Here is a 98,216-nt window from a genome sequence, read left to right as displayed (position 1 = left end):
ACCCTTGGCCGCCACCTCAATGAGGCGGGGTTTTGCGTTTCGGCGTCTGCCGGAAAGGGCTTAGGCCACTTTCGCCAGCTTGGCGGCGCGCTTTTCCTCGATGCGCTGGCGAGCGAGCTCGTCGGCGATGAGGTTGGACGGCCGGCCCTGGTCGGCGGACAGGTCGAGGATCTCGCCGAGCGTGGCTTCCAGACCGTCCAGCTTGCCCTGCACCCAGGCCGGATCGAAATCACCGGCGATCTCGCCCATCACATTGATGATGCCGCCGGCATTGATGACATAGTCCGGCGCGTAGATCTTGCCGCGCTTGAGGACTTCCTCACCCATGTCGCGCGTGGCGAGCTGGTTGTTGGCCGCACCGGCAATGATCTTCGCCTTGATACGGTCGATCGTGTCCATATTGATCACGGCGCCGAGGGCACACGGGGCGAAAATGTCGACATCCTGGTCGTAGATCTCGTCCAGGCCGACAATCGTGGCACCGTATTCCGCTTTCAGCTTTTCCAGGCCATCGACATTGATGTCGGTGATGAAGAGATCGGCGCCAGCCTTGGCCAGATGACCGGCCAGATAGGTGCCGACATGGCCGGAGGCGCCCTGGATGGCGATCTTCACACCATTGAGGTCGCGCTTGCCCAGGCCGCGCTCGGCGGTCACCTGGATGCCGCGGAACACGCCCTCGGCCGTCACCGGCGACGGGTCACCCGACGCCGCCTTGCCTTCCGGCAGGCCGACCACATGGGCGGTGGAGCGGCGCACGGCCATCATGTCGTCGGGGCTCACGCCGACATCTTCAGCGGAGATGTACTCGCCATTGAGGCTTTCCACGGCGCGACCGAAGGCCTCGAACAGGGCCTGGCGGTCAAACGCGCCTTCCGGCTTCATGATGACGGATTTGCCGCCGCCGATCGGCAGATCGGCCATGATATTCTTGTAGCTCATGCCCTGGGACAGACGCAGCACGTCGGTCAGGGCGGCTTCGGAATTGGGATAGGACCACATACGGCAACCGCCGCAGGCCGGGCCGCTGGCCGTCGAGTGGACACCGATGATGGCGCGCAGGCCGGTGACCTCGTCGGTCGCGAACAGAACTTTCTCGTGATTGTCGAAAGACGGATGCTCGAGAACACTCATTACGGGCTTACCCTCTTAAAGCGATGGCAGACGGGTCTGCAAAATCGGCGCTGGAATACCCTTTCGCGAGCTTCCGTTCAAGCGCTCAAAACCGCCTCAAATCGGGATTATGATAAAATTTCTTCAATGCGGCATCGCAGCAATGGGAGAATATTTGCCGCGAACCAGGGGTTTTTGCGAATCCAGGCATTATTTCGCCAGGACGGGTGCGGCAGAGGCAGGAATTCCGGCGCATAATTCATTGCATCCCGCACGGTTTCCGTGAGCGTCTTGTGCATGCGCGAACCCAGATAGAAGCGCTGGGCATACTGGCCGACCAGCAGGGTCAGCCGGACCTGCGGCAAGGCTGCCCTCACCTTCTCCTGCCACAGGGGCGCGCATTCCCGCCGCGGCGGCAGATCCCCGCCCTTCTCGTCCAGACCGGGAAAGCAGAAGCCCATCGGGGCAATCGCGATCCGGCTTTCATCATAGAAGAGCGTCTCATCCACCCCCATCCAGTCGCGCAAACGGTCGCCGGACGGATCGGTGAAGGGCTTGCCGGACGCATGAACGCGCGTGCCGGGCGCCTGGCCGACAATCAGGATGCGGGCTGTGGCCGAGGCCCGGATCACCGGGCGCGGTTCATGCGGCAGCGCCGCGTCGCAGTGGCGGCAGGCGCGAATCTCGGCGAGAAGCCTGTCCAGGTCAGGCGCGGCCAATGCGCCAGACGCCCTTGAAATTCTCCGGATCCTCGACCGGCTTGCCCTTGCGCAGGATCGACACCTTGCCGGCCACAGCCAGACGGATCGCCGCCTGGCGGACATGGCCGAATTTGCGATTGAAACGCTCCGGATCAATCGCCTTGGCGACATCGGCCGGCGAGATGGAACGGCCCTCGGGCGCTTCGGACACCAGTTTCAGGATGGCCGCTTCAATGGGATCAATACCGGTGTCTTCGCTCATGGTGCTCTCTCAACCCTTCATGGGCGGCAGGGAATACGTTGCGTGGGCCTGTGCAATCAACTCCCCTGTCTCCACCGAGGTGATATCACAATCGGTAACCGCCAGCCGCTTGCCCAGTTTCAGCAGGCGGCAATGGCCGATCACGGCGCCCGGCGGGGCCTTGCGCAGGAAGTTGATCGAGAGATTGGTGGTCACGGCCAGAGCCTGTTTGCCGACATGGCCGAGGATCACGGCATAGGCGGCGAAATCGGCGAGGGTGAACAGGGTCGGTCCGTTCACCGTGCCGCCGGGGCGCAAATTGTTCTTGCCGGCTTCCTGGGTCACTTCCGCCCGGCCCGGCGTGATCGACTGGATGCCCAGACCGCCGGAACTCCATTGCGGGAACACCTCGTTCAGATAGGCGGTGACCTCCTCCGCCGTCATCTCGACCGTATAGTCCATATCGTCCCTCCGCGAGGCTGTCCTGCACGGGAACCGAGACAGGCGGCGCATGTTATTGTCTGATTGCGCTCAGCATTCCTGCCGCGCCTGTCTGCGGCAAGCCCAAAAACCAGATGCCGAACGGACAATCGGATGCGCCGCGACCACCGCCCCTACTGGATGCACAAGGCCTGGGAAGGCTTCGAGAATGCCTGGGCGCGGCATTTCCTGACCCCGCATTTCGACGAAATCGGTGTGGATCCGAAAATCGTCCTGCCCTGGCATGTCGAGGTTTTCGGCCCGAACATCACCGCCGGTGAGCGCATCCATATCGTCGCCACGGCGGCCGATCCGGTGCGGCTGACGGTGTGGTCGCCGCAAACCCAGGCCGGGAAGATCACGCTTGGCAGCCATGTCTTCCTGGCGCCCGGCACCAAGCTGCTCGCGGCCGGGTCCATCGAGCTGGGTGATGACTGCCTGATCGCCAATCGCGTGACGATCACCGATTGCGACTGGCACTCCATCCATGACCGCGTCGATCCGCAACCGGCCTGGAAACCGGTGAAGCTGGAACGCAATGTCTGGATCGGCGATGGCGCCTATATCGGCAAGGGTGTGACCATTGGCGAGCATTCCGTCGTCGGTGCCCGTTCGGTCGTGGTGAAGGATGTCGAGCCCTACACGATTGTCGCCGGCAATCCGGCCCGGGTGATCCGCCGCATCGATCCGGACGAACCCATGCGTGCCCGCAGCGACATGTTCGCCGACCCGGTGGGCATGGACCGCTTCTTCGACACGGCCTATCGGCAGAGCCTCAAGGGCAATTCCACCCTGGGCTGGCTGCGCTCGCGGCTGTTTCCGCGGCGCGGGGATTAGCCGAACAGGCCCTGCGGCAGAGCGCCGACAGCGGCGCCTGTCATCAGCGTGGCCAGCGTGCCGGAGATCAGGGCGCGCGGGGCGAGCTGGAGGATGTCTTCACGGCGCGACGGAGCGATGGCGACCAGGCCGCCGGTCAGGATGCCGACCGAGGAGAAATTGGCGAAGCCGCACACGGCATAGGTCATGATCAGGCGCGAGCGGTCTGACAGGGCATCGCCGGTCTGGGCGAGCTGGTCATAGGCATAGACCTCGTTGAGCGCCGTCTTGAGCCCCATGATGGAGCCGGCCGTGGTGGCTTCGCTCCAGGGAATGCCCGCCAGCCAGACAATCGGGGCAAACAGCCCGCCCAGGATGCGGTCCGCCGTCAGCGGGCCGCCGAACACGTCCGGGAAAAGGCCCAGAAGCACATTCACCAGCGCGACCAGCGAGGTGAAGACCAGCAGCATGAAGATGATGTTGAAATAGAGCCGGATCCCGTCCGACACGCCGGTGGTCAGCGCGTCCATGGAGGAATGATAGATCTGGGTCGGGACTTTCTCTTTCAGCCGGTGCTGCTCGCCCTGCGGTTCCGCGGGCATCATGATGCGCGACAGAAGGACGGCGGCGGGCACAGAGATCAGCGAGGCCGTGAAGATATGGCCGGCCGCCCCGTCCAGCACGCCGGAAAGCTGGCTGACATAGAGCGCCATCACCGAGCCAGCGACCGTGGAGAAACCCACCGTCATGATCAGGAAGAGATCGGAGCGGGTCATGTCCGGCAGGCGCGGCCGGATCAGGACCGGGCTTTCCGTCATGCCCAGGAAGATATTGGCGGCGGCACCCAGGCTGGCCGAACCGGACAGGTTGAGCAGGCGCTGGAAGGCATAGGCAAAGCCGCGCACCAGGACTTCCAGGATCCGCCAGCGCCACAACAGCGCCGACAGGGCCGACAGCACGATGACCATGGGCAGGGCCTGGAAGGCGAAGAGGAAGCCGGACCCGCCGGCCGGATCGGTTTCCCAGGGCGCTTCACTGCCGGCCAGATAGCCGAACACGAATTGTGCGCCTTCATTGGTCACCTCCTGCAGCACGGCGACGACACCGGTCAGCGAGGACAGGAAGGCGCGGAAGGGCGGCAGAGCGTAAAGCAGCCAGGCGATCAGCAATTGCAGCCCAACAGCGCCCGCAAACAGGATGACCGGGAATTTCTTTTTCGGGCTGAGAAGCCAGGCAATGCCCGCAAGCGCAAAAAGGCCCACGAAGCTGCGGGCCTGCAGCAGAAGATCGTCCATGGAAGTCCCCAGTCACCGGAATGCCGGACCTTATTCCGCCTGCCCCCACGGTCGCAAGCACTTGCCTCAACGCAAAGGGCAGGAAATGCTGCACTGCATGAGCCGCAACCCCATCAAGACGCCCTGCGTGCAGGTCTGTTTCGTCGACCCGAAGGCCGGCGTCTGCGTCGGCTGTTTCCGCACGATGGAAGAGCTTGGGCGCTGGACGAAGTATTCCGACGAAGAGCGCGCCGCCATCATGGCCGCCCTGCCCGGGCGTGAAGACGCTTACCGGGAGGCGAAGAAGGCCTGACATGATGCGCCGTATCGCCGCCCAATCCGCCTTCGCGCTCGTCTTCTTCGGGATCGGCTTTCTGGTTCTGCGACTGCTGGCCTGGCCGTTTGAGGGCGCAGTGGGGGCGCCGACCCGGCTTCTGATGGCCTCAATGGCCGGCCTGCTGCTGGCGATTGCCTTTCTCGCCACGGCGATTGCCGGACGCGAACTGGCCCGCCGCAATCTGGCGGCCTGGGTCAGTGTCGGCGCGGCCTTCATCGCCATCGCCTTCATCGACCGTGATTATGACGCCTGGACCATCGACCGGATGTGGGGAGATGCGGGCCCGGAGTCGGCTTTCCTGATGGATGCGGCCGCCGATGGCTCCATCATCCTCAGTCGCAGTCCGGACGGGCATTACTATATCGACGCCCGGGTGAATGGCGGGCTGGTGACCTTCCTGGTCGATACCGGCGCCTCAATGGTCGCGCTCGACCTGGTCGATGCGCAGGCCGCGGGTATCCGGACGCAAAGCCTGGAGTTCGACCTGCCGGTCCAGACCGCTGCCGGACAGGCCATGGCCGCGCCGGTCATCATCCCGACGCTCGTCCTGGCCGGTCATCGGTTCGAGAATGTGCCGGGCGTGGTGATCCAGGGCGGCGGACGCTCGCTGCTGGGTATGTCGATCCTGAACCAGTTCGACGGGCTGGAAATCCGCGACGACCGGCTGATCCTGCGCCGCTAGGCAGCGGTGGCGGCCGTGATCGCCTCACGCACCAGCAGACAGCCGACAATCACCAGACCCACCGCGAAAAAGCGCTTCAGCGTCCGCTCCGGCAGGGAGTGGGCCAGTTTCGCGCCCAGCGGGGCAACAAAGAAGGCCGAACCGGCCAGCAGGGCAAAGCCCGGCAGGTTCACATAGCCCAGCGAGAAGGGCACAGCCTCCTGGCCCCAGCCATTGATGATGAAGCCGATCGCGCCCGGCGCGCCGATGGCGACACCGAAACCGGCCGCGGTGGCGACGGCCCGGTGGATCGGCTTGCCGCACAGCGTCATCAGGGTCACGCCCATCACGCCGCCGCCAATCCCCATCAGGGCCGACAGGATGCCGATAATTCCGCCCAGCACCCAGCGCAGCGGACCGGACGGCATGTCATCGGCCAGTTTCCAGTCCGGCCGGCCAAAGAAGAATTGCGCTGACAGGATCACCGCCGTGCCACCAAAAATCCCGGTCAGGACATAGCCCGGGATGAGGTGGGCGATGCGCGAACCGATCAGCGTGCCGATGATGATCCACAACGCCCAGCCCTTGAGCACGTCGAAATCGACGGCGCCGCGCTTGGCATGGGCATTCACGCTGCGCAGGGAGGTGGCGATGATCACGGCCAGCGAAGTGCCGACGGCGACCTGCATGATGCTGGGATCGTCATAGCCCAGGAATTGGAAGGCGTAATACATGGCCGGCACCATGACGATGCCGCCACCAATTCCGAACAGGCCGGCAATCAGACCGGCAAAAGCGCCCGTGGCCGCCATGGCCAGGACGAGGATCACGATATCGGTCATGTGCTACGCGGCCTCATCCCGCCGGGTTACGGCCGCCAGGGCCTCATCAACAACATCCAGCCCGGCGCCGCGCTTGGGCGCTTTCTCCGACAGGATACGCCGCCACATCCGCGCGCCGGGCTCGCCGGTGAACAGACCCAGCATGTGGCGGGTGATGTCGTGCAGGCGCGAGCCCTGTTCCAGACGGCGGGCGATATAGGGCTTGTAGGCTTCCACCACCTCCAGCCGCGTGGCGACCGGATCCGTGTCCGCGCCGAATATGCGGGTGTCGGCTTGGGCCAGGATGAAGGGCGTGTGATAGGCGGCGCGGCCGATCATCATCCCGTCCAGGCTCTCCGTCTCGGCCAGGCCCTGGTCGAGCGTTTCCAGACCGCCATTGAGGATGATTTCCAGCTCCGGGCGCTCGGCCTTGAGGCGGCGCACCAGATCATAGTCGAGCGGCGGGATGGAGCGGTTTTCCTTCGGGCTCAGCCCTTTCAGCCAGGCCTTGCGGGCATGGACGGCAAAGCTCTTCACCCCGGTCTGGCGCACCGTGTCGATCAGGGTGAAGAGTGCCGCGTCCGGCTCCTGGTCATCGACGCCGATCCGGCATTTCACCGTCACCGGCACCGAGACCGCCGCCTGCATGGCCGCCACGCAATCGGCCACCAGCTGCGGCTCCAGCATCAGACAGGCACCGAACCGGCCCGACTGGACCCGGTCGGAGGGGCAGCCGACATTCAGATTGATCTCGTGATAGCCATAGCCCTCGGCAATCCGGCTTGCCTCGGCCAGGTCGGCCGGATCGGATCCGCCCAGCTGGATGGCCACGGGATGTTCATCCGCCTCGAACCCGATCAGCTTGTCGCGATCGCCATGGATCACCGCCTTGTCGACCGCCATCTCCGTATAGAGCAGGGTCTGCCGCGTCAGGACGCGATGAAACGCCCGGCAATGCCGGTCGGTCCAGTCCATCATCGGAGCCACCGAAAGGCGGCGGTCGGGTTGCGCAGGCATTGTCATGTTGCGCGACATAGCGCGGGCGGGCCGCCTCGCCAAGCCAGCAAACCTATCCGGGCGCATTCTGCCAGGCCGCTCAAATTGGAATGATCGCGTTCACCCGGTTTCAACCCGGCCCTGTTTTGATGCCGGCTCAAGAGGGAGACCGGGACATGGCAAAGGCGATCTATCACAAGCATCAACGGGTCTATGTTTACCCGGTCGGCACCTGGGCCTTGATCGAACAGGTCAAGCCGCAATGGGTGAAGGATGTCGAGGAGCCGGTCCGGGTCTTCTATGATTGCGGCCTGGGCCGTGACTTCACCGCCGACGAGCTGGCCACCGAACAGGTGGAGAGCCTGGACGCCGGCCATTGGCGCGTCCTGCGCGCCAAGAACAAATGGCAATCGGCTGAAGAATGCGCTCGGCATCCCTTCCCCGGCACTTTCCCGGTCATCGTGACCGAGAGCATGGATTGGGGCGGATGGCGTGTCCCGGCTGCGGAATATGACCGTGATCCGAACCGGATCGAGGCCCAGGCCCGGCTGATGGCCAATGCGCCCAGCCTTCTGGCGCTGGCGGAAAGCCTGGTGGAAATGGCCCGCGAGGATGGCGATCTCTCACCCGCCCTCACCGAACTGAGCCGCTCGGCCGCGGACATTCTCAAACAGGTGAATACGAAACCTTCCGGAAAGCATAACGGCAATTCCCAGCAGGCCGCGTAGCCGGTCTACTAAAATTTTAATCACCGCATAAGGAATGCTGTTGAAACTGTCCGGTCTGTGCCCCGTATACCGGAATAAAGCATGCCTCTTGTTGAACAGCGTAACCGCTTTCTTTCCTTTGCCTTTGCGGCTTCCGACATTCTGATCGAGACCGACAAGTCCGGGATCATCACCTTTGCCGCCGGTGCCACCGCTGCCCTGCCCGATGCTCCGGCCTCGGGCGAGGACGCGTTTGAAGCGCGTCTGGACCAGACATCCCGTCCGGTTTTCCGCGCCTTCCTGCGCCGCCTGCGGCCCAGCCGCCGCATCGGCCCTGCCGGCATTTCCATCCAGGGACGCCGGGCCCAGCTGAGCGGTTGGGTTCTGGAAGACTCCGATCGCGTGCGCTGGACCGTCGCTTTCGACGCGCTTGACGCACCTGACGAAGTTGACCCCCAGGCCTTTGAACGCAGCGCCACGGAAGCCATCCGCGAAGCGCGCGAACAGGGCAAACCGCTCTCCATGTCCCTGCTCAGCCTGAGCTGTGAAGAAGATTGTGACCGGCTGCTGGGACCGGACGATGCCCATCGTTTGCACCAGGCCATCGCCGCATCCTGCCTGATCGCTGTTGGCGACAGCGGCGTGGCGCACCCGGTCGACAGTCACCGCACCGCCCTGATCCACCCGCAGGACATGGATGGCGCCGCCCTGAAGCGCGAAGTGCGTGAAACCCTCGACGCATTCGATCTGGAAGAGGTCGAGGTCCATCTGTCCTCTGTCTGCGATGCACCGGAGCTCGATGCTCAAACCACGGTCCAGGCCTTCCTGCATGCCATCAACACGGCGGCCGAGACCGGCAAGGCGCTGGATCTGGCTTCGCTGCAGGCCGCCGCCGCCCAGCTGATGGCCGAGACCGAGCAACGCATCACCGAATTGCGCACCACAATTGCCGGGCGCGTGGTCGAACCGCACGCCCAGCCGGTGATCGACCTGCAGACCGGCGAGGTCCATCACCACGAACTCCTGCTCCGCCTGCCGGGTGGCCGCCCGGTCGAGGAAAGCGTCGGCTTTGCGGAAAGCACCGGCCTGATCTACGAGATCGACTTCGCCATGACGGAGATCGCGGCGAACTTCCTGCGCGAGGATTATGACCGGCCTTCCCTGGCCGTGAACCTGTCCGGCAAGTCCCTGACCAACATGAATTGGGCCAAGAAATTCATGGCCCTGCTGGCCGATCTCAAGATCGACCGCTCGCGTCTCATGTTCGAGCTGACCGAGACGGCCAGCATCAAGAACATCAAGGCCGCCAATTCCGTCATTGCCAAGATCCGCGAGCGCGGCCACCCGGTCTGCCTGGATGATTTCGGTGCCGGTGTCGCCGGTATCAATTATCTGCGCGATTTCCCGCTGGATGTGGTGAAGATCGATGGCAGCTATGTCCGCCGCTTCGACAAGAGCGAGCGGGACCAGCGCCTGCTGGGCGGGATGATCGGCCTGGTCAATGCGATGGGCGCCGACGCGATTGCCGAGAGCATCGAAACGGAAGCCTGCGCCCAGCGCATGAAGGCATTGGGTGTGCGTTTCGGCCAGGGTTACTATTTCGGTAAGCCTGTCGCGCTAAAAGAGCTGAAGGGGCCGCGAATCAACCCTAATCGTGCGGCCTGACGCTTTGTAACGAGACGACCATGGCCGCAGATTTCAGCCGCGTACGGACACTCATCGTCGACGACAACGGCTATATGCTGACCATCCTGCGCACCATCCTGCACGGGTTCGGCATCAAGCAGATCCATGAATCCCGTGACCCGGCCGACGCGTTCGACCTGGTGAAGTCCGACGCTGTCGACATCATCATCACGGATTATCAGATGGATATCCTGGACGGGCTGGACTTCGTCCGCCTGGTCCGGACCGCTGATGACAGCCCCAATCCGTTGGTGCCGATCATCATGCTCAGCGCCTATTCGGAAAAGTCGCGCGTGATGGCGGCCCGGGATGCGGGCGTGACCGAATTCTGCTGCAAGCCGGTCACCGCCAAGGAAATGTTCTCGAAGATCGCCTCGGTCATCAATGAGCCGAGGCCCTTTATCCGCAACAAATCCTATTTCGGACCGGACCGCCGGCGCGCTGATCCGAACAAGAGCACCTATAAGGGTCCCGAGCGCCGCAAGAGCCGGCAGAAGGACAAGACCGCCGAGGCTGGCGCTGATGAGGCGACAGGCACCGGCACAGAGGGCTGATAGGCTGTCGACACAGACGCCCGACGCACCCTAGTTTGATGCGATGAATCAGATGCGGTTCGATACACGCCGGTCCCCGGACCCGGCGGCTCGTCCCTCCGTGCGGGGACCGCAATCGCATGCCCGGGACTCCGATACCGAACAGACCGCCTCGAAAAAAGGCTCCGGTGCGATCTGGATCGTGCTGGCCATGCTCCTCTTCACTCTCGCCTATGGCGGCATTCTCCTGGTGAAAATCCAGCAGGAGCGCGAAACCCTTGTCACCGAGGCGGAGCGGTCCCAGGCCAATGCGGCCGGCTATCTGGCCGAACGCGTGACCGCCCGCATGGCGGAAGCCCGCTACGCCCTCTCCTTCGCCAGTGCCGATCTGCGCGACACGCCGATGGACGCGATTGTCCCGGCTGCCCGCGCCCGCCTCACGGCGATCGGTGCGTCGGACATTGTCAGCGATGTCGCCCTGCTCCTGCCGGACGGGCGTACCGTGTCGGCTGCCGAGATTGCGCCGGGCCTGCGCGAGGCGGCCGGCAGCGCCCTGGATTCGCCGTCCGGCGTATCCGCCGAGATTGTCGACGGCCAGCCCGCCCATCTCATCCTGGCCGTTCCCGCCCAATTGTCCGACGGCACCGTCGGTGCCTTTGTGGCGCGGCTCGATGCCGATGCCATCCTGCCTGATTGGGGCGATAATCGCGTTGTGGCGCTGGCCGGTCATGATGGCGGCATGCTGGCCATCCGGCCGCAAATGCGCTCGGCCCGTCCCGGCACGCCGCTGGCCGCACGTTTCGGCCTGGAAGCCGGCCTGATCGAACAATTGGCCGAAGGTGGTGGCGGGGCCACCTCCGATGCCCGTTTCGGTGAGGAACGCGTCACCTTTGCCGTCGCCCCGATTTCCGGCACGGATCTGCGCGTCTATGCGCTGGGTGCCATGCGCATCAACCAGAATGCCTGGTACCGGACGATCTCCTTCTACGGTCTGATGTTCATCGCGCCGATTTTCGTCGCCACCGGCCTGTCCGCCCTGATCTTCATGCAGATGGGCCGATTGAAGACGACGCGCCAGCAGCTGGAAGACAATGAGCAACGCTTCCGCGTCGCCATCGAAGGCGCGCGCTGTGGCGTATGGGACTGGAATCCAGACGCCGACACGGTCTTCGTGACAGACAGCCTGGCCCGCATTCTGGGCCTGAAAGGTGCCATTGAATGTTCCGGCCAGGATTTCCTGCGCCTCTTCTCGCGCCCTGACCGGGAACGCCTGCGCGCCTCGCTGCGCGGTGCGCCCAATGGCGGCGAGATCGATCTGGAAGTCCTCGCCGCCCACGCACCGGTCTGGCTGCAGGTGCGCGGCCGCATCGTGTCCGGCAGTGGCGACCATACGACGGCCCGCATTGTCGGCGTGGCGCTGGACGTCACCGAACGCAAGGGCGCCCAGGCCCGCGTCGCAGCCGCGGAATCCCGTTTGCGCGCCGCCCTGGAATCCATGTCGGAAAGCTTTGTCCTCTGGGACAGCCGCCGCCGCCTCGTCCTGTGGAACCGCAAATTCCGCGACCTGTTCGACTTTGCCGAGGGCACGCTGCGCCCGGGCATGTCCTATGATGATGTTGAACAGGCTGCCGCCCGCGCCATCAAGGCCGTGCTGGGCGGGGATGATGACAAGCAGTCCTACGAGATCGAACTGGCGGATGGCCGCTGGCTGCACTATTCCGACCGCGCCACGGCGGATGGTGGCCTGGTCTCGGTCGGTGCCGATATCACCGACATGAAGCGCCACGAAGCGGCGCTGACGGAAAACCAGACGCAATTGCGCAATACGGTGGACGACCTCAAGCGCTCCCAGGCCCGTATCGCCGATCTCGCGCGCAAGTATGAGACCGAGAAGATCCGCGCCGAGGAAGCCAACCGGTCCAAGTCCGAATTCCTGGCCAATATGAGCCATGAACTGCGCACGCCGCTGAACGCGATCAACGGCTTCTCCGAGATCATGCTCAAGGAGATGTTCGGCCCGCTCGGGGATGAGCGCTACACCGGCTATATGAAGGACATCCTGACCTCGGGCCAGCACCTGCTGGAACTGATCAACGACATTCTCGACATGTCGAAGATCGAGGCCGGCAAGTTCCAGATCCAGCCGGAACCGACTGATGCCAGCGAGCTGGTCGAACAATCCATCCGCATCGTGCGCGGCCGTGCCGAGGAAAAACGCCTCAAACTTCGCGCCGATGTCTCCGACCTACCGGAAATGGAAGTCGATCCGCGCGCCTTCAAACAGGTGATGATCAATCTGGTCTCCAACGCCGTGAAGTTCACGCCGGAGGGCGGCCGCGTCACCGTGCACGGCTTCATGTCCGGTCTCGGTGTCGCCTTCCAGATCCGCGATACCGGTATCGGCATCGCCAAGGACGACCTGCCGCGCCTGGGCCGCCCGTTCGAACAGATCGAGAGCCAGCACTCCAAATCCTATCAAGGGTCCGGCCTGGGCCTGGCCCTGTCCAAATCCCTGGTCGAACTGCATGGCGGCACGCTGAGCATTGATTCCGTGCTCGGCGAGGGCACCACGGTGACGGTCGTCATTCCGATCAGCCAGGACAAGCCGCTGGACCCGGAATCGCTGGCCCGCATCGAGGCCGGTGAGGATATTGCCGATCTGGAGATGCAGCCGGCCCCCGACGCTCCGCTGCAGCCCGCCGAGGCCGAGGATGATGCTGCGGTTCTCGAGGAAGTCGATGCCGCCCTGATCGCCCATTACGAGGCCGAGGAACACCCGGCCGATGCGGACATGGCGCGCGTGGAAAGCCTGCTCAGCGCGCTGGATGACGAGCTGGGCTTCGAGCCCGATGACGAATTCGTCGATGGCGACACCCCGCCTGCCGTGGCCGGCAAGCCGGGCTGACCCGGACGGACAGACAGGCACAAAAAAGCCCGGCTGCATCAACAGCCGGGCTTTTTCTTTGTGATGATCGCACGCGCTCTAGCGGTCCGGCCCGCCTTCCGGCGGTGGCGGAGGCGGCATGCCCCCGGGTGGCGGCCGGTCGCCCCGGCGACTGTCTCCGGGACGGTCGCGACGGGACCAGCGGCCCCGGCCCGCCTCGATGGCGGCCGCGCGCACGTCCGGCTCCATGTCCGAGATGATGTCCAGCACAACAGTTTCCAGGTGAAGCTCCATGGCCAGGCGGACATCGCGCATAGCGGCCAGCTCGGCAGCAATCGCGTCCTGGTCCAGCTCATCCGCGACCAGCAGGGCCTCGAGGCGCTCACGGGCACCGCGATTGGCCTCCATCATCGGACGCATCTCGCGCAAGCCTTCACGCAGACGGCCCCGCGCTTCCGCCCGGGCCTCTTCGGGCAGGGCGAAGAGGAAGCTGCGCATGTCGAACCCGTTGGACGGATCACCCCCACGGCGGCGATCATCACGATCACCATGGCGGCGACCGTCCTCACGATCATGCGGCGGACGCCAGTCCGGCCCGTCAGAGGTTCGGTGAATCACGAAACCGGCCAGGGCACCATTGACGAGTACCGAGGCCAGGAGCGCGATAATCCAGGGCGTTGAAGGCCTCACACCTCACCTCCCAGCCAGTCGACCCAGTCCTGGTCGAGACCATTGAATGCGTCGGCATAGACCGTGTCCTCGACCGGGCTGGTCGTGACCGTCATCGCGCCGCTGGCAAAACCGATGAAGGCTCCGACCAGCAAGGCGGCGGCGGCGGCCACCGGGATCTGCCATTGCGGACGCGCCACGCTGACCGGTTCGGCCGGGAAGGCATTGAGAATGCGCCGTTGCAGAAGATCGGATGGCGCGCGCTCATCCAGTTCCATCATGGCGTCCAGCGCGGCCGCGTCGGCCAGGGCCTCGCCAGCGAGTTCCGGATGGGCATCAATGAAGGCGAGCACAGCCTCGTGCTCATCCTCCGGCCAACGGGCCGGGTTTGCGCCATACGCCTCGATGATTTCAAAAAACCGTTCTTGCATCATCATGTTGCACCATGCCGGGCATTGCTCTGCCCTGTATAGCTCTCCATCAGGCCGGATGCATCTCCGGCGAGAATGGCTTTCAGTTTGCGCCGGCCGCGGGCCAGCAGGGATTCCATGGCATCGACCGAAACCTCCATGATTTCGGCGGCCGCGATATTGCTCAATTCCTGGAAATGGACGAGCTCGATCGCCTGTCTTTGCCGGTCGGGCAATTCGCCCAGAGCCCGGGCAATCCGGTCACCGGTCTCGGCGCGCCGCATGACCAATTCCTGGTCCGGCGCCTCATCGGCCTGTTCAGGCACCTCATCCGTCAGGACCTCACGCCGCTTGCGCAGCCGGTCATAACAGAGATTGATCGCGATCCGGCACATCCAGGTGGAGACCTGGGCCTTGCCCGGTTCCCAGCGCGAGGCCGCCTTCCAGACCCGGATAAAGGTCTCCTGGGCAACGTCCTCGGCCTCGATTTCATCGCCCAGCGTGCGCCGGGCCAGGCCGAGAATGCGCGGCAGATTCCGCGACATCAGGGCTTGTGCAGCGTCCCGGTCGCCCTTGGCGATCCGGGGCATGAGCACATCATCATCGGACACGTCCCGCTGTTCGCGGACGCGGCGTGAAGCCAGGCGTGAGTGAGGCGATGAGCCTATATCCATACCGCGTCCGTCAAACATCGTGACCTCAGTTGCGCCACCACCGGCGGCGCTCTTCCCGGCGTTCCTGGCGCTGCTCGACGGCCGCATCCAGTTCCTCCGGAGTCACGACACCATTCTCATCCGCATCCAGGCGGTTGAACAGCGTGTTTTCGCGTTCCAGGAATTCGGCGCGGGAAATCCGGCCATCCCCATCGGCGTCAGCGCGCATGTGCGGCGGACCACCGTCCGGACCACCACGGCCACCCCGGCCTTCCGGCCCACGGCGGCGCCAGCCACGTTCACGACCTTCCTCATCGCCACGCTCGGCCATCTCGGCCTCACGAATGGCCTGCAGACGGGCCCGCATCGGGTTTTCATCAGCCTGGTCCAGGAAGCCGTCGGAATTGCGGTCCATCCAGTCGAACATCTCCGCCTGGAGGGCATCGACTTCGGCCGATGTGATGGAATTGTCGCCATTGGCGTCGGCTGCACGCAGCATCATCATCGCCTGGGCGGGACCACCACGGCCACGATCGCCGTGCGGGCCACCACGATGGCCCTGGGCTTCCGCGGCCGCGCCGGCCAGCATGAGGGCCGATCCGGCCATCAGAATGATCAGTTGGGAGTTTTTCATCGGGTTCAATCTCTCGTCTTGTCCACCTCGCTGACCTTTCAACGTGCGGGCCCGACAATTCCGTCGCGCAACCGATCAGATTTTTCCGATCAGTCTCCGGAAGAGTTTGCGGATGGCATCGGTACGGCCATCCAGATCCCGTGCGAGCGCGTCCAGCGAGGGCATTCCAGCCAGCCCTGCCAGGCGTTCGGCGAAGCCCGCACTGGCGGTTTCCGGATCAAAGCCGGAGCCATGCGCGCTGCGCAGCATCTGCAACAGACCCAGATACAGGCCCAAAGTCTCCGTCAGCATCGCCGCATCACGCGCATTCAGGGCACCGGCATCGCGCAGGGCCTGAATGGCCAGACGGGTCGGGGGACGCAGGACATCCCGGCGCGGCGCATGGATCAGCTGCAGGGTCTGCGCGATGAACTCGATATCCTGGATACCGCCGGCCCGCGCCTTGAGGTCCCAGGGCCCCTTGGCCGGCTTGCCTTCTTCCAGTTTCTTGCGCATGGCCAGGGCATCCTCGCGCACACCGCGGGAGTCCCGCGGCTCGGTCAGGGCGGCGGCAATGGCGGCCTCCACCCGGCGCGACAGGGCCTCACCCCCGGCCACGATCCGCGCGCGGGTCAGCGACATCATCTCCCAGGTCCAGGCTTCGCCCGGATAATAGGTCTCGAACCGGTTGATGCTGACGGCGACCGGGCCGGCCTTGCCGGATGGCCGCAATTGCATGTCGACCTCGAACAGCTCGCCCTCTTCGGTCGGCGCGGAAATCGCGCTGATCAGGCGCTGTGCGAACCGGCCGAACCAGGACTGGGCACTGCCATCCTCACCCTCATAGATGATCATCATGTCCAGATCGCTGTCGGAGGCGAGTTCGCGACCGCCCAGCTTGCCCATGCCCAGCAGGACGTACTGGCCCGGCATCGGCCCGAAGCGGCGCTCGGTCTCGCGCTGCGCGGCATCCGCCATGGCATGCAGGGACACTTCCGCCATTTCGGTGAAGGCCATGCCGGCACTGTCGGCATCCACCTGGCCGCGCAGGATCTGGGCACCGATGCGGAAGCGCTCCTCACGCACCAAGCGGCGCGCGGCATTGAGGGCGTCCTCATACCCGCCGGCCCGCGCCATCGCCTCCTTCATCATGTGGGCAAAGGCGCCAGGCGGTTCCTCGGCCAGGGGCACGGCAAACCGCCGGTCCATCATCGCATCGAGCAAATTGGGCCGCCGGGCCAGATCCGTCGCCATGCGCGGTGCCAGGGTGAGAATACCGATCAGGTCGGCCGCCAGCCCCGGCTCATTGGACAGGAGGGAGAGCGGTTGCACGCCCATGGGCAGGCTCTCGAAGAAACCAGCAAAACGCACCAAGGCTGCATCCGGCTCGCCCGTTGCCGACATGCGATCCACCAATTGCGGAGCAATGCGGGCAAACAGGGTGCGGGCCCGGCTGGACCTCACCGCCCTCACCCGGCCGGCCGACCAGGCATTGAGGCGTTTCCACACCGCCTCCGGATCGGCAAAGCCCAGGCGCTCAAGCGTTTTCAGCGTGTCCGGCGTCGGCTCCACCCCGGTCAGGATCAGCGTACCGGCTGTGGAGGCGAGCGGCTTGTCGTCGGCAAACTGGTCGGAGAAATGCCCGTGCACGCGGCGCAGGCAGGCTTCCACCGCCGCCTCGAAGGCCTCGCGGCTGTCATAGCCCGCCAGCGAGGCCAGCGCGTCGCGCCCGTTCTCACTGTCCGGAATCGTCTGGCTGGCCTCGTCCTGGCGCATCTGGATACGGTGTTCCCAGGCCCGCAGATCGCGATAATCCGCCGCCAGCGCATCGGCCGCATCGGCTTCGATGATCCCGAATTCGGCCAGCGCATCCAGCGCGCCCAGCGTGGAGGGTTTGCGCAAGCGCGCATCGCGCCCGCCAAAGACCAGTTGCGGGATCTGGGCGTAGAATTCGATCTCACGGATCCCGCCCCGGCCCAGTTTCAGATCATGCCCGGCCGGACGGATTTCCGCGCGCCGTCCCACCGTCTGGATCTGCCGGGCCAAGCCGCGGATATCGTCCACCGCCGCATAATCCAGAGAGCGCCGCCAGATAAAGGGCTGGAGATGGTCGAGGAATTCAGCCGCGGCCTTCGCATCACCGCCGCAGTGCCGGGCCTTGATCCAGGCCGCGCGCTCCCAGGTCTGGCCCAGGCTTTCATAATAGTTCAGCGCCGCATCGGTTGAGATCACGACCGGCGTCGCGCCCGGGTCCGGCCGCAGGCGCAGATCGACCCGGAAGACATAGCCGTCGGCGGTCACATCCTGCAGGGATTTGGAGACCGCCTGCACCAGGCGCGGCAGGCGCTGGCGCGGCTCTTCGCTCTCCGGCAGGACGAGACGGTCCGGGTCGTAGAAGATCACCAGATCGATATCGGAGGAATAATTGAGGTCGCCCGTGCCCATCTTGCCGAGGGCCAGGACAAACAGGCCGGGCAATGGATTGGCCGGATCCGCCGGCATCTCGGCACGCCCGTCTGCCGCCAGGAAGCGGACATGGGCATGCAGCGCTGCCGCGACGGCGGCATCGGCCAGCCGCGTCAGCGCGCCCGTCACGTCTTCCACGCGCCAGCGCCCGGCCAGATCGGCCAGGGCGATGACCAGATGCGCATCCCGCTTGGCTTCGCGCAGCGCCCTGTCCAGCGCGTCCTTGTCCGAAGCGGCCTCGCCAGCGATGCGCAGAGTCTCGATCGCCGCATCAATCAATGCGTCCGGCGTTTGCGTGGCACAGGCCGCCAGCGTCGCCGGCCGCTGCTGTGCCAACCGGCCCAGATAAGGGGCCGCATCAAAGACGGAGAGCAGGAAATCCCGCGCCGGCGCCAGGACATCGCGCACGGCGTCGTCCATATCGTCGAGAATATGCGCCACACGCGCCCCGTCCCGCCCCTTCAGGGCAGACAATCCGGCTTGGAGGAGCGGTGTTTCGATCATGAACGCCAAACTGGCCTGATCCGGCAGACAGGTGAAGCCCGAAGACGCCTATTCCGTTTCCGGCGGCGCTTTCGGGAAAACCAGGGCCGCGCGCAGGCCGGGGCCATGCCCGTCTGCGATCAGGCCGGGCCCTTCGCCCAGCTCGAACCGGCCATTGTGGACATCGGTGATCGCCTGCACGAGGGACAGGCCCAGGCCGGAGCCCGGCAGGGTGCGCGAATTGTCCAGCCGCACGAAGCGCTGGACCACACGGTCACGATCCGTTTCCGGCACGCCCGGACCGGTATCGGTCACGGAAAACTCGATCATGCCCTCGGCCGTCTCGCGCAGGCGCAGCGTCACGGCACCGCCCTCCGGCGTGTATTTCACCGCATTGTCGAGAATGTTCGCCAACGCCTGGGACACCAGGCCGCGATCGCCCAGCATGACCATGCCGGACTGGATCTCGCTGTCGAAGGCCAGGCCCTCATCCTCGCAGACCGGCTCGTAGAGTTCGGCCAGATCGGCGGCGATGTCCGCCGGGTCCAGGCGGACAATCGAAGCGCGGCTCTCACCGGCTTCCAGGCGCGACAGGGAGAGAATGGAATTGAACACGCCCAGCAGCTCGTCCGTATCAGCCACGGCGCGTTCCAGCGTCTGCTCACGCGCTTCCAGATCCCCGTCCTCGCGCAGGGCTTCATCCAGCCGGTTGCGCATCCGGGTCAGCGGCGTTCGAAGGTCATGGGCGATGCTGTCACCGGTGTTCCGCATGCGCAGCATCAGCGCCTCGACCCGGTCCAGCATATTGTTGAAATTCTCGGACAGCTCGTCCAGCTCGTCGCCGGAATAGGTGCGCGGCGCGCGCGGCTGCAGATCGCCCGCCCTCACCCGCCGGGCGACATTGTTGATCCGGTCGAGACGGCGCACGAAACGGCGGCTGACGAAAATCCCGGCGGCCACACCCAGCGCCAGGGCCAGGGCCGAGGCGGCCAGGATGGTGTTGAGCATGCGTGAGACCAGGCGGGTCTCCTCATGCACATCCAGGCCGACAAAAAGATTGTATCCGGAGGGCAGTTCGATGATCTGGCCGCGTGCCGTCCGGTCATCCTTTTCGCTGTCATCCTGTCCGCCCGATGCCGGCGGCCGGCGATAGGTGAATTGCAGGCGTCCCTCATCATCCGGCTGCACATTGGGCAGGCCGGACAGATTACCCGACAGGGTCCGGCCACTGGGATGGATCAGCAAATAGAGATAGTCGGCGCCACCGCCGACCGTGCGCTGCAGGATATAGCGGTTCACCGTCGCGATACCGCCCGCCTGGAAGCGCTGGTCGAGGACTTCAACCTCTTCATTGATGGCGGCGTCCGCCCGGCGCAGCATCATGCCCGCCGAGGCCGCATACACAAAGCCCAGCGTGACGAAACTCGACAGGGCAAACAGCGCTGCCGACAGGAGGGTCTGCCGGAACGCTGTTGTCCTGAGGAAGGCTGTTGAGCGGCGCGCCATCCGTTCCGGCTAGGCCTGGAGGCGGTAGCCGGCACCCCGCACCGTGTGCAGAAGCGCACGCGGGAAGGGTTTGTCGATCTTCGAGCGCAAACGCGAAATGTGCACGTCGATCACATTGGTCTGGGGGTCAAAGTGATAATCCCAGACTTTTTCCAGCAGCATGGTGCGGGTCACCACCTGGCCGGAATGCTTCATGAGAAACTCCAGCAGGCGGAATTCGCGCGGCTGCAGCAGGATTTCTTCCTCGTCGCGCACCACGGTGCGGGCGAGCAGATCCATTTCCAAATCACCGACCACGAGTTTGGTCCGGACCGTTTCCGGATCGCGGCGGCGGGCCAGGGCCTCGACACGAGCCAGGAGTTCGGCAAAGGCGTAGGGCTTGACCAGATAGTCGTCGCCACCGGCCTTGAGACCTTCCACGCGGTCATCCACCTCGCCCAGCGCGGAGAGGATGAGAACCGGGGTGCGGTCCTCGTCCTTGCGCAGCGAGTTGACCATGGTCAGCCCATCCATGCGCGGCATCATGCGGTCAACGACCAGAACGTCGTATTCCGCCGCCCGGGCCATTTCCAGACCCTCTTCGCCATCCGCCGCATGATCGGCCACATGCCCGCTTTCGCGAAGGCCCTTGCGGATATAGCTGGCGGCCTCTCGGTCGTCTTCAACAATCAGAATGCGCACGGAAATTCTCCTATTCTTCCGCGTCGAGCTGCAGCGCCACATAGCGCTGACCGCCTCGCGTCTCGACCAGCAGCAGGATGGCGCTCCGGCCATCTGCGCGAGCCTCTTCCACGGCAGCACCGAACGCGTCAGGAGACGCGACCGGATCACCACCGGCTTCCAGAATGACATCACCCGTGGTCAGCCCCTTGCGGGCGGCTTCACTGCCACGCTCGAGATTGTCCACGACCACACCCGGCGTATCCTCGGCCAGGCCACGGACCTGCCGGTCCTCTTCACCCAGTTCCACAAGGCTCATGCCGAAATAGCTGACTTCGGCCGGAGCCTCGGCGCCGGACTGCATGGCATTGAGATCCTCTTCCGACGGTCGGTCGCCCAGCGTTGCGCGCAGATTGCGCTCGCGGCCCTCGCGAATGATGCGGAAACGGACCGTCTCACCGGCCGAGATATCGGCGATGCGGCGGGTCAGGTCGCGGGAGGATTCGACATCCTCGCCATTGACCTGCAGCACGACATCCTCACGCTCGAAACCGGCCCGGTCTGCCGGACCACCGGACACGATGGACGAAACAATCGCGCCGCGCGTCTCTTCCAGATCCAGCGCCTGGGCGATGTCGTCGGTGACATTCTGGATCGACACACCCAGCCAGCCGCGGGCCACACGGCCATCATCCATCAAATCGGCAATGATGCGGGCCGCCACGTCGGAGGGAATGGCAAAGCCGATGCCGACATTTCCGCCGGACGGCGAAAAGATCTGCGAGTTCACGCCAATGACATGGCCGTTGAGGTCAAAGGTCGGGCCACCGGAATTGCCGCGGTTGATCGGCGCATCGACTTGGATGAAGTCATTATAGGTGGAATTGCCGATCGGACGGCCGATGGCGGAAATGATGCCGGCCGTTGCGGTACCGCCCAGGCCGAACGGATTGCCGACCGCCACGACCCAGTCGCCGACACGGTAATCATGCTCGGTATCCAGGCTGACAAAGGGGAATTCGACGTCTTCGTCGATCTTCAGCAGGGCCAGATCGGTCTGTTCATCCGTCCCGATGATGCGGGCTTCGTATTCGGTGCCATCGCTCAGGCCGATCGTGATCTGGTCGGCACCGCGCACCACATGGTGATTGGTGACGATATGGCCTTCTGCGGAGATGAAGAAGCCGGAACCCAGCGATTGGCGCGGCTGCGGCTGGCTCGGAGCCTGGCCACCGAACTGGCGCTCCAGCCATTCGCGGAATTGCGGCGGCACGCCTTCAAGGTCCGGTCCGGCGCCGGCCTCGGCCGGGCTGCCTTGCACCTGGATGGTCACCACGGCCGGGCTGACGCTCTCGATCAGATCGGCGAAGGACATCGGCGCGCCATTGGGCACGGCGGCGGCGAAGGGCGGCTGGACTTCCGTGTTCTGGGCGCTCGCCGTACCGGCCAGCGGGTCGATCATCACGACGGCAGCCAGAGCGGACAGGGCGATCAGCGAGACACCACCAAGGCGGCGCATGCGGTCTACAGAAATCATGGAAACAACAACCTTTTCTCTGCGGGTTACAGGGGCAATTTCTCAGGCTCGCCTTATCGCGGACCTGACTCAAAGATTACAATAACATTACAAACGGTAATTTACCCGTCATGTTCAGTCAGGGCAGGCTTGGACAGCGCCGTGCGGATGACGACCGGGGCGTTCAGCGTGCGGTGAACCGGGCATTTATCGGCGATTTCCCGTAATCTTTCACGCTGCTCGGCGGTGAGATCCCCCTCCAGGGTCAGCGTCCGTTCGATGATGTCGACCTTGCGCTCCTGGCCCTCGACACAGTTCGCACAATCATCCGCATGCCCTTTTTCATGGTGCAGCTGCACGGTGACACGCTCCAGCGGCAGGGATTTGTGCTCGGCATACATGCGCAGCGTCATCGAGGTGCAGGCACCCAGCGCCGCCGCCAGATACTGGTAGGGCGACGGGCCGGTATCCTGCCCGCCCACACTTTCCGGCTCGTCCGCATAGGCCGCATGATCGCCGGCCAGTACATAGTTCTGGAACTTGCCCAGCCCGGTCTCGGCCACGATCACGCTCTCGCCCTGGCGCGCAACCGGTGGCGGATAGCCCGCCTCATCCACGGCATAGCGGGCGGCCCAGGCGGCGATCACATCACCGATATAGGCGGCATCCTCCACGCCGGTGATCAAATGATCGGCATGGTCCAGGCTGACATAGGTTTTGGGATGGCGGGCGGCACGGAAGAGACGGCTGGCATTGTCGATCCCCACTGTCTCATCCACCGGTGAATGGGCGATCAGCACAGGCTGGTGCAGGCTCCGGACGGCCTCCTCCACCGAATGCCCGTCCAGATCATCCAGGAATTGCTTGCGCAGCCGGAATTTGCGCCCACCCAGCGAGACCTCGGCCTCGCCCTCGGTCTCGATCCGGCTCACATCCCCGGCGAAGGACTGCATGACATGGGCGGTATCCGCCGGAGCACCCAGCGTGGCGACGGCCTTCACCGAGGCGATCCGGTTCGCGGCCACCAACACAGCTGCGCCCCCCAGTGAGTGCCCGACGAGCAGGCTGGGAGCCTGGTATTGTGCGGCCAGAAAGGCCGCAGCGGCTTCCAGGTCCGCCACATTGGAGGTGAAATTCGTATTGGCGAAATCGCCGTCCGAGCCACCCAGGCCGGTAAAGTCGAACCGCAGGATGGCGAATCCCCGTTCTGCCAGCCGCCGCGAAATCCGCGTCGCGGCATGGCCATCCTTGGAACAGGAAAAACAGTGCGCGAAGAGTGCATAGGCCCGTACCGGGCCGTCCGGCAATTCCAACCGGGCGGCCAGGCTGTCGCCATCGGCCCCGCGAAATTCAACTGACTGGGTTCGCGCCATATCCTTGCTCCACCGCTTCGCCCCAAGAGTTAGCCCCTCGGCGCGGCGGCGCAAGGACAGCCCTATTCACTATCCGGTGTCTCGCCCTGCCAGACGCCCGATTCACGCAGCGCCTCGGCCACTTCCGGCGGCATATAGGTCTCGTCATGCTTGGCGAGCACAGTCTCGGCCACCAAGGGGCCGCTGGCATCGAACCGGCCCTGCACGATAACGCCCTGCCCTTCGCGGAAAAGGTCCGGGAGGATACCGGCATAGCGCACATCCACCTCGGCCAGCCCGTCCGTAATGGTGAAGGTGACGCCGCCTTCCTCATGGTCGGCGACAGAGCCTTCCTCAACCAGTCCGCCAACCCGGACCCGGTCTTCCGTGCCCGGGTGTTCCGCCAGGACTTCACTGGGCGAATAGAAATAGACGATGGCGCCGCGCATGGCGGTCAGGCCCAGCCCGACAGCGGCGATCAGGACGATACCGGCCAGGGCGATGGTGGCCAGGCGGCGGTTACGATGGCGCATCAGACGCTCCCCGCTTTTTCAAAGACGAGCGAGAGATTATTGGCCGGCATGTCGATCCGGCGCTCCAGCACAAAGCCGGCGGCCTCGAACAGGGCGATCACGGAGTCCAGCTCCCGCACACCCCAATCGGGATTGCGGGACTGCAGGGACGCATCGAAATCCAGATTGGACGGCGCAGTCTTCCTGCCCTCCTTGTAGGGGCCATAGAGGAACACACGCTGGCCCGGCTGCAGCAGGGCAGCACCACCGGCCGCCAGGTTCTGCGCGACCTTCCAGGGCGAGATATGGATCACATTCATGCAGACAAGGGCGTCACAGGCGGGAACGCCGTCCCACCAATCGTCCTGCGTCAGGTCCAGCGCCAGCGGTGGTGCGATCCGGCCCTGAGCCGCATCGGCCCAGGCGGCCTGGCTGGCCCGCGAGCTTTCATCCGGATCAGACGGCTGCCAGAAGATGTCCGTGCGTTGCTCACAGGCGGCCACAGCGTGCTCGCCCGTGCCGGACCCGATCTCCAGCACACGGGCATTGCGCGGCAGGACCACGTCCAGAACATCCGCGATGGCCGCGCGATTGCGGGCAGCGGACGGCGAGAACAGGCGTCCGCCATCCTCGGCCCGCTGTTCCAGCGCAATCGTCTTGTTCGGTTCAGAACTCGTCATGGGCCGGACTTAGAATTCCGCTCGCCGCCTGACAAGGTGCAAGCGCGGGGAGAGACGCTATGCCGCGGCTGCCAGGCCCCGGCGACGCAACAGGCCGGCCTGTTCTTCAAATCCGGCCGCATCCAGCAGACGCGCCGTGATTTCCAGCCCGTCCTGGGCGGTCGTGCGGTTCTGGCCCTCGCTCGAGGCCACCAGATCCACCAGCATGCCCCCCGCCTCGGCCATGCGCTTTTCAACAATGTCCATTACCCGTTTGTGCGAAGAGGCAATGGCCGCCGCATTGGTATGCTCGCGGCACCGGTTGAGGAAATAGAGCAGGCCCTCGGCCCGGTCGATATTGGCTTCGGAGGGCAATTGCGCCGGGATGATCCGCCCGGACCGTCCGCGGCGCGGCTCCGGCAGGCCGCTATCCAGGGCCAGCGGAATCTTGTTGAGGATCTTCTCGACATTGCTGGACGCTTCCGCGCGCAGCGAGAATAGGACCTGGCCCCAGCGGCCGGCCTTGCGAATGCCGAATTCCGCCGTCATTCCGCTCGAATGGGCCACGAACTGGTCAAACAGGTTTGCGCTGACCTTGGCTTCTTCCAGCGTCTGCGGCGGCATTTTCAGTTTGGCGGCAAAGAAGCCCGTATCGGCGAGGATGGCATCACCGACAGCGGCCAGATCCGTCTTGGAGACAACAAGGTCGTCCTCACGATTGCCGATCTTCGCCACGACGCGGAAGATCTGCCAGGGCTGTTCCAGCCGTCCGATGGTCAGCAGCAGCACCCAGAGCGCAGCCTCCGGCGTTTCCTCGGACAGTTTCTCGTGCATTTCCCGGATCTGCTCGACCAGGTCCGGATCGAATTCCGGTATCTTGTCGGGCAGGGTCTTCATCGAAGCGCTGATTTCTTCGGAAAAGGTCAGCAGGGATGCCGCGTCGACCAGCATGCCCTTCGCCTCGCCACCGCCGAAACGTTTCAGCAGCGCCGTCATGTCCTTGGGAACGCGCTCAGCCGCCTGGATCGCATCGGTCAGGGACTTGCCGGCCGTGCGCCGGAATTCAAACCAGATCGGATCCGGTTCAGGCTGGCGGCATTTCTTGGCGGTCTCCACCATGTCCTTGGCAAGATGCCGCGCCATCCACCCCCAGATCTTGGACAAATCCTCGGGCGTGAAGCGGAAACGCGAAGGCGGGACTTTCGCCGGGTCGCCCACCATGGGCCGCAGCGGTGCCAGCACATAGGGCTTGGCCAATTCGCCCGCCGGCTCGCGTGTTGCGGCATCTATAGTGGAAATGATTTCAAATAATTGGGCTGAGGCAGGGTCGGCATCTTTTGCGGCCTTGGCGGTCGCAAGCAAAGTCATCCGCTTTTCAGCGGACATGGAGCGCCACAGCGCTTCCAATTTTGCGAGTTGCGACTGCGAAATCTTGGCCATTTATTCAGACGTATACTCTTGCCCGTTTCGACTATCCCCCAACTAAGGTTAAAAGATTATTTTTTTACCGGATCGTCGCTGGCAACATAATCTTTGCGCTGAGACCGCCCAGGGCAGATCGACCGAGCGTCAGCTCCCCCTCATAGGCCCGCGCCAGATCACCGACGATGGCCAGACCCAGGCCCGAGCCGGGGGCCTGTTCATCCAGACGGACACCACGCTTCAGCGCGCTTTCGCATTCCTGCTCGTCCAGACCCGGCCCGTCATCCTCGATCATGATGGTCAGTTGACGCTCGCCCGTGCGCTCTGCCGAGACACGCACTGTGGAGCGGGCCCATTTGCAGGCATTATCCATCAGATTGCCGACCATCTCATCCAGATCCTGGCCCTCGCCCTTGAAGCGGAGCGTCTCCGGCGCCTCGGCCGTGATGGTCAGACCTTTGGCCCGGTTGATCTTCTCCAGCGTGCGGGCCAGTCCTTTCACGACTGGCGCGACATCCGTGCGGGCACCGATTGCCTTGGCGTGGGCGGCCGCCCGGGCGCGACGCAGATGGTGCTCCACCTGGCTGGTCATCACGGAGGTCTGCTTGTCCACCATGTCCGCCAGGGCCCCGTCCTGGCCATGCGCCTCATTCTTGAGCACGGCAATCGGCGTTTTCAGCGCATGGGCCAGATTGCCGACATGGGTGCGCGAGCGCTCCACCAGCTCCCGGGAATGGTCCAGCATGGCATTGAGTTCATCGGCCAGCGGCTGCAGCTCTGTGGGATACTGTCCGTCGACGCGCTGGGCATGGCCCTCGCGCACTTCGGCTACACTGTCCCGCATGCGCAGGACCGGAGCCAGGCCAATCCGGACCTGGAAGAAGACACCCGCTGCAATGGCTGTGGCAAAACCCAGGAACATCACGCCGGACAGGATCGCGAAATTGCGCACATCCCGGTCCGCCGGACGCCGGTCCTCCGCGGCCAGCACCATGATCAGCCCCGTCTGCCCCGACAGCTGGATGGCCTGGCCGGTCACCCGCAACGGTTCGCCGGACGGGCCCTTGGTATCAGTGGTGAAATGCGTGCCCGGAGCATCATGCGCCGCCATGACAATATCGGGCGGCGGGATCAGGGTTTCGTCCCACAGGGACCGCGAAACGGCGAGGACATCCCCGCCGGCTTCCGTCTCATTGTCTTCGAATATCTGCCAATAGCGGCCGGAGAAGACCCGGCCATAGGCCACGTCGGACGGCCTTCGCGCCAGCACGACATCCCCGGCCGGATCCGTCTCCGCTGCCGCCACCAGCGCATCGACCACGCTTTCCAGCCGCTCATCCATCGTGCGCAGCACGGAGCGCTGGTAGAGCGTGGTCAGGGCGATCGCTCCCAGCAGCAGCAGGACCAAGGCCCAGGCTGCGGCACCGGCAAACAGCCGGAAGGCCAGGGACGAGCGCAGCTGCTTCACGAGACGGGGCGGGATTCCGGATCGACCAGACGATAGCCCAGGCCGCGCACGGTCTCGATCCGGTCATTGCCGATCTTCTTGCGCAAACGGCCCACGAAAACCTCGATCGTATTGCTGTCGCGGTCAAAATCCTGGTCGTAGATATGCTCGACCAGTTCCGTCCGCGAGATCACCCGGTCCTGATGGTGGGCGAGATAGGACAGCATGCGGAATTCGTGCGAGGTCACCTTCACCGGTGCACCATCGATGAAGACCCGCGCGCCGCGCGTATCGATCGACAAATCCCCGCATTCAATCGTCGAGGTCGTATGACCGGCCGCGCGGCGGGTCAGGGCGCGCAGGCGGGCCAGCAATTCCTCGGTATGGAAGGGCTTGGTCAGATAGTCGTCCGCACCGGCATCAAAACCGGCCACTTTTTCCGACCAGCGATCCCGGGCCGTCAGGATCAGGACCGGGAAAGCCTTCCCGTCCTGACGCCAGCGTTCCAGGACACTCACGCCATCCATTTTCGGCAGGCCGAGATCCAGGACCACGACATCATAGGGTTCCGTATCCCCCATGAAGTGACCGTCTTCCCCGTCCAGGGCACCGTCCACGGCATAACCGGCATCTTCCAGCGCCCGCGTCAGCTGGCGGTTCAGGTCCGGATCGTCTTCAACAACGAGTGCTCGCATGTCAGCCCCCTAGCGTTCGTAGAGAATTTGCCCCGTACGGGCATCGGCAACCACATCCACCCGGCGGCCGTCGCGCGTCAGGATCTTGATGACGTAACGGGGCGAGGCGCCGCCCTCCAGTTCCGCATCCAGCACGTCCGCGCCGGGATAGCGCTGGCGCACGGTGGAAATCACGCGCAGGGCCGGGACCACATCGCCCTGGCGGCGTGCGTCCCGCGCCTCACTCGGCGTATAGCGGTCCCGCGGGTCGCGGGTCTGCATCGCCGTGGCGCTGTCTGCCATCATCGCGTCGGCCGCGGCGGGAACCGCAAAGGCACAGAACGCGCCGGCAATTATGATCAGGTGTCTCAACATGGAACCCAATTTACGCTCGTCCCCTGAACCCGTGCTGAACGAGATCCTACCAAAACATTCATATCAGGACCGCATGCCCTTGCGGGGATCATAGCCCTTCGGCGGCGCCCAGTTCTCCAGGAATTCCGCCAGCGCCTTGTCGCTCGACGGCAAGGCCACCATCAATCGGACCAGCTGATCACCGCGCTTGCCCTTGGATGACGCAAATCCGCGGCCACGCAGCCGCAGCAGCGTGCCGGACGAGGATCCAGCCGGGATCTGCAAATCCACCGGACCATCAATCGTCGGCACGCGCACCTTGGCGCCCAGCGCCGCTTCCTTCACCGTGACCGGCAATTCCAGCCGCACATTCTCGCCATCGCGGGCGAAATACTTGTGGTCGGCCACCTTGATCTCGATAAAGGCATCGCCGGCCCGGCCGCCACCATGGGAGGGCTCGCCCTGCCCGCGCAGTCGCAGGATCTGACCATCCGCCGCGCCCGCCGGAACCGCCACGTCCAGCGTCCGTCCCCCCGGCAGCGAGACACGGTGCTTGCCGCCATTGGCCGCGTCCATGAAGTCCAGCGTCAGGGAATGGCGCACATCCTGGCCCTTGCGCGGCGGCGGTTGGTGCCGCTGCTGCTGGCCGCCCATATCGGTGAACAGATCGGAGAAGATATCGCCGAAATCATCAAAGCCGGACCGGTTGCGGCCCTGGCGAAAATTGAACGGTCCGCGACCGCCCGCTCCCGGACCACCGGGCCCGCCCATCCCCATGCCGGCAAAGCCCGCACGGGAGGCGGCGTCATACTCCGCCCGCTTTTCCGGATCGGACAGGAGTTTGAAGGCCTGGGAGACGTGTTTGAAGCGCTCCTCGGCCTTTTCATTGCCGGGATTGGCGTCGGGATGGAGTTCCTTGGCCAGCTTGCGATAGGCCTTGCGGATCTCGTCCTGAGAAGCCGTCTTTTCGACGCCCAGCGTCTTGTAGGGATCGTCCATGCGAAATACCGGTCAAGAACGGTGATGATGCGTCTCATGTAAGCGGCTTCGGGCCGGTTCGCAAAGCATGGCGTCAGACTAGGGCTGGAGTGTCAGCACACGGCGCACCGCGCGCCCCGGCCCTGTCCGTGCCGAAACCTGCGCAATCTCCACCGTCACCGCCTCCGGCACACTCCCGAAAACCGATACCAGTTCGGCCTCTGTGAGGACCCGTTCCGGCGTGCCAGCCTCGCATTCCAGAACCCGGCTCTCCCCATCCAGTAGGGCAATCCGGTAAGCCTCCGCGGCCTCGCCCAGCGGCACATCCGGTGCACCCCAGTCATCGCCGCCCGTCCGCGTCTGCCGGATCCAGCGGATCCGCAACTCCCCGTCGCGCCAGTCTGCGCGAACATGCACGACCGGCAGCGGCCACAGCGCCCTTTGCCGATGGACATGATCCACGGCCACCGCCTGACCGCTCTCCACCGGCCAGCCCGCCGCCACAGCGCTCACGGTCAGCGCTTCTCCAACCTCGTGCGCCTCCAGCGGCAGCACTGTCAGCGCCTCGGTCAGCCACACCACCCGCGCCCCGGCCTCGACCGCCGCAATGGGAGAGCCCGCCAGCCCCCGCAGCAATCCCGTCAGCCGGAAACGATTCACCCCGATCAGCTCCGCCTCCGCAAAGCCCAGGATTTCCCAATCCCCATCCGCCTGCTGTACGACCAGCCGGTTGGCACCATTGATCACATCCAGCCGCGTCCGGCTGGCCAGGGTGAAACCGGGCAATTCCAGCTCCAGCACGCCCGCCTCATCCCAATACCCGACCGGACCCGCCGCAAGCGCTGCCGTCAAAGACCCCAGCCCCGACATCCGCTCGATCCGCGTCCGCCATTGCCCATTGGCATGCACGTCCAGCGCCCCCGGCCAGTCCTGCACGCGTGCAGCCAGCAGGGGACCGCCTCCATCCCCCAGCGCACTGTCCATCACCACCAGGACCGGACGTACCGGAGGACGCGGCCCGTCCGCGCCATCCTGCGCCTCGCTGCCCACCCGGATCAGCCGGCGTCCCGATGGCGGACGCAAGCGCACCCGCCCGGCCAGATCACCTTGGCGCAGCTCCACAACACCGGATCGCCCATCCACACTCAGCCCGTCCCCGCTCTCCAGGCCCAGCGCCAGTGGCGGCACGCTCAGCGTCAGGCTGGAAGCGCGCGCATGGATGTCGTCCAGGCGCGCCCGGCACCAGCGCCGCGCCAGATCCGGGTCGGCAATGAGGTTCACCGACAGGGCTTCACTGCGCACCGTTCCGAAAGCCTCCACGGCTTGCGCCAGGCCAGGCCGGTAGTCCGCCATGTCATCGGAGAAATACAGACGGACATCGTCCGGCAATTCGGCGAGGGCCGGATCATGGATCGTCCACACAGCCTCCCCGTCAAAGGCCGGCTCCGCCAGTGCGAGACTGTCCACATGCGCACCGGCCGAAACGACATGCACCGCATCGGCCCGCTCATGCACCCCCATCCCCAGCACCGAGACCAGCGGTTCCAGCGCCGCCCGCGCACTCATCGGCCGGTCCAGCCAATAACCCGTGACCACATCATCCAGCCGCGACACATCCACCGCATCCAGGCCGGCCGCCTCTGCCAGCTCCGTCACCAGATCCGCCAGCAGGACCTGCCCGGCCCGGCCATTGAGCCAATGCCCGCGCCGCCAATTCTCCCCGTCCGACCAGATATCGCTGCGACCGGGAAAGGCCGGAAAGGGACGGGCATCCCAGGCCCAGGCATGCATCAGCGACACATCCACCATCGGCGTGCCATAGACAGACGACACCGGATTCTTGGCAGGGTCGGACCAGTGCGTCAGCCAGGCTTCCAGCGCACGCCGCTGGATCAGGTCATCGCGCGTCCCGTCCGAAAAATGCGGCCAGCCGCTCTCCGCGCTCTTGGGATCGGAAAAGAGATTGGGCTGGTTCGCCCCCTTGTCGATTGCCGGACAGCCGATCTCGGTGAACCAGAGCGGCTTTCCCTCCGGCACCCAGCTGGTCGGCGCTTCCTGGCGCACACCGGCGATCCGCTCATGATGCGCATTGCACCACCAGGCCCGCACATCCTTCACCCGCCAGATCCAGGCCTCGCCATAGGCCCCGTCCATGATCGGCGTGCGGATCTGAGTCTCCCGGTCCGCCGCGCTGGCATAATACCAGTCATGACCCTCCCCGCCCTCGACCCCGGCGGCGAGATAGCCGGCCTCGTATGGCGAGGCCCAGAGGGCCGCATCCAGATGCTCCGCCCCGTCCCGCCAATCACTCAGCGGCTCATACCAGTCGATGGCCACGGCATCGATCTCCGGATGACTCCACAGCGAGTCCAGGTGAAAGCGCCGTGTCCCGTCCGACCGCGCATAGCCGCCATATTCCGTCCAGTCCGCGGCATAGGAGAGCCGTGTGTCCGGCCCCAGAAGGCTGCGCGCCTCCCCGGCCAGATCGCACAGCGCCGTCACTGCCGGATGCCCGCCCGTTTCATCGCTGACCGTCGTCAGCCCGACCATTTCCGATCCGATCAGGAAACCGTCCACACCTCCGGCGGCCTGGGCCAGCGCGGCCTGGTGCAGGATGAAACGGCGGCAGGACCATTCCGCCGGCCCCGCATAGCTCACCGTGTCCCCGCTCACCGAAAAATCCGACGCCGAAACCGTCCCGAAAAAGGCTGACACCTGCGCAGCCGCCGCCGCTGTTCCATCCACCGATCCCGCCTGATCCCGCGCCGGATGGCAGCTCACCCGTCCGCGCCAGGGGTGGGCCGCCTGTTCCGCACCGCCATAGGGGTCGGGCAGGCCATTGCCCGCCGGAATATCCATCAGGATGAAGGGATAAAGCGTCACGGCAAAACCGCGCGCCTTGAGCTGGCGGATCGCGGCGATCACGCTGGCATCATCCGGCGTGCCGCCATAGGCCGGGCGCCCCTCCACCTGGCTCACCAGCCGGGCTGTCCCGCGATCCAGCCCGGCCACAGACCAGACCGCAGGCCGCGTCACCTTGTCCGCCGTCTCCACGCAGGGCCGGATCGAACAGTCTCCACAGCGCAGATCATCCCCGAACCAGGCCACCACCAGCTGCACTGAGCGGCATTCCGGCAGATCGCGCTCCAGGTCATCCAGCGCCGCGACCAGATCTGGCAGGCCGCGCCCGTTATGGACATTCTCCGCCACCTCCTCGCCTTCGCCCTGCACCCGCATGACGACCGTGTCGGCATAGGCAAACTCGCCTGTTCCCGGGATCAAATTCACACCTTGCAGCAGGCTTTCCATCCTGCCCTGTCCGCTCTGGCGGAAGACCTCGAAAGACAGATTGGGAATGCGCTGGCCGAAAGCCTCCAGCGGCCAGTCCTCCAGCACAACATAGGCCGTGCCGCGAAAACCCGGCGCGTCCGCGCCCTCGATCGTCTGGATCAGCGCATCCGGTGCCTGGTCCGGCGCCCCGTGATGCACCCGCACCGGATAGCGCGACTGGTCCAGCAGCGACCCGTTCGCCCAGATCCGGCCGATCCCGGAAATCTCGCCCTCGCACAGGCCCACGGCAAAGGAGAGCGAATAGGCATAGTCCCGCTGCGCCGGACCGCCCTTGCCGCCCCCGCTATCCTCGAATTGCTCGCGAAAGCGCGCCGCCCAGATCACCTGGCCGGTGATCCGCGCCCGGCCCCAGACCCGCGCCATCGGCGCACCATCGGTCGAGGTCTGCACCTCCAGCTCGCTCAGGCGCGGCCCGTCCCGGCGCTCCCGGAACAGGGCGTCCACCGCGGTATCGGCCGCAAACCGGGCCAGGGCCGGACCGACATGCTGCACGCCTTTCAGGGCGGCCTGCCCCGCCGTTACGACCAGTTGAGCCATACCGTTTCCTTGTTTTGGGGTTTGGGAAGGTCGGGAAAGGCGAAGGCCGCCACACATCGCTTGCGCCACCAGGGGGTCAGCGCCGTCTCGCTCACCGAACGCCCCCAATAGGCGTGGATGATCCGGTCTTTCGCCGACAGGATGGCGCAATGCTTGGCCGGCCCCTTCAACTCCGGCCGGAACAACAGGACATCACCGGGCCGCGCCGCACTGCGCTCAATCTCGACCAGATGCCGCATTGCCGCCTCGCGCAGCGTTTCCTCACCGGCAATCTCCGCCCAGTCCGGCGTATAGGGCGGCAGGCTTTCCGGCTCCGTGCCATACAGCGCCCGCCAGATCCCCCGCACCAGACCCAGGCAATCACACCCGGCACCGCGGCAGCTGGCCTGGTGGCGATAGGGTGTCGCGATCCAGCGCCGCGCCTCGCGCAGAACCGCGCCGCGCGCCTTCATGACAGCCCCCGCGATGCGCCATCGCGCACCCGCTCCTCACCGGCCGAACGCTGCAGCACATCATTGCCCACCATGAAGGGGAAGCCGCGGAAGTTCAGCGTATTGGCAAACCGCTCCCGGCAGGTCGCAAAGGATTGGTCACAGCCCAGCGCAAAGTCCGGATGCCCCTCATCCACGCCGCAACGCGCATCACCCAGCACGGCATCACACCGCCGCGCAAATACCCGCCCGGTCACGCGGTCCAGCTTGTGACTGAGCCCCAGAAGCTCCGCCTCGAACCTTCCATCCTTGCGGCGGATCTCGCCCAGATAGCCCGTTGCGGTCTTCACCCGGTTTTCCGGGGCCTGCCAATCGACCTGAAAGCGTTCCAGCTTCGCGCCGGCCCACAGACCGGCCTCGATATCGGCCTCACGGATGACCGCATCATCCAGCACGCCGGCCAGTTCGCCCTGGGCGATGGACAGGCCCGCCTCCCGGTCCGCCGCCGCCCCGCCCAGCCCGCTGCCCGCGCGCCAGACGAGAGTGTCGAAGTCCAGATCATGGTCATGCCCGGTAAATCCGAACACGACCCCATCACGCCGCGTCACCCGCCAACAGGCACACAGCGTCGTCACCCCACTGGCCAGGCTCGCTGCCAGCGGTTCGGGAAGGCTCAGCATCGCCGCCTCCTTTTGCCAAAGTTTGGATCAGAGAATGAGTTCGATCAGCGGCACGTGCGCCCGCCCCGCGCCGATTGCATCCAGCGCAATATCCAGCCGGTCCGTTTCGAACCGCACCGGACAGTCAAAGGCAAAGCCCGCGGTCACGACCGCCCCCGCGCTTGGCACAGCATCCAGCGTCACAAGCCCCGTCGTCAGGTCGATGGAGAAAGCCGCCTCCACCCCGTCCACGGCGACCACGACCGAACCGTCCACCGGTTTGTGGATCGTCCGCGTCCAGCGCTCACCGCCGCTTTCATAGTGTTTGACCAGCTGGAACTGGGTGGCCACGCCATCGCCTGTGCCCAGGACTTGATCCGTCGACTGCGGTGCCTGCGAGGGTTTGCAGGAGCGATTGTCCAGCGGGTCGCGAAACCTGAAACCGTGAAGCGCCCCGCGCCGCGCTTCGAAGAAGGCCAGCAGCGTGTCGACATCATCCAGCGATTTCAGTCCCGGCCCCGCATCCCAGCGCCGCCGGCTGTCGGCATGGGGCGTATTCCGCGCCTCGCGGCCGGAGACCAGCGTGGTGATCTCGGTCCGCCTCTGCGGCCCGCCGCTCGCCCCCAGTGCCAGGGCAAAGGGAAAGCGGATTTCGTGAAATGCGTTCATGACCAGCGCTCCGCCCGCCGCACGGCCTGCGCCACGGCGCGTGAAATCGCCGCCTCGCTCACCGGCGCACCCCCGCCCGATGCCAGGTTCACATTCACGGTGATCGGCGCGCCAACCCCCTCACCGATCTGCCCGTTTTGCTGCGGTGTGAAGAGTTCCGGGCCGCGCTCGCCCACCCAATAGGACTGGCCCGCCATCACCGGACCGCCCTCGGCCCGGCCCCCGGCAAAATCCAACCCGTCCAGGGCACTGGCCAGGAACCCGTCCAGCGGTTTGGCGATCAGCTGCTCGGCCGCCAGCCGCGCCAGATCGCGCAGAATGCTCTCGGTCAGCCGGGCAAAGCTCGCTTCGCCTTGTCGCGCCGCGCGTTCCAGATTGTCCTCGATGGAGCGGCCGGTCCGCTCAAACACGCCCTCGATGGCCTCCGCCGCCCGTTGTGCCGGCCCCTCGGCCAGCGCCTCCAGCGCCTCGCCAGTCGCCTCAATCTCGTCTTCGGTCATGCGGTCCTCCCGCGATTTCCGCCAGCAGGGCCTGAAGCTCCGCCCGGCTCATCGCCTCGATCCGGCCCGGCGCCATCAGCGCCCGCCATTCCTTCAAACTCGTGCGCCAGAACGCGTCCGGCGGCAGGCCGCGCGCCATCGCGGCCTTCAAACCCTCAGCCCAATTCATGATGTCCCCGCTTCAAAACAGGCCGCGACCGCCTCCGCCGCCGCATCCGGCGCGATCGCCAGCTCACCCAGCCGTCCGGCAAGTTCCGCATCCCCGCCGCCGCGCACCAGGGCCGCCAGCACCGCCAGCAGCCGCGCTGCCGTCAGGCGCTCGCCGCGCGGGCAGATCGCCTCCACCTCGGCCAGCGCTCCCAGGGTCAGGCACAGCGTCACGCTCTGCCCGCCCAGTGCGCGGACAATCTCGCCGCGTTGCGGATTGGCCATCAGACCGCCTCGAACACGATCGCCCCGGCCGAGGCCAGGGAAAGCGACCAACTCGCCTCGCGATCATGCCGGCCGGCATAGTCCAGCGAAGCTAGGATGAAGGGCCCGGTCAGCGTGCCGAAACCAGGGATGACCAGCTGCCAGTCCTGCGCCGACTGGTCGAAAAAGGCCTGGCGCACCCGCGCATCCGCCGCCGCACTGACGAACACGCCCGTGCCGGACACCGAACAGGTCTTCACCCCCGCTCCGGCCAGCAGCTCACGCCAGCCCTCCACCGAGTCCGCCGTCGTGACATCCACCGTCTTGGCATTGAGCGCGAACGTCTTGATCCGCAGACCCGCCATCGCGGTGAAGACCGGCGGCTCCCCGCCCTCCCCGATCCGCACCAGCAAATCCCGTCCCGCTTGAGGGGCCATGATTGTCTCCTTGTCTGGAAGCTTCAGTCATCCCGCGCGATCAGCGCGTGCACACGCACCAGGCCGCGCCGGACGCGGCTATGGGTAGTGGTGAAAAGATCGGCATAGGCCGGGGCCAGGCTGACCAGGCGCCAGGGCGCCGCCAGCTCCGGCTTCACCCCGGTCAGTGCCACGCGCACCGCATCCACCAGATCCAGCGCCACGCCATCGCGCAGCCAGATGTCCAGCGTCTGGCGATAATCCAGCAGCAGAACACCGGACGCGCCGCGGTCACGCACCTGCGCCCGGCCCCAGCTGGCATGCGGATAGCCCGCCTGGTGCGAGCGCTCCGGAAAGATCCGCAAGGGCACGCCCAGCTGGGCCGTGACGCCCGCATCCGAGCGCAACACCGTTTCCAGCGCCGTCTTCAGCGCGTCGCCCGGCCCGCTCACAGCGACACCCGGCGGAAAGGCGCCAGCAGGCTCGCCGCCACCGGCGGCAGCCCGTCCTTCAACCCGTCCGATCCCCGCGCCTGCGCCAGCACCAGCTGCAGGATCGCCTCGCGCAAAGCTGCCGGCACGTCCGCCGCCGTTTCGCCATAACCGCAGCGAAACCGGATCTCGATCCCGCCCGCCACACGTCCCGGCTCCGGCCAGCTCTCACCCGGCCGCAATACCAGCCGTCCCGGATCCGACAGCGTGTCCACGAAAAACGCCGCCGGATCGATCTCCGACGGCGCATCCTCTGCGTCGTAAATCGTGACCGCCTCCACGGCGATCAGGGGCGGTTTGAGCAGTCTCAGCTGCGTCCCGAAAGCACACAGCCGCCCATCCCCGGCCCAGCCATCACGCCGTTCAATCCAGGTCTGGGCGAGACAAGCCCGCCCCGTATCCCGCTCGACGCGCTCTCTGGCGCTTTGTATCCAATGATTGATCGCCGAATCCTCGGCATCACCGGCCACCCGCAACCGGGCCTTCGCCTCGGCCACGGAGACCGGTTCCGCCGCAGGCGGAGTAAGGAGTGTGAGGGACATGGTCTGCGCCTCCGTGAAGTCATCTGAAAACCGCCCACCTCACCGTCATCCTGACGAAAGTCAGGACCCAGACCGGCGGCCCGACTGGGTTCCGGCCTTCGCCGGAATGACGGTTGGAGGGGATGGAAAACCCCTTAGCTCGCCCCGAACTTCAGAAGCTTGATCGCGTCGAAATCCTGCACGCCGCCGCCGACACGCTTGGTCGTGTAGAAGAGGACATAGGGTTTCGCGGAGAAGGGATCGCGCAGCACGTCCACGCCCTGGCGGTCCAGCACGAGATAGCCCTTGGCGAAATCCCCGAACGCGATCGCGCAGGCATCGGCACCGATATCGGGCATGTCCTCCGCCTCGGTCACCGGATAGCCCAGCAGGGTGGAAGACCCGCCCTCACTCAGCGAGGGCTGCCAGAGATAATTCCCGTCCGCATCCTTGAAGCGGCGCACGGCGGAGACGGTCTGCCGGTTCATCACGAAACGTCCATTGGCGCGATAGCCGGTCTTGGGCGCATAGATGAGATCGATCAGCGCATCAGCGGGGTCATCCGCATCGAAACCGCCGGCCGTGCCCGTGGCCACATAGCCCAGCTCACCCCAGGCCTGATTGCCCTCGGCGGCGCGGGTATAGTCCAGGAAGCCGCGCGGCTTGCCTGTACCGTCCCCGGCCACAAAGGCCGCCCCTTCCTGAACGGCGAAAACATCACGCACTTCCTCGGCCAGCCAGGCATCGACATCCACCATGGCATCATCCAGCAATTGCTGCGTCGCGGCCGGCATGGCGTAGATTTCCGCGGTCGGGAAATCCAGCAGGTCCAGGCTCGGACTGTCCGTTTCCGGACGCGCCGCCGTCTCACTCACCCAGCCCGAGGCCGCCCCGCCGCGAGAGACCGGTTTGCGGAAGACCGGAGCGGAGACCCGTTTCACCGTCGCGATGGAGCGGATCGGCGAGGCCTCGCTCAGCAGACGGTCGATCCGCGCCTCCGTCTCCGCCGGCACGACATAGCCGCCATCCGGGTCCGAGCCCGCACTGGCCGCCTTCGCCTCATTGAGCCCCTGGGTCACGCCCCGGCGCATATAGTCCGACCAGGCCGTGCGTTCCGGCGCCAGTGATCCACCGCCCAGCGCCGGGCGTGCACCGTCCAGCAGCAGCCGGTCGAGCACGGATTTCTGCTGCACCAGATCCTGATCGATCCGCTGCAGCTTTTCCTCCAGCACGACATCCGCCGCGCCCTTGCCAGCCAGCTCGTCCAGCCGCGCATCATTGGTCTGCTTGAACGCCTCGAAGGCCGCCATCACCTCGCCCAGCGCCACACGCGTCTCCGCGGAGACCGGGCTCATCTTGGTTTCCTTGCTCATGCTCATCCTTTCAGCTTTCCAGGAAAAATCAGGCCGCCCGGTCCTGCGGGCCAACCCGGTGCAGCCGCGCCTGCGGCAGCATGGGGAAGGTCACGATCGACACTTCCCAAAGATCGAGATCGAACAGATCGCGCCCTTTCGGACGCCGGGGCCGCGATTGCCGCGTGCGAAACCCGATAGAGAGCCCGTTCACCGCGCCCCGCTCCACCAGCCCCGCCGCCGTCCGCCCGCGCGGCCCATTGGTGAGGATCTCCCCCGCCACGAAGAGCCCGCGCCCATCCTCTTTCAGCGTGTGCCAGACGCCCACCGGCTCGGCCGGGTCATGCTGGAACAGCATGGGCACCCGCGCCCCCGCCGCCAGCGCCCGCACAAACGCCCCGCGATGCACCACATCGCCCGACAGATCCGCCAATCCAAACAGCGAGGCATGCCCCGCAATCGCAATGCTCCGGGCCATGTTCGCCTCGTGATTTGTGTGTTTTCTTCCCCATTTCATGGGGAAGTGGGCCGAGGCAAAGCCTCGGGTCGATGGGGCGGCGCGAAGCGCCGATTTCCGGCTCCGCCGGCCCCTCCGCCCGGCATACGCCGGACACCTCCCCATGGCATGGGGAGGAAAGGGTGAAGCGGGGTAGCCGGCACTATTCCTCCATCCGCCGCTCGATCCGTACCAGGCTCTCGCGGGCCAGGCGCATCTCCGCTTCCAGGCTCGCCAGCCGCTCCGCCAGCGGCCCCTGCCGGTCATCCATCCGTTCCAGCTGGTCCAGCCGTTCGCTCACCCGGCCGGACCAGATCAGCGCGCCGGAGGTCTGCAGCACGATCGCCAGCAGCACGCCCAGCGTGACCTGACGCTGCAGAGTCCATCCATTCGTCACCATCATGCCCTCTCCCCCGTCTTGCGCGGCTCCACCAAGACTTTCAGATCCGCCCCGAACCAAGGCGCCAGCCAAACCTCCAGCGCCCGCGCCGCCTTGCGCGCCAGCGGCTCGACCGTCTGGGTCCAGAAGGCCTGGTTGGCCTCCTTGTAGTTGGCGTAGGTATTGTCGCCGGGCAGGCCCAGCAGCAGCGGCGGCACACCAAAGGCCAGCGCGATCTCGCGCGCCGCCTCCCGCCTCGCCGCGATGAAATCCATCTCCGCCGGGCTCAGCGCCATGGGCTTCCAGTCCAGCCCGCCTTCCAGCAGCAGCGGCCGCCCGGCATTGTCCGGTCCGGTATGCGCCCCGGTCAGTTCCGCCTTGAGCCGGTCGAACTGGTCCTCGGTCAGATGCCCGTCCGCCCCGTTGAACACCAAAGCCCCCGAGGGCCGCGCCGCATTGGAAATCAGCGCCCGCGCCCAGTCCGCCGAGGCCGTGTGCAGATCCAGCGCCCGTCCCGCCGGCTCCAGCGGCGACAATCCGTAATGATCATCGCCGGGGTGAAACAGTTTGAGATGAAACACCGGCGAGCGCCCGCTCGCCCGGTCCCGCTCGAAGCGCCGCACACTGCCCGCCGCGGAATATTCCCACCCCGCCGGCCAGCCCGTCCGGTCCGCCAGCACTCGCATCCGGTCCGGCCGCAGTCCAAACAGTTCGCGCGGCTCGCCCTCCAGGCTGGAGAGTTCCAGATAGGCATTGCCCGCCAGCTGCAGGAAGCCATACACGCCCTCCCACAATTCCGCGCCGGACTGCTCCGCATTAGGCCGCTCCAGCAGACGCTGCGCGGCTGTATCCGAAGCCTGAAACCCCAGCGAGGCCGCCGCTTCCGCCACCAGGCGCACACAGCGATTGGCAATCGCATTGCGCCCATAACCCGCCTGCATCTGCACCGGCAGCGCCCGCGGCACCCAACCCGGCAATCCGCCGCCAGCCAGCGAGGCCAGCCGGCTCGCGGACACAGATTTCCTGTCCCCGCCCGTGAGGCGGGAGAGCCAATTCGCCATCGTCTGCTCCTGTTGATGTCAAAGACGCCGCAATCGCGGCGCGCCTTTCGCGCCCAGCATCAGCGCACTCAGTGCCCAGACCAGGGCATCCACCCGGTCCGGACTGCCGCCCGGCGCGTCTGGCGCGCCGAAGGCACACATCTGGTCTTCCAGCGCCGCAAAACCCCCGGCATGCCGCACCCGGCCCGCCGCATAGAGCGCCGCCACCGGTTCGGCCCGCGTCTGCTTGCCGCGACTGGCCCGCACCAAGGTCACCGGCAGACCGGCATCGGCCGCCTTGAGGACAGAACGCACCATCTCCCCGCCCTGATTGGCCTCTGCGATCACCGCATCGGCCTCGTATTGTTCAAACCCGTTCGCCACCCGCGCCGCCCAGTCCGCGGGCAAGGCCGGCCCGAAGGACAAATCCGCCAGTACATAGCCGCGCCGCTGCACGCCTTCGCCACAGGCCCCGGCCACCACAATCCCGCATTCGTCCGAACGCGGCCCGCCCGTCGCCGGCGGGTCCACCGCCACCACGATCCGGTCCAGCTCCGGCACGCTGTCACAGCGCGCCCCCTCCACCTGCGAGCGCGTCCACAACGCCCCCGGCGGATCATCGATCAACAGGCCCTCAATCTCCTGACGTCCCAGCGTCGACCCGCCATAGGCCGCCTGCATCGCTGCCAGAAAGCCCGGCGCCAGATTTCTCGCATTCGCTTCGGTCGGCTGGTGCGTGGTCACCACGCCCTTCGCCTTCACCAGCGCTTTGAGCGCCGGGATCGGCCGCGGTGTCGTGCTCAGCATCAGGCGCGGCCGATCGCCCAGCCGCAGCCCCATGCGCAACATGTCCAACGTCGCCTGCGGTTTTGCCCAGGCGGCAAACTCATCCCCCCAGGCCCGCTCGAATTGCGGCCCGCGCAACCCGTCCGGATCCTCTGCCGAAAACGCATAGGCGACCGCTCCGCTTTCCCAGACCAGCCGCTTCCGTGTCGCCTCGTAGCGCGGCCGCTCACTCGCCGGCCCCACCGCCATCAGCCCGGACGGCCCCTCGATCATCACCTCACGCACATCATTGAAAGTCGGCCCGACCAGCGCGATCCGCCCCACCCCGGCCGCCACCTGCAAGCGCACCCACTCAGCCCCGGCCCGCGTCTTCCCGGCCCCACGCCCACCGAGGAAGAGCCAGATCAGCCAGTCGGGGTCGGGCGGGGCGAATTGGGCGTCCGCCGTTTCCAGAAGGAAGTCAGCCCTGGCCTCTCTCAACATCTCCAGCGTCAAGGGCGCGAAGTTCTTCTTCAAATCCAAAGCGAACTGCCTGACGCTCAATTCGGTCGAGGATTTCAGCTCTGAGTCTGGCTTCTTCTTCGGCTGCACTCTCACCCTCCTGCACGTCCCCGGACGGAGCCGGCAGCGCCTTGATCTCATTGCTGTCCACGAGCGCCTCCTGTTTGCGTCTCACCTTGTCGAGCCATTCCAGCTTCGCGAACGCCTCTTCCACCTCGTCCATCCGGCCGAGGAGAATGAGCCCCTGCACGCCCTGGCAGAGCTTATTCACCTCCTCGGCAAACAGCCGCGCCACCGGCAAGTTTGGAAATGCCTTCAACCGATTGCGGACCGAGGGCACTTCCATGCCGCGAAGCTCCGCTATCTCCTTGTCGCTCCATCCCGCTTGGGAGAGGAACCACCAGGGCAGCCACTCACCATCCGAGGGCCGCCTCTTTCGCTCTTTTCCGACCATGCCCAACTCTACCGTCCCGCCGGGACGGTCGGATTTCTTGTGGCGGGTTTGCGGGAAGGGATTGGGGAGATTGGAGAAGTTTTCGGCGACCAGGAGGACAAGCGCTAAACTATCCCCCCAATAAGCATTTTCCCCGGACGAAGTTCCGGGGCCAACCGACCGATTTCTTCAAGCGGTGAGATGAAAGCCGATCCCGGAACGCGCTGCCGCGCGTCCGGGAAAAATGGAACGTACGAGCTCAGGATCATCCTCGCCCTTGATGGGCGAGGGGGACCATTGCGCAGCAATGGTGGAGTGGGTGACCTGACAAGAGCCCGAAAGCGCAACGCGCTTTCCCCATCAAGCGAAAGAAACCTAAGCCTCCTCCAGCACCCTCACCTCACGCATCGGCCGCGCCGTCACACAGATCCGCGGGCGGTCGCCTTCCACCTTGGTCACCAGGAGGCGTTCCACCTGGCTGTCATCATGGAAGACCACGCCGGTGAGCGCGTCGAGCACGGCCTTGGCGACATTGTCGACGTCGTGGGTGGGGCTGTCCGGGGTGCGCTGGATCTCGATGGAGACTTCATACGGGCCCCATTTCGGGCGCGCGCGCTTGAATTCCAGACGGAAGAATTCCCCGATCAGGGATTTGAACCGGCGCGTCTGCGTGGTCACCGCGTCAACGCGCAAATTGAGTTCGTCGCCAGACATCAGTGCCTGAACCTTCCCGCGTCCTGTCCAGTTTTGCGCCAGCCCCCCTTGGGTCCGGGATTTGCCCGTCCGACCCTGGCGAAGCGCATCGCCTGCTTGATCCATCATGTCCGAGTGATACACGTTCGACTCGATCTTCACCATCTACCCCCCGCACGCAGCGGGCTGCAAGGAGCCTCCCCTGATGAGCGAGATGCGCACCGAGACCGACAGCTTCGGACCGCTTGAAGTACCCGCCGACAAACTCTTCGGCGCCCAGACCGCCCGCTCGCTGATCAATTTCCCGATCGGCACGGAAACCATGCCCAAACCACTGATCCGCGCCCTGGGCATCGTCAAGCGTTCCGCCGCCCTCGCCAATAAGCGCCTGGACAATATGGAAGCGGAATATGCCGACGCCATTGCCGCCGCCGCGCTGGAGGTTGCCGAAGGCAAGCTGGACGACCATTTCCCGCTCTCCGTCTGGCAGACCGGCTCGGGCACGCAGTCCAACATGAACACCAATGAGGTGGTCTCCAACCGCGCCATCCAGATGCTCGGCGGCGTGGTCGGCTCCAAGGATCCGATCCACCCGAACGACCATGTGAACCGGTCCCAGTCCTCCAACGACACCTTCCCGACGGCCATGCATATCGCCGCCGCCGAGGAGATCTCGCACAGCCTGATCCCGGCCCTGCAGACCCTGCACAATGCCCTCAACGACAAGTCGCAGGCCTTCAAACACATCATCAAGATCGGCCGCACCCACACCCAGGACGCCACGCCGCTGACGCTGGGCCAGGAATTCTCCGGCTATGTCGCCATGGTCAAGAATGCGATCCGCCGCATCGAGGCCACCCTGCCCGCCCTGTGCGAGTTGGCCCAGGGCGGCACTGCCGTCGGCACCGGTCTGAACACCAAGAAGGGTTTCGCCGAAGCCTTCGCCGAGGAAGTCGCCGGCTTCACCAAGCTTCCCTTCGTCACCGCCCCCAACAAGTTCGAGGCCCTGGCCACCAAGGACGCCCTGGTGGAAGCCCATGGCGCGCTCAACTCGGCCGCCGTCTCCCTGTTCAAGATCGCCAATGACATCCGCCTCCTGGGCTCCGGCCCGCGTTCGGGTCTGGGCGAGCTGGCCCTGCCGGAAAACGAGCCGGGCTCCTCGATCATGCCGGGCAAGGTGAACCCGACCCAGTGCGAAGCCATGACCATGGTCTGCTCCCAGGTGATGGGCAATAACACGACGGTGAGCTTCGCCGGCTCCCAGGGCCATTTCGAGCTCAATGTCTACAAGCCGGTCATCATCTACAATGTCCTGCAGTCGATCCGACTCCTGGCCGACAGCGCCAACACTTTCACCGAGAAATGTGTCGTCGGCATCGAGGCCCGCGAGGACAATATCCGCCAGCTGATGGAACGCTCCCTCATGCTGGTCACCGCGCTCAACTCGACGATCGGCTATGACAATGCCACCATCGTCGCCAAGACCGCCCACAAGAACGGCACCACCCTGCGCGAAGAGGCCGTCAAACTCGGCTTCGTCACCGAAGAACAATTCGACAGCATTGTTCGCCCGGAAAACATGCTGGGCCCGAAGGACTAGGGTTTTTCACCACCCTCAAAAAGAAGGCGCGCCGGTTTCTCCGGCGCGCCTTTTTTCGTGGCCGGCTACTCCACCCCCTCCATCGCCAGCACCGCCTCCAGCGCCGGATCACGGCCGGCCGCAAACGCTTCGAAGGTCAGAGGCGCGGCAACATCAATGTCCAGATCCTCCACCAGGATGGGGAAGATGTGCAAACTGCCCCAATGGCAGCGGAACAGGCCCTCACAGCCATTCTGCAGGTCATAGAAGCCGGTGGAATAGCGCGCCCGGAAGCCCGAATTCGGCAGATTGAAGGTCCAGCCCTCTGCCCAGAATTGCAGACGGTCACCAATCGGCTCGCCCACCAGAAGAGTGCGTTCCGGCGCCACTTCCTCGGTGGAGGCCAGATTGACGATCGCTGCGGAGAAAGTGTTGGCCGAGACCAGATGATAGACACGGCCCTCGGTCAGTTCCGGCAGGGCGGACATCAGCGCATGGGTCCGGGTCAGATCACCGCCACCGGAAAAGCGCTGATCGACGAGGATGGCACGCGGCGGATTGGCGGCCAGTTCGGCCTCGATCCGCGCCGCGAAATCCTGCAGGCTTTCGCCACTGTCATCGTCGAAATTGGTGCGCAGGCTGACATAGGCGATTTCCCCGCCCGCGATCCGCTCCATCCAATAGCCGCGATCGGCGTGCTGCAGGTAAAGCGGTGCGCCCTGCGGCTGCACGACCTGCCAGTCCTCCGCGATCACCCAGGGCTGGGGCAGATCACCGGGATAGGCACGCGGGGCATCTGCATCGGCCGGTTCCGCCGCCAGCGGCACCTGTGCGCGCTCGCCGCTGACCAGGGTCAGGTCCAGGACAACCGGCGCCTCCGCCGCACCGATCCCGACCGCTGCCAGGAAGTCCGGCGCATCCAGATAGGCCGGCAGGATTGTCGCCGCGAAGGCGTCATTTCCGCCCAGCGTGTCGCGGAACCGGGCCAGCGCCTGGGCGGCCGGCACACCATTGATCGCGTCCAGCCGGGCACCCAGCAATTCCGCCGCCTCGCCGCGCGCCCGCAGGATGCGAACCTCGCCGGCCATATCGGCAAAGCGCATCGGCAGACGGTCAAACCTTGCGACCATCCGCGTCACCGACGCATTGGAATGCCCATTGTCGATCACCGCCTGCGCGCGGGCCAGACCCAGCATGAATTCGGCATCGCTCAGCGTCTCCACCTGCGCCCTCAGCGCGGCGACCCGGTCATCAAACCGCGCCCGCATCTGCGGTGTCATCGAACGCTCATTGCGCCGGACATGGTTGAAATGCTCCAGATCCTGCAGCCGCGCCTCGGCGACACTGTCCGGATCGCCCTGGAAGAGTGGCGGCACCGGGATCGGGTGAAAGGCGATGATCGTCGCAATGATCACCAGAATGGTCCGGCCGAACCAGGCCGCCACGGCGAGCGCGGCCAGCCACACATACCAGGGGATCACCCGGAAGGGCGTGCCCAGAAAACGGAATACCTTGCGCAGCATGTACTTCTCCCCAGCCCGATCACGGTTTAGGCTTGGGATGCCCGGGCGCACCCGAACGGATGCGCCGGACCTGCAAGAGCGCCCTGACATGACCAGCAAACCGATCAATCTGCGCCAATACCGCAAGCGCAAACAGCGCGAGGACAAGGCGAAGACCGCCGAGGCCAATCGCATTGCCCACGGCACGCCGAAAGCGGTCAGCGATCTGGCCAAGGCGCGTCAGGATCTGGCGAAGAAACGGGTGGAGGCGCATCGCCGTGAGGATAAATCCTCGCCGGACGACGGGGATAATCAGTAGGGCGAGTTCAGAACCGGTGCCCGGCCATGGCGACGGCGATACTCGCCGATCAGGCGGGCAGCCTCTTCCGCGTCCGCCCAGCTTTCCATCCACATCATCGCCCCGGGCCGGTCGGGCATGCCGGTATAATCCGTGCGGCATTCGCGCTGGAACATCCGCCGCAGGGATCGCGCCGGACCGATTTTCAGCACGCTGGAAATATCCTTGGAATTGCGCAGCAGGACGCAGACCCCGGGCGTATCCGGAATCTCGTCGGCCCATCTGATTTCCAGGGGCACGGGCTTATGCCAGCGACGCATCAACATCCTGCTTTTTCAGTCTCGTAACGATACCGTGCAGCATTTCATTCAAATGCGCGACACTTTCCTGCACTCCCGGTAACCGGGAAATTAACATGTGTGTGAAGTGGTTTAGCCCACACTCATCGCCAAGATCCGGCTGATTTCACTCTGACTCTTCCCACTTTCCATCCGCCATTGATCAAACGCCGCCTGCACCTTCGCCAGCGCGGATTTCGACGTGGGCGGCTTGTCGACAATCCCCGCCCGCACCAGGGCCGCCGAGACATCCTTGGACAGGATCCAGGCGTCCCAGCCGGCAAAGCGCAGCACATACTGGCCCGTCATTCCGGCCAGGCGGGACCCGCGTGTCTTGAACAGATCCAACAGGCCGGCCTGGTCGCTGACCGGCCAGCTGGCAATGAAACGTCCGAACCCGCCATGTTCCGTCGCGATATCGCTGACAAATCCGGCATTCGCGATCGTCGCCATGATCTTCTGGCCATTGCGGACAATGCGCTCATCGCCCAGCAGCCGGTCGACATCCTCATCGGAATAGAAGGCCACACGGGCCGGGTCGAACCCGTCGAAGGCTGCTTCGAACCCGTCCCATTTCGCCTCGATCACCTTCCACACGAAACCGGCCTGGAAGACGCTGCGGGTCATCAGGGAGAGCCAGCGATCATCGGGGATATCCGCCAGTTCGGCCGCGGATTTCGGCGGGGCATGCTGGGCCAGACGCGCGTCCAGATCAGGATGCTGTTCCCGGGCCTCGGCCTCGATCTGTGCAAAGGATTTCATGACCGCTCTCCCCCGGGCCTTGGCGACCCTACCGATATGGCGAGCCGGAGGCGGCATGCAAGCCCTCACTTGCCAGCCTGTCCCCGCTCCGGTTCAACTGCCGCCATGCCGCTTGTCAAACGCTCCCTCTCCCTGGCCGGTCACCGCACCAGCGTCTCTCTGGAACCGGAATTCTGGGCCGAGATCGATCGGGCTGCCGCCGAGCAGGGCGACAGTCTGGCCGGACTTGTCGGCGCCATCGACATCGCACGCGGCGAGGAGCCGCTGGCCTCCTCGCTGCGGGTCTTTGTTCTGAAAAGACTGACGAATTCAGCCGGAACCTAATGCCCGAACCGGCTCAGATAAGCGTCGACACTGGGCGTATCCGCATCAAAGACGATCGGTTCCAGCGCACAATCCCAACCGCGTGACAGCCGGTCGGCCACATCACGCGCGACCTCATTCGCCCCGCTCAGTCCGGACGCATCAATAAAGGCCACCACACAGGCCGCATCCGCAGAGTTCGGCCGCAGCGCTGTCACCATCAGCGTCTGGTAGGTCTCGTCCGGCCGCCCCGACATTTCCTCCGGCGTTTCGTGGTAATAGCGATGGATGGTCGCAAAGGGCGACCCCAGAATCTCCCGCCATTCCAGCACGTTATGGAAATGCCCGAACAGGCCGAGTGAGGGCGGATACAAGGGTTGGGACGCGGGATCATCCCCGTGCTGATAGGTCATGAATGCCCCGTGCTCGGACGCATGCACCACGATCTTCCACCCACCGCGTCCATTGCAATGGATTTCCACGACCGGCTCGTCCATCGACGCCTGTTCCGTGCAGTGATCGCCAATGCGCGAATAGGCGGTGACCACGGCTTGCGCTTGCGCCATGCCGGCACCCGCCCAAACCAGTGCGAGACCGGCCAGGATCTGACCTGTAATGCGGGACATGTCCGCCTCCCCAACTTCGCCCCGCACCTTAATCAGCCCGCGCCCGGGCGCAAGCCTTTGCCGGTCAGGCCACCGTTTCCGGCACGCCGACCCGGTTGCGCAGCGTGGTGAGGTGCTCGCCCCAGCCCTCATCATGACCGAACAGGGAGTCGAAACTATCCACCGGCGCGCCGGCAAATCCGTCATGGACCAGGCGCAACCGCGTCCCCTCGCCGACCGCTTCCAGGCTCCATTCCACGCGCGTGGGATGCCCGCCCAGCCATTCATGGGTGAAAGTGTAGACCAGTCGCCGTCCCGGCTCGACTTCCAGCACCTCGCCCCAGCAATGGCGCTGCCCCTCGGTCTCGGCATTCTTCCAGAACACATAGGGGCCCGGCTCGGTCAGGGCCCGGTCGGAAGGATGGAACCAGCGGCCCAGCAAGTCCGGCTCGGTCAGAAAGGCCCAGACCCGTGCCGGCGGAGCCTTCAACAAAACGCTTTTCTCAATCGCTTCACTGGTCATTTTCACCCTCCACTTCCTGTTTCAATGCCGTCAGTTTGTCGTCCCAGAAGCCTTCGAACCGGGCGAGCCAGCCGGCAATATCCGCCAGCGGGGCTGCATTCAGCCGGTTGATCCGGCTGCGCCCGCGAACCTCCACCTCCACCAGCCCGCCATCGCTGAGCACCTTGAGATGCTTGGCCACCGCCGGCCGGCTCATCTCGAACCGCTCTGCAACATCGCCCACACTCAGCGCCTGCTCGGCCAGCAAGCCCAGGATGGCGCGCCGTGTCGGATCAGCGATGGCCCGGAAGACATCCGGTGCCTGAACGGGGTTGGGTGTCATGCCCGCCTCCAATATGAAACCATTTGGTTTCTTTTATAGGAAACTAAATGGTTTCATGTCAACCCGATCGCGGGTCACGCTTGACCGCGCCCGCTTTTGGCAGTGAAACCAATCGGGTGAGCGACTCAGGGCAAATCTCGGTCTGGCTTGAACGGCTCGTCAGCGCGATCAGGGGCGGACGGGGTCCGGCGCTATGGGCGCTGGGCATTCTGATCGGCGTGATTGCCGGCTATGCCACGCTGGGCCTGCGCCTGGGCATTTCCTTTGTTGAACAGACCGCCTTCGGCGTCACCGAAATCCACCTCGCTTCCGCGGCGGCCCATCTGCCGCCCTGGCGCGTCATCCTCATTCCCCTGGCCACCGGTGCGCTGGTCGCTTTCGGTCTCTGGCTCGGCCTGCGTCTCAACCTGACCCCGGAAGCCCGCAGCCAGGGCGTGGCCGATGTGATCGAGGCGCGCGCCGTGAAGGCCGGCCGCATTGATCTGAAATCCGGCCTCTATTCCGCCGTGCTCTCGGCCATTTCCCTGGGCGGTGGCGCCAGTGCCGGCCGCGAAGGCCCCGCAGTCCATCTCGGCGCATCACTCGCCGCAGCCCTGGGCAAATGGCTCGACATGCCCGCCCGCGGCAGCCGTGTCCTGCTGGCCTGCGGTGCCGCGGCCGCGGTTTCCGCCAGCTTCAACGCGCCCGTCGCCGGTGCCCTTTTCGCCTTCGAGGTGATCCTGGGCCATTACGCCCTGCGCTCCATCGCGCCGGTCGCTTCCGCCTCGATCATCGGGGCCCTGATCGTCCGCCACCATCTCGGACAGGATCCGGTCTTCGGCCTGCCGGAAATGGGGGCTGCCACGGTCTGGGACTTCCCGCTGGCCGCCATGCTCGGCGTCGCCGCAGCCGGCCTAGCCATCCTGTTCAATCGCGGCGCGATTTTCCTGCCCGCCCGCATCGCCCAATGGTGCGAGAAGCGGGGCATTCCGCTCTGGATCCTGCCCCTGCCCGGTGGTCTGCTGATCGGCCTGATGGCCCTGATTGCCCCGGAAATCCTCGGCGTCGGCTATGAGGCCACCTCCAATGCCCTGCGCACTGAATACGGGCTCGCCCTGCTCTTGCTGCTGATCGGTATGAAGACGCTGGCCACCGTGATCACGCTGGGCTTCCGCTTTGGCGGCGGCGTGTTTTCGCCCTCCCTCTATCTCGGCGCCATGCTGGGATCGGCCTTCGGCCTTCTGGCAGGCCTCGCCCTGGGCGACCAGACCGCTGGCCCCGGCTTCTTCGCGGTGATCGGCATGGGCGCGGTCTCCGGTGCCGTGCTGGGCGCGCCGCTCTCCACCACGCTGATCGTGTTCGAGCTGACCTCCAGCTATGAGGCCTCCGTCGCCGTCCTTCTCTCCGTTTCCCTGGCCACCGTCCTGGCCCAGTCTGCACTGGGTGGCTCGCTGTTCCAGCTCCAGGTCCAGCGCAAGGGGTTCGACGTTTCCGGCGGGTCTGGCCGCCTCATCCTGCAGACCATCCGCACCCGCGATGTCATGGTCCCGCTGGATGATTGGGGCCGGTCGGAGATTTCCGACAGCACCGTCGTCTTCGAGGATGACACGCTCGGCCGGACGCTGGGCGTGCTCGACGCCGAACAGGTCGACAGCGCCGCCGTCCGCGGCCGCGGTGGCGACCAGCCCATTATCGGCGTGGTGACCAAGGCCGATGCCCAGGCCGCCTATGCCCGCCGCCTCGCGGAAATCAGCGAAGAAGAACACCGCTGATCCCTGCTCCGGCTCGGATTTGTCCTTCATGTCAGCACGGTTAGCGCTCTGGAAAGGATGTCTGGCCTAGGCTTGCCCCATGACACAGGGTGGGTTGCACGTGGAAACGGGGAGCGCGTTCTCCCTCGGACAGGGCGCGCTGAGCGCGGACGCCCTGCGTGCGGCCAATATCAATCCCGATACCGGACTGGCGACCGACTATCTCAACCACTTCAATGAAGTGGTCATGCTGATGGAAATGCTGCCGGACATGCCCGATTGCGCCGAGGATGTGCTGGACTGGGAACCGGTCGATTATTGCGGCCACTTCCTGCAATCCGGTTTCAAGGACAAGGACCTCGCTGTGCAGGCCTATGGCGCAGCCCCCAACGCGATCCGCGCCCATCTGGAAACCCTGATCCTGCAGATCAACAGCGAAGTCATAGATGCCCAGGACGCGCTGCGCGGGGATACCGGTGCCGACACCTGCGCCCGCATCGCCCGTCTTGCCACCGACGAGATCAAACCGCTGATCGGGGCCGCCTCCGGCGCCATTCACGGCCGGATCGATGGCGAGGACAGTTTTGGCGAAGACGCGGCCCAGGCCGATGTCGACGCCCTGTTCGGCTGACACCCGGCTCTTCAGCCGCGCTTAATCCTGTCACGAAAGACCGGCAGACGGATCGTCGACGCGGCGTGACGGCGAACACACGCACCTTCATATTATATGAGTACGCTATCCGTCGGCGCCGCCCTCCCCGGCCGGGAAATTCGTCCCTGCATGCCTGCCGGCACGCATTGAAAACGGTGTAGTCATGTCGAGCAACCAGCCCGCTTCCGCCTCCAATGTCACGGACTTCGCCGCCTTCCGGGCCCGCGAATACACCCGCACGCTGGACGCCCTGCGCGAGGCCCATGCCCGCTCTGCCGAAGGCCCGCTCATCCTCGCCCTGGTCAATGAACTCACCTGCCTGGCCGAGGATATCCTCACCTATCGCTGCGATGAAAACGGTAGGGCGCGGCCCGCCTGCTGCCCGGAATCGGATCGCTTCTTCCTCCAGCTCAGCGAAGCCTTCAACACGATCGCCAGCCGCAATGGCGAACTCGATGACAGCTTCTTCCAGCTCGTTGAAACCCTGCCCGGCGAGGCCCCGCGCGCAGCCGCCTGAGCGGGCGATTTTGCCGCACCCGGCCGTTCAAATCCGCCACAGCCGATTAACCACAAATTCAGTCAGGATACGGCAACTGACCGGGACAAATCAGGAGACCGGTCATGCCGATCATGGAATGGAACAGCGATCTCGACGTTGGCGTCGAGGCGATGAATGACGAACACAAGCAGATCCTCGATCTGATGAACCGCATCCATGACGCCTCCACCGCCGGCCAGACCGGCGCGCCCGTCATCAAACTCGTCGACGATCTCGCCCAGGTCACGATCGACCATTTCCGCGACGAGGAGCGATACATGGAGCAGACCGGCTATTCCGGTCTGGCCACCCACAAGCTGATCCACAAGGACCTGCTGGAAAAATACACCGGTTACGCCACCGACATCCGCGCCGCCAACGGCGTCCTCCCGGACAAATTCCTGATGTTCCTCAAACTCTGGCTCACCGCCCACATCAAGGGCATCGACATGAAATACGGCCCGAAAGCGGATCAGTTGAAGAAGGCGGGCTGAACCTGCCATTTTCCCCGGACGCGCGCAGCGCGTTCCGGGGCCAACCACCCCCAACACGCCTCATCACCAGAAGAAATCCCGCGATTGTGGAAACCGCCATACAATGCAATTATAAATTGCATGACCATGCTCGCCCCCGAAGCCGTCTACATCATGGCCACCCACCCCCGGGGGGCCTTCTATGTCGGCCGCACCCAGAACCTCGTCTGGCGCACCTGGCAACATCGCACCGGCGCCATCCCCGGCCACACCAAACGCCATGACATCAAGCAGCTGGTCTGGTTCGAATGGCATGACGGCTTCGAATCCGCCGCCCGCCGGGAATATCTGATCAAACGCTGGCGCCGCGCCTGGAAGATCAACCTCATCGAAGCCATGAACCCCGGCTGGAAAGACCTATGGTTCGATATCCGAGGCGACTTCGACGACGCCATTCCCACCGTGAGCTCACTCACCGACTGAAATCATCCTGCAACGGTAAGCCCAACGCAGGTCCCGGAACGCGCTGCGCGCGTCCGGGAAAAACGGAGTTTGTCCTGCAAACAACTCCACTCGACCATATACAAGAGCAATTCCCCCGGACGCGCAAAGCACCTCTTTTCCCCCGGACGCGCGCAGCGCGTTCCGGGGCCAACGGAAAGTCATTCAACCTCATCACAGGAGACTGACACGCCCTGCTGGTCCAGCTGCTCTTCTGCCTCAGCGAGCAAACGCGCACTTTCTTCCGGCGGGGCAATAATGATCATCCCCACGGTCTCCCCGAGTTCCGTTCCCTCTTCGGCGGCGTGACCGCAGCGATCCGCTCGCAGGGAGAAGGCCTCGATTGGGTCTCCCGCTTCCCACTGCCAACACGCATCGGGGTAGGAGGCAGTCGCCCCCCACAATCGCAAACCGCCCTCTACCCGTTCGAAACCCGTTCGCCGATCTTCTCCAAGCAGTGAGGACCCGCGCACCGTCAAAACATGCCGCCACTCGCCGTGGGCCAAACGGCTCAGAACGTGGGTGGGACCACCGTGAAATCCCGCCTGCGTGAGTAAAAGTTCAGCCTGACCATCATCATTGAGATCCAGAGTGGCCAGGCTGAACAAGGCCCCGATCAACGGATAATCATGCCCGACAGAACCGTTCCACACGGCCTCCAGCTCACGCCTGTCTCCACGGCGCGCATACAAGATCAGTCTTGGCTCTTCGGCGACCAAATGCCCGCTGACCAGTATCTCGGTTTCAGCATCCAGCCAGAAACGCGGCTCTGACGCATGGCAGTGAAGCGGGTTCAACGCGTCATTCGAACCAGATGGCAGTGTGAAGATCGTCAGGACAGGCTCACCTTCGGCATTCACGGCACCCGTCATCCCGACAAATCCGAACAAAGCGAACAAAACTCGAACAATCACACATCTCTCCCTTGGGATCGGGCGCCAATCGGTCCAGTATGACGGATTGAATCACTCGGGCAAACGTTCGGATTGCAATGTCCAATCTTTCCATCTCAGACATGGCGCGCCCCGCGCCGCCGACGCCGTATCTTGAAGGGCTGAACGCCGAACAGCGTGCCGCCGTGGAAGCGCTGGACGGGCCGGTTCTGGTGCTGGCGGGGGCCGGCACGGGCAAGACGCGTGTTCTGACGACGCGGCTGGCGCATATCCTGGCGACCGGACGGGCGCGGCCCTGGGAAATCCTCGCTGTGACCTTCACCAACAAGGCTGCACGGGAGATGAAGGAACGGGTCGGCCAGATCATCGGCGAGGCTGTCGAGGGCGTGCCCTGGCTGGGCACCTTCCACTCCGTCTCTGCCCAGATCCTGCGCCGCCATGCCGAACTGGTGGATCTGAAATCCGGCTTCACCATCCTCGATACCGACGACCAGCTGCGCCTTTTGAAACAGATCATCCAGGCGGAGAATATCGACGAGAAGCGTTGGACGCCGCGCCATCTCGCCTCGCTCATCGATGGCTGGAAAAACCGCGGCCTCCTGCCCGACCAGCTCAATGAAGAGGACAAATGGTCCTTCGCGGAGGGGCGCGGACAGGGTCTCTACCAGATCTACCAGGAGCGCCTGAAACAGCTCAATTGCTGCGATTTCGGCGATCTTCTCCTGCACACCCTGCACATCTTCAAGGACAATCCGGACGTGCTGGCGACCTATCACGCCAAGTTCCGCTATCTCCTCGTCGACGAATACCAGGACACCAATATCGCCCAATATCTCTGGCTGCGCCTTCTGGCCCAGGGCACGGGGAATATCTGCTGCGTGGGCGATGACGACCAGTCCATCTATGGCTGGCGCGGCGCCGAGGTCGACAACATCCTTCGCTTCGAGAAGGACTTCCCGGGCGCCGAAGTGATCCGCCTGGAACGCAATTACCGCTCCACCGCTCATATCTTGGGTGCCGCCTCCGGCCTGATCGCGGCCAACCGCTCGCGCCTGGGCAAGACGCTGTGGACCGAGGATGAGGCCGGCGAGAAAGTCCAGGTGCGCGGCATCTGGGATGGCGAGGCCGAGGCCCGCTATGTCGCCGAGGAGATCGAGAACTGGGTCTCCGGCGGCCGCGCCTATTCCGACACCGCCGTCCTGGTCCGCGCGGCCTGGCAGATGCGGGCCTTTGAAGACCGTTTCATCATGCTGGGCCTGCCCTACAAGGTGATCGGCGGACCGCGCTTCTTCGAACGCGCCGAAGTGCGCGACGCTCATGCCTATCTGCGCCTGGTCCGCTCGCCGGAGGATGATCTCGCCTTCGAGCGCATCGTCAACACGCCCAAGCGCGGCATTGGTGATACCAGCGTCCAGAAGATCGCCATGACGGCGCGCCAGATGCAGGTCTCCATGACCGAGGCCGCCCGCATCATGGTCGGTACGGACGAGATCCGCGGCAAGGCCCGCACCGCCCTCACCGTCTTCCTGCGCGACATGGATCGCTGGCGCGAACAGGCCGGGCAATCGCGCCTAGATGAGCTCGCCGAGATCGTGCTGGATGAAAGCGGCTATACCGCCATGTGGCGCGAGGACAAGACGCCCCAGGCCGCCGGCCGGCTGGAAAACCTCAAGGAACTCGTCCGCTCCATGGGCGAGTACGACACGCTGGAAGCCTATCTGGAACACGTCGCCCTGCTCACCGATGCCGATCGCGCCCCGGATGAGGACGAGGTCTCCCTGATGACGCTGCACGGCGCCAAGGGTCTGGAATTCCCGCTCGTCTTCCTGCCGGGCTGGGAAGAGACCGTCTTCCCCTCCCAGCGCTCACTGGATGAAGGCGGCACACGCTCGCTCGAGGAAGAACGCCGCCTGGCCTATGTCGGCATCACCCGTGCCCGCGAACGCGCCATCATCACCTTCACCGCCAACCGCATGATCTATGGCCGCTGGCAAACCGTGATCCCGAGCCGCTTCATCGACGAGCTGCCGATGGATCATGTCGAGGCCAAGTCGGAGACCGGCTATTATGATGGCGGCCCCGGCTTCGAGAGCGTGCGCCAGACCGCTGATGCCAGCGCGTCCAGCTATTCCAGCCCCGGCTGGAAACGCTATCAGGCCAGCCAGGCCGAAGGCCGCCGCTCCGCCGCGCCCACCATCAATGCCAAGGCCACCCTGATCGAAAGCGGCGATGAAAACGGCCGCTGGAAATCCGGCGACCGCGTCTTCCACGACAAGTTCGGCTATGGCGTCGTCAAGAAAGCCGACGGCAGTAAATACACCGTCCGCTTCGACAAGGCGGGTGAGAAGAAAGTGGTGGAGAGCTTCCTGCGGGATTTGCCGTGAGCCGCACCTCCAAGGCTCCATTTTTCCCGGACGCAGCCCAGCCTAGAGCCGGGCGGAGTTCCGGGACCAACCGAACGCAGTGACAGTCGATGAGTCTCCCGTTGATCCCGGACAGCGCTGGCGCGCTTCCGGGAAAAATGCCCTGTGTTGCAATACCCCATCCCCCAAGCGAGCGGAAAGCTTGCCAACCGCCCCCAAAGCGTCCAAACCCTCGCGCCAAAGGAGACTTCATGACCCAGTTCTGGCGCGTGACGACGCATGCGGATTTCGCTCTGCTCGGGAATATTGTCGAGCATCTTGATGATGTTGCGCCGGAGACGATGACCTCCTGGTCGCTCTTTGATGAGGGCGATATCGCCCGTCTCGACCTGATCTTCGATGTCGAGCCGGACCTGGCCGATGTCCGCAGCTTCGCGAACATCCCCGACAGCATGGATCTGGCCTGCGATAAAATGCCGGATGAGGATTGGGTGCGTCTTTCCCTGGCCGGTCTGAAACCGGTCGAGGGCGGCCGTTTCACCCTGTTCGGCGCCCATGATCGCGATGCTGTGGCTGACGGCCAGATCGGCATCGAGATCGAGGCCGGGCCGGCTTTCGGCACGGGCCATCACGGCACCACGCGCGGCTGCCTGATCGCCTTCTCTGAAATGCTGGATGCGGGGGCCTCGCCCAAGACCGTGCTCGATCTGGGCTGCGGCACCGCCGTGCTGGCCATCGCCGCCGCCAAGACCCTGCCCGATGCGCAAATCCTGGCCTCGGATATCGATCCGGAAGCGGTTGCGGAGAGCCAGGAGAATTGCCGCAAGAACGGCACGCCGGAGATTGAATGCTTCGTCGCGGAAGGCCTCGACCATGGCCAGCTGGCCGGACGCAAGTTCGAGCTGATCTTCGCCAACATCCTGGCGCGCGCCCTGATGGAGCTGGCCCCCGACATTGCGAACGCCCTGGAGCCCGGCGGCAAGGTCATCCTGTCCGGCCTGCTGACCGAACAGGAAGCCATGGTTCGCGAAATCTATGAAGCCGCCGGCCTCACGGTTCACCGCCAGCCGCCGCTGGAAAACTGGGAAACCCTGATCGCGGTACGCGACTAGTCCTCCAGCCCGGCGAACACATTCGCCAGCCCGACCGAGAGCGCATAGAAGTTCTCACCGTCCGCATTGGCGGTCACGGCCACGGACACGCGCGGCTCGGCATAGGTGATCATGAAGGACCGCCCGCCGGGCGAGCCCCCGGAATGCGCCGCATAGTGCAGACCGGCGCTGGGATCATGGCCGGCCCACTGCCCGGGCTGATTGGCCAGGCTGGATATCTCGACCAGATCACCCGCCGCCAGCTGGTCCAGCAAGGCCGCCAGATCACGGGAACTGGCCAGCAGGCCGCCACCGCCGAACTTGCACTCCGCCGACAGGCCGGAGACCTGTTCCAGCCCCTCACCCAGATCCACCCAATTGACCGCCTTGGCAGCATCCTCGCTGTCGCGATGCGCCGTATAGGCCTCGCCCAGCACATCCGTCATGGCCGCATCAAAGGTCTCAGCCCCGGTGATCCGCACCAGAAGATGCGAGAGCAGGACATAGCCGAAGGTCGTGTACCGGCTGTCTCCGTCCGGCGGAGGCGCCAGCGGATCCTGGATGAAATGCCCCAGCGCGTCTGCCGGCACATCACAGCGCCGCTCGGAGAAGGCGATCCAGTCGGCCTGGGACGTGTAGTGCCGCACCCCCGCCCGGTGATCGATCAGCTGGCGCAGGGTGACGCCGTCATAATGCGCGGGCAGGTCCGGATCGATCTCCCGGACATCGCTGCCCAGATCGAGCCCCCGCGTCTGTTCCAGGCGCAGATAGGCCAAGGCGACCATCAGCTTGGCGACGGAGTAGACATTATAGTCCTGGTTCACGCCATCGCCGGGCAAGCGGTTCATGCCCCCCTCGGCTTCCCAGACAATCTCGCCCGCGACCATCACCGTCGCATTGAGCGCGGGGTATTGCCCCGCCATCGCGTCAAACAGGGCCTGGGCCGCCTCCGCGCGCGGATCGGCGGTCTGGGCACCGGCCAGTGAAGAGAGAAACACACCGGCCACGAGCGCAGCGCCCAGCTGACTTCTTGAATTCAACATGCTTTATCCTGTGATTGCGAATGCCGTCTCGGCCCGCACAATCGCGCAGACAATGCCTTGTTCCAGAAGTGAAATCGGCTGAATGGCTCATATCCCGGATGAATGGCTCAAAGCCCTGCAGCCAGCCCGTACCGGGCTGGAAGCGCTGGCGCTGTGTGCCTTCGTCCTGGCCGCCCTGCTCTTCATTCCGGAGCCGCAGATCGACCTCACCGCACCGCCGCCCCTGCGCCATGTCGACGGGTCTGACGGATTGGCACGCTGGCAGGCCGCCCCGGAGACCGGCGAGCGCCTGCCCTTCTACACGCTGGACCGGCCCGATGAGGAAGCCTGGCTGATCTGGGAGGATGTCCCGCTGGAACGGGACGGCGCACCGCCGGCCCTCCTGCTGTCCGGCCCCTTCTCCGCCGAGATCGTCTTCAATGGCGAGATCATCGGCGCCAAGGGTGAGCCGGGTCCGGATGCCGCCCGCGAACGCGCCGGACCGATCGAGCATGTCACGGCCCTGCCCGCCCGCCTGATCCGGGATGAGGGCAACTGGATCGCCCTGCGCCTGTCCAGCCATCATGCCGGCTATCAGCCGCACACGCTCGTCCAGGCGGTCTTTGTTGTTCCCTACATGGATGATGCCCGGCGTCCCGTGCGCTACTACCTGCCGCTCGTGGTGACCGGCAGCGCACTGCTGGCGCTCATCATCGCCCTGATCCTGCGCACCCGGCAGACCGGCGACCGGCGCGGACTGTGGCTGATCGCGGCCATGGGCGGACTGGTCCTGGCCGGCCTGGCCGAAGTGTCCCGCTCGCTGATCAATTATCCCTATGACTGGCACCAGCCCCGCCAGGCCATCAGCCTGCTTGGCCTGATCCTGTTCGGCCTCACCCTGTTGCGCTTCCTGCAACAACGCTGGCCGGCCGGGCCCCGCACCGGCCAGGTCTGGCTCGGCCTGACGGCAGCCGCCATGCTGGCCGCCGCGCTCGGCATGACCGGCTATGATGGGAAATCGGCCATCGCCACTGCTACCGCGGCAACGTCTGCCACGGCCTGGCTGGCCTGGCGCGGCGATGCGTCCGGACGGGTCCTCGCCATCGGCCTGGCGGTGATTGCCGCCTACGCGCTGCGCTGGCCGAGCGATATCATTGATCGGGGCGTCTACGCCTTCACCCTGGCCCTGCTGGCCTGGCCAGCCATTCGCCAACCCGGATTTCTTCTGCCCAGTCCCGACGCCCCGCCGGACCGCCTGGCCTTGCACATGACGGGCCGCACCCTCTACCTGGATGTCGCGGAGATCAGTTTCCTGAAAGCAGCCGGCAATTACACCGAAGTCCATACACGCGGCGGTGGCCAGCACCTGGACAATCGCAATCTGGCTCAGGTGCTTGATGCCCTGCCTGCAGACCGCTTCTTCCGGCAGCATCGCAGCCATGCCGTCAATCTGGACGAGGCGGCGTCGATAACGGCGTCGGAGGGCAGCCGTTACCGGCTGCAGCTGAAATCGGGCGAAAGCCTTCCGGTCAGCCGCAGCCAGGTCGCCGAGCTCAAGGCCCGGCTGGTGCGCTAGCGGCGCTTGGCCGCCAGACCGTTATTGGCGAGATAGGCGTCGACATCCGTATTGCGCGGCTGGGATTTCACGCCGGCGCGTTCACGGGAGCGCTCCATCGCGCGGTTGATCATGGAATTGGCGTTCATGTAGCGCCAGTCATCAATGCCGAACAACATGGGGGGTCTCCTTGCTCTTAACCCCCGATTTGCCATGACTTTGTGCAGCGCACAATTTTCACTCTCGCATCTCGCACTTGCAATAACGCATGGCACTGCGCTCAGGGCTACGGACAAAGATTGAACCGGCCCGGAGACAGGCCTACCTTCCGCGCCATGACCCAGATGATATCCCAGACTTTCGACGTCAAAGGTGGCCCGCACTATGGTCGCGAGAACGTCCCCAAGCTCCGCGCCGCGCTGGATGAGCTCGGCTTGGACGGTTTCCTGATCCCGCACGAGGACGAGTACGACAATGAGTACCTGCCCGACTGCAATGAACGCCTGCTCTGGGTGACCGGTTTCTCCGGTTCTGCCGGGGCTGCGCTGGTCATGAAGGACCGCGCGGCCGTCTTCGTCGACGGCCGCTACACGCTGCAGGTCAAGGATCAGGTCGACGGCTCGATCTTCGAGTATTGCGATCTTGTGGAACAAGGCCTCTACGGCTGGATCGAGGATCATGGCCGCAAGGGCGAAAAGATCGGCTATGACGCCCGTCTCCACTCCCCGGCCGCCCTCAACCTCCTGCGCACGGCCGCCCAGCGCGCTGGCGTGACCCTGGTCTCCGTCAAGACCAATCCGGTCGACGCCGCCTGGACCGACCGTCCGGAACCGCCGAAAACGCCGGTCATCCCGCACCCGATCGAGTTTGCCGGCGAGGATCATGCCTCCAAGCGTTCGCGCATCGGCATTGCCATCCGCCGCGGTGGCGCCGACGCCGCCGTGATCACGGCGCCGCCCTCGATCGCCTGGTTGTTCAATGTCCGCGGCAGTGACGTCTCCCGTTCGCCCCTGCCCCTCTCCGCCGCCATGATTGATGCCGACGGCACGGCAACCTTCTTCGTCGATCCGGACAAGATTTCCGACGAGACCCGCTCCCATCTGGGCAATGAGATTGCCCTGCGCCCGGAGAGCGAGTTCGGTGACGCCCTCGCCGCCTGCCAGGGCAAGACGGTCCGCGTCGACCCCACCACGGCTTCGGCCTGGGTTCTGGAAACCCTCGAGACCGGCGGCGCCAGCGTGCAACAGCTGGAAGATCCGGTCATGCGTCCCAAGGCGGCCAAGAATGCCGCCGAGGTGGAAGGCTCCCGCCAGGCCCATATCCGCGATGGCGGCGCCATCGTGAAATTCCTGCACTGGCTCGACACCGAGGCCCAGTCCGGCCAGGTCGACGAGATCCAGGCCGCCCAGAAGCTGGAAAGCCTGCGCAAGCAATTGCCCGAACTGCGCGATCTGTCCTTCGACACAATTTCCGGGGCCCAGGGTAATGGGGCCTTCGCCCACTACCGCGTCTCCGAAGAGACCAATCTCAAACTCGCCAAGGGCTCGCTCTATCTGGTCGACAGTGGCGGCCAGTATCCGGACGGCACGACGGACATCACCCGTACCGTGCCGATCGGTGAGCCCACGGACGAGATGCGCACCCAGTTCACGCGCGTGCTGAAGGGCCATATCGCCCTGTCCATGGTCCGCTATCCCAAGGGAACGACCGGCACCCAGCTGGACATCCTGGCCCGCTACAGCCTGTGGCAGGCCGGTTTCGACTATGATCATGGCACAGGCCATGGTGTCGGCAGCTTCCTGGGCGTTCATGAAGGCCCGCAGCGCATCTCCAAGGCCCCCAATGCGGTCGCGCTGGAACCGGGCATGATCGTTTCCAACGAGCCGGGTTTCTACAAGGCGGACGGCTATGGCATCCGTATCGAGAACCTGCAGGTCGTCACCGCGGCGGAAGAAATTCCCGGCGGCGAACGCCCCATGCTCGGCTTCGAGACGCTCACCGTCGCTCCGATCCACAAGGGCCTGATCGATACAGCGCTGCTCACCGCCGAAGAGATCAGCTGGCTGGACAGCTATCACGCCCTCGTCCGCGAGCGCGTCCTGCCGCTCGTCGATGGTGACGTGGCGGACTGGCTGGTCGCTGCCACCGAACCCCTGGCCGGCGCCTGATCGTGATCCGGCCGGCTTTTGTCCTGATTGCAGCCGCCCTTCTGGGCGGCTGCTTTTATTCCGAGGATGCCCTGATCGGCCGGTTCTCGGCCCAGTTCCCGCTGGAAGACGGCTTTTACAGCCACACCCCCTATCATCCCGACGGCCGCCCCTTCGACCGCCCGGCCTGGTCCGGCCAGATCGAGCGCCGCGGTGCGCGCTATGTCTCGGATGACGAAAACTTCCCGCACCAGCGCACACGCCTGCGCGAACTCGCCCCGGGCATTTATGCCGCCCAGCGCGAGAGTGAGGGCCAATTCCTCTACGGCCTGCTCTATGTCTATGAGGGCGGCCGCGTCGCCACCTACCACCAGCCCCAATGCGCCGACCTGTCAGAGGCCGCCCGCACGACCTATGAACTCGTCCAGCACGAAGAAGAACCCGGCGCCTGCGAAGTCAGCGACTGGAACCGCCTGGAAGGCACCCTGCTGAGCTATATCGCAGAGCATGACGGCAATGTGCCCATCGACGGTGTGTACCGGCGGGTGGACTGATCGCACTCTTGAAGTGGCTGCTTAAACCAAAACAGGAAGCGCGGAGCGCTTCACCGCCTAATCGTCGCGGTGAACGCGTTCCTTGCGCTCGTGGCGCTCCTGCGCCTCGAGGCTCAGCGTGGCGACCGGGCGGGCGTCCAGGCGGGCCAGGGCGATCGGCTCACCCGTTTCCTCGCAATAGCCGTACTCGTCTTCCTCGATCCGGCGCAGCGCGCTCTCGATCTTGGAGATCAGCTTGCGCTGGCGGTCACGGGCGCGAAGCTCCAGGGAACGGTCGGTTTCCGTCGAGGCGCGATCCGCCAGATCCGGCAGAGCGCCCATGTCTTCCTGGAGATTGGAAATCGTCGAGCGGCTTTCACGGAGGATTTCATCCTTCCAAGCCATGAGCTTGCGGCGGAAGTATTCCTTCTGCCGGTCATTCATGAAGTCCTCGTCCTCGGAGGGGACGTAGTCTTTCGGAAGTTCAATGCGTTCAGCTTCGCTCATCGCTTTCCACTCAACTCTACGCAGGCTCGCGCTCTCCCCCAGAAAGCGGGCCGGAGAATATGCACGGACCCTTCGGAGTCAACGCGCAAGCGCTGTTGCTTGCCGCGACAAGCCAGGCAAATAACCGAATAGGTTGAAGAAATTGTGTCATTCCACGGTGATCAAAACCGTGAATAACAGCAGCCTGGGGAAAGTTTAGCTGAATTTCGCCAGTTCGACGGCGGCGCGAGTCTCGACCTCGTCGAGTGCGGCCTCCAGCTTGGCATCATGCGTCTGGTCCCGCCGGGTCTGGAGCAGGTCCATCAGGGCGACCAGTTTGGCGCGCGGCAGACCGCCTTCCAGAAGGCCGATCTTCAGCTCGTCGAGCACGTCCAGCAGGTCCATGGCCCGCTCGGTCGCCTTCTTCTTGGCCTGGGTGAAGTCTTCCACGCCCTGCAGGGCGAGAATGGCATCGACCGACTGGACCGAACTGGCCGCAGAGGCACCGCCCATCGGGGCTGACGCCGTCGTCTGCGCACCGGTCTCCACCTGGAATCCGCCCTGGCTGGCGCCGGACGTCGTCTTGCGCTTGCTGGCGGATACCGAAGAGGTCGAGCCGGGTCCTTGGATCTTCATGACGCTATTCCATGCCTTCGTGCGTAGATTAATGCATGCGCTGGGCCGCTTAATAGAGACTTAACTTAGTCCTTTTGACCGGCAAAATCTGCCGCCCGCACAGCCCACCCGGTCATGTTTTCCGCCCCGAATTTCGCGATACGAAGCCCAAGTCATTGTTTTTAAGTGTCTTATTTTATTAACCACAAGCGGCATTCTGGCATGGTCTTCGCAAGGACGTGAGCGAAACGACCCCGGAGACCGCAAAATGCGCATCATCACCGCCCTTCTGTCCGCCCTGATCCTGGCCGTGCCGGCCCAAGCCTCGTCGCGGATCAAGGACATGGTCGACATCGAGGATGTCCGTGACAACCAGATTGTCGGCTACGGCCTCGTGGTCGGTCTGGACGGCACCGGTGACAGCCTGCGCAACTCCGCCTTCACCAACCAGTCGCTCAACGCGATGCTGGAACGCTTCAACGTCAATACGCGCGATGCGAACCTGAACACGCGCAATGTCGCGGCTGTGATGGTCACCGCCTCCCTGCCGGCCTTCTCCAGCCAGGGCACGCGCATCGACGTGACGATCTCCGCCATTGGTGATGCCGGTTCCCTGCAGGGCGGCACGCTGATCGCCACGCCCCTGCTCGACAGCTATGGCCGGACCTGGGCCGTCGCCCAGGGCTCGCTGACGGTTGGCGGTTTCCAGGCTCAGGGCGATGCCGCCTCCATCACGCGCGGCGTGCCGACCTCCGGCCGCATCGCTTCCGGCGCCATTGTCGAGAACCCGTTCGCCGGCACCGGGATTGATCCCTGGGCCGAGATCGCCAATCGCGACAGCCTGGCCCTCTCCCTGCGCAATCCGGACTTCACCACGGCGCGCCGTATGGCCAGCGCCATCAATGCCTATGTCGGTGCCGGCGCGGCCCGTGCCGAGAACCCGTCCACGGTCCGCCTGACGCGTCCGGCCAGCTTCCGCGGCGACATGATCGACCTGATCTCCGAGGTCGAGCAGCTGCGCGTCGAGGCCGACCAGCCGGCCCGCATCATCATCGACGAGAATACCGGCACGATCGTCATGGGCGAGAATGTCCGCGTCTCCACCGTCGCCATTGCCCAGGGCAATCTGACCATCACCGTCACCGAGACCCCGATCGCCAGCCAGCCCAACCCGTTCACCGAGGGCGGCCAGACCGAAGTCCTGCCGCGCACCCAGGTGACGGCCGAGGAAGACACGATGCAGCTGGGCGTACTTGACCAGGGCGGCGTGTCCCTGCGTGAGCTGGTCGACGGCCTCAACGCGATGGGCGTCACCCCGCGCGACATGATCACCATCCTCCAGGCCATCAAGGCAGCCGGCGCGCTGCAGGCCGAAATCGAGGTCCTGTAATCATGGACGGCTTCCTCGAACTCCAAATGGCGAATGCCACCGCTGCCGGCCGCACCCAGGGCGCGCCGGACATCAGCGGTGTGCGCAGCGAGGCGGAAGCCCGCGAGGTCGCCGAGGAATTCGAGAGCTTCTTCCTCTCGCAGATGCTGGAACAGATGTTCACCGGCGTGGGCGAGGACAATCCCTTTGGCGGCGGACCGGGCGAGCGCGCCTTCCGCGGCCTGCTTCACGAAGAATATGCCAAGGTCATGGCCCGCTCCGGCGGTCTGGGCCTGGCCGATCGCCTGACCGGCGAAATCCTGCGCTACCAGGAAGACGGAGAGATTTGATCATGAGTGAACTTCACGCTGCCAACCCGACCGAACGCGTCCAGGCCCTGCTCAAACTCACCCAGCGCCTCACCGAGCTGCTGCAGGAAGAGACCCGCCTGTTCAAGGCCAAGCGTCCCCAGGACGCGCTCGGCCTGCAGGACGAGAAGACCCAGCTGGCCAATGTCTACCGGGCCGAGGTCGCCCGCACCAAGCAGGACCCGACCCGTTTCGCCACGGCCCCGGCCCCGATGAAAGCCATGCTGCGCGAGGCCACCCAGGCCTTCCACACCGCCCTGTCGGAAAACGGCCATGTCGTGAATGCGCTGAAAGTCGTCACCGAAGGCGTGGTGAAAGCCATCGCCGATGAAGCCGCCCGCCAGCGCTCGGCCGGCGCTGGCTACGGCCCCGGCGCCACCGCCCGCCAGGCCACCCCGCAAGGCTTCGCCGTCGCCGTCAACCGCACGGCCTGATCGCGGCTCACCCCGCCAACGCCGACAATGACGCCGACACCATGAAGGCCGACCGGTTCATCCCTGCGGCCGAAGCGGCCTGGTCGATCAGGGCCAATTGCCCGGTATCAACCGACAGATTGATCCGCGTGATCTTTCCGCTCGCAATCGACGGGCTGACATAGGCCATCAAGACAGCATCTGCCCGGTCAGACCGGAACACCGGATCCTGCAGCAAATCATCGATCGACCGAACGGGCGGCGGTGCCTCCCCATCCTGCCGAAATCCTTCCAAGTGAAGAGCCAGAGCCAGGCGAGCTTCGTCCAGCGCCTCTTCCACCGTCCGCCCCGCTGACACGCAACCGGGCAGATCGGGAAACATCACACCGAAATCACTGTCCGCGTCCTTGTGGACCAGGGCGACATACATGACCGAACTCCCCGCCAATGCCGAACTACACACCCCGTGTGTATAGCAAGACAACCACCCGGGACTCAAGCCTGCTCTCAGCCAGCCTGGCGATAGATGGATTTCAAAGTGCCGGCCGGCAGGTCCCGCTTCGGGTGGGGCACAGTCACCCGCCCCGCACGAAGCGGATGCTTCCATTGCGTGTGCGTTCCCTTCTGATTGACTTTGACCCAGCCTTCTTTGCGGAGCCGCTGGATGATCTCCCGGCTGCTCATGGTCATGCTGGCCATCCTGATCCGTGCTCAGAATACACCCTCCACGAGCATATACACAACCATAGAGGTTATTTCCTTCCACCCTTTACATCCGCGCACGAACCCGGACACCGTAGGGTCAGGGAGTGCGTGATGAGCGACGAGCCTATACCTGCCCGCAAGGCCTATCAGGACTGGGCGGAGATCTATGACAGCAATGAAAACCGCACGCGCGATCTCGACGCGCTGATCGTGCAGAGCATGGACCTGCCGCTCGATGGCGCCCGGGTGATCGAATTCGGCGCCGGGACCGGCAAGAACACCGCCTATCTCGCCGAACGCGCCGGCACGGTGCTGGCGCTGGATCTCTCATCCGCCATGCTGGACAAGGCCCGTGCCCGGCTTCAGGCCGATCATGTCCGCTTTGCCGAGCATGATGTCACCACGCCCTGGCCGGCACAGGATGCCTGTGCCGATCTCGTCATCGGCAATCTCGTCCTGGAGCATATCGAGGATATGGGGCCGGTCTTCACCCAAGCGGCCCGCGTGCTGGTCCCCGGCGGCACGCTCTTCATCTGCGAGCTCCACCCGGACCGCCAGGCACTGGGCAGCCAGGCCCGCTTCGAACAGGACGGAAAGACCCGCCTGGTGGAGGCCTATCACCACACCTTGTCGGATTATGTCCGGGCCGGGGAAGCAGCCGGACTGGCCCTGAGCGGGATCAATGAAGCGATCGAGGCCGGCGTGGAGGTCAGCGAAACGACACCGCCCCGCCTGCTTGCCCTCACCTTCACCAAGCCTGACTAGAAGAAGGCCGTCGCATTGACGCCGGAACCGCCCGCCAGCCGGGACAGGCCCGCCTGGTAATTGGCCAGCTGGGCCGAGACATGGGCCGGAACCGTGCCGCCCCGCTTGCCCGCCTGCGGACCTTCCAACAGGGCTTTCAGGGCCGGATCCATCGTGATGTCGCGATAGGCCCGCTGCAGTTTGGACATCGCCGTCTCGATGAATTCATAGGCCTTCTCGGCATCCTCGAACGAACCGATCGTCATGGTCGGCGGCAGGTCCAGCGCGTGCAGCGGCGGGGCGTCGGAGGTTTTCTCGTCCTTGTCCAGCAGCGAGCCGGTATTGACGATGGCGCCCGCCTGCATGCCCATGGATTTGAGCAGGTCGCGCCCTTCCCCACCGGCAAACAGCTCGATCGTGGAGCCTTCCGCGGCCTTGATCCGCAGCATGTCGCCCTCGGAGGATCGGCGCACATCGGCCGTCCCGTCCAGCACCAGGGCCGCATTGATCTTGAAGGTCAGCGAACGGATCGTGTCATCCGCGTCCAGCGTGATCTTCTTGCGGCGTCCGCCATTCACGGAGACGTAGAAATAATCATCCTCGCGGGCCGAGCTGCGGTCCGTGATCACGCGGCTGTCGGAATAGGTCACCGTACCCGTCGGCAGGCCCAGCGCGTCCAGCACGGAATCATCCGACGCTGCCACGGCAATGCCCGAAGCCGCGGCCAGGCCATTGCGGCCGGAAATCTGGTGGCTCCAGTCCAGCGCACCCGTGGCACCGTCAATCTGCGCCGCGAAGGCATCGCGCTCGCCATTGAGTGTGTCGCCATTGATGTCGCCCAGCGTCTTGCCAGCGATATAGACCTTGCCATTGAGGATATCGATCGCGGCCGCGCCATCATCATTGGTCGAGCCGACAAAGGTCGTGTAGTCGACGCTCGCCGAGGCACCATCAGTGAATTTCACCAGGAAGGCATCACGGATCCCGCCATTGTGCGCGCCAACCGGAGCGCTCGGCGCAAAGGCACTGCCGGCCGCGCCGGTCAGATAGATATCCGTGCCTTCAACCGCGATCCCGCCAATACTGCCATCGTCCAGATCGCCGAGATTCTGTTCCCAGATCGCGGCCGACGTATTGTCCGCCGCATCGAATTTGCGCAGGACCGCACTGCCGCCCTCATTCGAGGCCACTAGGATATTGCCGTCATCGGCAATCGCGATCGCGGAAATGGTTTCATCGCCCGTATCGCCGACCCGGCGGGTCCACAATGTCGTACCGTCAGACCCGATCGCGCGGACATAGCCATCGCTCAGACCACCGGCATGGGCTTCGCCGCCAAAGGCCGTGGCCGCCTTGCCTGCGACATAGACCGTGCCGTCATCGGCCACGGCGACAGACGTCGCATTATCGTCGCCCGTCCCGCCGAAACGCTGGGTCCATTGCTCGACGCCGGCTGAATTATACTTGGTAGCGAAACTGTCCGTGCCGCCGACATCCGTACTGTCGCCCAGCCCGCCCGACACCTTGCCGGCCACGATGACATTGCCATCGGCATCAACCGTAACGCTGGAACCTTCCGCCGTTTCGGCCGCGCCGAGCACCCGGCTCCAGACGCGCTTGCCCGTGCTGTCATACTTGGCCAGGACGAGGTCCTGCTCACCCTTGAGCACCTGACCATCCGTCGACGCCGTCGTCTTGCCGACCACATAGATACCGCCATCGGCTGCCGCGGCCGTGTCGCTGATCTCCAGCGGATTGTCTTCCAGCTTGATCCGGGTCTCGCCCTCTTCACCACCGGGCACCGCCACTTCGCTTTCCGTGGCATCAGCCGAGAAGCGCGTGGAATAGCCGGTCACCGGATCGCCGCTCGCCAGATCGGTCAGTTTCACGATCTGGCCGCCTGCGGTCTCATTGATGCCCGACGTGCCGGTGAAATAGACCGCCGGTTCAGCCGCTGGCGCAGAGAAACTGATCTGCTCGGTGGAAACACCCTTGATCAGGAAGCCGAAATTATTGCCGGGAATGACCCCGACATCATTCTCTTCGCCGATCTTGGTCCGCTCAAAGCGCGTGATCACGCCATTGGCTTCCAGCTCGGCATTGATGTGGGCCGTGATGTTGTCGAGATTGCGGGTCTGCGCGCCCATATCCGCCAGATTGATCTGGACGTCCGTGGTCACGCCGCTCTTCTTCACCGAGATCGTGAATTGGACATCCCCGGTCAGGCTGGCGACCTCGGCATCGAAATCGCCCGTATGGATCGTACCCGTCTTGAATTGGGAGAGCCCGCGCGAGATCGCGACCTCGCTCTCCATCTTCTTCAATTCCTCACCCTTCAGCAGGGTCAGTTCTTCCAGGTCCAGATCATCAAAGAATTCGCTCATCTGGCTGAGGCCCTTCACGAAGGCCTTTTCCAGGAAGTCGCGGCGGACATCATTCGTGCCCTTTTCCCGCGCCTCGTCCGCCAGCGCGGCCAAGCGCTTGAGACCCTGGTGCAGGGAGAAGAGCTTCTTGTGATCCGCCGGCGCATTGATGTCGGAAAATTCGCGATCCGGATTGAGGAAGAAATCGCCAGTGCCCAGAACGCGGCGGCGCATTTCCTCCAGCGTCTGGAGCTGGCTGGAGCCGATCTCCCAGGGAGCCGCGACATCTTCGGTCTTGCGCGAGCTGGCTGACGCCTGCGCAAAGGAGGACGAGCCAATGGTCGCGCTTGTGATGCGCGCGCCATACCAGCTGGTCAGCAGTCCCTGATTGATACCGATGATCGTCACGATCGGACACCTTTTCGTACTCGGTGCCCAGTCTGGACCCGATCTGCAAACAAAGTGTTGCGAAAGACGGTAAATAGCCGGTCATACAAGGCGTTTTCGCGGCCCCGGACCGGCGCGAAGTGCGCTTGCCACGACACTCTGCTAGAGTGGCCGGCCGGCCTGCCCCTAACGCGCCGTTAACCCCGGCAGCGCAGCGTCGGACAAAGACGACGATTCGTGAGGCCCCCGCATGTCCGACAAGACATCGCCCGACAACCCCTTCGAGGACATGATCCCGAGCCGTGATTTTCTCGAGCCGCGCATGCCGCTCGACGGCAAGACCATCCTCGTGACGGGCGGCACCGGATCCTTCGGCCACAAATTCACCGAAACGATTTGCCGGGAATTCAAGCCGAAGAAACTCATCATCTTCTCGCGTGATGAGCTGAAACAGTATGAAATGGCTCAGGATTTTTCGCCGAGCGATTATCCTTTCCTGCGCTATTTCATTGGCGATGTGCGCGACGAGGCCCGGCTCGACCAGGCCATGCGCGATGTCGATGTGGTGATCCACGCGGCCGCGCTGAAGCATGTTCCGATCGCCGAATACAACCCGTTTGAATGCATCAAGACCAATGTCATGGGTGCCGAGAATGTGGTCCGCGCGGCGATCAAGCGCGGGGTCAGCCATGTCTGCGCCCTGTCCACGGACAAGGCCGCCAACCCGATCAATCTCTACGGCGCGTCCAAACTGGCGGCGGATAAAATATTCACCGCGGCCCAGCATATGGGCGGTGAAGGCGGGCCGGTTTTCTCCGTCGTGCGCTATGGCAATGTCGTGGGCTCACGCGGCTCGGTCATCCCCTATTTCCGCAAGCTGATCGATGATGGTGCCAAGGAGCTGCCGATCACCGATCCGCGCATGACACGCTTCTGGATCACGCTCGACCAGGGCGTCAATTTCGTCCTCTCCAGCCTCGCCATGGCGCGCGGCGGTGAGATCTTCGTGCCGAAGATTCCCTCCATGTCCACGGCCGAACTGGCCCGCACCATGGCCCCGCACCTGCCGCACAAGATTGTCGGCATCCGCCCGGGCGAGAAACTGCACGAAATCATGGTCCCCGAGGACGACAGCCGCACCACGGTGGAACTGGCCGACCGCTATGCCATCCTGCCGGCCCACTCGGCCAAGATCATGGCGCGCTATCTGGCCACCGGCGGCAAGCTGGTGCCTGACGGTTTCCAGTACGCCTCCAACACCAATCCGGAACAGCTCGACGGCAAGGCCCTGCGCGCCCTGATCGGCGAAGCCGCCGCAGCCTAGCCGCCCAGAGCGGCCTTCAAAGCGTCCGCTACCCTCAGGGGATCGCCATCCTCCATGCCCACGAACAGCGGCAAGGACAGGGTACGCGCGTAATAGCGCTGCGCCCCCGGGAGCTCCTGACGGCCATAGAGGTCCAGATAATAGGGCTGATCCGGCACAGGGATGTAGTGAACCTGGCTGCCAATGCCCTGCGCACGCAGGGCCTCCATCACCTCGGTCCGGTCCTTGCCCGCTGCGTCAAAATCGATCCGCACCGGATAAAGGTGCAGGCAGGGCTCACAATCCGGCGTCCGCGCCAAGGGCTGGACCCGGGGCGCCATCGCCTCGAAGGCCGTATCATACAGCCCGGCCAGCTCCTGCCGGCGGGCCGCAAAATGATCCAGCCGCTTGAGCTGTGACAGGGCCAGCGCGGCCTGGATATCGCTTAGCCGGTAATTCCAGCCCAGTTCGACCATTTCATGCCACCAGGGCTCACCTTCCTGACGCTGCATCCGGTCCGGATCACGTTCGATCCCATGGCTGCGCAGACGGCGCAGGCGCTCGGCCATGTCCGCATCATTCGTCGTGATCGCCCCGCCCTCGCCGGCCGCAATCGTCTTGACCGGGTGAAAGGAGAAACAGGCGGAAACCGCGTGCCGGCAGGCGCCAACCGGTTCGCCCTCATGGCGTGTCCCCACGGCATGGCAGGCATCCTCCACCAGGACGGCTCCGGCGGCATGAGCCAGGCTGGCCATGGCCGCCACATCCTCGCACTGTCCGGCCAGGTGCACAGGCAGGACAGCCTTGACCGGCCCGCGCAGGCGCGCGACCTGCAGCGCCACATCAAGGGTTTCCGGCGTCATCAGACCCGTCTCCGGATCAACATCGGCAAACACCACATCGGCACCGCAATAGCGCGCTGCATTGGCCGTCGCCATGAAGGTCACGGCCGGCACGATGCAGACATCGCCAGGGCCTACATCCAGGGCCGCCAGGGCGAGGTGGAGCGCTGTCGTACCGTTGGAACAGGCAATGGCATGCCCTGCCCCGCAGGCCGCCGCGAACGCCGTCTCGAAAGCATCGACGGTGGGCCCGGTTGTCAGCCAATCGCCGCGCAGAACTTCGGCCACAGCCTCGATGTCCTGCTCGTCCAGGGCCTGCCGCCCATAGGGGAGAAATCTCTGTGTCATCGTGACCCCACTCTAGCGCCGAAATCATGAATTGAGTCGCACCAACGGAAACGGCCCCCCGGATGATCCGGAGGGCCGCGCCGTGGTGGTGGAGGTCGTTTGTTCCGGGTCCGGGAGAAACCCGGAACGAAACCCTTAGCCCTGGAACAGGGACAGAATGGTCTGCGGCTGCGAGTTGGCGATCGACAGCGCCTGGACACCCAGCTGCTGCTTCACCTGCAAGGATTGCAGCATCGCACTTTCAACCGCCAGGTCGGCATCGACGAGGTCACCGACACCCTTGTTCAGGCTGTCCATCAGCTTGCCGACGAAACTGTCATGGGCTTCCAGCTTCTTCACGTCGGAGCCAAGATTGGCCAGCGCCTGGTTGACGTTCTCCAGGCTGGTCTTCACCGCGGCAACAGCTGCCGTGGCCAGCGTGACCGTGCTCAGCGAAGCGGTCGCGGCCAGGGTAATGATGGCGCCACCGATCGACATGTCCTGCGACTTCAGCGTGACAGAGCGCACGCCATCGGCATCGGCCAGGAACTGGATACCGCCCGTAATGGAGCCGTCCAGGATGTTCGCACCGTCGAACTCGGCATTCTGCAGGATGCCGGCAACCTGGTCCAGCAGGGCCTTGAAGTCGGCGTCATAAGCCTGGCGAGAGAAGGTATCGAGCGACGGGTCCATGGCGGCCGTGGCTTTCTCGCGCATCTGGATCAGCATGTCCGAGATGCTTTCGCCGGCGGCCAGCGCGACATCACCAATCGTGGTGGCGCGGTTCAGGCCGGTCTGGACAGCTTCCAGAGCGCCAATGTCCGAGCGCATGCCCTGGGCCACCGCGTAAATGGCGGCATTGTCCTTGGCACCCGCGATCTTGAGACCCGTATTGATGCGGTTCTGGACGCCCTGCATCTCTTCATTGGTCTTGTTCAGGTTCTGCAGCGCAATCATTGCGCCGGTATTGGTGTGAACGCTCATCGTCATGCGACATTCTCCCGCGTAGTCATTGCCGCTCCTTCAGCGGCGGGTTCGCTGACATATCCGCAACGAGCGTGCCAAGTTTGGTTAATCGGAATTTCTACGATTTATCAATGCGTTGGGAGGAGCGCCCAATTCAGCGGTGCGCAATTGGCCCGGTAAACAGACCGTTTTCTGCCGGGAAGTGGGCGTTTTTTGCCGAGTGGAAATGACGGTTTTGGCCCGGCTCTGATCCGCCCCGCACACACAAAAAACCCGCGGGAGGGCCGCGGGTTTTTCTGGGGTTGCGTGAGTGCGTCTTGCCGTCAGGCCTTGGCGTCGAGCAGGCCGGCCGTCTTGGTGCGCAGATATTCCATCAGGTCGCCATGCTTTTCCGGCGGCCATCGACGGATCTGCTCGCCCGTATCCTCGTCGACCATCATATAGATATAGTCGCCATTGTTTTCGTCCTGGAGGATTTTCAGGCGGGAATTCCTCAGAGCGTCATTGGCCAGCCGTTCAATTTCGGCGGCGCGCTCTTCGCGCTGCTGCGGCGTATCGGTCGCCGTCTTGTCGGTATGCTCAACGGGATCAACCCGCGCCGCAGTCTCCCGCGGGCGGTCGGCATGAAGATCTCTGTTTTCGGTGTACGACGTCACCGGAACAGGTCTGTTGGTATGGAACCCCGTTTCTGCCATTTCGTTTTCGGATCAGGCGGTCCTTTCACCGCCCACGTCTCAAGGCATTCGCGTCAGTCGCGAAGGGGGATGGCGGAGCTGAGCTCCGCCATCCAGTCCCGCGATTAACGGAAGTAACCCAGGATCGTGCTCGGAGCCGAGTTGGCGATGGACAGAGCCTGCACACCCAGCTGCTGCTTGACCTGCAGCGACTGAAGGCGGGCGCTTTCCTTGGCCAGGTCGGCGTCGACCAGGTTGCCGATACCCGTTTCCAGGGCGTCGGACAGCTTACCCACGAAGCTCTTGTGAACTTCCAGAGACTTCGAAGCCGTGCCGAGCTTGGCCAGCGAAGCGTTCAGGTTGTCCAGAGAGGTTTCGATCGTGGAGACCATCGTGGACGCGTCGCCCGCAGAAGCGAACGAAGCCGTCGCGGAAACCGTCACGGTGCCACCGCCGAGCGTCATGTTGGCGTCGGAGATGGTGATCGTGTTGGAACCGTCAGCATTGGCCAGAGCCGAGATCGAGGTCACGGAACCGTTGATCAGGTTCGTGCCGTTGAATTCGGCGTTGGAAGCGATGGTCGTGATTTGGTCACGCAGGGCCTTGAAGTCTTCGTTCAGGGCAGAGCGGGACGCGGTGTCCAGCGAGGTGTCGGAAGCGGCCAGGGCCTTTTCCTTCATCTCGATCAGAAGATCGGAGATGGCTTCACCAGCAGCCAGGGCCACGTCGGTCGTGGACTGGGCCAGGTCGAGCGAGTTGCCGACCGCGGCATAGCCGTTGACGTCCGAACGCATTTTCTGGGCGATCGCGTAGATACCACCATTGTCCTTAGCGGACGAGACGGCCAGACCGGTGTTGATACGGTTCTGGACCATCTGCAGGTCTTTGTTGGTCTGATTGAGGTTTTGCAGCGCCATCATCGCGCCAGCATTGGTGTTGATCGTAGCCATTTCTTGGCCCTTTCCTGTTCTAGTGTTGTCACGAGCCTTTTGCTCGCCAGGTCTTCTGACCCAACCCATAAACAGCAAGGGCAATGCCAGTTTACGATTGACAGGCAGGGTTAATGGCCCCGGCCCTGATTCGAAACGGCCCTCCGCGAATCACTCTGGTTAACCGGTAAGAAAGTGGTGGGCAGAAATTGCCGCCCTCCCCCCTCAAAATGCTAGGCAGATTTTGCCGATCGGCAAAAATTTATGCTTAAAAATGAGTTAATTCCGGAATTCAGGCATGCTGACGCGCCAGCGCCGAAAATGCAGAAAAAAATTGTCGGGACCGCGAAGCCGCGGTCCCGACCAAAACGAATGGGCGATTACCCGAAGAACGACATGATCGTGCTCGGCGCCTGGTTGGCGATGGACAGGGCCTGGACACCCAGCTGCTGCTTGACCTGCAGCGACTGGAGCCGTGCGCTTTCCTTCGCCATGTCGGCGTCGACCAGATGGCCGATACCCGTTTCCAGCGCGTCGGACAGCTTGGTCACGAAGGACTTGTGGACCTCCAGCGACTTGGATGCCGTACCGAGCTTGGCCAGAGACGCGTTCAGGTTATCGAGCGAAGTCTCGATCGTGGTGACGAGGGTAGACGCGTCACCCGCCGAAGCGAAGGAGGCCGCCGCGGCCACCGTCACAACACCGCCACCGAGCGTCAGGTTCGCATCGGAGATGGTGATCGTGTTGGAGCCGTCAGCATTGGCCAGTGCCGAGATCGACGTGATCGAACCATTGATGAGGTTCGTTCCGTTGAATTCGGCGTTCGACGTGATTGTCGTGATCTGGTCGCGCAGGGCCTTGAAGTCTTCGTTCAGGGCGTTCCGCGAGGCCGTATCGAGCGACGTGTCAGCCGCAGCCAGGGCTTTTTCCTTCATTTCGATCAGCAGATCGGAAATCGCTTCACCGGCGGCCAGAGACACGTCGGTGACTGAAGTGGCCAGATCCAGGGAGTTGGTCACCGCACTATAGCCGTTCACCTGGGAGCGCATGCGCTGGGCGATGGCGTAAATGCCGCCATTGTCCTTAGCGCCGGATACTTCCAGTCCGGTATTGATACGGTTTTGCACCTGGGTCAGGTCCATATTCGTCTTGTTCAAGTTCTGCAGCGCCATCATGGCGCCAGCGTTGGTGTTGACAGAAAGTGCCATTGTGTAAGTCCTCCATTCTGGAAGTAATCAAAGCCGACTTCTGCGGCCGCGGACGTTTTGCCCGGATACGACTTCGCAAGCAGCGTGCCGCTTTGGCATTCCGACAAACCCAATGATTTCAGTGTAATAGGATATGAAAAAGACGCCTCCCGAGGGAAGCGCCCGATCCTGCCTGCCTGTTTTTGCCGGGGCGGCAATTCCTGCCCTAGAGGGCCGCCTGCCCGCCAGCTCCCGCGCCGGCCTGGGGCATCAGCCCCTGCATCACCGTGCGATTGATATCCACCAGATCATCGATCGCACTCGGATCACGCATGGCGACACTGCCATGCTTGGACACGAAGATGGACAGCGAGATGATGGCAGCCCGCAAGCCTTCCGGCAGCTTGTTGTCATTACTGGCACAATCGACGGCCAGATTGCTCCAGATCCGCCGGTTCCAGTCGATGGCATCGGCCCGGCCGCGCACATCTTCCATCGGCAAAGTCTTTGACGCCATGAGCGCCCGCGTCACCTGCGCAAACAGGCGGTATTCCGTAGCCCGGGGGTCTTCGCTGCGTTGGCTCGCAGCCTGATAGGCTTGAAGCGACATCAGCCCAATCTCTCTGCTTCATACGTCATGAGTTTCCGGCACCCCATCAGGGCCTTGTAGTGCTCGCCCGCCATGACATCGCGACTGATCGCGACACAGACAGTCAGCACATCCGGATTGGTGACCACGCCCATGAACTCATTCATGCGGAGCACAAATTCGTCGTAGAGCTTGTCGTCCGCCTTGTCCGACAGATACATCATCATGATCGGGAAATAGATGCGGCGGACCGGCGTCGTGACATCCTCTTCGTGGAGGATATCCTTTTCCCGCAGAACCGCAGCCTTGTTCTTGAGAACGAGATTCGCCCGACGTTCACCGTTTTCGATCACGGCCCCGTTGAGGACAAACCGCTCGCCAGGTTTGAGCGAGATTTTAAGCGGCATATGCAAGCTCCGTTGCGCACAATGCGGCGGTCACGACTTTGAGTCTCGCGCAGGTTGGCAATGCTGAGTGAAGAAATCGTTTCCGCCCGAAACCCTGCGCCGGTTTTTACGTTAGCGAGTTCTTAAAGCGAATCCCATGCGTGTAGGACAACAATCGAAACAGGTTTGATCATGACGCAATACGCCCCGGTGCTGGATCTGGACGCGGAACTCTCCGCACAAGCCGAAACCGTCCGGAACGAAGCGCGTGACGCGGTCCCGCTGGGACGCAGCGCCCTGAAGCTGGACGACCAGCTCAATCGCCTGCCTGACGCCAAGCGCAAGCAGTACACAAAAGTCGTGGCCCAGGCGAAGCGTGCCCTGAAAATGTCGGCCGAGAACCAGCATTCCGAAGCGGCGCGCCTGGCCTGGAAGACGGTCAATCTGGCGCCCGACCTGGCGCTGACCAATCACGTCATGGGCCTGATGCTGTACCGGCTCGGCCGCCTCTCCAGCGCACTCGACTTCTTCCAGAAAGCCTGGGAGCTGGATCCCCAGGATGCCGAGATCTACCAGAAGCTCGGCCTGGTCGCGTGGAAGCTCGACATGCTCGACGTGGCGGAGAAGTTCTACCGGATCGAATGCCAGCTCGCGCCCAATTCCATCAACGCCCAGATCAATTTGGCCGGCGTGCTGCGTGACCAATCCAAATTCGAGGAAGCCATCGAGATCCTGCGCACGGCCATTTATGCCCATCAGGACAATTACGAGCTTTGGAACTCCATGGGCACCGTCATCAATGACAGCGGCAAGCCGGAGGAAGCTTCGACCTTTTATCTGGAAGCGCTTCGCCTGAAGCCCGATTACGGCCGTGCCCATAACAATATGGCCAATGTCTACGAACTCCTCGGCGAGCCTGAAAAAGCCCTGCCGCACTATGAGGAAGCCCTCAAGGACCCGGCTGACGAGACCGAACTGGCCACGATGCGGCATGGCCGCTCCATGGTCCTTCTGGCCGCCGGGCAGATCGCGGAAGGCTGGGAAGCCAATGCCTCCCGCCTCGATCCCAATCGCGCCCAGGCGACGCTCTTCTCCCTGCCCATTCCCATGTGGGACGGTGCCGATGCCCGCGAGATCCGCGGCAAGACACTCCTTCTGATCGGCGAACAGGGCTTGGGCGATGAAGTCCTTTTCATGAGCATCATCCCGGACCTGATCGAAGCCCTGGGGCCGGACGGTCAATTGTGCATCGCCTGCGAATACCGCCTCATGCCGCTGGTCAAACGCTCCTTCCCGCAGGTCCAGGTAACCAATCACCTGTCTGCCACAGTGGAAGGCCGCGAGATCCGCACGGTAAAAGGCGCCGAGAGCGCTGACCTTTGGACCCCCATGGCCAGCCCGCTCCGGGCCTTCCGCTCCAGCCTCAACGCCTTCCCGGACAGACAAGGCTTCCTCAAGCCTGCCCCGGACCAGCTGCAGGCCTTCCGGGATCAACTGGCCAGTTTCGGTTCCGGCCTGAAGGTCGGGATTCTCTGGAAATCCCTGAAAATGGACGCTCGCCGCTCCAAATTCTTTTCCGCCTTTGATGCCTGGAAGGACGTCCTGCAAACCCCCGGCGTCGACTTCGTCAATCTTCAGTACGGCAAGGCCGAAGAGGAATTGGCGCTGGCCAAGGAGCGCTTCGGCGTCGACATCCACCAGCCGCGCGACATCGATCTCAAAATGGATCTCGACAAGGTTGCAGCCCTCTCTGCCGCCTGCGATCTGGTCCTGGGCCCGATGAATGCAACATCCAACCTGGCGGCTGCCAGCGGTGGCAAGGTCTGGTTCATCCATGCCCGCTCCTCAACCTGGACCCTGCTCGGTTCTGATCACCAGCACTGGTATCCCCAGACCCGCTCCTTCTTTGGTGAAGGCTTCCAGGACTGGGACAATACGATGCGCCGCGTCCAGGAAGCCCTGGCCCAAGAGGTGAAGGCCCGCTCGTGACTGGTTCGCCGCGCCGCATTGCCCTGCGCGCCGATGGCGGCGGCGATATCGGTCTGGGCCATGTCATGCGCTGCAGCGCCCTCGCCCGCGCCCTGATCAGGGCCGGCGTCGAGATCGACTGGTTCACCACCACACCCACTGTCCTGCCCGACTGGCTCGACGATGACGACCATGTCCACATCCTCGACGAAGAGATCGAAGCCGACCTGCTCACCCCCATGCTGGTGGCAGCCGGCAGCGACCTTTTCGTCGGCGACTGGAAAAACACGCCCGCCGATCTGGTGGCGCAGATCCGGACCACGGTCTGTCCGGTCGTGTTGATCGGCGGCTTCACAGGCGAAGCCGTCGCAGACCTTCATGTCCGCCAGGGCTTTGCCGAAACCGATCCGGATCCCCAGCGCCCCCAATTATCCGGTGCCGACTGGCTCCTGCTGGATGACGCCTATGCCGGCCTGCCAGCCAAACAAATCGCTCAGCCGGCCGCCAATATCCTTGTCTCCCTGGGCGGCACGGCTACCGATCTGGTCGACCGTATCGAAAACTCGATCCGCCAATCCCCCGCCTTGTCCGGGCTGGAACTGAATGTCCGCCGCCCGGGCGGGACACGGGATGGCCGTACGCTCCTGCCCTTGCACGATGCGCTCCTGAACGCCGACCTGGCCGTGCTCGCCGGCGGCACCACCCTGCACGAGGCCGCCGCCACGGGCCTGCCCGCCCTGTGCGTGCCGATTGTTCCGCATCAATATGATCGTGCCCGCCAGTTCCAGCGTCTGGGGCTGGGCCTCATGATCGACCCGGAAAAGCCCTGTTTTGAACGCCGGGTCACCGAGACGATGGAAGCGCTGGCAACCGATGCGGAGCGCCGTGTCCGCATGGCCCGCCGGGGCCAGACCCTGGTCGATGGCAGGGGTGCCGACCGGCTGGCCCGGCACTTGATCGAATTTCCCCTGTCACAACAGGGCGCTTCTCAGTAAAACCTTAACTTCCAGCAGGCCGATTGGGGGGCGAATGATCGGCCTGATTCGCAGCCTGAAATGTTGCGGATCACGCCCCTCGCAAAGGACCGGGATGTGAGCTCCAACGCGACCCAAGATATCTGGCCGAACTTCCTGGTGATCGGTGCGCCGAAATCCGGCACGACCTCGCTCTATCACTACCTCGCCCAGCACAAGGACATCTTCCTCTCGCCTGTGCGCAAGGAAGGCCGTTTCTTCTCCGGCATTGGCGAAGGTGAGGTCTACTGGCCTGCCTACTACCACTATGACACGGCCCCGACCGTGGCCGACTACCAGACCCTGTTCGAAACCTGGTCGGGTCAGAAGCGCATCGGCGATGTCTCGCCGGACTATTATGCCTACGCACCCATCTCCGCCCCGCGCGCCCTGAAATATTGCGGGCCACAGACCCGGATCATCGCGCTCCTGCGCAATCCGGTCGAGCGGACCTATTCCCACTATCTGCAGAACGTCCGCCGCGATGCCGAATTCGCCACCTTCCGCAGCGCGCTCGCCGATGAGCCGCGCCGCAAGGCGGCCAATTGGGGCTTCCAGTGGCTCTATGCCGATACCAGCTGCTACGCCGAGCGGATCGCGATCTGGAAGCAGCATTTCCCGGACATGCTGGTCCTCCTGCAGGACGAACTCGATGCCGACACACCGGGCATTGTCGCCAAGGTACAGGACTATCTGGGCCTCGACCGGATCGAGCCCGAAACCCGCCAGCGCTATAATACGGGCGGCATTCCGCGATCCCGCCTGCCCATTCTGGAAGGCGTGCTGGACGCCCGGTCCAAAGAGCCCTTCGAAGACCTCTATGCCGAATTCATCGCTCCGCGGGACGCCACAAACGCCGACGCCCCGACCGCCGATGGCGTCTACCCGCCCATGGTGGACGGCGAAACCACTGTTCCGCCCATGGACGCCGATATCCGTGACGCCCTGACGGCCCGTTTCGCGCCTGAGATCGAGCGCCTGGAGGGCCTGCTCGGACGTTCTCTTGAGGTTTGGCGCTCATGACCCTGTCACAGCTCAGCTCGGGCATTCTGGTCACCGGCGTGGGCGCTCCGCCCGGACTGGGCACGCTGCGCTCCCTGAAACAGGCCGATCCGGCACTCAAACTGGTCGCGGCCGACATCAATGCCCTGGCTGGCGGCATGTTCGAGCCGGGCACACAATCCTGCGTCCTGCCATCGGCCAGCGATGCCGAGGCCTACCGCGCCGCGGTCCGTGCCGTCTGCGCCGAACGCAATCTGGACATCATCATCCCCGGTTCCGAAGCGGAAATCGCGGCCCTCGCTCCGGTCGCGCGCGACTGGACGGAGAACGGCCTGCGTGTCCCCGTCGCCGATCCCGACGTGGTGGCTTTCGGCATCGACAAAGGGCGTCTGCTGGCCCGCTGCGCTGAACGCGGCCTGCCCTGCCCCGTCACACTCCAGCCGGAGAGTGAAACCGATCTGGACGCCTGGTCCGGCGGCTTCCCCTGCGTGATCAAGCCCCGCACCTCGCGCGGCGCCCGCGGTGTCAGCTATCCCGCGGACATGGAGGCCCTGAAAGAGACCTGGCGCGAGACACACGCCGTGCACGGTCCCTGTGTGGTCCAGTCCTACATCCCCGGCGGAGCCGAGACGGTCTACACGATCGGCTCGCTCTGGAACCGCGGCGAACTCATTGTTTCAACCCTTCACCGCAAGCTGCAGACCAACCCGCCCACAGGCGGCGTGGCTGTCGCCGGCGAGACGGTGGATGACCCCGAATTGATGAAGGCCGGGCTCGCCGTTCTGGAAGCCTCCGGCCCCTGGCACGGGCTCGCCGCCGTCGAGGTGAAACGCCCGGCCCCGGGAGAACCGCCCTATCTGCTGGAGATCAATCCGCGCATGTGGGGTTTTGGCTATCTGATGACCCTTGCCGGGCTCAACGTGCCCGAACTCCTGGTCCGCATGCTGGCCGGGTCGGAGCATCTGGACGGCCATATCCCGTCAACCTTTCCGCCCTATTCTGCAAAGCGTATGGTCCGCACCTGGCAGGACATTGAAATTCCGACCACCCCGGAGGGTAGACCTTGACCCGTACCGTTGCCGTCATCCAGGCCCGCACAGGCTCCAACCGGCTCCCCGGCAAAATCCTGGAAGCCCTGTACGAGGATGTCTCCCTGCTCGCCTATCAGTGCCGCCGTCTCCGTGACATTCCCGGCGTGGATGAGCTGGTCATCGCGACGACCGAGGCCCCGGACGACGACGCCGTGGTGGAACTGGCCAAGGCCGAGGGCATCCGCGTTTTCCGCGGATCGGAAGAAAATGTGCTGAGCCGCTTTCTCCTGGTCGCCGATGCGACCCTGGCCTCAACCCTGATCCGCATCACCTCGGACAGCCCTTTCCGCGATCCCGATGTGATCGCGAAATGTGTCGCCGAGCATCGCGCCCATGGCGCTGAATACACGCGCCCGGCCGACGGGCACCTGCCCAAGGGACTGCGGGCCGAAGTCGTCGAGACCGCCGTCCTGCGCCAGATCGACGAAGATCCGGCCACAACGGTGCGCGACCGCGAACATGTTACCATTCATATCCGCGAACATCTCGACCGCTATCGCTGCCATGTCGTGGAATTCCCCGAAGCGCTGCGCCATCCGGAAATCGACCTCTCCGTGGACACGCCCGATGATCTCGATGTCGTCCGCTCGGTCCATGCCGAACTCCTGGCCCGTGGCTGGCCCGTCGACACGCTGCATATCTGCCGTCTGATGGAAGAGAACGCGGTCCTCCATTCCATCATCACCGACCTGGCTTCCTGAATGACCCATATCGATATCATCGCCGAAATCGGCTCCAATCATGGCGGCGATCTGGACGAGGCCAAGCGCTATATCGAGGCTTCGGCCCGCGCCGGTGCCGATGTCGTCAAATTCCAGACCCTCACCCGTGACGGGCTGATCGCGCGCTTCATCCGCGATGCCGACGGCCAGGTGGTCGAGAACCCGAAATATGCTGCTTTCGGCAATGCCGGACTGCCCGATAACTGGCACGCCCCGCTGATGCAGTGCGCGACGGACAATGGCGTGGAATTCATGTCCACGCCCTTCTCACTCGAAGCGGTCGACCTGATGGAGCGCATCGGCGTTAAGCGCTACAAGGTGGCCTCCGGCGACATGACTTTCGCGCCGCTTCTGAGCAAGCTGGGCCAGACCGGCAAGCCCGTCATCCTGTCCACCGGCGCGTCCTATCTGGACGAGGTGGAAGACGCCATTGCCACGCTCAAGCATGCCGGCTGTTCCGACATCACCGTCCTGCATTGCGCCGCCAGCTATCCGCCCAGCTGGGATGATCTCAACCTGTCCGCCATCACGACGCTGAAAACGGCCACCGGTCGCAAGGTCGGCCTGTCCGACCACTCACCGGGCCATACCGCTCCCATCGCGGCCGCCGCCCTGGGCGCAGTGGTGATCGAGAAACACGTCACTTTCAGCCGCTCTCTGGAAGGTCCGGACCATCCCTTCGCCATGGAGATGGATGAACTCGCCGCCCTGATCGCCGATCTGCGCCTGCTCGAACAGGCACTCGGTGATGGTGAGAAAAAGCCCGCCGCCAGCGAAATCAACCGCCGCCGCAATCTGCGCCGCGGCCGCTATGATACCGCCACCGGCCACCCCTCCGCCGACGGCGAAACCTGGCTCCGCCCACAATGGGAAGCGGACGACCGGGCGGGGAAATAGGTTAGTCGAGCGGTGCCCACATCTGGATGGTCTCGTAGAGGTCTGCCCGGTCCGGATTGCGCTCTTCGATCAGGTTTAACTTCCAGAGGCGCCGCCAGTTCTTGAGCTGCTTCTCTCTGGCAATGGCGAACCCGAAATCCTCGTGGAACTCGCACCAGACCAGCTTGTCGACGCCATATTTGCGGGTGAATGCAGAACCCTTGCCCTGCTTGTGCATCCACACACGTATGGCGATATCGCCAGTCACTCCGACATAAAGTGTGCCATTGCGCTTGCTGGCGAGAATGTAGACACACGGATGCTTGGGCATGCCGGCTCCCCTCCCGAAAAGCCTAGCCAGCGCACGCCATTCCAAATGTGACGCGCATCACGTTTCACCGTCATCCCGGCGAATGCCGGGACCCAGGTCATAAAGCGGGATGGCGCCAAGCTTGGCTGGACCCGGCCCTACGACCTGGGTCCTGACCTTCGTCAGGATGACGCTGTGTGTAGCGACAAGCATTCAGCCAAACAAAAAGGGCGCCGATTGGCGCCCTGATTGTTCAGCGATGAAGCAAAAACTATTTCGTCCGGATCGCGTCGATCTTCGAAGCCGACACACCATCAACCATGGTCCGGTTGATCATCGGGTGGTCTTCGTCCTGCGGGCCGAAATCGCTGTCCGGGTGGTAGGCGATGACACGCATCTCGCTGTCGAAAGTGCGGAATTTGTGATTGCCCTCATAGGGGATGCGGAACATCACGCCCGGCTCGAGCTGGGTGATGCCCTCCGGTGTCTCGCATTCGCCCTTGCCCGAGAACACCACACCGATCCGGTCGGAGGGGTGCGTGTGCGGGGTCTGGTCAATGCCCGGCGGGAAGAAGAGCAGGTTCAGGCAGGGATCGCCTTCCTTGACCGGCGAGATCAGCAGGCTGTCCGTGCAGCCATCGATGTATTTCAGCCGGCCCTTCTCTTCGACGGGACCGCCGACCATGAAGAAAGCCTGGTGGTTCTCGCGGGCCATCACGATGCCCTTGCCGCCTTTGACGGAGAGAACATTATTGGCGGAGAAATACATGCCCGCGCCCAGCGTGAACGTGCCCGACGACGTCGTCAGCACGGCATCACCTTCCTGGACAAAACCAAAAAACGCGGTGTCGACCGCCTTCAGGTCCAGCACCTCACCGTCCCACGCATAGAGCGTGGTCGGAAAGTTCGGATCGCAATCGGCGACCTTGCCGGTCAGCCAATCGAAGGCGAAAAAGTTCTGGGTCCGGATCATCCCATCAGCCATTTTTCTATGCACCTCTACCAATATGCCTGCCCAGTCGAGAGGATTCGTCTTTACAGTGTCTTAATTCACGGGCGCATTGCACGCATAGATAATTAACGGCGTATGACCTCTGGAGACATGCGACCAATCGCGCTAAGTCGGAAGCATGCGCTTTGAAGGTACCGATCAATACGTCGCAGACGGCGAACTGAGCGCCGCGGTCAACGCCGCGGTGGCTCTCGAGCGCCCGTTGCTCGTCAAGGGCGAGCCGGGCACGGGCAAGACTGAACTGGCCAAACAGGTCGCGCGTGCCATGGGCATGCCGCTGATCGAATGGCACATCAAGTCAACGACCAAAGCCCGCCAGGGCCTGTACGAGTATGACGCTGTGGCGCGTCTGCGCGACAGCCAGCTGGGCGATGACAAGGTCCACGACATCGACAACTACATCCGCCGCGGCAAGCTCTGGGAAGCTTTCGTCGCGCCGGAACGCTCGGTGCTCCTGATCGACGAGATCGACAAGGCCGACATCGAATTTCCGAACGATCTCCTGCAGGAAATCGACAAGATGGAATTCCATGTCTACGAGACCGGCGAAACGGTGAAGGCGGAAAACCGCCCCGTCGTCATCATCACCTCCAACAATGAGAAAGAACTGCCGGACGCCTTCCTGCGCCGCTGCTTCTTCCACTTCATCGCCTTCCCCGACGAAGAGACGATGAAGAAAATCGTCGAGGTCCACTATCCAGGCCTCAAGGGCCGGCTTCTGTCCGAAGCGCTGAAACTCTTCTACGAGATCCGCGATGTGCCGGGCGTCAAGAAAAAGCCCTCCACCTCGGAACTCCTGGACTGGCTCAAACTCCTTCTGGTGGAGGATATCGATCCCTCCGTCCTGTCCGAACGCGATCCGCGCAAGCTGATCCCGCCGCTCCATGGCGCGCTCTTGAAGAATGAGCAGGACGTGATGCTGTTCGAAAAGCTCGCCTTCATGGCCCGCCGCCAGGGCGGACCCGGCACGCCGGGCGGTGGCCCGCGCGGTCCGGGTGCGGCATAAGAACACGGGATTGCCGGGGCGTCTTTCCACTGGACGGGACGCCCCGCCCCCGGCTATCACCCCCTCAACACTACAGGAGAGCGTTCCGATGAACAATCGCGGCTAGACCCCGCGTCCGCCCGGGAAACCGGGGGCGCGTTTCACGTCACTGAAACCACCCCACACCCGAGGTCTGTTCATGACAGCGCCTGTTTCACATCCCGCCCTTGATCCCATGATGCGCACGCCCCTGCCGGCGGCGCCCTCCATGGCCTATCTCAAACCGCTTGTCGCCGATCACCCCAAGATCGAGGCCGGCGACTTCACCTATATCCATTCCTTTGAAGATCCCGAGCGCTTTGCCGACCATGTGAAATACGCCTTCGATTTCATCGAGGACAAACTCGTGATCGGGAAATTCTGCTCGATCGCACACGGCGCCAGCTTCGTGCTCAATGGCGGCAATCATTTTGCCGACCGCCTGTCGAGCTATCCCTTCTCCATTTTCGGCGCCTGGGGCGAACCCGATCCCGGGCCCTGGCCGAACAAGGGCGGCATCACGATCGGACATGATGTCTGGATCGGCTGGGATGCCGTGATCATGCCCGGCGTCACGGTCGGGCCTGGCGCCATCATCGCCGCCAAATCCGTCGTGACGGCCGATGTCGAGCCCTACACGATTGTCGGTGGCAATCCGGCCCGCCCGATCCGCAAACGCCTGCCCGAAGCGGATATCGAACGCCTGCTGGAGCTGAAATGGTGGGACTGGCCGGTGGAGACCATCCAGGCCGCGTCCGATGCGCTCATGAAAGCGGATGTCGACGCTCTGGAGCGCTTCACCATCACCTAATCGCTGACATCCCTGAAACCGCCATTGCGGTCCCAGATCACCATCTGGTTGTCCCGCGGCGGTTCATAGCTGTCGGACCGGTAATTCGTCGCCTGCGAGGCAAAGGGTTTGTAGAGAACCCGTCGCGCCCGCAGGCGGCGAAACAGGTCGCGGGTCTGATAGCGGAAATCGCGCACTTCACTTTCCCGCTGGAAGGCCGGATTGGTGCACAGGATCACACCCGACGGCCCGCTCTGGGCGCTGCAATGCGTGCGCGGCCGTAGAACGTCGATCGCGCCCAGCCCGCTGCGCAGTCGCGGCAGGAGACGGGCCTGCGCCCAGGCGGCCTGTCTCAGGAATTCTGCGCGACGCGCCTGCTGGTCGGCTGTGAGGGCATGCGTGTCGCCCACAGCATACAGCTCTGCCCAGGCATCAAACTGGTCGAGTACGGCGAGCGTGTCCGCCTCATCACCCGTGCGCATGGCCGGCGCATAGCCCCGCAGAGCCTGCAGGGCAGCCTCCACCTCGGCGATATAGGCCCGAGCATCGGCCTGCAGCCGTGCCTCGCGCTCGGCCTCATGCTCCGGCGTGTCATCGCGCATCGCATTGAGCATGTCCTGCAGCCGGCTGGCATTCGAGGGCGGCGCCCCGGCCGCCGGTTCCGACTGGACCAGGGTCAAACCCGCGAGGGCAGCAATCAGGACGGCAGACATGACACAGCCTCTCAGGGCACGCAGGAACAGGATGGGAAGCCTAGACCGGCTCTGCCAAAAAGGAACCCGTCCACCTCACTGAAAGCATCGACACGACCGCGACGCGCGCTATCCTGTTCCCATCATGCTGCATCATTTCTTCACCGAGCTTCGCGCTGCCCGCATTCCCGTCACCACGCGGGAATACCTCACCCTGCTCGAGGCGCTCGACAAGGGCGTGGTCTCGCCCGAGATCGGCCATTTCTACTCCGTCAGCCGCGCCGCCCTGGTCAAGGACGAGAAGGATTTCGACAAGTTCGACATGGTCTTTGCCCATGTCTTCAAAGGCGTTGAAACCCTCACTCAGCTTTTCGGCGACAAGGAAATCCCGGCCGACTGGCTGGAAGCCATGATGCAGCGCCAGCTCTCCGAAGAGGAGATGGCGGCGCTCAAGGAAATGCCTTTCGACGAGCTCATGGAGACGCTGAAAAAGCGTCTGGAAGAGCAGAAGGAACGCCATGAAGGCGGAAACAAGTGGATTGGCACGGGCGGCACTTCGCCCTTCGGCCATTCCGGCCACAATCCCGCCGGCGTGCGGATTGGCGGGCAAAGCCGCAACAAGAAGGCGGTGAAGGTCTGGGAACAGCGCCGCTACAAGGATCTCGATGGCGACCGCGAACTCGGCACGCGCAATCTCAAGGTCGCCCTGCGCCGCCTGCGCAAATTCGCCCGCGACGGCGCCCATGAAGAACTCGACCTGGACAATACGATCAACGCCACGGCCAAACAGGGCTGGCTGGATGTCGTCATGCGTCCGGAACGCCGCAATGCGATCAAGGTGCTCGCCCTGTTCGATGTCGGCGGCTCGATGGATCCGCATGTGAAAATGTGCGAGGAGCTCTTCTCCGCCGCCCGATCCACCTTCAAGAATCTCGAATATTTCTACTTCCACAACTGCCCCTATGAGGGGATGTGGCGCTCCAATCTGCGCCGCCGTGCCGAGACCGTGCCGACCATGGATCTCATGCACAAATACCCGCACGACTGGAAAGTCATCATCGTTGGTGATGCCGCCATGGCTCCCTATGAAATCACCCATGATGGCGGGTCCGTGGAGCATTGGAACGAGGAAGCCGGCGCCGTCTGGATCAAGCGCATCGTCGACACCTGGCCGCATCTGATCTGGATCAATCCCACGCCGGAGAAATGGTGGGAGCATTCCTACTCCACCCGGCTGATCCAGGAACTGATCGGGCCGGACCGCATGTTCCCGCTGACGCTGGAAGGCGTGGATGCCGCGATGAAAGAACTGGCACGCTAGTGGGGACTCTGCCCGCACCAGAGCCCTGGGATATCAGCGCCTACGCCCTCGGCCCCGTCAGCGCTGAAACCCCGTTCGACCTTGAGGCCCTGTCCGCGCTGCTGCCCGGCTACACTCTGACAGAGGCACCGTCACCGGACGGGTCGCCCTTTCGCGAAATTCTCGCCGCGGCACCGCATGCCCAAGAGCCGGGCCTGGTCTTTCTGGGGCATGCCGAAACGCCGAACATCACAGGGGTGCGCGTGCGCGAAGCCGGCCGCATTCCCAATGCCTGGCTCATCGGCAGCGCGTTTTCGCAAACCCTGTTCAAACCGGATGATTGCTTCACGGCTTCTGACGTACCCGGCCGCGAGGGCGACATCTTCGCCAGGGAAGCCGGAGAGCTGACCGCCCCGGTCTACTGGTTCAGAACGGGGCTTGCCGACACAAACGGCGTTCTGCCCGACGCTGAAACGCTCGGCGCCAGCACGCTCTATGAAATCAGCTGGGTTGCCTGGTCCCGAACCTGATCGCTCGCGCGGTCAAAGCACCGGGCTCACCCGGCCTGCATCCGGATCGATGCCCAACTCGTTTTCCACCCGGGCCACCCAGGCGCGCACGCCCAGGAATTCATCCAGGTCGAACCCGCCCTCATCAGCAACGCGCGTATAGGCGACCAGGGCGATGTCGGCGAGGGTGACATGGTTGCGAACCATGAAATCCCGCGACAGCAAGCGCATTTCCATCACGCCCAGAGCCCGCCGGCCCTTGGCCATCAATTCGGGATCAATCTCGTCATCGGAGAGGTTCTGGAAGGCCTTGCGAAAGCGCCGCACGGCGATGAAAGGCTCGTGGCTGTATTGTTCCCAGAACATCCATTCCAGCATTTTGGCCTGATCGAAATCATCGCTCGGGATGAGTTTCGAGCCGCGTGCCAGGTGGAAGATGATCGCGTTGGACTGGGCCAGGATACGCCCGTCCGGCCGTTCCAGACAGGGCACCTGCCCGGCCGGATTGATCGCCAGGAAGTCCTCGGTGCGGGTCTGCCCCTTCAGCACATCCACTTCATGCCATTCATAGGGAATGCCGAGATGGTCGGCGGTCCATTTCACCTTCAGGCAATTGCCGCTGCGCTGATCTCCATAGATCCGGACGGGTGCTAACATGGGCTGATCCTTTCGGTTTCCCGGCACCATAACGCGACCGGCCGCCAGATCGAGCGCCAAATGATGACAATCCTGCGAGCCGTGACAGCTTGCCGCTTGGGCCCGGCCCGCCCTGCCCCTATAACCAGCCCGTCAGTTACAGGATTCCCGCATGTCCGCGTCCGATCTCGATTCCGTCACCGCTCCGGAAGACTGCCAGACCATGGCCCAGGTCCGCGAGGGCGTCGACGCGCTCGACCGAGCCCTGGTCGGCCTGATTGCCCGCCGCTCGCGCTATATGGAGGCCGCGGCCCGCATCAAGCCGAGCCGCGACACGGTCCGCGATGACTGGCGGGTGGAGGATGTCGTCTCCAAGGTGAAGGCCGAAGCCGCGCGCACCGGTCTCTGCCTCGACATCGCCGAACCGGTCTGGCGCGAACTCGTGGAACGCTCCATCGCCTACGAATTTTCCGTCTGGGACAAGACCCGCGAAACCGCGGACAGCTGATCAGATCAGGCCGGCAAAAGCCGCTTCGGTATCCTTGAAACAGCGCGCCACGTCGAGACGCGCCGGCTCCCAGGCCATTTGCGGCTGGGCTTCCGCCTGTTCGCACAGATCGGCGAGCGCAAAGGCCCCGACACCGCGGGCTGCTCCCTTGAGTGTATGGGTTGCCGCCGTCCAGGCCGTTTCATCGCTGGCGGTTTCCATCAGGCCAAGGCAGCGCCGGGCCTGATCGCACATCAGATTGAGCAATTCCGCCGTCAGCGCTTCATCCCCGCCGGTATACCGGTCGAGATGCGCACGATCGAAAAGCGGTGTTTCCGCTTGGGGAGAGCTCTGGGCTTTCATACGGTTTTGCTACAGGAGCAATCTTAACATCGCGCTTAGATCGCATCCCGCCCAAGCCGACTTCGTTCAACTAGGTGAATAGAGCGTTCAGTTTCGCTTCACGCGCGAAATCGCACGCTTGGGGCCTGCCAGATAGGGAGGATCAGATGAGCAGATGGATCAGTACCCTGGCCTGCGCCCTCGCCGTCAGCCTGTCCGCCGGCGCGCTCGCCTCGGCCGAGCCCGCCCGTGCTGCGGCCGCGCCCGGCACAGCTTTGACGGACCCGTCCAAGTCCCAGCTCAAACAGCGCCGTGACCGGCGTGATTACAGAGACCGGCATTACCGCGACCGCGACCATCGCGACCGGCGCGGTTACCGGGACCGGCGCTCACGCCATGATCATGGCTATCGCGACCGGAACCGCCGCCATGGCAGTTACCACCGCCCCCATTATGCCGCCCCCCGCTGCTGGCGCGAGGAACGGCATGACCGTTTCCGCGGGCGTCCGGCCGTGGTTTCCATGCGGGTCTGCCGTGACCGCTATGGCCGCCACTATATCGAGCGGGGCTCGCGCCGCCTGGTCTATTATGTCGGCCGGCATCACCGCCCGCGGCGCTGGTAGCGCTTTGCCGGAAAGGTCTGCCCCGCCCCGCACATTCGCATGACAGGCATGTGCAGGGCGGGGCAAACTTTGTCTTGATTTTGTCGCATTGCTGCGTATTTTCCCGGCTCTTTCCGGCGCGCCTATAGCTCAGTTGGTAGAGCAGCTGACTCTTAATCAGCGGGTCCAAGGTTCGAATCCTTGTGGGCGCACCAACACTCTCCCCTTTACACACCGCTTCCCCTGACCAAGATCATCGCGACAAGGGGGATGCCTGTGACTCGCGTTCTGATCCAGATTTTCGGCCTGGCCCTGCTGGCCCTGGCCACCGGCTGTGCTGCCTCGCCGGCCCGCCTGCCCGTGCTGGACCCGGGCAGCTCTGCCGGGACGTCCCACCCCGTCTACATCACCACCTCACGCCAGCTCGCCGATGATCCGGCTGACCATTTCGGCGTCGAACGTTCACGCGTGCTGCGCTTCGCGCGCGCCGATGTCTGGGTGCCGCACAACCGGCTGCCCGGTGAGATCAATTATCCGGGCCGCCGCGCCGATCCCTCGACCGAATTCGCGCTGACCGGCTGGCAGGACTATGACAGCCAGGCCGACTTCGCCCGCGACCTCAACCACGACCTCTCCGAAATGCGCTTTGCCGAGCGCGACGTTTTTGTCTTCGTGCACGGCTTCAACACGCCCTTCTCTGACGGGCTCTATCTCAACGCCCAGATCATCAATGATTTCGGCCTCCAGACCGCCTTCGTCCATTATGCCTGGCCCTCGGCCGGTCAATTCCCGGCCTATCTCTACGACCGCGACAGCGCTCAGTTCGCCCGCGACGGCCTGGTGGAAACGCTCACACTCCTGGCCGACAGCGAAGCAATCCGCATCAATCTGATCGCCCATTCCATGGGCTCACTGGTGACGATGGAAGCCCTGCGCGAGCTCTCCCTGACCGGGCGCAGCGATGTGCTGGAGAAGATCGACCCGGTCATTCTCGCCTCGCCCGACATCGATATCGACGTCTTCCAGTCCCAATTGGCGGCGATTGATCCGATGCCGGAACATCTTCTCGTCTTTGTGTCCGCACGGGACCGGGCGCTGCAGCTGTCCGACCAATTGCGCGGCGGCGATAATCGCCGCCTCGGCATCGGCGCCCAGCGCGAGCTTTTGACCGAGCTCGGCGCGACGGTGATCGACCTGACGGATTTGCGCGATGGCGGCTTCTCGGGGCACACGGCTTTCGCCAGTTCGCCCACCCTGATGCGTATGGCTAATACCGGCGTTCTGGCCACGGCCCTGATCGGCGTGGAAGCCATCCCGCAGGACAGCGGCATCGGCACGCTCTCCGACCTGGCCGCCCGCATCATCTACCTGCCCGCCCGCGCCCTCGGCGAACGCTGAGCCCGCCCTCCATTTCACCCCAGTTGCAAACAGAAGAAGGCCCGGATCCGGGGGAGTGGATCCGGGCCTTCTAGGCTTGCAAGTCGGCATCTTGAAGGGGGAGATCAGCCGGCCTCGCGAACCTCGCTCAGGAAGGTGGTCACCGTGGAGTTCAGACGCTCGGCCCGCTCCGACACGGTCTGGACTGCATTCAGCACATCCTGCGACGCTTCACCGGTCTCACGGGCGGACCGCGACACGGAGCCGACATTGTCCGACACGGACCGGGCGCTGGTCGCAGCGTGGGCCACGGAGGAGGAAATCTCGCGGGTCGAGGCGCTCTGCTCCTCGGCCGCTGCGGCAATCGCAGAGGCAGCCCGGCTGATTTCACCGACTGCCCGCGTCACATCCTCGATCGAGGCGGACGAGGTCGCTGCGGCTTCCTGGATGGCGGTGATCTGGTCGCGGATATCATCCGTGGCCTTGGCCGTCTGGGCGGCCAGCGATTTCACTTCCGAAGCCACAACCGCAAAGCCCTTGCCGGCTTCACCCGCACGCGCGGCTTCGATCGTGGCGTTCAGGGCCAGCAAATTGGTCTGTTCGGAAATATCATTGATCAGCTGGACAACGTGACCGATTTCCTGGGCGGCCTCGCCCAGATTGTCGACCACGGCCTGCACGGACTTGGCCCGCTCATCGGCCTGGCTGGCCATGTCGGACGAGCCCTGGATCTGCTGGGTCACTTCGGCAATCGAGGCGGTCAGCTCTTCCGCGGCAGCCGCCACGGATTCCACATTGGCGGAGGCCTCAGAGGCCGCCGACGCCATCATGTCGCTCTGCTGCGAGCCTTCCGTCGCCGTCTGCGACAATTGCTGGGCAATGGCGGACATGGAGGAACAGGCCTCATTCACCTCACCCAGCATGGCCATCACATCGGCATCAAACGTCTTGGCCAGCTCGTTGAGCTTGGCAGCCCGGCGCTCATTCTCCGCAGCCTGGCGGCGGGTATCCGCTTCCAGCTGTTCGGCCTTGAGGCCATTGTCGCGGAAGCGTTTCAGGCTCTGTACCACGGCACCCAGCTCGTCAGAGCGTTCCAGCGCCTCGATGTTCAAGGAGTAGTCGCCTTCGGCCAGGGTTTCGGTGGCTTGGGCAATGGAGCGTACCGAATGGGCCGTACGGCGGCCGAAGAAGACAGCCAGGGCGATCAGGGCCAGACCGACAATCGCGGTCAGACCGATGAAGAGCATGATGGAATTGCGGGCCGCCTGGCGGGTTGCTTGGGCGTCGAGACGGGCCAGGGCTGCGCCTTCTTCCGCCAGCGCTTCAATCTCGCCATTGATCTCGGCGAACACATCATCGAAAGGCTGAAGGAAGGCCACTGAGCTGGCAAAATCCAGCTCCAGCATCTGGCCGACGAAATCCAGCGCATCACCGTAAAGGCCGAGCTGCTCGACCAGGCCGGAGATGATCTCCGGGTCGGCCAGGGTCTGCTCGTCATCATTCATCATGACTTCCAGCTCGCTGGACAGCGCGTCGACACGCACGCCAACAGCTTCGAACTCGGCCATGACATCCATCGGATTGCCGGCCGCCTGGGCCGTGACCAGGGCGAGAACATCGCCATTGATCTGCTCAAGCCGGGCCTTGAACCGGGTCAGCTCGATCGCCGAGTTGAGGTCATTCATGGCGCGTTCCTGGTTGGCGGAACCGCTTTCCAGCGACCAGGCGCCCAAGCCGGCGACCGAAATCAGCGCCAGAATGGCGGCGATCGGTGCGACAGCGAATGACTGTGCGATACTTAGATTGAAGAACGAGGTCAGCTTGCCCATTGCCCTCTCCCGGTTATGCCCCGCAGGGCGAAAAGTGTTTCAACGAACATCCATCTGAATCGCTGAAATCAGGGTTAACGCCCCGGCCTGACACGCAGGCCGGGGCTGTTGGATCAGAACGAGGCGCTCAGGCCGAACCAGGCTCGGGACTCGGTCTCGGTGTTGACATTCGTCAGCTCACCATCGCCGAAGCTCGCATTCTGGACGTTGAACGATGCGGACACATGGTCATTGACCCGGTAGGCCGCCCGCACGCTCAGCGCCAGCGCACTGTCGATTTCCTGCAGCGCCAGGCTGCCGAGATTCGTCTGGTACGGGCTCGCCGTATCCGAGAGATAATTGGCATAGACGTCAGCGCTGAAACGTTCACCGGTCCAGCCCAGATGGGCATTGACGGTGTGGGCCGGGGTCATCGCCTCGAAATCGTGCAGATAGTTGAGGCCCCAAACGCCCTCCAGATCATCCTCGGTCACCTGGTAGGTATAGTTCACACCCCAGTCCCAAGCGCCTTCCGGATCACCTTCAAACGCGATCTCGACGCCGGAGGTGGATGTGTCGCCGCGGTTGTCGAACAGCGATACCGGGCCCGGAGCGTCCGGCGGAAGCAGGTCAGGCAACAGACCGAACAGGCCCCGCACATCCGCCGTGTCCTGGCGGAAAATGGCGGCCCGCATATTGATCGTCTCGGTCAGGCTGCGGTCATAGGCAATCTCATAGCTGTCCACGATGGACGGCACCATGCCCGGATTGCCCGAAACCACGAAATTATTGCCACCGACATTCAGGGCGAGCGTAAAGCCGATATCCCAGGAGGTCGGAGCCTGCACGCCACGTCCCGCCATGAAGCGGAACGTCCCGCCGAATTCGGGATGCCAGACGACCGCGGCATTATAGGAGAATTCCTCATAGGTGACGGAGTATTCAGCCTGGGAGAACGGATAGAGCGTCGGGTCCGGTTGCCCGTCACGGCTCCAGTCCACCCGGTCCAGGCGGCCCGCCAATGTCACGTCCAGCGTGTTGGAGAATTTATGGTTCCACATTGCCGAGAAGGCCGTGGACTCATACCCGAAATCGCCATTGCCCGGCAGCGGGAAGGAACCGGTCGAGGCTTCGCGATACTCGACGCCTACACGGACCGTGTCATTGGTGCCGATCTTGAACAGATCCTGCACGCGATAGGTCGTGAGCTCATAGCGCAAGGAGCCGTAGGTATAGTCGACATTGGTCTCATTGCGATAAGCCTGCGCGCTGATGAAACCGAAATCGGAATCCCAGTCGAGCTGGCCCTTAAAGCTTTGCAGGTCGTAGACACCGCGCGCGGATGAATAGCCGGAGGTCAGTTCCAGCTGATCCACATTGCTGAAGGTCGCTTCCGCCGTCAGGGAAATGTCGTCGGTCAGTGTAAACCGTCCTTCAACCGCGCCGGTTTCACGCGTGAAATCAAACGGCGCCAGCAGGGCTGCGCGTCCGGATTGGGCAAAGGGACCAAACTCCGGCATCTCGCCATGGCTGTAGGAGACGCGCACACCGGCCCGCTCATTGAACTGGTAGGCGGCCACGAAAGCGGCATCATAACCACCATTCTCCGCGACATTGACCCGGCTGGTGGCATATTCTTCCAGCTGCGGGTTGCGGGTGATGATGTTCACCACACCGGACACGGCGTTGAAACCGTAGAGGGCGGACTGGGCGCCTTTGACGACTTCGATCTGCTGGATCTCTTCCAGCTGGACCGGCAGGGTCGACCAGGCCGTATAGCCGTAACTGTCCAGATAGACATCGCGGCCATTCACCAGAACCAGAAGGCGCGGATTGTTCGGCGTCGCCGGTCCGCGGATCGACAATTGGCCATCGCCATAGCCGTAACGATTGTAATCGATACCGGCATAGTGACGCAGAATGCCGGGAATATCGTACTCGGGGAAACGCTGGATATCGTCCTGCGTGATGATGATCATCGTGGCCGGGACGTCAGAGGCGCGCTGCGGAGCACCCGTGGCACCCGCCGTAACCGGCTCACCAAAGAGCTCGCTCATCATCGTGTAGTCGAGCGTTTGCGCGGAGGCACCCGCCGTCGCGGCCAGGCCGGCGACAAGGGCGGAGACAGAGGTCGTGAGGAAAATGTTCTTCATGGTAATTCTCTCTAATTCCTTGTTTCGCCTAGATTTCTTCAATCATCATGGCGAAAGCCGCCGCGAAGGAGACCGAGGAGGCATCAGCCGCGCCGCGATTGACGACGATGCGAACGGACGGCGCCGATTGCACCCCCATCACGCAATTGCCGCTTTGCACGCAGCCCATATCGGTGGAGACGGTCATCACGCCGGCCGAGCTGGCCGCAGAGAACACGCCGGCATCGCCAGAGGCGGCGCCCAGCAGCACGGCCGCGTCCGATCCGGACAGGCTGCCGGCATCCGCCAGCGGCACCAGGCGCGCATTCAGGGTGACACGACCGGCCGACAGACCACCGGCCATCGTGCTGGCCAGCGCCTGGGCTTCGCCCTCGCTGGCTGCGTCATAAACAATGGCCACAGTCCGGTCCGACCCGCTGGCTCCGTCAACGAAGCTCAGGGCGCGACCGATCACTTCAAGATCGCGCTGGGTGGTTTCGGCCATGGCGGGGGTTGAAAGGATGACGCCGGCGAGCACCGGCAAAATGTATTTACGCATGAAAAGCCCTACCCGTAATTCGAGTGCCCTTTGCGACACTTCATGACAGTTTTGTAAGAGGGCAAGTATTAACCATGCGCTTCTAGGCGCTCATACGATATTAATGCGTAACTATTTTCAGAATTGGTGAAAATCACAAAACCAGGCAGACCCTGAACCCACTACTTAAGGACGAATATGCAATCTATTCTTAGTACTAAAACAGAGCTCTATATTTGAGATCCGTGAGATCGGGAACTGCATTACCTCGCCTATGCCTGCGAAGGGCCCGACGTGCAGACCTGGCGTGAC

At 64.1% G+C, this 98,216-nt stretch carries 107 protein-coding genes and 1 tRNA gene; 39 read left to right on the top strand and 69 right to left on the bottom strand.

Annotated features, from left to right (window positions below; genetic code table 11):
• Positions 1-60: 60 nt before the first annotated feature.
• The 4 genes from I0K07_RS13530 to I0K07_RS13515 form a co-directional block, all read right to left on the bottom strand.
• Positions 61-1,134: a Leu/Phe/Val dehydrogenase gene (locus I0K07_RS13530; protein ID WP_203294299.1), complete on the bottom strand. Its 1,074-nt coding sequence runs from the start codon at positions 1,132-1,134 to the stop codon at positions 61-63.
• 107 nt (positions 1,135-1,241) lie between these two features.
• Positions 1,242-1,832: a uracil-DNA glycosylase family protein gene (locus I0K07_RS13525; RefSeq protein ID WP_238934867.1), complete on the bottom strand. Its 591-nt coding sequence runs from the start codon at positions 1,830-1,832 to the stop codon at positions 1,242-1,244.
• Complete coding sequence (locus I0K07_RS13520; RefSeq protein WP_203294295.1) at positions 1,819-2,076, bottom strand: DUF3253 domain-containing protein; 258 nt, start codon at positions 2,074-2,076, stop codon at positions 1,819-1,821. Before I0K07_RS13520 ends, I0K07_RS13525 begins: the two co-directional genes overlap by 14 nt.
• A 9-nt stretch (positions 2,077-2,085) precedes the next feature.
• Positions 2,086-2,517 carry a PaaI family thioesterase gene (locus tag I0K07_RS13515; protein ID WP_238934865.1) on the bottom strand — a complete coding sequence of 144 codons (432 nt, stop codon included), beginning with the start codon at positions 2,515-2,517 and terminating at the stop codon, positions 2,086-2,088.
• A gap of 132 nt (positions 2,518-2,649) precedes the next feature.
• On the opposite strand from I0K07_RS13515, the gene I0K07_RS13510 reads away from it, so the two are divergent.
• Positions 2,650-3,372: an acyltransferase gene (locus tag I0K07_RS13510; protein ID WP_203294291.1), complete on the top strand. Its 723-nt coding sequence runs from the start codon at positions 2,650-2,652 to the stop codon at positions 3,370-3,372.
• Here the strand turns inward: I0K07_RS13510 and I0K07_RS13505 are convergent.
• Positions 3,369-4,646 (bottom strand): NupC/NupG family nucleoside CNT transporter, encoded by a 1,278-nt coding sequence (locus tag I0K07_RS13505; protein ID WP_203294289.1) that lies wholly within the window; start codon positions 4,644-4,646, stop codon positions 3,369-3,371. The two genes, I0K07_RS13510 and I0K07_RS13505, sit on opposite strands and share 4 nt — an antisense overlap.
• Before the next feature lie 97 nt (positions 4,647-4,743).
• Between I0K07_RS13505 and I0K07_RS13500 the strand changes: the two genes are divergently transcribed.
• A complete protein-coding gene (locus tag I0K07_RS13500) occupies positions 4,744-4,938 on the top strand; it encodes a DUF1289 domain-containing protein (protein WP_203294287.1) in 195 nt (64 codons plus the stop codon).
• Position 4,939: 1 nt separating this feature from the next.
• A complete protein-coding gene (locus I0K07_RS13495; protein ID WP_203294285.1) occupies positions 4,940-5,644 on the top strand; it encodes a retropepsin-like aspartic protease family protein in 705 nt (234 codons plus the stop codon).
• On the opposite strand, the gene I0K07_RS13490 is transcribed toward I0K07_RS13495, so the two are convergent.
• Both I0K07_RS13490 and dusA read right to left on the bottom strand, forming a co-directional pair.
• Positions 5,641-6,465, bottom strand: coding sequence for a sulfite exporter TauE/SafE family protein (locus tag I0K07_RS13490; RefSeq protein WP_203294283.1), 825 nt, complete (start codon positions 6,463-6,465; stop codon positions 5,641-5,643). The genes I0K07_RS13495 and I0K07_RS13490 overlap by 4 nt on opposite strands.
• Positions 6,466-6,468: 3 nt before the next feature.
• Positions 6,469-7,461, bottom strand: a complete 993-nt coding sequence (gene dusA / locus I0K07_RS13485) for a tRNA dihydrouridine(20/20a) synthase DusA (RefSeq protein ID WP_238934863.1) — start codon at positions 7,459-7,461, stop codon at positions 6,469-6,471.
• A gap of 155 nt (positions 7,462-7,616) precedes the next feature.
• Here dusA and I0K07_RS13480 point away from each other — a divergent pair, with 155 nt between their 5' ends.
• From I0K07_RS13480 to I0K07_RS13465, 4 genes are all read left to right on the top strand, one after another.
• Entirely contained in the window at positions 7,617-8,168 is a 552-nt protein-coding gene (locus I0K07_RS13480) for a hypothetical protein (protein ID WP_203294279.1), read from the top strand.
• Between the two features lie 81 nt (positions 8,169-8,249).
• Positions 8,250-9,812 (top strand): EAL domain-containing protein, encoded by a 1,563-nt coding sequence (locus I0K07_RS13475; RefSeq protein ID WP_203294277.1) that lies wholly within the window; start codon positions 8,250-8,252, stop codon positions 9,810-9,812.
• A 20-nt stretch (positions 9,813-9,832) separates the two neighbouring features.
• Positions 9,833-10,387, top strand: coding sequence for a response regulator (locus tag I0K07_RS13470; protein ID WP_203294275.1), 555 nt, complete (start codon positions 9,833-9,835; stop codon positions 10,385-10,387).
• A gap of 52 nt (positions 10,388-10,439) precedes the next feature.
• Entirely contained in the window at positions 10,440-13,271 is a 2,832-nt protein-coding gene (locus tag I0K07_RS13465) for a PAS domain-containing sensor histidine kinase (RefSeq protein ID WP_238934862.1), read from the top strand.
• A gap of 78 nt (positions 13,272-13,349) precedes the next feature.
• On the opposite strand, the gene I0K07_RS13460 is transcribed toward I0K07_RS13465, so the two are convergent.
• The 33 genes from I0K07_RS13460 to I0K07_RS13300 all read right to left on the bottom strand — a co-directional run bounded on the left by I0K07_RS13460 (position 13,350) and on the right by I0K07_RS13300 (position 43,311).
• Positions 13,350-13,940, bottom strand: a complete 591-nt coding sequence (locus I0K07_RS13460) for a periplasmic heavy metal sensor (protein WP_203294273.1) — start codon at positions 13,938-13,940, stop codon at positions 13,350-13,352.
• Complete coding sequence (locus I0K07_RS13455) at positions 13,937-14,356, bottom strand: hypothetical protein (RefSeq protein WP_203294271.1); 420 nt, start codon at positions 14,354-14,356, stop codon at positions 13,937-13,939. The genes I0K07_RS13460 and I0K07_RS13455 overlap by 4 nt, the downstream gene beginning before the upstream one ends.
• Complete coding sequence (locus I0K07_RS13450) at positions 14,353-15,003, bottom strand: RNA polymerase sigma factor (RefSeq protein WP_238934861.1); 651 nt, start codon at positions 15,001-15,003, stop codon at positions 14,353-14,355. Before I0K07_RS13450 ends, I0K07_RS13455 begins: the two co-directional genes overlap by 4 nt.
• 25 nt (positions 15,004-15,028) lie before the next feature.
• Positions 15,029-15,616, bottom strand: coding sequence for an EF-hand domain-containing protein (locus I0K07_RS13445; protein WP_203294321.1), 588 nt, complete (start codon positions 15,614-15,616; stop codon positions 15,029-15,031).
• Positions 15,617-15,691: 75 nt separating this feature from the next.
• On the bottom strand, positions 15,692-18,565 hold the full coding sequence (locus I0K07_RS13440; protein WP_203294267.1) for a bifunctional [glutamine synthetase] adenylyltransferase/[glutamine synthetase]-adenylyl-L-tyrosine phosphorylase: 2,874 nt from the start codon (positions 18,563-18,565) through the stop codon (positions 15,692-15,694).
• 48 nt (positions 18,566-18,613) lie between these two features.
• Positions 18,614-20,050 (bottom strand): sensor histidine kinase, encoded by a 1,437-nt coding sequence (locus I0K07_RS13435; protein WP_203294265.1) that lies wholly within the window; start codon positions 20,048-20,050, stop codon positions 18,614-18,616.
• A gap of 9 nt (positions 20,051-20,059) precedes the next feature.
• Positions 20,060-20,731: a winged helix-turn-helix domain-containing protein gene (locus tag I0K07_RS13430; RefSeq protein WP_203294263.1), complete on the bottom strand. Its 672-nt coding sequence runs from the start codon at positions 20,729-20,731 to the stop codon at positions 20,060-20,062.
• Positions 20,732-20,741: 10 nt separating this feature from the next.
• Positions 20,742-22,247, bottom strand: a complete 1,506-nt coding sequence (locus I0K07_RS13425) for a Do family serine endopeptidase (RefSeq protein WP_203294261.1) — start codon at positions 22,245-22,247, stop codon at positions 20,742-20,744.
• A 101-nt stretch (positions 22,248-22,348) separates the two neighbouring features.
• Positions 22,349-23,599, bottom strand: a complete 1,251-nt coding sequence (locus I0K07_RS13420) for a bifunctional alpha/beta hydrolase/OsmC family protein (protein ID WP_203294259.1) — start codon at positions 23,597-23,599, stop codon at positions 22,349-22,351.
• Between the two features lie 62 nt (positions 23,600-23,661).
• Positions 23,662-24,111: a cytochrome c maturation protein CcmE gene (ccmE, locus tag I0K07_RS13415; RefSeq protein ID WP_238934859.1), complete on the bottom strand. Its 450-nt coding sequence runs from the start codon at positions 24,109-24,111 to the stop codon at positions 23,662-23,664.
• A complete protein-coding gene (locus I0K07_RS13410; RefSeq protein ID WP_203294257.1) occupies positions 24,111-24,770 on the bottom strand; it encodes a DUF938 domain-containing protein in 660 nt (219 codons plus the stop codon). Before I0K07_RS13410 ends, ccmE begins: the two co-directional genes overlap by 1 nt.
• A 57-nt stretch (positions 24,771-24,827) precedes the next feature.
• The gene (locus tag I0K07_RS13405) at positions 24,828-26,117 is read right to left on the bottom strand and encodes a hypothetical protein (RefSeq protein ID WP_203294255.1); all 1,290 of its coding nucleotides are present in this window, start codon (positions 26,115-26,117) and stop codon (positions 24,828-24,830) included.
• 136 nt (positions 26,118-26,253) lie between these two features.
• The gene (locus I0K07_RS13400) at positions 26,254-27,639 is read right to left on the bottom strand and encodes an ATP-binding protein (protein WP_338041067.1); all 1,386 of its coding nucleotides are present in this window, start codon (positions 27,637-27,639) and stop codon (positions 26,254-26,256) included.
• On the bottom strand, positions 27,636-28,313 hold the full coding sequence (locus tag I0K07_RS13395) for a response regulator transcription factor (protein WP_203294253.1): 678 nt from the start codon (positions 28,311-28,313) through the stop codon (positions 27,636-27,638). Before I0K07_RS13395 ends, I0K07_RS13400 begins: the two co-directional genes overlap by 4 nt.
• A gap of 9 nt (positions 28,314-28,322) precedes the next feature.
• Entirely contained in the window at positions 28,323-28,667 is a 345-nt protein-coding gene (locus I0K07_RS13390; RefSeq protein WP_203294251.1) for a PepSY domain-containing protein, read from the bottom strand.
• 63 nt (positions 28,668-28,730) lie between these two features.
• The gene (locus I0K07_RS13385; protein ID WP_203294249.1) at positions 28,731-29,645 is read right to left on the bottom strand and encodes a DnaJ C-terminal domain-containing protein; all 915 of its coding nucleotides are present in this window, start codon (positions 29,643-29,645) and stop codon (positions 28,731-28,733) included.
• Positions 29,646-29,723: 78 nt separating this feature from the next.
• A complete protein-coding gene (locus I0K07_RS13380) occupies positions 29,724-33,512 on the bottom strand; it encodes a baseplate multidomain protein megatron (protein WP_203294247.1) in 3,789 nt (1,262 codons plus the stop codon).
• Positions 33,494-33,964, bottom strand: coding sequence for an NlpC/P60 family protein (locus I0K07_RS13375; RefSeq protein ID WP_203294245.1), 471 nt, complete (start codon positions 33,962-33,964; stop codon positions 33,494-33,496). The genes I0K07_RS13380 and I0K07_RS13375 overlap by 19 nt, the downstream gene beginning before the upstream one ends.
• Positions 33,961-34,623 carry a DUF2163 domain-containing protein gene (locus I0K07_RS13370; RefSeq protein ID WP_203294243.1) on the bottom strand — a complete coding sequence of 221 codons (663 nt, stop codon included), beginning with the start codon at positions 34,621-34,623 and terminating at the stop codon, positions 33,961-33,963. Before I0K07_RS13370 ends, I0K07_RS13375 begins: the two co-directional genes overlap by 4 nt.
• Before the next feature lie 27 nt (positions 34,624-34,650).
• A complete protein-coding gene (locus I0K07_RS13365; protein WP_203294241.1) occupies positions 34,651-35,271 on the bottom strand; it encodes a DUF2460 domain-containing protein in 621 nt (206 codons plus the stop codon).
• Positions 35,268-35,771, bottom strand: a complete 504-nt coding sequence (locus I0K07_RS13360; RefSeq protein ID WP_203294239.1) for a phage tail tape measure C-terminal domain-containing protein — start codon at positions 35,769-35,771, stop codon at positions 35,268-35,270. Before I0K07_RS13360 ends, I0K07_RS13365 begins: the two co-directional genes overlap by 4 nt.
• Positions 35,752-35,940 carry a phage tail assembly chaperone gene (locus tag I0K07_RS13355; protein WP_203294237.1) on the bottom strand — a complete coding sequence of 63 codons (189 nt, stop codon included), beginning with the start codon at positions 35,938-35,940 and terminating at the stop codon, positions 35,752-35,754. Before I0K07_RS13355 ends, I0K07_RS13360 begins: the two co-directional genes overlap by 20 nt.
• On the bottom strand, positions 35,937-36,203 hold the full coding sequence (locus tag I0K07_RS13350) for a hypothetical protein (RefSeq protein ID WP_203294235.1): 267 nt from the start codon (positions 36,201-36,203) through the stop codon (positions 35,937-35,939). The genes I0K07_RS13355 and I0K07_RS13350 overlap by 4 nt, the downstream gene beginning before the upstream one ends.
• Positions 36,203-36,619: a phage major tail protein, TP901-1 family gene (locus tag I0K07_RS13345; RefSeq protein WP_203294233.1), complete on the bottom strand. Its 417-nt coding sequence runs from the start codon at positions 36,617-36,619 to the stop codon at positions 36,203-36,205. Before I0K07_RS13345 ends, I0K07_RS13350 begins: the two co-directional genes overlap by 1 nt.
• Before the next feature lie 23 nt (positions 36,620-36,642).
• Positions 36,643-37,050 (bottom strand): tail completion protein gp17, encoded by a 408-nt coding sequence (locus tag I0K07_RS13340; RefSeq protein WP_203294231.1) that lies wholly within the window; start codon positions 37,048-37,050, stop codon positions 36,643-36,645.
• Entirely contained in the window at positions 37,047-37,631 is a 585-nt protein-coding gene (locus I0K07_RS13335) for a head-tail connector protein (protein WP_203294229.1), read from the bottom strand. The genes I0K07_RS13340 and I0K07_RS13335 overlap by 4 nt, the downstream gene beginning before the upstream one ends.
• Positions 37,632-37,765: 134 nt before the next feature.
• On the bottom strand, positions 37,766-38,983 hold the full coding sequence (locus I0K07_RS13330; protein WP_203294228.1) for a phage major capsid protein: 1,218 nt from the start codon (positions 38,981-38,983) through the stop codon (positions 37,766-37,768).
• Between the two features lie 28 nt (positions 38,984-39,011).
• On the bottom strand, positions 39,012-39,440 hold the full coding sequence (locus I0K07_RS13325; RefSeq protein ID WP_203294226.1) for an HK97 family phage prohead protease: 429 nt from the start codon (positions 39,438-39,440) through the stop codon (positions 39,012-39,014).
• Between the two features lie 181 nt (positions 39,441-39,621).
• A complete protein-coding gene (locus tag I0K07_RS13320; RefSeq protein ID WP_203294224.1) occupies positions 39,622-39,861 on the bottom strand; it encodes a hypothetical protein in 240 nt (79 codons plus the stop codon).
• The gene (locus I0K07_RS13315; protein ID WP_203294222.1) at positions 39,858-40,898 is read right to left on the bottom strand and encodes a phage portal protein; all 1,041 of its coding nucleotides are present in this window, start codon (positions 40,896-40,898) and stop codon (positions 39,858-39,860) included. The genes I0K07_RS13320 and I0K07_RS13315 overlap by 4 nt, the downstream gene beginning before the upstream one ends.
• Positions 40,899-40,916: 18 nt before the next feature.
• A complete protein-coding gene (locus I0K07_RS13310) occupies positions 40,917-42,146 on the bottom strand; it encodes a DNA-packaging protein (RefSeq protein WP_203294315.1) in 1,230 nt (409 codons plus the stop codon).
• Complete coding sequence (locus tag I0K07_RS13305; protein WP_203294220.1) at positions 42,124-42,618, bottom strand: hypothetical protein; 495 nt, start codon at positions 42,616-42,618, stop codon at positions 42,124-42,126. Before I0K07_RS13305 ends, I0K07_RS13310 begins: the two co-directional genes overlap by 23 nt.
• 354 nt (positions 42,619-42,972) lie before the next feature.
• Positions 42,973-43,311, bottom strand: coding sequence for a RusA family crossover junction endodeoxyribonuclease (locus I0K07_RS13300; protein WP_203294218.1), 339 nt, complete (start codon positions 43,309-43,311; stop codon positions 42,973-42,975).
• A 184-nt stretch (positions 43,312-43,495) separates the two neighbouring features.
• Here I0K07_RS13300 and fumC point away from each other — a divergent pair, with 184 nt between their 5' ends.
• Positions 43,496-44,890, top strand: a complete 1,395-nt coding sequence (fumC, locus tag I0K07_RS13295; protein ID WP_203294216.1) for a class II fumarate hydratase — start codon at positions 43,496-43,498, stop codon at positions 44,888-44,890.
• A 65-nt stretch (positions 44,891-44,955) separates the two neighbouring features.
• Here the strand turns inward: fumC and I0K07_RS13290 are convergent, their stop codons facing one another.
• Positions 44,956-46,392 carry a hypothetical protein gene (locus tag I0K07_RS13290; protein ID WP_203294214.1) on the bottom strand — a complete coding sequence of 479 codons (1,437 nt, stop codon included), beginning with the start codon at positions 46,390-46,392 and terminating at the stop codon, positions 44,956-44,958.
• A gap of 88 nt (positions 46,393-46,480) precedes the next feature.
• Between I0K07_RS13290 and I0K07_RS13285 the strand changes: the two genes are divergently transcribed.
• A complete protein-coding gene (locus I0K07_RS13285; RefSeq protein ID WP_203294212.1) occupies positions 46,481-46,690 on the top strand; it encodes a DUF4169 family protein in 210 nt (69 codons plus the stop codon).
• Here the strand turns inward: I0K07_RS13285 and I0K07_RS13280 are convergent.
• Complete coding sequence (locus I0K07_RS13280) at positions 46,684-46,989, bottom strand: hypothetical protein (RefSeq protein ID WP_203294210.1); 306 nt, start codon at positions 46,987-46,989, stop codon at positions 46,684-46,686. The two genes, I0K07_RS13285 and I0K07_RS13280, sit on opposite strands and share 7 nt — an antisense overlap.
• A 111-nt stretch (positions 46,990-47,100) precedes the next feature.
• Positions 47,101-47,769, bottom strand: a complete 669-nt coding sequence (locus I0K07_RS13275) for a DNA-3-methyladenine glycosylase I (protein ID WP_203294208.1) — start codon at positions 47,767-47,769, stop codon at positions 47,101-47,103.
• A gap of 105 nt (positions 47,770-47,874) precedes the next feature.
• Between I0K07_RS13275 and I0K07_RS13270 the strand changes: the two genes are divergently transcribed.
• Positions 47,875-48,093: a ribbon-helix-helix domain-containing protein gene (locus tag I0K07_RS13270; RefSeq protein WP_203294206.1), complete on the top strand. Its 219-nt coding sequence runs from the start codon at positions 47,875-47,877 to the stop codon at positions 48,091-48,093.
• Here the strand turns inward: I0K07_RS13270 and I0K07_RS13265 are convergent.
• From I0K07_RS13265 to I0K07_RS13255, 3 genes are all read right to left on the bottom strand, one after another.
• The gene (locus tag I0K07_RS13265) at positions 48,090-48,698 is read right to left on the bottom strand and encodes a hypothetical protein (RefSeq protein ID WP_203294204.1); all 609 of its coding nucleotides are present in this window, start codon (positions 48,696-48,698) and stop codon (positions 48,090-48,092) included. The genes I0K07_RS13270 and I0K07_RS13265 overlap by 4 nt on opposite strands.
• Before the next feature lie 64 nt (positions 48,699-48,762).
• Complete coding sequence (locus I0K07_RS13260; RefSeq protein ID WP_203294202.1) at positions 48,763-49,200, bottom strand: SRPBCC family protein; 438 nt, start codon at positions 49,198-49,200, stop codon at positions 48,763-48,765.
• Positions 49,190-49,522 carry an ArsR/SmtB family transcription factor gene (locus I0K07_RS13255; protein WP_203294200.1) on the bottom strand — a complete coding sequence of 111 codons (333 nt, stop codon included), beginning with the start codon at positions 49,520-49,522 and terminating at the stop codon, positions 49,190-49,192. The genes I0K07_RS13260 and I0K07_RS13255 overlap by 11 nt, the downstream gene beginning before the upstream one ends.
• 116 nt (positions 49,523-49,638) lie before the next feature.
• Between I0K07_RS13255 and I0K07_RS13250 the strand changes: the two genes are divergently transcribed.
• The 5 genes from I0K07_RS13250 (at position 49,639) to I0K07_RS13230 (ending at position 53,398) form a co-directional block, all read left to right on the top strand.
• Positions 49,639-51,273 carry a chloride channel protein gene (locus tag I0K07_RS13250; protein ID WP_338041066.1) on the top strand — a complete coding sequence of 545 codons (1,635 nt, stop codon included), beginning with the start codon at positions 49,639-49,641 and terminating at the stop codon, positions 51,271-51,273.
• 79 nt (positions 51,274-51,352) lie between these two features.
• The gene (locus I0K07_RS13245) at positions 51,353-51,883 is read left to right on the top strand and encodes a hypothetical protein (RefSeq protein WP_203294196.1); all 531 of its coding nucleotides are present in this window, start codon (positions 51,353-51,355) and stop codon (positions 51,881-51,883) included.
• A 184-nt stretch (positions 51,884-52,067) separates the two neighbouring features.
• A complete protein-coding gene (locus I0K07_RS13240) occupies positions 52,068-52,421 on the top strand; it encodes a hypothetical protein (RefSeq protein WP_203294194.1) in 354 nt (117 codons plus the stop codon).
• 104 nt (positions 52,422-52,525) lie between these two features.
• Complete coding sequence (locus I0K07_RS13235) at positions 52,526-52,936, top strand: bacteriohemerythrin (RefSeq protein WP_203294192.1); 411 nt, start codon at positions 52,526-52,528, stop codon at positions 52,934-52,936.
• 120 nt (positions 52,937-53,056) lie between these two features.
• Positions 53,057-53,398 carry a GIY-YIG nuclease family protein gene (locus I0K07_RS13230; RefSeq protein WP_203294190.1) on the top strand — a complete coding sequence of 114 codons (342 nt, stop codon included), beginning with the start codon at positions 53,057-53,059 and terminating at the stop codon, positions 53,396-53,398.
• A 179-nt stretch (positions 53,399-53,577) separates the two neighbouring features.
• Here I0K07_RS13230 and I0K07_RS13225 read toward each other — a convergent pair whose 3' ends face one another.
• Positions 53,578-54,276 (bottom strand): hypothetical protein, encoded by a 699-nt coding sequence (locus tag I0K07_RS13225; protein ID WP_203294188.1) that lies wholly within the window; start codon positions 54,274-54,276, stop codon positions 53,578-53,580.
• 131 nt (positions 54,277-54,407) lie between these two features.
• Between I0K07_RS13225 and I0K07_RS13220 the strand changes: the two genes are divergently transcribed.
• A complete protein-coding gene (locus tag I0K07_RS13220; RefSeq protein ID WP_203294186.1) occupies positions 54,408-56,693 on the top strand; it encodes an ATP-dependent helicase in 2,286 nt (761 codons plus the stop codon).
• 230 nt (positions 56,694-56,923) lie between these two features.
• A complete protein-coding gene (locus tag I0K07_RS13215) occupies positions 56,924-57,784 on the top strand; it encodes a 50S ribosomal protein L11 methyltransferase (RefSeq protein ID WP_203294184.1) in 861 nt (286 codons plus the stop codon).
• Here I0K07_RS13215 and I0K07_RS13210 read toward each other — a convergent pair.
• Positions 57,781-58,806 carry a serine hydrolase domain-containing protein gene (locus tag I0K07_RS13210; RefSeq protein ID WP_203294182.1) on the bottom strand — a complete coding sequence of 342 codons (1,026 nt, stop codon included), beginning with the start codon at positions 58,804-58,806 and terminating at the stop codon, positions 57,781-57,783. The genes I0K07_RS13215 and I0K07_RS13210 overlap by 4 nt on opposite strands.
• Positions 58,807-58,888: 82 nt before the next feature.
• Between I0K07_RS13210 and I0K07_RS13205 the strand changes: the two genes are divergently transcribed.
• Entirely contained in the window at positions 58,889-60,361 is a 1,473-nt protein-coding gene (locus tag I0K07_RS13205; RefSeq protein ID WP_203294180.1) for a LytTR family DNA-binding domain-containing protein, read from the top strand.
• On the opposite strand, the gene I0K07_RS13200 is transcribed toward I0K07_RS13205, so the two are convergent.
• Positions 60,358-60,519, bottom strand: a complete 162-nt coding sequence (locus tag I0K07_RS13200; protein ID WP_203294178.1) for a hypothetical protein — start codon at positions 60,517-60,519, stop codon at positions 60,358-60,360. The two genes, I0K07_RS13205 and I0K07_RS13200, sit on opposite strands and share 4 nt — an antisense overlap.
• 156 nt (positions 60,520-60,675) lie before the next feature.
• Between I0K07_RS13200 and I0K07_RS13195 the strand changes: the two genes are divergently transcribed.
• Both I0K07_RS13195 and I0K07_RS13190 read left to right on the top strand, forming a co-directional pair.
• Complete coding sequence (locus I0K07_RS13195; protein WP_203294176.1) at positions 60,676-62,508, top strand: aminopeptidase P family protein; 1,833 nt, start codon at positions 60,676-60,678, stop codon at positions 62,506-62,508.
• A gap of 2 nt (positions 62,509-62,510) precedes the next feature.
• Positions 62,511-63,041 carry a hypothetical protein gene (locus I0K07_RS13190; RefSeq protein WP_203294174.1) on the top strand — a complete coding sequence of 177 codons (531 nt, stop codon included), beginning with the start codon at positions 62,511-62,513 and terminating at the stop codon, positions 63,039-63,041.
• A gap of 57 nt (positions 63,042-63,098) precedes the next feature.
• Here I0K07_RS13190 and dksA read toward each other — a convergent pair whose 3' ends face one another.
• Together dksA and I0K07_RS13180 are read right to left on the bottom strand one after the other, a co-directional pair.
• Positions 63,099-63,527, bottom strand: a complete 429-nt coding sequence (dksA, locus tag I0K07_RS13185) for an RNA polymerase-binding protein DksA (RefSeq protein WP_203294172.1) — start codon at positions 63,525-63,527, stop codon at positions 63,099-63,101.
• 195 nt (positions 63,528-63,722) lie between these two features.
• On the bottom strand, positions 63,723-64,142 hold the full coding sequence (locus tag I0K07_RS13180) for a flagellar assembly protein FliX (RefSeq protein WP_203294170.1): 420 nt from the start codon (positions 64,140-64,142) through the stop codon (positions 63,723-63,725).
• Positions 64,143-64,389: 247 nt separating this feature from the next.
• Here I0K07_RS13180 and I0K07_RS13175 point away from each other — a divergent pair, with 247 nt between their 5' ends.
• From I0K07_RS13175 to I0K07_RS13165, 3 genes are read left to right on the top strand one after another with little or no spacing between them, the layout of a single operon-like run.
• Positions 64,390-65,511, top strand: a complete 1,122-nt coding sequence (locus I0K07_RS13175; RefSeq protein ID WP_203294168.1) for a flagellar basal body P-ring protein FlgI — start codon at positions 64,390-64,392, stop codon at positions 65,509-65,511.
• Positions 65,512-65,513: 2 nt separating this feature from the next.
• Entirely contained in the window at positions 65,514-65,840 is a 327-nt protein-coding gene (locus tag I0K07_RS13170; protein ID WP_203294166.1) for a rod-binding protein, read from the top strand.
• Positions 65,841-65,842: 2 nt separating this feature from the next.
• On the top strand, positions 65,843-66,292 hold the full coding sequence (locus tag I0K07_RS13165) for a flagellar basal-body protein FlbY (RefSeq protein WP_203294164.1): 450 nt from the start codon (positions 65,843-65,845) through the stop codon (positions 66,290-66,292).
• A 7-nt stretch (positions 66,293-66,299) separates the two neighbouring features.
• Here I0K07_RS13165 and I0K07_RS13160 read toward each other — a convergent pair whose 3' ends face one another.
• Together I0K07_RS13160 and I0K07_RS13155 are read right to left on the bottom strand one after the other, a co-directional pair.
• Positions 66,300-66,701, bottom strand: coding sequence for a type II toxin-antitoxin system HicB family antitoxin (locus I0K07_RS13160; protein WP_203294162.1), 402 nt, complete (start codon positions 66,699-66,701; stop codon positions 66,300-66,302).
• 77 nt (positions 66,702-66,778) lie between these two features.
• Positions 66,779-66,955 (bottom strand): type II toxin-antitoxin system HicA family toxin, encoded by a 177-nt coding sequence (locus I0K07_RS13155; protein WP_420828490.1) that lies wholly within the window; start codon positions 66,953-66,955, stop codon positions 66,779-66,781.
• 132 nt (positions 66,956-67,087) lie between these two features.
• Here I0K07_RS13155 and I0K07_RS13150 point away from each other — a divergent pair, with 132 nt between their 5' ends.
• Complete coding sequence (locus tag I0K07_RS13150; RefSeq protein WP_203294158.1) at positions 67,088-67,741, top strand: class I SAM-dependent methyltransferase; 654 nt, start codon at positions 67,088-67,090, stop codon at positions 67,739-67,741.
• On the opposite strand, the gene I0K07_RS13145 is transcribed toward I0K07_RS13150, so the two are convergent.
• Entirely contained in the window at positions 67,738-70,491 is a 2,754-nt protein-coding gene (locus tag I0K07_RS13145; protein WP_203294155.1) for a PQQ-like beta-propeller repeat protein, read from the bottom strand. The two genes, I0K07_RS13150 and I0K07_RS13145, sit on opposite strands and share 4 nt — an antisense overlap.
• A gap of 229 nt (positions 70,492-70,720) precedes the next feature.
• On the opposite strand from I0K07_RS13145, the gene pseB reads away from it, so the two are divergent.
• Positions 70,721-71,794: a UDP-N-acetylglucosamine 4,6-dehydratase (inverting) gene (gene pseB / locus I0K07_RS13140; protein ID WP_203294154.1), complete on the top strand. Its 1,074-nt coding sequence runs from the start codon at positions 70,721-70,723 to the stop codon at positions 71,792-71,794.
• On the opposite strand, the gene pseC is transcribed toward pseB, so the two are convergent.
• The 7 genes from pseC to flbT form a co-directional block, all read right to left on the bottom strand.
• Positions 71,791-72,963, bottom strand: coding sequence for a UDP-4-amino-4,6-dideoxy-N-acetyl-beta-L-altrosamine transaminase (pseC, locus tag I0K07_RS13135; RefSeq protein ID WP_203294152.1), 1,173 nt, complete (start codon positions 72,961-72,963; stop codon positions 71,791-71,793). The two genes, pseB and pseC, sit on opposite strands and share 4 nt — an antisense overlap.
• Positions 72,964-73,098: 135 nt before the next feature.
• On the bottom strand, positions 73,099-73,932 hold the full coding sequence (locus I0K07_RS13130) for a flagellin (RefSeq protein ID WP_203294150.1): 834 nt from the start codon (positions 73,930-73,932) through the stop codon (positions 73,099-73,101).
• A 299-nt stretch (positions 73,933-74,231) separates the two neighbouring features.
• On the bottom strand, positions 74,232-74,564 hold the full coding sequence (locus I0K07_RS13125) for a flagellar protein FlaG (RefSeq protein WP_203294147.1): 333 nt from the start codon (positions 74,562-74,564) through the stop codon (positions 74,232-74,234).
• 143 nt (positions 74,565-74,707) lie between these two features.
• A complete protein-coding gene (locus tag I0K07_RS13120) occupies positions 74,708-75,532 on the bottom strand; it encodes a flagellin (RefSeq protein WP_203294145.1) in 825 nt (274 codons plus the stop codon).
• A gap of 359 nt (positions 75,533-75,891) precedes the next feature.
• Positions 75,892-76,719, bottom strand: coding sequence for a flagellin (locus I0K07_RS13115; RefSeq protein WP_203294142.1), 828 nt, complete (start codon positions 76,717-76,719; stop codon positions 75,892-75,894).
• 205 nt (positions 76,720-76,924) lie between these two features.
• Entirely contained in the window at positions 76,925-77,308 is a 384-nt protein-coding gene (flaF, locus tag I0K07_RS13110) for a flagellar biosynthesis regulator FlaF (RefSeq protein WP_203294140.1), read from the bottom strand.
• Positions 77,308-77,694 (bottom strand): flagellar biosynthesis repressor FlbT, encoded by a 387-nt coding sequence (gene flbT, locus I0K07_RS13105; RefSeq protein ID WP_203294138.1) that lies wholly within the window; start codon positions 77,692-77,694, stop codon positions 77,308-77,310. Before flbT ends, flaF begins: the two co-directional genes overlap by 1 nt.
• Positions 77,695-77,865: 171 nt before the next feature.
• Here flbT and I0K07_RS13100 point away from each other — a divergent pair, with 171 nt between their 5' ends.
• From I0K07_RS13100 to I0K07_RS13075, 6 genes are all read left to right on the top strand, one after another.
• Entirely contained in the window at positions 77,866-79,662 is a 1,797-nt protein-coding gene (locus I0K07_RS13100) for a tetratricopeptide repeat protein (RefSeq protein WP_203294136.1), read from the top strand.
• Positions 79,659-80,636 carry a glycosyltransferase gene (locus I0K07_RS13095; RefSeq protein ID WP_203294134.1) on the top strand — a complete coding sequence of 326 codons (978 nt, stop codon included), beginning with the start codon at positions 79,659-79,661 and terminating at the stop codon, positions 80,634-80,636. The genes I0K07_RS13100 and I0K07_RS13095 overlap by 4 nt, the downstream gene beginning before the upstream one ends.
• Before the next feature lie 96 nt (positions 80,637-80,732).
• Positions 80,733-81,677: a sulfotransferase domain-containing protein gene (locus I0K07_RS13090; RefSeq protein ID WP_203294131.1), complete on the top strand. Its 945-nt coding sequence runs from the start codon at positions 80,733-80,735 to the stop codon at positions 81,675-81,677.
• Positions 81,674-82,723, top strand: a complete 1,050-nt coding sequence (locus tag I0K07_RS13085) for a carboxylate--amine ligase (protein WP_203294129.1) — start codon at positions 81,674-81,676, stop codon at positions 82,721-82,723. The genes I0K07_RS13090 and I0K07_RS13085 overlap by 4 nt, the downstream gene beginning before the upstream one ends.
• Complete coding sequence (locus I0K07_RS13080) at positions 82,720-83,448, top strand: cytidylyltransferase domain-containing protein (RefSeq protein ID WP_203294127.1); 729 nt, start codon at positions 82,720-82,722, stop codon at positions 83,446-83,448. The genes I0K07_RS13085 and I0K07_RS13080 overlap by 4 nt, the downstream gene beginning before the upstream one ends.
• Positions 83,449-84,366, top strand: coding sequence for an N-acetylneuraminate synthase family protein (locus I0K07_RS13075; protein ID WP_203294125.1), 918 nt, complete (start codon positions 83,449-83,451; stop codon positions 84,364-84,366). It abuts the gene before it with no gap.
• A gap of 1 nt (position 84,367) precedes the next feature.
• Here I0K07_RS13075 and I0K07_RS13070 read toward each other — a convergent pair whose 3' ends face one another.
• Both I0K07_RS13070 and I0K07_RS13065 read right to left on the bottom strand, forming a co-directional pair.
• Complete coding sequence (locus I0K07_RS13070) at positions 84,368-84,676, bottom strand: GIY-YIG nuclease family protein (RefSeq protein WP_203294122.1); 309 nt, start codon at positions 84,674-84,676, stop codon at positions 84,368-84,370.
• Positions 84,677-84,926: 250 nt separating this feature from the next.
• Entirely contained in the window at positions 84,927-85,640 is a 714-nt protein-coding gene (locus I0K07_RS13065) for a cupin domain-containing protein (protein ID WP_203294120.1), read from the bottom strand.
• Positions 85,641-85,785: 145 nt separating this feature from the next.
• Between I0K07_RS13065 and I0K07_RS13060 the strand changes: the two genes are divergently transcribed.
• Both I0K07_RS13060 and I0K07_RS13055 read left to right on the top strand, forming a co-directional pair.
• A complete protein-coding gene (locus I0K07_RS13060; RefSeq protein WP_203294118.1) occupies positions 85,786-86,673 on the top strand; it encodes an AAA family ATPase in 888 nt (295 codons plus the stop codon).
• Positions 86,674-86,851: 178 nt separating this feature from the next.
• Positions 86,852-87,502 (top strand): CatB-related O-acetyltransferase, encoded by a 651-nt coding sequence (locus I0K07_RS13055; RefSeq protein ID WP_238934852.1) that lies wholly within the window; start codon positions 86,852-86,854, stop codon positions 87,500-87,502.
• Here I0K07_RS13055 and I0K07_RS13050 read toward each other — a convergent pair.
• On the bottom strand, positions 87,499-88,194 hold the full coding sequence (locus I0K07_RS13050) for a hypothetical protein (protein ID WP_203294115.1): 696 nt from the start codon (positions 88,192-88,194) through the stop codon (positions 87,499-87,501). The genes I0K07_RS13055 and I0K07_RS13050 overlap by 4 nt on opposite strands.
• A 124-nt stretch (positions 88,195-88,318) precedes the next feature.
• Between I0K07_RS13050 and I0K07_RS13045 the strand changes: the two genes are divergently transcribed.
• Positions 88,319-89,494 (top strand): vWA domain-containing protein, encoded by a 1,176-nt coding sequence (locus I0K07_RS13045; protein WP_203294113.1) that lies wholly within the window; start codon positions 88,319-88,321, stop codon positions 89,492-89,494.
• A complete protein-coding gene (locus tag I0K07_RS13040; protein WP_203294111.1) occupies positions 89,494-90,003 on the top strand; it encodes a hypothetical protein in 510 nt (169 codons plus the stop codon). The genes I0K07_RS13045 and I0K07_RS13040 overlap by 1 nt, the downstream gene beginning before the upstream one ends.
• Positions 90,004-90,015: 12 nt before the next feature.
• Here the strand turns inward: I0K07_RS13040 and I0K07_RS13035 are convergent, their stop codons facing one another.
• On the bottom strand, positions 90,016-90,639 hold the full coding sequence (locus I0K07_RS13035; RefSeq protein ID WP_203294109.1) for a glutathione S-transferase family protein: 624 nt from the start codon (positions 90,637-90,639) through the stop codon (positions 90,016-90,018).
• Positions 90,640-90,790: 151 nt separating this feature from the next.
• Between I0K07_RS13035 and I0K07_RS13030 the strand changes: the two genes are divergently transcribed.
• The gene (locus tag I0K07_RS13030) at positions 90,791-91,126 is read left to right on the top strand and encodes a chorismate mutase (protein WP_203294107.1); all 336 of its coding nucleotides are present in this window, start codon (positions 90,791-90,793) and stop codon (positions 91,124-91,126) included.
• Here the strand turns inward: I0K07_RS13030 and I0K07_RS13025 are convergent, their stop codons facing one another.
• On the bottom strand, positions 91,127-91,468 hold the full coding sequence (locus tag I0K07_RS13025; RefSeq protein ID WP_203294105.1) for an Hpt domain-containing protein: 342 nt from the start codon (positions 91,466-91,468) through the stop codon (positions 91,127-91,129).
• Positions 91,469-91,614: 146 nt separating this feature from the next.
• Between I0K07_RS13025 and I0K07_RS13020 the strand changes: the two genes are divergently transcribed.
• The 3 genes from I0K07_RS13020 (at position 91,615) to I0K07_RS13010 (ending at position 93,447) form a co-directional block, all read left to right on the top strand.
• A complete protein-coding gene (locus I0K07_RS13020; RefSeq protein WP_203294103.1) occupies positions 91,615-92,070 on the top strand; it encodes a hypothetical protein in 456 nt (151 codons plus the stop codon).
• A gap of 118 nt (positions 92,071-92,188) precedes the next feature.
• Positions 92,189-92,264 (top strand) — tRNA-Lys (locus I0K07_RS13015).
• 61 nt (positions 92,265-92,325) lie between these two features.
• Positions 92,326-93,447, top strand: coding sequence for an alpha/beta hydrolase (locus I0K07_RS13010; protein ID WP_203294100.1), 1,122 nt, complete (start codon positions 92,326-92,328; stop codon positions 93,445-93,447).
• 104 nt (positions 93,448-93,551) lie between these two features.
• On the opposite strand, the gene I0K07_RS13005 is transcribed toward I0K07_RS13010, so the two are convergent.
• The 3 genes from I0K07_RS13005 to I0K07_RS12995 all read right to left on the bottom strand — a co-directional run bounded on the left by I0K07_RS13005 (position 93,552) and on the right by I0K07_RS12995 (position 97,925).
• Positions 93,552-95,255: a methyl-accepting chemotaxis protein gene (locus I0K07_RS13005; protein WP_203294098.1), complete on the bottom strand. Its 1,704-nt coding sequence runs from the start codon at positions 95,253-95,255 to the stop codon at positions 93,552-93,554.
• 113 nt (positions 95,256-95,368) lie between these two features.
• Positions 95,369-97,387 carry a TonB-dependent receptor plug domain-containing protein gene (locus I0K07_RS13000; protein WP_203294096.1) on the bottom strand — a complete coding sequence of 673 codons (2,019 nt, stop codon included), beginning with the start codon at positions 97,385-97,387 and terminating at the stop codon, positions 95,369-95,371.
• A gap of 28 nt (positions 97,388-97,415) precedes the next feature.
• Positions 97,416-97,925: a hypothetical protein gene (locus tag I0K07_RS12995; RefSeq protein WP_203294094.1), complete on the bottom strand. Its 510-nt coding sequence runs from the start codon at positions 97,923-97,925 to the stop codon at positions 97,416-97,418.
• Between the last annotated feature and the right edge of the window lie 291 nt (positions 97,926-98,216).

Source organism: Maricaulis parjimensis (genome assembly GCF_016817355.1).
In the GTDB taxonomy this organism is placed as follows: Bacteria; Pseudomonadota; Alphaproteobacteria; order Caulobacterales; family Maricaulaceae; genus Maricaulis; species Maricaulis parjimensis.
Note: the sequence above shows the minus strand (reverse complement) of the source record. Positions and strands in the feature narration are given on the sequence as shown.

Coding starts and splice junctions, on each gene's coding strand:
- ccmE (WP_238934859.1), bottom strand. CDS start 24,111: ATGCGCCATCGTAACCGCCGCCTGGCCACCATCGCCCTGGCCGGTATC.
- I0K07_RS13175 (WP_203294168.1), top strand. CDS start 64,390: ATGCGCATCATCACCGCCCTTCTGTCCGCCCTGATCCTGGCCGTGCCG.
- I0K07_RS13205 (WP_203294180.1), top strand. CDS start 58,889: ATGGCTCATATCCCGGATGAATGGCTCAAAGCCCTGCAGCCAGCCCGT.
- I0K07_RS13260 (WP_203294202.1), bottom strand. CDS start 49,200: ATGACCAGTGAAGCGATTGAGAAAAGCGTTTTGTTGAAGGCTCCGCCG.
- I0K07_RS13365 (WP_203294241.1), bottom strand. CDS start 35,271: ATGAACGCATTTCACGAAATCCGCTTTCCCTTTGCCCTGGCACTGGGG.
- I0K07_RS13435 (WP_203294265.1), bottom strand. CDS start 20,050: ATGGCGCGCCGCTCAACAGCCTTCCTCAGGACAACAGCGTTCCGGCAG.
- I0K07_RS13220 (WP_203294186.1), top strand. CDS start 54,408: ATGTCCAATCTTTCCATCTCAGACATGGCGCGCCCCGCGCCGCCGACG.
- I0K07_RS13030 (WP_203294107.1), top strand. CDS start 90,791: ATGTCCGCGTCCGATCTCGATTCCGTCACCGCTCCGGAAGACTGCCAG.
- I0K07_RS13120 (WP_203294145.1), bottom strand. CDS start 75,532: ATGGCTACGATCAACACCAATGCTGGCGCGATGATGGCGCTGCAAAAC.
- I0K07_RS13050 (WP_203294115.1), bottom strand. CDS start 88,194: ATGTCTGCCGTCCTGATTGCTGCCCTCGCGGGTTTGACCCTGGTCCAG.
- I0K07_RS13130 (WP_203294150.1), bottom strand. CDS start 73,932: ATGACGATGAGCGTTCACACCAATACCGGCGCAATGATTGCGCTGCAG.
- I0K07_RS13395 (WP_203294253.1), bottom strand. CDS start 28,313: ATGCGAGCACTCGTTGTTGAAGACGATCCGGACCTGAACCGCCAGCTG.
- flbT (WP_203294138.1), bottom strand. CDS start 77,694: ATGCCGCTTAAAATCTCGCTCAAACCTGGCGAGCGGTTTGTCCTCAAC.
- I0K07_RS13345 (WP_203294233.1), bottom strand. CDS start 36,619: ATGGCCCCTCAAGCGGGACGGGATTTGCTGGTGCGGATCGGGGAGGGC.
- I0K07_RS13325 (WP_203294226.1), bottom strand. CDS start 39,440: ATGGCCCGGAGCATTGCGATTGCGGGGCATGCCTCGCTGTTTGGATTG.
- I0K07_RS13000 (WP_203294096.1), bottom strand. CDS start 97,387: ATGAAGAACATTTTCCTCACGACCTCTGTCTCCGCCCTTGTCGCCGGC.
- I0K07_RS13455 (WP_203294271.1), bottom strand. CDS start 14,356: ATGATGATGCAAGAACGGTTTTTTGAAATCATCGAGGCGTATGGCGCA.
- I0K07_RS13350 (WP_203294235.1), bottom strand. CDS start 36,203: ATGGCCAATCCGCAACGCGGCGAGATTGTCCGCGCACTGGGCGGGCAG.
- I0K07_RS13285 (WP_203294212.1), top strand. CDS start 46,481: ATGACCAGCAAACCGATCAATCTGCGCCAATACCGCAAGCGCAAACAG.
- dusA (WP_238934863.1), bottom strand. CDS start 7,461: ATGCCTGCGCAACCCGACCGCCGCCTTTCGGTGGCTCCGATGATGGAC.
- I0K07_RS13305 (WP_203294220.1), bottom strand. CDS start 42,618: ATGGTCGGAAAAGAGCGAAAGAGGCGGCCCTCGGATGGTGAGTGGCTG.
- I0K07_RS12995 (WP_203294094.1), bottom strand. CDS start 97,925: ATGCGTAAATACATTTTGCCGGTGCTCGCCGGCGTCATCCTTTCAACC.
- I0K07_RS13505 (WP_203294289.1), bottom strand. CDS start 4,646: ATGGACGATCTTCTGCTGCAGGCCCGCAGCTTCGTGGGCCTTTTTGCG.
- I0K07_RS13410 (WP_203294257.1), bottom strand. CDS start 24,770: ATGACGAGTTCTGAACCGAACAAGACGATTGCGCTGGAACAGCGGGCC.
- I0K07_RS13020 (WP_203294103.1), top strand. CDS start 91,615: ATGAGCAGATGGATCAGTACCCTGGCCTGCGCCCTCGCCGTCAGCCTG.
- I0K07_RS13180 (WP_203294170.1), bottom strand. CDS start 64,142: ATGAAGATCCAAGGACCCGGCTCGACCTCTTCGGTATCCGCCAGCAAG.
- I0K07_RS13060 (WP_203294118.1), top strand. CDS start 85,786: ATGCGCTTTGAAGGTACCGATCAATACGTCGCAGACGGCGAACTGAGC.
- I0K07_RS13470 (WP_203294275.1), top strand. CDS start 9,833: ATGGCCGCAGATTTCAGCCGCGTACGGACACTCATCGTCGACGACAAC.
- I0K07_RS13495 (WP_203294285.1), top strand. CDS start 4,940: ATGATGCGCCGTATCGCCGCCCAATCCGCCTTCGCGCTCGTCTTCTTC.
- I0K07_RS13240 (WP_203294194.1), top strand. CDS start 52,068: ATGTCGAGCAACCAGCCCGCTTCCGCCTCCAATGTCACGGACTTCGCC.
- I0K07_RS13275 (WP_203294208.1), bottom strand. CDS start 47,769: ATGAAATCCTTTGCACAGATCGAGGCCGAGGCCCGGGAACAGCATCCT.
- I0K07_RS13490 (WP_203294283.1), bottom strand. CDS start 6,465: ATGACCGATATCGTGATCCTCGTCCTGGCCATGGCGGCCACGGGCGCT.
- I0K07_RS13510 (WP_203294291.1), top strand. CDS start 2,650: ATGCGCCGCGACCACCGCCCCTACTGGATGCACAAGGCCTGGGAAGGC.
- I0K07_RS13070 (WP_203294122.1), bottom strand. CDS start 84,676: ATGCCCAAGCATCCGTGTGTCTACATTCTCGCCAGCAAGCGCAATGGC.
- I0K07_RS13530 (WP_203294299.1), bottom strand. CDS start 1,134: ATGAGTGTTCTCGAGCATCCGTCTTTCGACAATCACGAGAAAGTTCTG.
- pseC (WP_203294152.1), bottom strand. CDS start 72,963: ATGACACAGAGATTTCTCCCCTATGGGCGGCAGGCCCTGGACGAGCAG.
- I0K07_RS13515 (WP_238934865.1), bottom strand. CDS start 2,517: ATGGACTATACGGTCGAGATGACGGCGGAGGAGGTCACCGCCTATCTG.
- I0K07_RS13055 (WP_238934852.1), top strand. CDS start 86,852: ATGACAGCGCCTGTTTCACATCCCGCCCTTGATCCCATGATGCGCACG.
- I0K07_RS13390 (WP_203294251.1), bottom strand. CDS start 28,667: ATGTTGAGACACCTGATCATAATTGCCGGCGCGTTCTGTGCCTTTGCG.
- I0K07_RS13320 (WP_203294224.1), bottom strand. CDS start 39,861: ATGATGGTGACGAATGGATGGACTCTGCAGCGTCAGGTCACGCTGGGC.
- I0K07_RS13375 (WP_203294245.1), bottom strand. CDS start 33,964: ATGAAGGCGCGCGGCGCGGTTCTGCGCGAGGCGCGGCGCTGGATCGCG.
- I0K07_RS13280 (WP_203294210.1), bottom strand. CDS start 46,989: ATGCGTCGCTGGCATAAGCCCGTGCCCCTGGAAATCAGATGGGCCGAC.
- dksA (WP_203294172.1), bottom strand. CDS start 63,527: ATGAGCGAAGCTGAACGCATTGAACTTCCGAAAGACTACGTCCCCTCC.
- I0K07_RS13235 (WP_203294192.1), top strand. CDS start 52,526: ATGCCGATCATGGAATGGAACAGCGATCTCGACGTTGGCGTCGAGGCG.
- I0K07_RS13210 (WP_203294182.1), bottom strand. CDS start 58,806: ATGTTGAATTCAAGAAGTCAGCTGGGCGCTGCGCTCGTGGCCGGTGTG.
- I0K07_RS13065 (WP_203294120.1), bottom strand. CDS start 85,640: ATGGCTGATGGGATGATCCGGACCCAGAACTTTTTCGCCTTCGATTGG.
- I0K07_RS13035 (WP_203294109.1), bottom strand. CDS start 90,639: ATGTTAGCACCCGTCCGGATCTATGGAGATCAGCGCAGCGGCAATTGC.
- I0K07_RS13380 (WP_203294247.1), bottom strand. CDS start 33,512: ATGGCTCAACTGGTCGTAACGGCGGGGCAGGCCGCCCTGAAAGGCGTG.
- I0K07_RS13270 (WP_203294206.1), top strand. CDS start 47,875: ATGCCGCTTGTCAAACGCTCCCTCTCCCTGGCCGGTCACCGCACCAGC.
- I0K07_RS13465 (WP_238934862.1), top strand. CDS start 10,440: ATGCGGTTCGATACACGCCGGTCCCCGGACCCGGCGGCTCGTCCCTCC.
- I0K07_RS13425 (WP_203294261.1), bottom strand. CDS start 22,247: ATGATTTCTGTAGACCGCATGCGCCGCCTTGGTGGTGTCTCGCTGATC.
- I0K07_RS13385 (WP_203294249.1), bottom strand. CDS start 29,645: ATGGACGATCCCTACAAGACGCTGGGCGTCGAAAAGACGGCTTCTCAG.
- I0K07_RS13420 (WP_203294259.1), bottom strand. CDS start 23,599: ATGGCGCGAACCCAGTCAGTTGAATTTCGCGGGGCCGATGGCGACAGC.
- flaF (WP_203294140.1), bottom strand. CDS start 77,308: ATGTCGCTTCAAGCCTATCAGGCTGCGAGCCAACGCAGCGAAGACCCC.
- I0K07_RS13170 (WP_203294166.1), top strand. CDS start 65,514: ATGGACGGCTTCCTCGAACTCCAAATGGCGAATGCCACCGCTGCCGGC.
- I0K07_RS13335 (WP_203294229.1), bottom strand. CDS start 37,631: ATGTCCCTCACACTCCTTACTCCGCCTGCGGCGGAACCGGTCTCCGTG.
- I0K07_RS13355 (WP_203294237.1), bottom strand. CDS start 35,940: ATGAATTGGGCTGAGGGTTTGAAGGCCGCGATGGCGCGCGGCCTGCCG.
- I0K07_RS13085 (WP_203294129.1), top strand. CDS start 81,674: ATGACCCTGTCACAGCTCAGCTCGGGCATTCTGGTCACCGGCGTGGGC.
- I0K07_RS13045 (WP_203294113.1), top strand. CDS start 88,319: ATGCTGCATCATTTCTTCACCGAGCTTCGCGCTGCCCGCATTCCCGTC.
- I0K07_RS13445 (WP_203294321.1), bottom strand. CDS start 15,616: ATGAAAAACTCCCAACTGATCATTCTGATGGCCGGATCGGCCCTCATG.
- I0K07_RS13155 (WP_420828490.1), bottom strand. CDS start 66,955: ATGAGCAGCCGGGAGATCATCCAGCGGCTCCGCAAAGAAGGCTGGGTC.
- I0K07_RS13330 (WP_203294228.1), bottom strand. CDS start 38,983: ATGAGCAAGGAAACCAAGATGAGCCCGGTCTCCGCGGAGACGCGTGTG.
- I0K07_RS13520 (WP_203294295.1), bottom strand. CDS start 2,076: ATGAGCGAAGACACCGGTATTGATCCCATTGAAGCGGCCATCCTGAAA.
- I0K07_RS13005 (WP_203294098.1), bottom strand. CDS start 95,255: ATGGGCAAGCTGACCTCGTTCTTCAATCTAAGTATCGCACAGTCATTC.
- I0K07_RS13440 (WP_203294267.1), bottom strand. CDS start 18,565: ATGATCGAAACACCGCTCCTCCAAGCCGGATTGTCTGCCCTGAAGGGG.
- I0K07_RS13310 (WP_203294315.1), bottom strand. CDS start 42,146: ATGTTGAGAGAGGCCAGGGCTGACTTCCTTCTGGAAACGGCGGACGCC.
- I0K07_RS13075 (WP_203294125.1), top strand. CDS start 83,449: ATGACCCATATCGATATCATCGCCGAAATCGGCTCCAATCATGGCGGC.
- fumC (WP_203294216.1), top strand. CDS start 43,496: ATGAGCGAGATGCGCACCGAGACCGACAGCTTCGGACCGCTTGAAGTA.
- I0K07_RS13195 (WP_203294176.1), top strand. CDS start 60,676: ATGACCCAGATGATATCCCAGACTTTCGACGTCAAAGGTGGCCCGCAC.
- I0K07_RS13115 (WP_203294142.1), bottom strand. CDS start 76,719: ATGGCACTTTCTGTCAACACCAACGCTGGCGCCATGATGGCGCTGCAG.
- I0K07_RS13150 (WP_203294158.1), top strand. CDS start 67,088: ATGAGCGACGAGCCTATACCTGCCCGCAAGGCCTATCAGGACTGGGCG.
- I0K07_RS13290 (WP_203294214.1), bottom strand. CDS start 46,392: ATGCTGCGCAAGGTATTCCGTTTTCTGGGCACGCCCTTCCGGGTGATC.
- I0K07_RS13360 (WP_203294239.1), bottom strand. CDS start 35,771: ATGACCGAAGACGAGATTGAGGCGACTGGCGAGGCGCTGGAGGCGCTG.
- I0K07_RS13315 (WP_203294222.1), bottom strand. CDS start 40,898: ATGGCGAATTGGCTCTCCCGCCTCACGGGCGGGGACAGGAAATCTGTG.
- I0K07_RS13230 (WP_203294190.1), top strand. CDS start 53,057: ATGACCATGCTCGCCCCCGAAGCCGTCTACATCATGGCCACCCACCCC.
- pseB (WP_203294154.1), top strand. CDS start 70,721: ATGTCCGACAAGACATCGCCCGACAACCCCTTCGAGGACATGATCCCG.
- I0K07_RS13245 (WP_203294196.1), top strand. CDS start 51,353: ATGACACAGGGTGGGTTGCACGTGGAAACGGGGAGCGCGTTCTCCCTC.
- I0K07_RS13200 (WP_203294178.1), bottom strand. CDS start 60,519: ATGTTGTTCGGCATTGATGACTGGCGCTACATGAACGCCAATTCCATG.
- I0K07_RS13025 (WP_203294105.1), bottom strand. CDS start 91,468: ATGAAAGCCCAGAGCTCTCCCCAAGCGGAAACACCGCTTTTCGATCGT.
- I0K07_RS13160 (WP_203294162.1), bottom strand. CDS start 66,701: ATGTATGTCGCCCTGGTCCACAAGGACGCGGACAGTGATTTCGGTGTG.
- I0K07_RS13265 (WP_203294204.1), bottom strand. CDS start 48,698: ATGTCCCGCATTACAGGTCAGATCCTGGCCGGTCTCGCACTGGTTTGG.
- I0K07_RS13255 (WP_203294200.1), bottom strand. CDS start 49,522: ATGACACCCAACCCCGTTCAGGCACCGGATGTCTTCCGGGCCATCGCT.
- I0K07_RS13370 (WP_203294243.1), bottom strand. CDS start 34,623: ATGCTGAGCCTTCCCGAACCGCTGGCAGCGAGCCTGGCCAGTGGGGTG.
- I0K07_RS13500 (WP_203294287.1), top strand. CDS start 4,744: ATGAGCCGCAACCCCATCAAGACGCCCTGCGTGCAGGTCTGTTTCGTC.
- I0K07_RS13405 (WP_203294255.1), bottom strand. CDS start 26,117: ATGACTTTGCTTGCGACCGCCAAGGCCGCAAAAGATGCCGACCCTGCC.
- I0K07_RS13300 (WP_203294218.1), bottom strand. CDS start 43,311: ATGTCTGGCGACGAACTCAATTTGCGCGTTGACGCGGTGACCACGCAG.
- I0K07_RS13475 (WP_203294277.1), top strand. CDS start 8,250: ATGCCTCTTGTTGAACAGCGTAACCGCTTTCTTTCCTTTGCCTTTGCG.
- I0K07_RS13480 (WP_203294279.1), top strand. CDS start 7,617: ATGGCAAAGGCGATCTATCACAAGCATCAACGGGTCTATGTTTACCCG.
- I0K07_RS13165 (WP_203294164.1), top strand. CDS start 65,843: ATGAGTGAACTTCACGCTGCCAACCCGACCGAACGCGTCCAGGCCCTG.
- I0K07_RS13215 (WP_203294184.1), top strand. CDS start 56,924: ATGACCCAGTTCTGGCGCGTGACGACGCATGCGGATTTCGCTCTGCTC.
- I0K07_RS13100 (WP_203294136.1), top strand. CDS start 77,866: ATGACGCAATACGCCCCGGTGCTGGATCTGGACGCGGAACTCTCCGCA.
- I0K07_RS13450 (WP_238934861.1), bottom strand. CDS start 15,003: ATGGATATAGGCTCATCGCCTCACTCACGCCTGGCTTCACGCCGCGTC.